The sequence below is a fragment of the Winogradskyella marina genome, from assembly GCF_015645385.1.
In the GTDB taxonomy this organism is placed as follows: Bacteria; Bacteroidota; Bacteroidia; order Flavobacteriales; family Flavobacteriaceae; genus Winogradskyella; species Winogradskyella marina.
The window spans coordinates 1-91,103 of record NZ_JADOET010000014.1 but is presented as its reverse complement, the minus strand read 5'-3'; the positions used below and the strand labels follow the sequence as shown (position 1 = coordinate 91,103).

The following is a 91,103-nucleotide window of genomic DNA, read 5'->3' as shown; positions in this document are numbered from 1 at the left end:
TTTTTTTTTATGGATTTTACGTTTTCCAAAAAAAATGATATAACAGTTCTATTTCAAAATAGTATTTATACGTCCAATCCAAAAGTCTTTCTTAAAACCTCAATATTTGGGTTTTTTTCTCTTAACTTTTCGTATTTCTCTAAAGGTGTGAAAGCATATTTTTTTGCGACTTCCTCATTAACTGTAATATCTAATTTAAGATCGTAATTAAGTAATTTCTTCTTTAAAAACGTCATTAATGGAAATTCAGCACGTTCTAATTCTATTTTATTCGTATTATTAGAATAGGTTAAATAAATGGTGGTGCCTTCTAATTTTGGCATATCCATTTGTAAAATAGAAGCCATAATTTTTTCACCTTTCTGATCCATTTTTTTTGTGTAGGCTTTCCAAGCTTCCGTTAAAGCTTCTTGGCTAACGGGTTCTTTAGGTAAATTTTCCTCATCAATAACGACGTCCATTTGCCGTAATTGGTGCTCTTTCTTTTCTCTAATACTTTTTAGAGATAAACCAGAAGTTGACTTTTTGGGCTTGTTTATAGATATTTTCGGAATAGATACAGGTTCCTCTACAGTGCTAACCGTTTCTTTTGGTGTGGCCACTTTTTTAGCAACGACAGGTTTTTCTGATGATTTTACGCCTTCAGACTTCGGTTTGTTTACAGGAATTGGTGTAATGCCTCGCGCTTTAAAATACGATGGCGGAATTATGAAGTGCTTAAGATTTTTTTTTTCTCCATCAAAAGTGATAGAGGCAAGTTGCATAAGTGTTAATTCAACTAATAGTCGTTGATTTTTACTAGTCTTATATTTGAGATCGCAGTCATTGGCTAACCGAATGCCTTCCATGAGAAAACTATGAGTTGTTTTCTTTGATTGTTCCATATATTTAAGACTGGTGTCTTCACCAACTTCTAATAATGGAATGGTTGCTGGATTCTTACACACCATTAAATCTCTAAAGTGAGAAGCTAAACCTGCAATATAATGATGTGCATCAAAACCTTTAGAAATAATAGTATTGAATTGTATGAGTAAATCCGGAATTTTATTTTCTAAAATTAAATCGGTACTTGTAAAATACGTTTCGTAATCGAGAACATTAAGATTCTCAGTAACGGCTTGTCTTGTTAGGTTTTTACCCGAAAAACTAACCACACGATCAAAAATTGAAAGTGCATCTCGCATCGCTCCGTCTGCTTTTTGAGCAATGATATGAAGCGCATCATCCTCAGCAGTTATTCCTTGCTCTTCTGCTATATATTTTAAATAAGCTTTAGCGTCTGAAACAGTAATTCGTTTAAAATCAAAAATCTGGCAACGCGATAATATCGTTGGAATGATTTTATGTTTCTCAGTGGTTGCTAAAATAAAAATGCAGTGTTTTGGCGGCTCTTCTAAAGTTTTCAAAAATGCATTAAAAGCTGCCTGAGATAACATGTGAACCTCATCAATAATATACACTTTGTATTTACCAACTTGTGGTGGAATACGTACTTGGTCTGTTAGCTCTCTTATTTGATCGACACCATTATTAGAAGCGGCATCTAATTCAAAAATATTAAACGCAAAATCTTCGTCTTCACTGGTGTTTTCATCACTATTAATCATTTTAGCCAAAATACGTGCACATGTTGTTTTACCAACACCACGTGGTCCTGTAAATAATAAAGCTTGCGCTAAGTGATTGTTTTCAATAGCATTAAGTAAAGTGTTTGTAATAGCTTGCTGCCCCACAACATCCTTAAAGGTCTGTGGTCTGTATTTACGAGCCGATACTACAAAATGTTCCATTGAAAAATTACTGAATTACAAATTTAAGAATAACCTATAAATACACGATTGTTAGTACTAAAATTTAAGATGAGTTATTAACAATTTATGTACTTTTGCACCGAGTAAATCGCCTTATCGATTCTAAATTTATTTAGGGTAGGAAAGTCCGAACACCATAGTGCAATCATAGTGGTTAACAGCCATCCATCGTAAGGTGAGGAAAAGTGCAACAGAAAGTATGTACAGGTTATGCTGTAGTGAAACCAGGTAAACTCTATGTGGTGCAATGTCATGTATACTAACGCTTGAGCGTACACGCGCGATTGTTAGAGGGTAGGCAGCTAAAGTTTGCTGGTAACAGTAAACGTAGATAAATGATAAGGTAGTTTTGTTCTTGTGCAGAAGAGATTCTGAAACGGGTACAGAATGAACAGAATTCGGCTTATAGATTTGCTTAAACAAACAAGCTTCATGGTTATACATGAAGCTTTGTTTTTTATTATGAGGTTAGTTGTAACGATTTAATCAAAAAAACTAAACATATTACCACCATAACTTTTAGAATGCGAATAATGTTCTAGCTGGCTCAAATCTGTGTGTTTAGAATGTTCTACAATGAGCAAACCTTCATCTTCAAGTAAGTCATTTTGAAACACCAATTCAGGGATTTTTGAAAACGCTTCCAATTCAAAATCGTAAGGTGGATCGGCAAAAATAATGGTGTGCTTCTGTTTCGATTTTTCTAAAAATTTAAAAACATCACTTTTAATGGTACTAATAGGCATTTCAAAAGCTTCAGATGTTTCGTTTATAAACTTTATACAACCGTAATTATCATCTACAGCTGTAATTTGTTCTGTGCCTCGCGAAGCAAATTCATAGCTTATATTTCCTGTTCCCGAAAACAAATCTAACACCGAGATATCATCAAAATAATACTGGTTATTTAAGATGTTAAACAACGCTTCCTTTGCCATATCTGTTGTTGGTCTAACAGGTAATTTTTTAGGTGCTGTGATTCGTCTGCCTTTAAACAGTCCGGAAATTATACGCATTAAAAGGAATTTAAAATTAAAAAATGATGATGCAAATAGCGATTATCTATACCTGTAGCAATTGAAAACTCGTACTGCTTTTCAATAAAGTTAACATGTCTTATGTATGTATAAAGAATAACATAAAGCTCATCACCTAAATTGATGTGTCCGCTCAGTTTAACAAGCGTCGTTTCTGTATCTAACTTTAACTGTTCAAAAACGAATAAAATATAATAGATAAAATCTTCTTTACTGTGGTATTCAAAATTATTGAATAGTTGAAGCTTGTTTTCTTTAGTCACTACAACTTCAACCGTATTTTTATTAATATTGATAAAAACGATAGGTTCATCAACGGTTTCTAAATGTTGTAAATGTGAATTTATAAGAACACTAGAGGCATGTTTGTAAACAAATTCACCAAAAGTTTCAAAAATATAATTATTAATGTTTACATAAGGGACATAAACATTGACGCTATTATTGGCAGAAATAGTATCTTCTGTAATAAAATCGTTTCGAAGTATTTTAGAATTAAACTTTAAATAGTCGGCTTTATGCTCAGCATTATAAAGTTCTTCAGGCACTAGAGTGGCCAATTCATTTTGATGAATTACTAAAACGGCATTAAAGTCTTCTGAAAAAACAGTATTACTACTCAGTTCTGCTTTTAGGTGATTGAGAATTTCTGTAGGTGTTGACTTTTGATCAAACGGAACAGTTTTGAGAAACTCAATGGTGTTTTCGGTTTTATTTAGAATACAAAAAGAAAGCCCATTCAAATTAATTTGAATGGACAGTTCTTTAATATCATTTATTTTCAAACTATTCTTTATTTGTGTAGCTTTTTGGCCAGTTTCCTTTGGTGAAAACTTCAGTCATAGATCCAACTTTTAACGTAGGTCCATTAACACCATCTACAGACACTACTTGTTTTTCTTTTTCAATTAGGTAAGGCTCTTCACCATCTAAGACAACAGACTTTTCTACACTTGCTTCAAATACAGAAAACTCGTCTAGTTTGCCAGCTTCAAGTTTAAATTTGGCACCTTCTTTACCAACACCGACATTCATCATGGTTTTGTATCGGTCGCTACCTTTAAAAATTGAATCTTTAACAGAGTAATAACTTAACGTATCAATTAATGTTATTGTTTTCATGGTTTCAACACCACCAAATAACTTTGTTCTTTCTTCATCTAATACTAAAGTATCGCGTCTTTGTGTTATTGGCACCTGACCATTTTCTACAAAGTTGATTAATTTGTCAAAACTATCTGTATAAGTTCCGTTAACATCTTTATAAGCTAGTTGTGAATCTCTAATGTCTATTAAGCGATCAATAACTACAGCAAAACGTTCTTTTTTCAATTGGTTAAATTGAATCTCTTTATAAACTGACATATAAGTCATGTACCCCAAGAAAATAATTAAGACCCACAGCAATATATTTATTACTGGTTTTATTTTTTTCGGTACAAATTTGTCAATTAACCATACGATTCCAATGGTTAATAGTATAATAACTACAATTGCTATAATTACTTTCATATTAGTTTTTATTTATTAGGTCTATCGCAAATCTACAATTTTTTTTTGTTCGTTAAAACTATCTAAAATAAAAAACATTAAAAATAACGAACTAAATAAGATATAGGCTTTAAAAATACAGAATAATAGTATCTTGCTCTATAATTTTTTTCTTTATGATTTCTAATGCTTCCGCATTCTATTCACTAATAAAATCCAAATTCCCGTTTGCACCAACTTCTAAGCAAGATATGGTGTTAATGCAGTTGTCTCAATTTATTTTTGATTCAAATAAAAATTCAATTTACGTATTAAAGGGATACGCAGGAACCGGAAAAACGAGTATAATAGGTACCATTGTTTCTAACTTATGGCAAGCCAAAAAAAATGCTGTTTTGTTAGCTCCGACAGGTCGAGCAGCTAAAGTAATTTCAAATTATTCGAAAAAAGAGGCGTTTACCATCCATAAAAAAATTTATTTCCCGAAAAAAAATAAAGGTGGTGGTGTTAATTTTGTAAGACAACCTAATAAGCATCGCAATACTATTTTTATTGTAGATGAAGCATCTATGATTCCTGATACGTCTTCAGATTCAAAATCATTTGACAGCAGTTCATTATTAGACGACTTAATGCAATATGTATATTCTGGTCATCAATGTAAATTACTTTTAATTGGCGATAAAGCACAGTTACCACCTGTGAAATCGGATTTAAGTCCTGCGTTAGATGAAAACAAACTCAGTTTAAACTATAATAAAGATGTTGTTGGAATTGAACTATACGAGGTTGTAAGACAAGAACAAGATTCAGGAATCTTAAGTAATGCAACAGAACTTAGAGCTGTTTTAGAATCTAATTTTTATGAGAGTTTTAAATTCGATGTAAATGGGTTTACCGATAGTGTGCGTTTAATTGATGGCTACGAAATTATGGACGCCATTAACGATGCCTATAGCGAAAATGGTTACGAAGAAACGGCCATTATTGTTAGAAGTAATAAGCGCGCTAATGCCTACAACCAACAAATTAGACAGCGAATTTTGTTTAATGAAACGGAATTGTCTTCTGGTGATTATTTAATGGTAGTTAAGAATAATTATTTTTGGATAAAACCGACGAGCGAAGCAGGCTTTATTGCCAATGGTGATATTATTGAAGTTTTAGAGATTTTTAGCATTAAGGAATTGTACGGTTTTAGATTTGCAGAAGTAAAAATAAGAATGGTAGATTATCCTAATATGAGACCAATTGAAACCGTTTTGCTATTAGATACTATTGATGTTGAAAGTGCCTCATTAAGTTATGAAGAGTCCAACAGATTATACCAAGAAGTACTAAAAGATTATGAAGACGAACCTTCTAAATATAAACGTTTTTTAGGTGTGAAGAATAATAAGTTCTTTAATGCACTGCAAGTCAAGTTTTCTTATGCAATTACCTGCCACAAGTCGCAAGGTGGACAATGGAACACCATTTTTGTAGAGCAACCCTATTTACCTAATGGTATGGATAGAGATTATATAAGATGGTTATACACAGCAATTACAAGAGCTAAGGAGAAACTCTATTTAATAGGATTTAAAGATGAGATGTTTGTTGAAAAAGACTAACCTATTTTTCGTATTAAAACGATTCAAGTAAATTAGTGAGGTTGGTATCACAAATTTACGCACGTTAAAACATAATATAAATGGCAGAAACAATTCTAAGTATATGTTTAGGTATCGGACTTTCAGCTTCTGTTGGTTTTAGAGTCTTCTTACCATTGTTTGCCTTAAGTTTAGCAGCCTATTGTAATGTGTGGGAACTTAATGAATCTTGGCAATGGATTGGCAGTACAGCTGCTGTAATTACATTAGGTATCGCCACTTTAGTTGAAATAGTTGCGTATTATATTCCTTTAGTGGATAATGCATTAGACACTATTGCAATGCCGTTAGCGACTATTGCAGGAACAGCAGTTATGGTGTCTACAGTTGCCGATTTAAGTCCTGTAATTACTTGGGCATTAGCAATTATAGCAGGTGGAGGAACTGCAGCAGCAGTAAAGAGTTCGGCAAGTGCTACACGAGTAGGTTCAACGGTTTCTACTGCAGGTTTTGGAAACCCTGTAGTGTCAACTATTGAAACAGGATCCTCTGTTGTAATGTCTATTGTCTCTATATTTTTACCGATTCTGGCCTTTATTTTAGTACTGTTCATTTTTTATCTGGTTTTTAAACTCTTTAAAAAGTTCCGTCGAAATTGATCAAAATCATCTTATAAACCTTATTTTTGAAATTGAATGTATTCATAATACAAATCACGTAGATGAAAATAATATCCATGATTCCTGCACGCTACAGTGCTTCTAGATTTCCAGGTAAATTGATGCAAAATTTGGCCGGTAAATCTGTTATTCTAAGAACTTATGAAGCCACAGTTGCCACTAATTTATTTAGTGAAGTTTATGTGGTGACCGATAGCGATATTATTTATAATGAGATTGTAAATAATGGTGGGAAAGCCATAATGAGCATAAAAGAACACGAATCTGGAAGTGACCGAATTGCAGAAGCTGTCGCGACTGTAGATTGTGATATTGTAATAAATGTTCAAGGAGATGAACCGTTTACAGAGCGTGAAAGTTTAGCGAAAGTCATAGATGTTTTTAAAGATGATACTGAAAAGGAAATCGATTTAGCATCTTTGATGGTTGAAATTACAGATTTAGAGGAAATCAACAATCCAAATACGGTAAAAGTTATTGTAGATCAGGATAGTTTTGCATTATATTTTTCACGTAGTCCTATCCCATTTCCAAGAGATGCAACTGTTGGAGCGCGATATTTTAAACATAAAGGCATTTATGCATTTAGAAAAGAAGCCTTATTAGATTTTGCGGTGTTACCAATGCAATTTTTGGAAGCTTCAGAAAAAATTGAATGCATAAGGTATTTAGAATATGGAAAACGTATTAAAATGGTTGAAACCAAAATACAAGGAGTAGAAATTGATACACCAGAAGATTTAGAAAAAGCAAAACGTTTGTGGAAGTAGGTATCTCGTAGGGACAACTCGCGTAAGGACAAGTGCTGTAGGGACAACTCGAGAGTTGTCCAAAAAAATATAAAGTGAATTGAATAAAGAATATAAAAACATAAAAGTAATAGGTTTCGATGCTGACGATACGTTATGGGTTAATGAAACCTATTTTAGAGACGCAGAAGAAGAAGTAGGACAGTTATTATCGCATTACGAGACACCAAATAAAATAGACCAAGAACTATTTAAAATGGAAATGGTAAACCTACCAACCTACGGTTATGGGGTAAAGGGGTTTATTTTATCCATGATAGAGTTGGCTGTAGAATTATCTAATGGAACAGTGTCTAATACTGTAATTTCTAAAATATTAGATATCGGTAAAGATATGATTAACAAACCTATTGAGCTGTTAAATGGAGTAGAGGATGTATTAAAAGAATTGTCTAAAGATTACAGATTAATTGTTGCCACCAAAGGTGATTTGTTAGACCAAGAACGAAAATTAGAAAAATCCGGATTGTTAAAATATTTTCACCATATAGAAGTATTAAGTGAAAAGCATGATACCAATTATATACAGTTATTAAAACGATTAGATATAGAGCCAGAATCATTTTTAATGGTTGGTAACTCGTTAAAGTCTGATATTTTACCATTAGTTAACATTGGTTCAAAAGCAATTCATGTACCTTTTCATACCACATGGCAACATGAAACGGTAAGTAAAAAAGAAGCAAATGGTTCTGAATTTAAAACGGTTAATAGTTTAACTGAAATTTTAGATTTATTCAGTGCTCATAATTAAACTAAGTTGTTATTTTTGTTAAAGATATAAAGTAAATGATATTCAAAAATTATCCAATGGTGTCCAGAGTAGTTTATGGACGCGGAAGTTTTAATCAACTCGATGAAATTCTCGCCCCAAAGCGCAAAGGACGCAACGCACCATTTATTTTTTATGTAGATGATGTCTTTAAAGGCAATCATTGGTTAACGTCACGTATTACATTGTCCTACAAGGATAAGATTATATATGTACCTACGAACGAAGAACCAAGAACGGATCAAATAGATCAGTTAGTAGAAGAAATTATTTTAGAAAATAGTGAGCTTCCGTCTGGTATTATTGGTATTGGTGGTGGTACTGTTTTAGATGTTGCAAAAGCAGTGTCGTTAATGTTAACCAATAAAGGAGAGTCTAAAGATTACCAAGGGTGGGATTTAATTAAATATCCAGCGATTTACCATGTTGGTATTCCTACAATTTCTGGTACAGGAGCAGAAGTCTCTAGAACTACAATTTTAACTGGTCCAGTTCGTAAATTAGGTATAAATAGTGATTACACGCCTTTTGATCAAGTTATATTAGATCCGGAATTAACCAAAGATGTACCAAAAAATCAGTGGTTTTATACAGGAATGGATTGTTTTGTACACTGTGTAGAGTCGCTTACAGGAACGTATCTCAATGCCTTTAGTGAAAGTTATGGTGAAAAAGCCTATGAACTTTGCAAAGAAATATTTTTAGAAGACACCTTAAGTGCTGAAGAATCGCAAGACAAATTAATGATGGCGTCTTGGCATGGAGGAATGAGTATTGCCTATTCGCAAGTTGGTGTCGCACATGCTATGAGTTATGGTCTAGGGTATCTTTTAGGTGTTAAACATGGTGTTGGTAACTGTATTGTTTTCGATCATTTAGAAGATTATTATCCTGAAGGTGTGGCTATTTTCAAACAAATGAAGGCCAAGCACAATATTGAAATACCTCAAGGCATTTGTGCGGATTTAGATGAAGATCAGTTTGACACTATGATTGATGTGGCCTTGAGTTTAGAACCACTTTGGGAAAATGCAATAGGTAAAAACTGGAAAACCATAATGACCAGACAAAAGCTTTTAGAGCTTTACAAAAAAATGTAACATGCGCTGGTTAGCCAAATTCATTTACTTTAAAGTATTAGGTTGGAAGGTTGTTGGTAACACTAACTTTTCTAAAGATACCATTAAAAAATCAGTGATTATAGCTGTGCCTCATACCAGTTGGCACGACTTTTATATTGGTGTTTTGCTTCGTAAATTAAGCAATGTTAAAACCAACTTTGTCGGTAAGAAGGAATTGTTCACTTGGCCATTTGGTTACTATTTTAGAGCCATTGGCGGACGCGCTTTAGATAGAACTTCTGGACAAAATAAAGTGGAAGCAATAGCCAAATTATTTAATGATACAGATGAATTCCGATTAACATTAGCACCAGAAGGCACAAGAAAAAAAGTAGAAAACTGGAAAACAGGATTTTACTATATCGCCAAAAAAGCTAATGTGCCCATCATAATGTTTACACTAGACTTTAAGAATAAACAGAATAAAATATCAGAGCCGTTTTATCCAACAGATAATATTGAAGCCGATTTTAAAACAATGAAAGCTTTTTTTAAAGGTGTTGAAGGAAAAGTAAAGGCCTATAGTTAAACCCATATACTTTGGCATAACATTTGAAGTATTCTTAACACAATGAAACATAAAGTAAACGTAAGTCCCTAAAAAGAAACATTGTTATTTGTCGTAAAAAGCTGTCTAAGTAATTAGATGGCTTTTTCTTTTTTAGATATTTCCTACCTTTTTAATTGTTAAAATATTTATAAAACTAAACCTGTAATTTGTTAGAAGTCAGAATGTAATGAGTTGGTGTGTTTTTGTAGCGCGTTTTTTTAAAACCAAGATTGAATAACTACGTATATATTAATAGAAACAAACAACTAACAAAAAAACTCAATTATGATTAAAGAAAAATTTATGATTAAAAGGAACTTCAATTCAATGTGTGCATTAGTTTTAGCTATTGGTGTATCGTTTACATCTTGTAGCGATGATGATGACAATGATGGAGGGAACGACGATTACGATTCTGTAACCGTATATGCTTCCAATAATTCAAATGGAAATATTTCAGTATATGATTTTGAATCGGACCAAATGGTTGAAACAAAAACATTAATTACAACTACCACTGCAGCAGACGGCATATATTATGATGATGATTCGGAATCTGTGTTTCAGGCATCAAGATCAGGAAATAGTTTAGAAGGTTTTGCTAATATTGACGACTTAGTAACAGAAAGTATATTAAATATAAATTTCGCGGGAACTAGCGATATGTCTAGTCCTAGAGAAGTTGCAGTAAATGGAAATTTATTTGTTGTAGCAGATAATGCCGATGTAGATGGCGATGAAATGACACCAGACGGAAGGTTATTTATCTATTCATTTGATGGATCTAGTTTTACATTAAGAAACGTAATTACTACAGAATTTAAACTTTGGGGAATTACATTTAATGATAACGATCTTTATGCAGTTGTTGATGCTACAAATGAATTAGCTGTATTTAATGATTTCTTATCAAATAATACAGATGCTACAGTTAGTGCTTCAAAACGAATTGCAATTGAAGGAATCGTAAGGACACATGGTATTACTTATGATGATTCTACCGATACATTGATTATGACCGATATCGGTGAAGCGTCAAATGGACAAGATGATGGTGGTTTTCATATTATAGCTGGTTTTACCAATAAATTTAATGCCGTTTCAGATGGTGAAACAATGGCTGTTGCCGGAAATCAAGTAAGAGTTTCTGGAGCTTCAACCTTGATGGGGAATCCTGTTGATGTTGCTTATGATTCAGATAACGAGATCATTTATATTGCTGAAGCTGGAAACGGTGGCGGTCGTATTTTAGGCTTTTCTAATTTTACAGCAGGTGGAGATATTGCGCCTACTTTTAATAGTGCACTTGCATCAGCCTCATCAGTATATTTAGAAGATTAAACTGAAAAGTGTTTAACAGTAGAAGGCCGTTTAATTTATTTTAAACGGCTTTTTTTATATAATTATCTAACATGTAATTTGTCTGACTTTGAAGCTTATTTTTAAAAAAGCGCATGCCACCAAAGAAAATACCTTTAATTCCTAAAGCTTGTTTTGCCCATTTGTGTAAGTCAAATTCATCTGTGTGTTTAATGATTAGGCCATCTTTAAATTCAAATTTAGCATCAATTTTATTATGGACTTTTCGTCCGGTTTTGCTAAAGGTATAGTGCGCTTCCCAATGAGCTGAACCACTGTTATCGTTAGCATTTACATTTGAGAATTCAACATTAAAATTAGTTTCGTTTTGTGATTCGCAAAGCATTAACCACATTGCTTTAGCGCGTTCTCCTTTCAAAATTCCAAACGCAGGATCTTCAAACACAATAGCGTCATGGTAGCATGATGCCATTGTTGGACCATCACAATTATTTAAAGCTGTGTAAAATGTTTTTATGATGTTTTCCATTAGATTCTTTTATTAGTTTTATTAAAACCATGCCATACAAAAATACATAAGTATCGTGCTATTGATTCATATTCTTTCATTCGAATGGGATTTAATTGCTATGAAATCGAAAAGCCATCTATAATTAGATGGCTTTTTTGATTGAGATAGGTTCCTCAAATTTTTCGGATTATGGTGTTTAATGAATGTTTTAAGTATCTGTTTTAGTGATTTTAAAGCTGTTTTTGTTGTTTTTTTACAGCGGCATTAATCTTATATTGAAGCAGAATAATCATCGCTATAAAAGTGACAATAATTATAAGTATTAAAATTTTTATTTCTGATGCGGCAGAGGACAAATCACCTCCATAGAACGCCACTTTTCTAAATCCACTTAAGTATTGCGTCACAGGAATAAACTGAGCAACGCTAGTAATAAAATCTGGTATAGCTAACGTTGGCCAAGTAAACCCACTTAGTATAAATGCAGGCGTAGAAATGACCATTAATAATTCTGTCGCTTTCAGTTGATTAGGTATAGCCATAGAAAAAAGCATACCAATTCCCATAGAAGCAAGGGTCAATAATAAGGTTAGAACAATCATTGGCATATTAAAAATACCAGCTGTAATATTAAAATAAGGAAAGAGCAGACTTATTAGTAGCCACATAATTGGTAGCATAATGATAAAAGGAGTCGCTTTTAATGCGATGTGATAGAGTGATGATTTGCTTTCTTTTGTTAAGGTGATGAAATAACCATCTTCAAAATCTCTTGAAAAAACTAAGGCCATAGCCAAGAAAATAACCTGTTGCATAATGGCTGCAAGTAAGCCTGGTAACATAAAAGTGATATAGTTACCTGTGGAATTGTAAAGTTTATTAAAATTAATTTTAAAACTCTCGTAAGTCACTTTGGCTTGCTTAGGATGAAGCCCTTGTTTTTTGAGTGCTTCGATTTCTATGCCAGCATTTATGGTCATTAAAACGGTACTTATATTTTTACTTGCCGTATTAGCATTTAAAATATTAGCCATGTTAAGATCTATCCGAACTTCTGGATGCTTTTTTTGTAATAGGTTTTTTTCAAAATCTGAAGGAAACGTTATAACTGCAGCATATTGTTCCACAGGCATTTCATTTACAATATTGCCATCAGTAAAACGCACATCCGTTACCAATAAAACTTCATTGTCTTCAAAAGCATCTATAATTTTATCAGTTGTAGGACTTTGGTCTTGGTCTACAATGACAACGGGTAAATCGATAACTTTTGCTTGTTGATAGACAAAGCCAAACAAAATGCCATAACCAATTGGTGCTCCAAAAAAAATTGCTAGCAAAACACCATTCGAAAAAATACGTTTAAACTCAACCTTAAGGAGGCTTATAAATCTTTTCATGGCTTAGCTTTTTATGAGAATGGTTGCGTTGGTGTAAAATTGTTGTTCTGAAACATCTACAGTCGGTACAACTTTTAATTCATAAATAGATTCCGATAATTGGTACAAAGGTGCTGTGCTTGTAATATCGGCATACTGCGCCAATTGTTTTATAGCTACAATTTTAGCTTCGGTTTCTACCTTGGTGTAAGGATTTATAAGTGTGAGTTCTTGTCCGACTTCAAAATCATAAATTTTTGATTCTGGAATTGTAAATCTGAAATAGACGCTATCCGTTTTATAGCCATTAAATAAGGTGAATCCAGGTGTTAGTAATTCACCTTCTTCTAAACTTATAGTCTCTATAGACATGGCTGCTGGTGCAATTACATACTGTTCGTTTGAGGCAGAAATCACCTCTTCTTTTGCTCCTTGTGCACGTTCTAGCTGCCCTTTGGCTTGTTCTATTTGTTCAGATCGGGTCCCTTTTTTTACTTCATCGCGTTTGGCTTCTAAACTTGCAACCTGTGCTTTTGCCATGTTGAGTTTCATTTTAACTTCGTCAAATTGTTGTTGACTTATTAACGAATCATTATACATGTTTTTCAATCTTCCGTAGGATTCTTGTGCAAATTCTAATTGTGCTTTTCCGGCTGCTAATTGGCCTTCAATCTGACTAAACTGTTCAGACGTCGCCCCATTAAAAGCCATGTCTAACTGGCCTTGTGCTGCTTTAATAGCACCTTCGGCTTGTAACATTTTAGCATTCACTTCTGGTATGTTAATCAATGCTAGCGTATCACCTTTTTTTACAGTTTGCCCTTCTTCAACATATATCGTATGGATTCGTCCTGCGATTTTACTGCTTACTGCAATGGTTTCAAATTTTACTTTTCCTCTATTTGGTGTAATTTTTTCGTGATTACAAGATTGAAAGAGTAACAGCGTAAAAAAGCTTAAGATGAGTGTTTTATAAGTATTCATTTTATATCGTTTATTGTTCAATTAATAAGTAAGTATGCCTTTAGCATGGCGTAAATCTGCAACAGCTCTTCGTTCGTTATAGAAAGATTCTTGCAGTTTAAAATTTGCTTTTTCTAAATCGTTTAAAGCATCGAGCACATCATTGATTGAAGCCAAATTATTTTTGTATTGTTTGTTAATTAGGTCGTAAGTATCACTAGCTAATTCAATTTCTTTTTCAACTATTTTAGTGTTTTCTAATGCAGCTTCATAAGTTAATTGAGCTTTTGTAATACTCAAAGCAATCATTTCATTGGCATCCGTAATTTGCGCTCTAAGTTTTTGACTTTCTAACTGTGTTTTTTTGCTTTTTAATCGGGATGTATTCCCATCGAAAATAGACCATTTTATCCCAGCTCCTATAAACCATTGTGGATCTAATAAGGATAAATCATCTTCTATAAATTCGTAATGACCTTTAATAGCAATTTTGGGAATAAAGCTACTTTTCTCCAGTTTTACTTTATAATTTGTGGCTTTTTCAGCCTCTTCTAAGGCTTTAATTTCATTCCGTTTTTCTGTGTTAGAAGCGTCACTAAATGAAAATACATGTAGCTCAGGATTGAGTAATTTTAAGCGCGCTTTGGGTTCACCTGTCAATTGATGAAGCACTTCTATTAATAGCGTGTTTTTATGTCTAAAATCGAGTTGTTTTGCTGCAAGCTGTTGTTGAGCGAGTTCAATTTTTTTTCGACTTATAGGTGTTGTTAACCCATTTTCAATCGCTTTCTTGACGTAATAGGCTTGTTCGTTTAAATAATTTTCAGTGGTCGTTAAAACTTTTTCAGAAGCTTTTACAAGCGCCAATTTATCGTAAGTTTCAATAATTTGTAAAGCCAATTTATCGGCTTCGGCAAGACCTGCATAATTTAATGAAGATTCTTTGTGTTTACTTGCTTTAAGCGCATTGCTAGCTTCAAATCCACTAAATAAAACCCAATCTAAATCTACTGAAGATTTTAAAATATTCTTGTCTTGTAGATTTGCAGCTTCTTGCAACGGGATGTCTTCGGGAAATGGTGAGTTAAAAGGCAATCCGATGGCATCTTTGATGATGAGTTTTTGTGTCTCTATTAATAATGTTTGAGTATCATCGTCAAAGGTAATATCATCATTTAATCGTGTGTAACTTCCGTTGAAAGTAATCTTTGGCAAGAAAACTGATTTCGCCATTTGTTGATCTACTTTGGCTTGCTCAGATTCAATTTGATTACGCTTTAGCGTGTAATTTTTATGAAGTCCTTTATGGATTAAATCTTTTAGTATTGGATCTAATTCTTGTGCCGAAATTACAGTCGGAATTACGGTTGCAAGTAGCAGTAAAACACAATTTAAGGTGACTTTATTTATGTTCATTTTGCATAGTTTTTAATTACTATACAAAGGTATTACTGAATTTTTAATTTATTTTTGACCTATATCATAAAAGCGAATGTATACTAGATTTTAATTGCTAGAATCTTGACTTCTAATACGACTTAATGTTTCTTGTGCCATGCCTAAATAAGATGCAATATGACCTAGTGAAACTTGGTAGGCAATATCAGGAAATTCAGCGAGCATATAATCATAGCGTTCTCTTGCTGTTTGAAATTGAATCGCATTGAGTTTGTTAACCACATTAGTTAACATTTCGGTAATGACGAGTCGACCTAATTTTTCCATTTTAGGGTATTTCGCAAATAAGACATCTAATTTTTCTTTAGAAATGAGATATACAATAGAATCTTCAAGAACTTCTAAATAATATAAACTTGGTTTTTTTTGAAAAAAACTATCAGCACTAGACATAAATTTTCCTGTTCCAAAAAACCATTGTGTAATGTCTTTTTGGTTGTCATTTAGGTAATAACTTCTACCCATGCCTTGCTCTATAAAGTATAAGTATTTACAGATTTTACCTTGATGGACGAGAGTTTCATTTTTTGGTACAGATTTCATTGTAAAATGATTCAAAATATCATTTAATTCATCATCTGAAAATGGCACCAATGCCGTTAAAGTGTCAGTAAAATTCATAATTTAAGAAAAAGCTAAGCTAATTGAAATTTAGGCTATAAACAAACGAAATACAATGGAGTACAATTGATTTCTTTACTTTTATTTGAATGAGATGTTATGGGCAGATAAGCGAAAAATCAACTTTAATTAGATGTTTTTTTTATTCGATAGTGATTTTATTTCTAAAACCTATATCTGTACGTTCGTCAAATAAAAAATCATAATAATCGGCATCTCCATTTTTGCCGCTGATGGTGGTTTTAGCTCTTCCAATTTCCAATCCAGCTTTATTATAAGCTTTAGCAATTACTGTTCTATTAAAATCGGCATCAAAGATAACGTATAAGGTGAGTTTATTATTGTTGCTGCTAGATGAGCTGCCAATATCATAAACGCCAGTTTTTAAGCCGTTTTGTTGTAAGTCTTCAGAAAGTATAATTTTACATTCTAATGTTTTATCTACGCCTTCAGAAACACCTTCAAAAAACTCTGTGGCACTTTCACCAACAACTTCGCCACCTCTGTTAATACCTTCTTTAGTTTTGTTGGCTAATCTGTCGCAGGATAAAAAGCTTAATATAATAATAAGTGTTACTAATTGGTGAATTTTCATGTTGTAAAAGAGTTTTATAGCTTTAAAAATACATAAACTAAAAGTATCTACCGCGTGTATTTTTTAATCTTATCCCAAAAAAGCTGCAATTTGTTATAGACGAATACATTTGTTTTTGCATAATGAAACGAAATAAAACATACTACTGATAAAAAGATGATAGCACCAACAATAGCTTGCCAAGGTAATAATGTTTTGCCTATAATTTGATGTAAGCCAATACCTGTAAAACTGCCGTAGATGATAATGAAATGAATAACGTAAATAGATAATGTTTTCTGACCAATTCTTAAGATTAAAGGTTGTTTAATGTAAGTCTCTAATAAATAGAATAAAGAGAATAAAATCAGTACATTACCAAGTCTAGTGAATAGATAATTATAATAAGCAACATCCTTGAAAAGCACGATATCAAAGGCGTAATAAAACTTCATAAGTAGCTCAGAAGACCCAAAAATTAGTGCGATGCCAAAGATGAAAAAGCCAGATACAATAGTCATTTTAAACTTTGGTCGTTCAACATAGCGATAGAATAATGTGGATATAAACGCACCAAATGCTACATAACCAAACCAAGGAATTATGGTAAAAATAGAACCGTTTGCTTTGGAAAGATAATTTGAAAATACCACAGGAACTTCAGGCAATTCTAAATAACGATATAAGGGCTCAGTAGTAAAAATAGTTATACCTAAAAGAAACATTAAAACTGAAAAGTATAACGTTTTTTTGAAGGTTAATTTATAAATTAAAACAATTAAAATTAACGATAAACCTATACATTGCAAGACGTCAATGACAAGAAAATAACTGTTGAACTTACCAAAAAGCCATTCAAAAAGAGGGACACGTAGTAAATAACCAATCCCAATAAGCATTAAGCCTCGCATTAGACCTTTGTGCATTCGAGTTTTAATACTACCACTTTGCTTTGCTCTAATTAATAGATACGAAAAGATGAGCCCAGAAATGGTAAAAAACGTTGGTGCTGTTATCCCTCTAAAATATTCCCAAATCTTAAATGCTGTGTTGTTTTGGTCTCTGTAAGATACGTCTAGTAAGGTGTCGATAAAATGGCCTTGCAACATCATTAAAATGGCAAATGCTCTTACAGCATCGATAAAGTATAGGCGTTTGGTACTCAAAAATGACTGTTTGGATTGTAAAGGTAGTTTTTCGATTAAAATAGGTTTTGGTTAGTTTGAATTAAAAAAAATAGTCGCTTTGTTAGATTGAATGAAAAATTCTATAAAATAGCGGTATCTTAAAAATAATGATGCCACAAATTTAACATTATATATTGTATTAATTTTTTAAAAAGTGGATTTTATGTCGCTTATAGCTTTAAGATATGCCTGGCTTATTGCGTGCATTAAAAGTTAATATGGCACATATTTGAGATAAACCACGAGTAATTGAATTGGCTTTTTATACAGACATTTGCATTATCATATTTGAACTATCTTAAAAGTTATGGAAAATAAATTTTCTAATAAAAAAGCGTTATTATCATTAGCAATAGGTGGTTTTGGAATAGGTTTAACAGAATTCGTAATTATGGGAATTTTGCCTAATGTTGCAAATTCATTAGCTATTTCAATACCAGAAGCTGGTCATTTTATTTCGGCTTATGCTTTTGGTGTTGTAGTAGGCGCTCCACTGTTAACCAGTTTTAGTTATAAGTTTTCACCTAATCGGATGTTGTTACTACTTATGGTTTGGTTTACGGTGTTTAATACACTTTCCGCTTTTTCTACAAATTATAATATGTTGTTGGCTATGCGTTTTTTGTCAGGATTACCGCATGGTGCTTTTTTTGGCGTGGGCGCTGTAATTGCGGGTAAATTAGCTAAGAAAGGAAAGACTGCCCAAGCTATTGCTACTATGTTTTCAGGATTAACTATAGCGAATGTTATTGGAGTGCCTATTGGTACTTATTTAGGAAATCAGTACCATTGGAGTGCTTCTTTTTTAATGGTAGGAGTTGTTGGTGTTGTAACCTTAGCTAGTATTTTTTATTGGATGCCGAAATTTAATAAAGAAGAAAAATCATCTTCAGATATAGAGCAAAAAGGATTAAAAAACCCAGAACTTTGGGGACTCATAGCACTTACAACCATTGGAACTGGTGGATTTTTTGCTTGGTATAGTTATATTGCTCCGTTATTAATGGAGGTCGCTCATTTTTCTGAAGCCGTAGTGAGTTATGCTATGATAATTGCAGGAATTGGCATGTTTATTGGCAACTTTTTAGGAGCGAAAATGGCACAAATATTTACGCCTTTACGTTCTGTTTTAATAAGCCTTTTAACTATGACGGTGGTATTAACGGTTAATTCTTTTATAGCTTCAAATGGAGTTCTCACCTTAATATTAACTTGCCTTATTGGCTTAATAGCTTTTAGTATATCGACACCAATACAAATGGCTATAATTAATTCGTCTAAAGGCGCCGAGATGTTGGGATCCTCAATGAACCAAAGTGCATTTAATATGGGTAATGCTATGGGAGCTTATTTAGCCGGATTACCAATTGCCTATGGTTATAGTGTAACATCTTCATCTTTAGTAGGTGCTGCTCTTGCGTTTTCAGGAGGGTGTATTGCGATTTCCATATTACTTTACAGGCACCGTAAAATAAAAAAAGGAAAACAACGCGCTTATACGTGTAATGCTTAATATAATGAGATAAAAATAACAACTATTAATTTGAATGCTGTAATGCATCTTAATTCATTTTCAAAGTAATTTTTTCAATTTAAAATCAATAGTTTATAAGTTTATCTATAAAATTAACTGAAAACAATACAGCATTAATTCAAACGGTTTATTACATTTATAATCTATGGAGAAACTCAACCAACTACTCAGCGAATTTTCATCTTTAGCTTGGGGATTACCTTTGCTAATTTTATTAATTGGTGGTGGTTTATATTTATTAATTCGTTCTCACTTTTTACCGTTTCGATATTTAGGCCATGCTTTAAATGTATTGAGAGGAAAATATGATGATCCAAACGATCCTGGGGATATTTCGCATTTTCAAGCATTGACAACAGCATTATCTGCAACCGTCGGTATGGGAAATATTGCAGGTGTTGCCGTTGCTATTTCCGTTGGGGGACCAGGAGCGGTTTTTTGGATGTGGATTAGTGCCGTAGTTGGTATGTCCACTAAATTTTTTACATCCACATTGGCAATTATGTATAGAGGTAAAGATAGTGCTGGTGAAGTTCAAGGTGGACCAATGTATTTTATTACAGAAGGTTTAGGTAAATCTTGGAAACCATTAGCTATATTTTTTAGTTTTTGCGGTCTTATTGGAGCCTTACCTGTTTTTAATGTCAACCAACTCACGCAAGCTTTAAATGATATATTGTTAATTCCTAATGGAGTAGAAGTTGGCTTAAAATCGAACCTTATTATAGGTGTCATTTTAATTAGTATCACGGCCTTAGTTATTTTAGGAGGAATCAAACGTATAGGAAATGTCGCTTCACGCTTAGTACCAAGTATGGTAGCTTTGTATTTTGTGTTGGTTATTATAATTTTAGTGACGCATAGCGATGTGCTATTGTATTATCTAAAACTGATATTTACAGATGCGTTTGCTGCTAATTATTATCCTCAAGACGATACATTTTTAGGCGGTGTTTTAGGAGCGTTAATTCTTCATGGTATAAAACGAGGTGCATTTTCTAATGAAGCCGGAATTGGTACCGCACCAATGGCTCATGGAGCAGCAAAAACGGATGAGCCAATTCGTGAAGGTTTGGTAGCCATGCTTGGACCTGCAATAGATACGTTAATTGTTTGTACGTTGACGGCTTTGGCTATTTTGGTCACTGGAGTTTGGGAAACCACATCAGATAATGGAGTGAGCCTTACTGCTTCTGCCTTTGGCGATGTGATGCCTTTTTACGGTAAATATTTACTACTAATTTGTATTGCTGTTTTTAGTATGAGCTCATTATTTTCATATTCGTATTACGGTACAAAATGCATGTCTTTTCTCTTTGGAGCCGATAAAAAACACTATTACAATTACTTCTACATTATTAGCATTATTATTGGAGCAACAACGAGCTTAAGTATGATGATAAACCTTATTGATGGTGTATTTGCGTTAATGGCAATACCAACTATGGTGGCAACAATTATTTTAGCACCAAAAGTGATTAAAGAGCTGAAACGTTACACGAATGCATTAAAACAGTCTGAACAAGATACTAAGGTGGAATAATGATAAAGTAGTTTCAAAAATTACTTGTTAATTGAAGCTTTAAATTGTTGAGGTGTCATCATTTCCATTTTTTTAAATTGCCTGTTGAAGTAACTCGTGTTATTAAAACCAGATTGAAATGCAACTTCAGACATTCTAAGCTGCTTAGATTCCTTAATTAGTTTTTTAGAAAACTTTATTTTTTCAGAATTGATGTAATCAATAGGTGAAACTCCTAAGGTATTTTTAAATTGCTTATGAAAATGCGACGTGCTCATGTAAGCTTTCTTCGCTAACTGATCTACGGTTATATCTTTATTGGTTAGGTTGTCCTTAATAAACTTAATAACAGTGCCAATTCGTGTGTCAGTAAAAACATCTGTATCATTAACAATTAAAGATTTAGCTTTTGTTTGAAGTAACCTTACTATTAATTCTTGAATCATTAAATCAAGCAATACATCTTTAGACTTATTACTGTTGGTAAAGGTGTACGTTAATCGTTCTAATAAATGATTTACGTCCACATTATTTATGAGGTGCGAAGTCGTTTTATCTAAATCCCATGTGTTGTTTTCATTTTCTATAGCAACATTGTGATTGAATTTTTCAACAACTTCTAAAATTTTAAAAGCATCAATACCTAAAGCTAAACATTGCGTTGGCTTATGTTTTGTGGCTATAGGGAAATCAATTATCATTTCCTTATTCGTTGGCATTACCACAGATTCACCAGGAAAAAAGTCGAACGACTCAAAACCATCTAAATGCATAATCTTTTTTCCGGTTAGCATACTCGCAATAATAGGAAAATCAAAAGTCAATGATACTTTTTCAGCAACAGCATGTGTCTCATAAATGTTGAGTTCGGCATATTCGGCATTATATGTAGTTCTATTTTCTACTAATGTTGTTAGTTTTCTATGGCTTTTATGTGATGATAATAAGTGGCTCATATTCAATAGTACAAAAAATTAGTCTTAAATATAGTTAATAATAGATATGTTCAATAATATAATCAATATGTTCTATTTATTGGCGAATTGATAAAATAACTTTATCAAAATTACAAAATAAGTATTTTTTGTACTAAATAAATAGATAATTAATAATTTAAAACAAAGTAAGGTATGAGCTACTCTAAGCCAAAATTTAAAGAAAAGTATTCCAATTTTATCAATGGAAAATTTGTGCCGCCAGTGGGTGGAGATTATTTTGAAAACACATCTCCAGTAGATGGAACGCTAATTGCTAAGTATCCTAGATCGCAAAAAGAAGATGTAGACAATGCAGTAGATGCAGCCAATGCTGCTAAAGATGCGTGGGGAAATACGTCAGCAGCAGAACGTGCGGCACTCCTGTCTAAGGTGGCAGATATTATAGAAGAGAATTTAGAAGAATTTGCAGTTGTAGAAACCTGTGATAATGGAAAACCTATTCGCGAAACCCTAAATGCAGATATTCCATTATCTGTGGATCATTGGCGCTATTTTGCGGCTTGTATTAGAGCAGAAGAAGGTAGTGCGACGGAATTAGACCAAAATACATTATCCATGAATATTAAAGAGCCATTAGGAGTGATTGGTCAAATTATTCCATGGAACTTTCCATTGCTAATGTTATCCTGGAAATTACCGCCAGCATTGGCAACCGGAAACTGTGTAGTATTAAAACCTGCAGAGCAAACTCCATCTTCAGCAACATTGTTAATGGAGAAAATTGCCGATGTATTTCCTCCAGGTGTATTAAATATTGTTCATGGTTTTGGGCCAGAAGCCGGAAAACCATTAGCATCGAGTCCTAATGTCGATAAAGTAGCTTTCACAGGAGAGACGACAACAGGTCAACTGATTATGCAATATGCATCAAAAAACTTAAATCCTGTAACGATGGAGTTAGGAGGGAAATCTCCAAATGTGTTCTTTAACAGTGTTATGGATGAGGATGATGCTTATTTAGATAAAGCTATTGAAGGTGCTGTTTTATTTGCTTTTAATCAAGGAGAGGTTTGTACATGTCCTTCACGAATTTTAGTGCAAGAAGATATATATGATGCTTTTATGGAACGTGTGGTAGCTCGAACAGAAGCTATAGTACAAACGAGTCCTTATGATGTTAATTCTATGGTTGGTGCACAAGCGTCTAATGATCAATATGAAAAAATTCAATCCTACTTTAAAATTGGTAAAGAGGAAGGAGCAAAAGTCTTAACAGGTGGAGAAGCCCATAAACAAGATGGCGATTTGGCTGGAGGGTATTACATAAAACCTACAATTTTGGAAGGCCATAATAAAATGCGTGTTTTTCAAGAAGAAATTTTTGGTCCTGTGGTTTGTGTAACTAAGTTTAAAGACGAAGCTGAAGCCATAGAAATTGCTAATGATACTTTATATGGCTTAGGAGCCGGAGTTTGGACACGAGATGCACATCAACTGTATCAAATTCCACGTGCGATTAAAGCTGGTCGTGTTTGGGTGAATTGCTATCATGCTTATCCTGCACATGCACCATTTGGAGGATATAAAAAATCTGGATTTGGTAGAGAAAATCATCTGATGATGATGAGTCATTACAGGCAAACTAAGAATATGCTAATTTCATACGATAAGAATAAATTAGGGTTCTTTTAGACATAGTTATTAATAGCAGCTCGAAGCTGTCTAAGAAATAAGATTCAATAAATATCCTTTTTTTTAGGCAGCTTCTTTTTTAGATTAAAAACACAAGCATTCGATTAAAAATAATTTAATTCTAGAACCGTTAATATAAAATGAGGTTCCCAAGAGTTTGTAATATGAGACCAACGTTTTATCATTTAGTTAGAATAAAGCCTTTGCTCTTAGTTCTATAAGCGAAGCGGTCTTTTATCATTTAAACATAAACATATGAAACGTGTAGAAATAACAGATAGAGCAGCGGAAATTGTAAAGCAATTGAAAGCAAAACATGGAGATTTAATTTTTCATCAGAGTGGTGGTTGTTGTGACGGCTCTGCACCAATGATTTTTGAAAAGGACGATATGTACTTAGATGAAAGTGATATTTTTTTAGGTGAAGTAGAAGGGGTTAATTTTTATATGAATCAAGATCAATTTGAATATTGGAAACATACACACTTAACTGTAGATATAACTGAAGGTCGAGGTGCAAGTTTTTCTTTAGAGATTCCTTTGGGATTGCGATTCTTAATTCATTCCCGATTATTAACCAAAGAAGAAGATGCCTTTTTTAACATGAAAGCCTAATTTTGGCTATTAGGTTTTTAATTTAAAAAAAATTAATTTGTGAGTAAATTTAAATAACACCCTAAAAGCTCATAAAATATTTTACGATATTTAATATTGCAAATAGCCCGAAATTGATACAAAATTAAATAAATCATGAAATAGGAATTCAGAATAGACGCTGAATTATATATATTTATGGAATTATAAATAACTAATATACGAGATTCCTATTGGTAAGTTTACGGCTTTAGGAAACTCATAAACCAACAATAAAACGAAACTAGCATGAGTAATTATCACATAAAACATTTAGAGGAATACTATCAAGTATATCGTAAATCGGTTAGAAACCCAGAAGTTTTTTGGGAAGAAATAGCTGAAGAACACTTTATGTGGCGAAAAAAATGGGATAATGTCTTAAGTTGGGATTTTTCAAAACCAGAAATAAAGTGGTTTGAAGGCGCAGAACTCAATATTACCGAAAATTGTATTGACAGACACCTTTATACGAGAGGAGATAAAACGGCTATCATTTTTGAGCCTAATGATCCTTCAGAAGAAGCTGAGCATATTACTTATAAGCAATTACACGAGCGTGTTTGTAAGTTTGCCAATGTATTAAAAGATAAAGGCATTCAGAAAGGTGATCGCGTTTGTATTTATTTACCAATGATTCCGGAGTTAGCGATTGCTACTTTAGCTTGTGCACGTATCGGCGCAATACATTCGGTTGTTTTTGCAGGCTTTTCTTCTACAGCAGTATCGACTAGAATTAATGATTCCGAATGTAAAATGGTGATTACCAGTGATGGCTCTTATCGTGGTGCTAAAACCATAGATTTAAAAGGAATTGTAGATGAAGCCTTAGAAGAATGTCCTACTATTACCTCAGTATTAGTTGTAAAGCGTATTGCATCTGATGTTAATATGAAAGAAGGGCGTGACGAATGGTTACAACCCTTATTAAATAATGCAGATAACCATTGTGAACCTGAAATAATGAAGGCGGAAGATCCACTGTTTATATTGTACACATCAGGTTCTACAGGAAGGCCAAAAGGTATGGTGCATACCACAGCCGGTTATATGGTGTATACAGCTTACACGTTTAAAAACGTATTCCAATACAGAGAAAAAGATGTGTATTGGTGTACAGCGGATATTGGTTGGATTACAGGACATAGTTACATCGTCTATGGTCCTTTATGTAATGGAGCCACTACAGTATTATTTGAAGGTGTGCCAAGTTACCCTGACTACGGTCGTTTTTGGGAGGTCGTAGCAAAACATAAAGTAAGTCAATTTTATACAGCACCAACGGCTATTAGAGCCTTAGCAAAAGAAGGTGTTGAGCATTTAGAAAAACACGATTTGTCCTCTATAAAAGTATTAGGAACGGTTGGAGAACCTATCAATGAAGAAGCGTGGCACTGGTACGATGATAACGTTGGGAAGAAGAAATCCCCAATTGTAGATACTTGGTGGCAAACGGAAACTGGAGGCATTATGATTACACCAATCGCTTTTGCGACACCAACAAAACCAACATATGCAACCTTACCTTTTATTGGTATTCAGCCGGCTTTAATGGATGAGCATGGTGCTGAAATTAAAGGCAATCAAGTGGATGGACGCTTATGTATTAAATACCCTTGGCCAAGTATGGCGCGTACGATTTGGGGAAATCATCAACGTTATAAAGACACGTACTTCTCTGCTTATGATGATAAATACTTTACAGGAGACGGAGCGCTACGTGATGAGGTTGGTTATTATAGAATAACAGGTAGAGTCGATGATGTTATTATAGTTTCTGGTCATAACTTAGGGACAGCACCTATTGAAGATGCTATTAACGAACACCCAGCAGTTGCAGAAAGTGCCATTGTTGGTTATCCGCATGATGTTAAAGGAAACGCACTTTATGGTTATGTAACGTTAAAAGAAACAGGAGAAAGTAGAAATCATGATAACTTACGTAAAGAAATCAATCAGTTAATTACAGAGCAGATTGGACCAATTGCGAAGTTGAATAAAATTCAGTTTACAGATGCTTTACCAAAAACAAGATCGGGTAAAATTATGCGAAGAATTTTAAGGAAGATTGCTTGTAATGAAACAGATCAACTAGGTGATACAAGTACACTTTTTAATCCTGAAGTTGTACAAGATATAATTGATAATGTGAAATAAGTTATTGAAAATACTAAACTTTAAAATCCAAAACGCTGAATGAGTTTTGGATTTTTTTTGAATTATTCTGAATCTGATTTAGATGCTTTTGCTTTTTCAACAATAGCTTTTAATCGTGCTTTGCGTTCAGCATCCTTAGATTTTATTTTATTCTTTTTTTGGGCAATCAGTTTACTGTGCTTGGCTTTGTTGTTGGTGTTTTTTTCTTTTCCTTTTTTTGCCATAGTTGAAATAAATATATGGGTATAAAATTAAACATTATTTTAAATTAAAGTATCAAGCTTCGACTAAAGCCAGTTATGAAGTATTGAAACTTGCATGGATTGAAAACGATAAATTACAATCGGAAGTTGATTTTAAATATTACTTTCATAGTTTTGTTAAAACAAAAAAAATCTATGCTAAAAGCAGTCTTATTTGATATGGATGGTGTTATTGTAGACACTGAACCTTTACACCGAAAAGCGTATTATCAAATGTTTAAAGATGTAAATATCGACGTCGATATAACACTTTACGAATCTTTCACTGGTCAATCCACAATTAATATTTGCAAACGATTAGTTGATCATTTTAATTTAAATGAACAGCCAGAAAGCTTAGTCAACATCAAACGAAAACACTTTAAATATTTGTTTGAAAATGATTCTAGTTTGGTTTTAATTGATGGTGTTTTAGATCGTATTAAAGATTATCATGCCAATGGTGTTAAGCTGGTTGTAGCATCGTCGGCTTCCATGCCAAATATTGAACGCATTTTTAACCGTTTTGATTTAAATCAGTATTTCTCAGGTAAGTTTAGTGGAGCAGATTTAGAAAAATCAAAACCACATCCCGAAATTTTTATAAAAGCAGCTGAGTTTACAGGTTTTGATAAATCGGAATGTATGGTTATAGAAGATTCTACTAATGGTATAAAAGCGGCACATTCTGCTGGTATTTTTTGTACAGGTTTTAAGAGTGAACATTCTTTTGGTCAAGACTACGCGTTAGCAAATAAAGTCGTTTCAGATTTTAAAGAAATCTCTTATTTAAAATGCAATGATTTTTTTAAGGATTAAAGTGTTGTAAGAAATATCTAAATAAAAAAAATGTTGCTAAGTGATTAGCAACATTTTTTTTGTATTATTTGATAATTGATTATCCTTCAAACTCCATATCATCATCACCGCCATTTCCTGGTCTTCCAGAACGCTCACGCTTATTTAATTGCTGATTAAACCTGTAAATTAATGATAAGCTTACTTGACGTTGTCTCCATTGGAATTCACTATAACGTTCAAAAAATTCTGTAGTTGTTGTAGATTGACGTTTTCTAGAGTTCAGTAAATCTCTAACATTTGCAGAAACGGTAAGGCTGTTTTTTTTGATTTTAAGCTCCTTGCTTAAGGCTAAATCAATAGATAATACACCGTCCGTGTCAGACTGAGCATCCTGTACAGCTCCTCTATAAGAAGCGTTTGTTTGCCAGTCTATTTGCCATGGTAATGATATTTTTGAGCTAAATCTTGCAAACCAACTTGTATTTTTAGCACTATAATCTACATCGTTAAATTCTCCTTCAGTATCAAACTGAAAGAAATTAAAACTTGAATTTAGTCGTAGCCATTTATTTGGGTTATATAAAAAACCTAATTCTGCACCCGTACGTTTATTTGTTGAAAGGTTAATTGGTATGGTTCTAATGATGTCTATACCATCAGAAGTTTGTAGTCCTGTGTTTTCCTCAACACGCTCAAAAGAATCAGTTTCATGTTGGTAATATACAGAGGTCGTTAATGTGAATTTATCCCAACGTTTTAAATACCCTAAATCAAATGTACTAGAATAAGCTGGATCTAAATCAGGGTTTCCTTGAAATATGCTAGTTCTACTAGATCGGCTAGGGAATGGGTTAATAAACCACCCACGAGGACGATTTATTCTTCTATTAAAACCAACAGTAATACTTTCTTCACTGTCAGATTCAGTACCGTTTATGTTGTATATTAAGTTTACAGTAGGGAAAAGTCCAAGGTAATTCTTGTCAAAATCAGCATTAAGCGCTTCATCTGTAAAGTCCGAAGCAATACTTCCTTTTAGCTGTGTATGCTCTAATCTCAATCCTAATAAAAAGGAAAACTCACCGAACTTAGTGCCATATTGACTGTAGACTGCGTTGACATTTTCATCATAATCGAAGATATTACTAACATCGTCATTAACTTCTAAATTACCGTTATCTAAGTTTTCTTGTTCTAAGCGGTAATCAGTAATTTCATTCTCAAAATTTCCTCTATACCCAGCTTCAAATCTAGAATCTTCACCTAATGGTAAAACATAATCTGCTTGAAATAAAAATTCCTTTTTATCTTCAGTTGTAAACTCTTGTTCTTTTTGAAATGGTTCTGGATTGGTTTGATCGCTGAAAAGATAATCTTCATTTAGATTTGTAAAGCCTTCTTCGCTATCATTTTCATATTGAAAATCTACTGTTAATTTATGATCGCTATCATCTGCAAAACGCTTTACGTAGTTCAATGCAATTTGATAACTATTGTCTTCTTCGGTTTCTTTTTCTCTTCTAAGGGTTTCTTCAACAATGGTATTGTTATTAAAACGTTCACTAGAGTTCAATGAAGTGTCTGCATCACTACCAAGTCTATAGAATAAACTACCAGTTATAGAAGAAGATTCGTCAATAAAATACTCCATACCAATATTGGCGTTATAATTTCGATTTAAGCGTTCTACGTTCTGATCTTCTACAATTCTACGATATTCTGGGGTGATGGTTTGGCCTTCGTCAATTCTATCAAAATAAGTGACATCACTAAAACTAGTTCTTGGAGCATCAAAGTAACGCCAACCAAAATTTGAAAATAAGTTATAATTTTCTGTTCGGTAGTTTAATGTAGCAGATAAGCCTACATTGTCAGGATTTCCTGCGGTTAAATTAATAGAACCATTAAATCCTAATGTCTCTTTTTGTCTTAAGATAATGTTTAATATTCCGGCCGTTCCTTCTGCATCATATCTTGCAGATGGTGAGGTTATAACCTCAACACGTTCAATAGCTTCTGCTGGTAATTGACTTAAAACATTGCTATCGCCAAAACCTGCCATTGCTGATGGTTTTCCATTAATTAAAATACGAACGTTTTCATTACCTCTAAGACTAATAGCGCCTTCTACATCTACAGTAACAGATGGTACATTATTAAGAGCATCGCTTACAGTACCACCAGCTGTGGTTAAATCTTTACCAATGTTGTAAACTTTTTTGTCTAATTTTATTTCTACTGTTGTTCGCTCAGCAACAACCGTTACCTCATTTAAAGTATCTACGTCTAATGCTAAGTTAACAGTCCCTAAATTAGTATTTTGAGTAAAATTTTGTTCAGGAAAACTCTTCGTTTTGTAAGAAATATATTCAACAGAAACAATATAGGATCCTTCAGGAACTTCAACTTGAAACTTACCTTTAGTGTCGGTGATACCTCCAGTTATTATTTTGTCATCAGCTCTTGTTTTTACGACAACTGTCGCGTATTCTAAAGGAATATTAGTGTCTTCCTCAATAACGGTTCCTTCAATTTTTATATCTTTCTGAGCAAAAGAAAAGGTAAAGGAAAAAACAAGTAAAAAGGTAGTAATAAGATGTAGCTTCATCGCAATTTTTTAATAGGTTTGTTAGTCAGTTAGACGCGCAAAAATACCTTTAGTTTAATTGGAATTGGTTAATCTTTTGTTAAAGACATCTGTTAAAAAAATGTAAATTTTGTTAAGAATTAATTCTTATTTCGCTTTTTCTTTTTCCGTTTTTTCTTCTTTTCTTTTAAGACTTCTTTTTCATTAAAACCTCCTTTAATTAACTCTTTTATTTTAGACATATCATCTTCAGAAATAAGCTCTTTCAATTCTGCAAAGTGAGATTCTTCTAGTTTTTTAATGGCAGCATTTCGATCTAAATGATGTTCAAATCTTGTTTTTAACAAAGCAATTTTTTCTTCGAGAAAACTATTGATGGTTAGTTTAATTATTTGTTTCTGAAAATCATCGGCTTCTAATGTGGTTAAGAAGTTAGCGATATACTCTTCTTTACGCTCCTCCGCTTCGCGCTCGTATTTTGCAATTTCTTCTTCAGTTGGTTCTCTATTGGTTTGCGGTATATTGTTCATATTACCACTTCTACGTTGTGCGTTAACATTTAAAGTTAAGAGTATGGTGAAAACTACTAAAATGATACTTTTCATAACGATTGTTTTATATAATTTCTTTGATAGCTTCTGGAGGTCTTCCAATTACAGCGTTGTCTCCATTAATTACGATAGGACGTTCTATAAGTTTTGGGTGATTAACCATCGCTGCAATAAGGTCATTATCGGTAAGCTCTTTTCCTTTAAAATCCGATTTCCAAATGGCTTCATTTTTTCGGATTAGATCTATGGGTTTTATGTCTAATTTGATTAGGATGTCCTGTATTTCAACAGATGTTAAATCATTTTCTAAATACTTTATGGTTTCAAATGCTTTACCTGATTCTTCTAGAATAGAAAGCCCTTGTCTCGATTTTGAACATCTTGGGTTGTGGTATATTTTAATCATTTTATGTTAAATTTAGTTCAATAACTAGTAACTATTTAGTACAATTATAATGCCGAATCGTCTTGTTGCCCCATCATCATTAAATAGGCTTTTAGGAATGGTTCAATATCGCCATCCATAACAGCATCTACATTTCCTGTTTCGTGTGCAGAACGTACATCTTTTACTAATTTATAAGGATGCATAACGTAATTTCTAATTTGGCTTCCCCATTCAATCTTCATTTTTCCTGCTTCAATATCTTCACGTTGTGCCATTCGTTTTTGTAGTTCAATTTCATACAATTGCGATTTTAGCATTTGCATGGCACGTGTTCTGTTATCTTGTTGCGAACGGGTTTCTGAACATTGAATTTGAATACCAGATGGTTTATGACGTAACTGGACTTTCGTTTCAACTTTATTTACATTTTGTCCACCAGCACCACTTGATCGTGCCGTGGTAATTTCAATATCAGCAGGATTGATATCTACTTCAATAGAATCGTCCACCAACGGATACACGTAAACTGAAGCAAAACTTGTATGTCGTTTGGCATTACTATCAAAAGGTGAAATACGAACCAAACGATGTACACCATTTTCGCCTTTTAACCATCCAAAAGCATAATCACCTTCAATTTCTATAGTCACCGTTTTTATACCAGCAACGTCTCCATCTTGTAAGTTGAGTTCTTTTACTTTGTAGCCACTTTTTTCAGCATACATTAAATACATACGCATTAGCATGCTTGCCCAATCGCAAGATTCTGTTCCACCTGCTCCGGCTGTAATTTGTAAAACGGCACTTAAACTATCGCCTTCTTCAGAAAGCATGTTTTTAAATTCTAGTTTTTCAATCGCATTAACCGATTTTTCGAAACGCGCTTCCACATTTTCCATTGGAGCTTCGTCTTCTTTGTAGAATTCATAAATAACTTCTAAGTCTTCAAAAAGTGCTTTTGCGTCATTATAGTCGTTAACCCAACTCTTTTTCTCACGAATGGATTTCATAACCAATTCGGCAGCTTTAGAGTCATTCCAAAAATTAGGGTCGAACGTTTGTTCTTCTTCGTTAGTGATTTCTATGAGCTTAGCATCTAAGTCAAAGATACTGCCTAAGTACGTCTAGACGGGAATTAAGATCTTTTATTTGATCTGATGTTATCATATAATGTAGTAATTTATACAAATATATGGAGTGGATTTAAAGTGCCATAATTTTGAATTGGTTTTTTAGGAATTTTGTAGTTTTATGTTTCAAATAAATTACAATGAAAAACATATTTTTCCTGTTAGGTATCTTTCTAATAAGTTCTCAGTTTCAAGCTCAAATTTTAGATAAGAAAGACTTAAAAAGCTATGACGGTTATTTCGACTTTTATTATGAAGAAAGTACCGATAAAATTTATCTTAAAGTTGAAAAACTTAACGATGAATTTCTTTATGTAAATTCCTTAGCAACTGGAATTGGAAGTAATGATATTGGTTTGGACAGAGGGCAATTAGGTGATGAGCGTGTCGTTTACTTTGAAAAAGCAGGAAATAAATTATTACTCATTCAGCCCAATTTAAAATATAGAGCAAATACAAATAATACACAAGAAAAGAAGAGTATAGAGCAGGCCTTTGCGAAGTCTGTATTATTTGGATTTAAAATTTTGTCTAAAAAGAATGGTGTTTATATCATTGATTTTACTCCGTTTTTATTGGAAGATGCGCATGGAGTTTCCAATAGATTAAAAAGAAAGAAAGAAGGAACTTATAAATTGGATGCTTCAAAAAGTGCTTTATCATTAGAAAGAACAAAAGCATTCCCAGAGAATGTTGAGTTTGAAGCATTGCTTACTTTCAAAGGAAATCCAACTGGTAAAAATTTAAAAAGTGTAACTCCTACGCCTTCATTGGTCAGCGTAGTTCAGCATCATTCTTTTGTTAAGTTACCAGATAATAACTACAAACCTAGAGTTTTTGATACACGTAGTGGAGCGATTTCAATGTCTTATATGGATTATTCAACACCAATTCAAGATAATATTACAAAACGATTTATAATTCGACATCGTTTAGAAAAGAAAAATCCTAGATCTAAAAAGAGTGAAGCTAAAGAACCGATTATCTATTATCTAGATCCTGGTACTCCAGAACCTGTACGTTCTGCTTTATTAGATGGAGCACAATGGTGGAATGAGGCTTATGAGGCCATTGGATACAAAGATGCTTTTCAAGTAAAAATGTTGCCAAAAGGAGCCGATCCTATGGATTGTAGATACAATGTAATTCAATGGGTTCATCGCAGTACAAGAGGTTGGAGTTACGGTGCAAGTGTTGTAGACCCAAGAACTGGTGAAATTATTAAAGGTCATGTAAGTTTAGGAAGTTTACGTATTCGACAAGATTTTATGATTGCACAAGCCTTAATGAATAAGCCATTTGCCAAACGCGATGATAATTACCAACCAATGTTAGATTTGGCTTTAGCAAGAATTAGGCAATTGAGTGCTCACGAAATTGGACACACCATTGGCTTTGCTCATAATTTTGCAGCAAGTACTAATAATAGAGCTTCAGTTATGGATTATCCACATCCACAGATTTCACTGACAGATGGACAAATAGATTTTAGTAATGCTTATGCAACAGGACTTGGTGATTGGGATAAAGTGACAGTTGCTTACAGTTATTCTGAATTTGATAAAAAACAAGACGAACAGCAGGAATTAAATAAAATTCTAAAACAAGCACAAAATGATGGTTTGCGTTTTATTACAGACTCTGATGCTAGAGCAGCAGGAGGAGCACATGCCTTAGCTCATCTGTGGGATAATGGAAAAACACCTGAAGATGAATTAAATGCTGTTTTAAAATTAAGAGAACAAGCAATTAAGAACTTTTCAGTAGATAATATAAAGTCATATGAACCTTATTCTGTTTTAGAAGATGTCTTTGTGCCTTTGTATTTTTATCATCGTTTTCAGGTTGAAGCGGCAACCAAAGTTATTGGAGGCTTAGACTATAATTATGCCGTAAAAAATGATGATCAATTAACAACAAAGTCAGTAGCTGTAAATATGCAAAAACAGACTTTAGATGCTGTTATAAAAACCATCGAAGCGGAAACATTAGCAATCCCTAAAGAGAAGTTAAGTTTGTTCCCACCACGAGCTTTTGGTTATAACCGTTCGAGAGAATCTTTTAAAGGAAAAACTGGAGTTGCTTTTGATCCCTTGAGTGCAGCAAATACAGCTAGTGATATGACATTGAAATATTTATTGCATCCACAACGTGCTAATCGCTTAACTTTGCAGAAGAGTTTAGATGAGAATCAGTTGGGTTTAGAAGATGTTGTAAGTCAGGTTTTAAAGAATTCTTTCGATAAAACACATAAAGATCCATATTTAGTTGAAATTCAACAACAAATCAATGTTAACGTTTTAAAGTATTTAATGAATTTGGCAGTAAATAGTCAATCTTATTTTCAGGTTAAGGCAATTGCAAACAAAACTATTCGAGATATAGCAAAGAAAAACTTAGGATTTGAAGCTATTCAGTATCAATATAATCTTATGATAAAAGAGTTTTACGAACATCCAGAAAAATTTGAACTAGAAAGTTCTCCTAAAATTCCAGATGGTTCTCCAATAGGAAGTAATCTGTGTAATTATAACTAATATTGATGTCTGGTTGAGCGTAGTTGAAACCTATTGAGAAAAATGTTTAACTAAAAAAGATTCCCAATTTCAGGGAAATAAATATGATAATAGACTTAAGAAGCGATACCGTTACCAAACCATCAAAAGGCATGTTAGATGCTATGCAATCTGCACACGTTGGTGACGATGTTTTTAGAGAAGACCCAACCGTTAATCAATTGGAAGAGCGATTAGCAAAAATGTTTGGTAAACAAAAGGCGTTGTTTTTCCCTTCGGGAAGTATGGCAAATCAAGTCGCTATAAAATTACACACCAATCCAGGTGAACAGGTGATTTGCGATAAGTATGCACATATCTATAACTATGAAGTTGGAGGTGTGGCTTTTCATAGTGGAGCGTCATGTAAATTGATAGATGGCGATCGTGGCATGTTTACAGCAGAACAAGTAAAAGCGTCTATAAATCCTACAGACTATTATTACAGTCAAGCGAGTTTGGTTGAAGTTGAAAACACAACAAATAAAGGAGGTGGAGCGTGTTGGGATTTTCAAGAAATTGAAAACATAAATAAGATTTGTAAAACCAATACTTTAGGATTTCATTTAGATGGAGCACGATTATGGAATGCTTTGGTGGCTAAAAATGAAACCACTTTACAATATGGTGGCGTTTTCGATACCATTTCAGTGTGTTTAAGCAAAGGTTTGGGTTGTCCTGTTGGTTCCGTGTTAATTGGAGATGAGGAAATTATGAAAAAATCCTTGAGCTTAAGAAAGCTTTTTGGTGGTAATATGCGACAAGTAGGTTATTTGGCTGCTGCCGGATTATATGCATTAGATCATAATATAGAGCGCTTAGCTGAAGATCATAAACGAGCGAAAGAAATAGGGGAGGTGTTAACTAAGTTATCGACAATTAAAAAAGTAGAACCTATTGAAACCAACATCGTAATTTTTGAGTTGAATGATGATGTGGATGAAGCACAATTCCTAAGTAAATTAAAAGAAAAGAATATTCATATTATTGGTATGGGAAGTAACAAATTACGAATGGTAACGCATTTGGATTATACGGAGCAAATGCATGAAAAACTTCTAGGCGAATTAAAGTCTATTTAAATATCATTATTTAAAAACAAAACACTTTAGTAGCTCTATATTAATATATAGCGATAGCTGATAATGGATAAAAACTTAGGAGTTTTATATTAATAACAAGGATAACTAATGGTGCGTTGAACTCCAGCGGAGTGATATTTCTTATAGCATAAATTTTAACATTGTACCACTCCTCTGGAGCTAAACAAAACCCAGAATTTTTTTGTAATTATTAATATGTTGCTACGCTGTAGCTTTAATACCTAAATTGTTTTAAGTAAATTAATATCTATGTGATTCGATGATTTAAACTCTAGAGGAGTTTTATGTTAGTAACGAAGTTATAGATAGTAGCCTTGAACTCCAGCGGAGTGATATATTAAGAAAAGATCAAATAATATATCGCTCCTCTGGAGCTAAAGCAAAACTTCACTTCTATAATTATTAATGTTTTGTCACGTTGTAGCTTTAATTGCTATTGGTTTTTAATTCATAAAATGAACTAAAAAATTATTTAAACATGTCTAAACCAGGAATATTTGGCATGCCTTCTTTTGCTACAGCGGCAACTTCTGCTTCGTGAACACTTGTCGCTTTTTCGATCGCTTTGTTAAGGGTAAGTATTAAGTAATCTTCAAGCATGTCTTTATCCTGTAGTAATTCATCAGAAATAGCAATAGATTTAATTGTTCTATTAGCTGTAATCGTTACTTTTAATTTATCGTCATTGCTCGCTTCGTCAATTAAAACGGTATGTAAGCGCTCTTTAGTTTCTTCAACTTTTTTTTGAGACTCTTTCAATTTGCCCATCATTCCCATCATATCTCCAAACATAATCTTGTCTTTTAAATTATTAAGACACAAAATTACTAAATTGCGTCACTTTTTAAATAACTTCATTAAATTTTCTTAACAACAGATGACAAAAAACTCAATTTTAAATCCACCAATTGCCAAAAAGATACCACATCAATTAGAAATGCATGGAGACATTAGAGTTGATAATTATTTTTGGATGAAGGATAGAGAACATCCTGAGGTCATTGATTACCTCAAAGCTGAAAATGAGTATTGCGATAGTGAAATGGCACATACAAAGGGTTTTCAAAAGGATTTGTTTGAAGAAATGAAAGCCAGAATCAAAGAAGATGATTCATCTGTACCTTATAAATATAATGGCTATTGGTACATTACTAAATTCGAAAAAGGAAAAGATTATCCAATCTACACACGAAAAAAAGACAGTTTAGATAATCCTGAAGAATTATTGTTCGATTGTAATGAAATGGCTGAAGGTGAATCGTATTTCAAACTTGCAGGCATTAGTATCAGTCCAGATAATAAATTAGTGTCTTATGGTATTGATAATACAGGGCGACGTAATTATACCATTCATGTTAAGAATTTAGAAACAAATGAGGTTGCTGTAGACCGTATCTTGAATACTACAGGATCTTCAAGTTGGGCAAATGACAATGAAACGTTGTTTTACACGAAGAAAGATGAAGTCACCCTTAGGGCATTTCAAATTTATAAACATCGCTTAGGAGACAATTCTAAAGATGAACTGGTTTTTGAAGAAGGTGACGATACATTTGGGGTTGCGGTTTACAAATCGAAATCGAGAAAGTATCTCATTATTGCCTGTTACAGCACCTTAACTAATGAATACCATATTCTAAATGCTGATAATCCTGAAGGTAGGTTTAAAGTCTTTCAACCAAGAATTAGAGGGTTAGAGTATAGTATTTCGCATTATGATAGTCATTTTTATATCCTAACCAATAAAGATAAAGCGACCAATTTCAAATTAATGAAAACGCCTGAAACAGAAACAGGCTTAGAAAATTGGAGTGAAGTCATAGCACATAGAAATGATGTGTTGGTAGAAGGGATCGATATTTTTAAAGACTACCTGGTGGTTAGCGAACGTAAAAATGGCTTAAATGAAATTAGGGTTAAACGTTGGGATGGTAGTGAGGATTACTATTTACCGTTCGACAATGAAACCTATACCTGTTTTACAAGTATTAATGTAGAATTTGATACCGAAACATTGCGCTATGGTTACAACGCGCTCACCACACCAACTTCGGTTATAGATTTTAATATGCGCACCAAAACAAAAACGGTTTTAAAAGAACAAGATGTTTTAGGTGGAAAATTCAAAAAAGAGAATTATACCTCAGAACGTATTTGGGCAACTGCAGAAGATGGCACTAAAATCCCAATGTCTGTAGTGTATAAAAAAGGTATTAAAAAAGACGGCACAAACCCGTTACTGCAATATGCTTATGGAAGTTATGGCTCTACGGTTGATCCTTATTTTTCGACGATACGATTGAGTTTATTAGATCGTGGGTTTATTTATGTGATTACGCATATTAGAGGAGGAGAATATTTAGGACGCGATTGGTACGAAAATGGAAAATTATTACACAAGAAAAATACGTTTTCGGATTTTATAGCCTGCTCTGTTCATTTAATAAAAGAGCGTTATACATCGTCTCAACATTTGTATGCTATGGGCGGAAGTGCAGGTGGTTTGTTAATGGGAGCTATAATTAATAATGCACCAGAATTATATAATGGAATCATTGCTGCAGTCCCTTTTGTAGATGTCATTACCACAATGTTAGACGATTCTATACCATTAACCACAGGAGAATATGACGAATGGGGAAACCCAAATGATAAACTCTATTATGATTATATTAAATCCTATTCTCCGTACGATAATGTTGAAGCCAAAGATTATCCTAATATGTTAATAACAACTGGCCTTCACGATTCGCAAGTGCAGTATTGGGAACCTGCTAAGTGGGTTGCGAAACTCAGAGAAATGAAAACTGATTCTAATAAATTATATTTAAAAACTAACATGGATGCTGGTCATGGTGGTGCGTCTGGACGTTTTGAAAGCTTAAAGGAAGATGCGGAAGAGTTTGCTTTTCTACTTGATTTGGAAGGGATTTCGAGCTAATTAAAAAAAAAATGTTACTTTTGCGAGGTTTTAGGTGTCTAATAATTTAATAGGTTACTGAAAAATATTTTTTATGAAGCAAAACAAAAATGTGTTTGATAATGTATTACAGCTTATAGGTAATACACCACTTATCAAATTAAATAAACTGACTGCTGACTTTGATGGTGATTTTTATGCTAAAGTAGAAGCATTTAATCCTGGTCATTCTTCAAAAGATAGAATTGCATTCCATATTATTGAAGAAGCGGAGCGCCAAGGTATTTTATCACCTGGAGATACAATCATAGAAACCACTTCTGGTAATACTGGTTTTAGTATTGCAATGGTAAGTGCTATTAAAGGCTATGAATGTATTTTGGCTGTAAGTTCTAAATCGTCTCCAGATAAAATAGACATGTTAAAGTCTATGGGAGCCAAGGTCTATGTTTGTCCAGCACATGTAAAAGCAGACGACCCTCGTTCATATTATGAAGTTGCAAAACGCTTACACGAAGAGAATAGCGGATCAATTTATATCAATCAGTATTTTAACCAATTAAATATTGACGCTCATTACCACACTACTGGTCCAGAAATTTGGGAGCAGACAGAAGGTGAGATTACGCACTTAGTTGCTTGTAGTGGAACAGGAGGTACTATTTCTGGAATCTCAAAATATCTAAAAGAGCAAAACCCAAACGTAAAAGTTATTGGAGTCGATGCTTATGGTTCTGTGTTACAAAAATATCATGAAACTCGTGAGTTTGATGAAAAAGAAATCTATCCATACAGAATTGAAGGACTAGGGAAAAATTTGATTCCTACGGCTACAGATTTTGATGCTATAGATAAGTTTGTAAAAGTTACAGATGAAGAAAGTGCACACACTGCAAGAGAGATTTCAAATACAGAAGGTCTTTTTGTAGGGTACACAAGTGGTGCAGCTATGCAAGCTATTAAACAATTGAAAGAAGAAGGTGAGTTTAAGCCAACGGATAAAATTGTAGTAATATTTCCAGATCATGGCTCGCGTTATATGAGTAAAGTCTATAACGATAAGTGGATGGAAGATCAAGGCTTTTTTGATGCTAAAAGTGCAGTACAAGCCACAATTGAATACATTAAATAAATTATAAAAAACATATGCCTATTGCTAAAATTGTAATAGGCTTTTTTTTGCAGAATTTTTAGGTAAAATAAATTGAATAAAGTGGTTTATAACTTCTGAATACTTCACTAAATAAATTATGCATTCATAATATTATTACCTAATTTTGCAGACACTAACTAGATAAATTAACAATTATTAATCATTGATTTTATGTTCAATAAACATAGAATTAATCGTTAATATCAAAGTATGCGTGCATGAAGGATTTATTTGCAAAGATTTATAAAGATAAAGGACCACTAGGAAAATGGGCAGATCAAGCAGAAGGTTATTTCGTATTTCCAAAGCTTGAAGGACAGATTTCTAATAGGATGAAATTTCAGGGTAAAGATGTTATTACTTGGAGTATCAATGACTATTTAGGATTGGCGAATCACCCAGAAGTGAGGAAAGTAGATGCGGAAGCGGGTGCTGCATATGGTTCAGCGTATCCAATGGGTGCGCGTATGATGTCTGGTCATACAGATTTGCACGAACAACTACAAGAAGAGCTTGCTGCTTTTGTGAATAAAGAGGCAGCTTATCTTTTGAATTTTGGGTATCAAGGTATGGTGTCTACTATTGACGCTTTGGTAGCTAAAGATGATATTATTGTTTATGATGTTGATGCACACGCTTGTATTATTGATGGTGTGCGCTTGCATATGGGAAAACGTTTTACCTATAAGCATAACGACATTGTAAGTTTAGAGAAAAACCTTGAGCGTGCTACAAAAATGGCAGAGCAAACAGGAGGTGGAATCTTAGTGATTTCTGAAGGTGTTTTTGGAATGCGTGGTGAGCAAGGTCGTTTAAAAGAAATTGTTGAACTAAAGAAAAAATTCAACTTTAGATTTTTTGTAGATGATGCTCACGGATTTGGTACACTTGGTGCTACAGGATCTGGTGCAGGTGAGGAGCAAGGTGTTCAAGATGATATCGATGTGTATTTCGCAACCTTCGCTAAATCTATGGCAAGTACAGGTGCATTTATTGCAGCTGATAAAGAAATTATAGATTATTTAAAATATAACTTGCGTTCTCAAATGTTCGCTAAATCGTTACAAATGCAACTCGTTGTTGGTGCATTAAAACGTTTAGATATGTTACGTTCAATGCCAGAACTTAAAGCTAATCTTTGGACTATAGTTAATGCATTACAATCAGGTTTAAAAGAACGTGGTTTTGATATTGGGACAACACAAAGTTGTGTAACACCTGTATATTTAAAAGGAAGTATTCCTGAAGCTATGGCTTTAGTTAGAGACTTACGTGAAAATTACGGAATATTCTGTTCTATAGTAGTTTATCCTGTGATACCTAAAGGTTTAATTTTATTAAGAATGATTCCTACAGCAACGCACACGTTAGAAGATGTAAGCGAAACTTTAGATGCTTTTGATGCTATTAGAGAACGATTAGTTAACGGAACATATAAAAGAATGTCTGCAGCATTAGTTGCAGCAATGGGTGAGTAATTAATTCACGTCATAAAATAAAAAAACGGTCATTACTTACATTGTAATGACCGTTTTTTTTATTTTCTAAAGTCTAAAGTCTAAAGTCTAAAGTCTAAAGTAATTCTTTTCGCAATGTTTTTCGTCGGGCATAAACCTTAGGGTCAAAATGTTTCCAGATTTGTTTAATCGCTACATTGTCTTCAAGTTCTGGTGTTCTATAGCAGGTTTGTATTCCTTTTTCTTTAAATGTTTCGTAATACTCGTTAAAGATTACTGCATGAACGCCTTTGTTTTGGTAATCTGGATGAATTCCTATTAAATAGAAAATCACATCCTTACTATGTTTCTTAGCTTTCAGAATGTGAGAAAATCCCATTGGAAATAATTTGCCATTTGCTTTTTGTAGCGCTTTTGCGAATCCTGGCATCACAACGGCAAACCCTATTAACTTGTCGTTTTCATCCACAACAAACTTTATATATTCGGGATTTACAAAACTGATAAATTTCTTTTTAAAATATTCTTTTTGAATATCAGTGATTTCAACAAACGAGGATAAAGAAGAATAACTTTCATTAAATAAATCAAACATGCGGTCTGCATAAGGCATTACTTCCTCTGTTTTAGTAAATTTTAATGCTTTTATTTTATAACGACGCTTTATAAGTTCTTGTGCTTTCTTAAAAAACTCGGGTTTTACATTCTTAAACGGAAACTCACTTTCAGAATATTCTTTTTCAATCTTGAAGCCATAAGTTTCATAATGTTTAATGTAATAGGCGTGATTATACCATGTAATCATAGTCGATAAATGCTCAAAACCTTCAGTCATTACGCCAACCTTATCTAAATTAGAAAAGCCAACAGGGCCTTCTACAAATTCGAGCTGATTTTCTTTTCCTATGTCTTCAACAGTTTTTAATAAAGCCTGGCTAACCTCTAAGTCGTCTATAAAATCAAACCACCCAAAACGCATTTTTTTTATACCTTGTTTATCAACTTCAAGCCAATTTATAATTGCAGAAATTCTACCAACGATTTCTTCATTTTTATAGGCGAGGAAAAAGCGGGCTTCAGCATCTTTAAATATGGGATTTTTTTCTTTATTAAACGTTTCTAATTCTTGTTTAATTATAGGAGGAACCCAGTATTTAGAGTCTTTATATAATTTAAAAGGAAATCGAACAAATGCTTTTAAGTCCTTTTTTGTTGTGGCTTCTTTAATTGTTATCATGTAGTTAGGAAGGCTATAGATTAGAAATTGAAATCATCGGATTTCTTTTCTTTTTTCTGCTTTTTCTGTTTCTTAAAATTACCATCATTTCCATTGCCATTGTCTATTTCTTTGTCCTTGTGAAAGTCTAAGCGATAAGAAGCTCCGAAGGCAATATTTAAAACTGTTGGTGTGTCTTTAGTGTTAAACGCAATATTAGCGTCTAATTGAAAATTTTTAGACCAAAGATATGCTCCACCAACTCTAAAAATATTATCAGCATAAAAGTCACTTTTAATTCCTTGTGTTTCTCCAAAAACAACCCATTGTGGTGTAAATGAATGTGTTAGAGTGAAAATGTATTGAAAATCAGATTGATCTGTTCCAATTCTGTCTTTTATTAAATTCATTACAAAAACCCATCCACCATTAAAGTTGTTTTGGGTTGCAACCATAATTTTAGGGCTAAATCCTTCAATGTCAGGAGCTGTGTATGGATTGTTTTTAGTATCAAAATTTGCTCCAGCATAAACGGAAACAGCAGGAATTAAAGATTTCCAACTAAACTTATTGTTAGCGTGAAAACTGTAAAGGTTTGGTTTAGCTTCAGCCGCATTTTTATACGGATCATAAACCAAGTACTTAGCACCTAATGTGAAATTTTTAAAATTAGAGCGCTTATCTTCAACAGGAATTGCAGCACTATTATAAGTGATATTGTCATTTTGATATACGCCATCTAAGGATAATTCTAACTGCTCAAAAAACAAACCATACCTTAAACCAAAATCGAGACCAAATCCTGATACTTCATAATTTGCCAAGGCATGCTCTTCTTTAACAGTAAAAGCTCCAGCCTCAAACTGTACAATTCCCGTTCCAACAGAAAAAGCACTTTTAGAGACTCCAGGTCGATTAGAATTAATTACTTCGGTATACTGAGCGAACGCAGAAGTAAAACTGAAAGCAATAATTAACGTAAGTGTTGATTTGAGTATTCGCATTATTTACGGATTTAAAACCATTCGGTCTATTGTAGATTGAATTCAAATATAGATATTTTATAGTTTTTTTAAGGAATTTAATCGGATTATAAATGAGTATAATCGTATTTTTGATAATTATATTATGTTTATCATGGGATTACTGAGAACTATTTTAATAATTTTATTAGTTTACTTTGGCTTTAAGATATTAGCACGTCTTTTTGCACCTTTATTGATGCGTTTTGTGGCTAAGAAAGCAGAAGAAAAATTTGGCGGACAATTTGGAGGATTTCAAAACCCAAATCAACAAAGCCAACAGCAAAAGCAAAAGGAAGGCGAAACAGTAATCGATAAAATGCCTAATCAAAACAAAAAATCTAACGATAAAGTTGGAGAGTACGTGGATTACGAAGAAATTGACTAGTTCAATTCTTGTCATTATTACAGAACTTCCTTTTTAGTAAACAACGCTAATTCTAGTAATGTTTCAAAAAAAATAACTACTTTTCAGAATCATTCAACTTAAAGTATTCGCATGTCATTTTCTATAAAACGTTTATTGCCACATCTCTTAGTTTTAATAGGGTTTGTGGTTTTATCTTTAGCCTATTTTAGTCCTGTTTTACAAGGCAAAAAAATAAACCAAAGTGATATTATGCACTACATTGGTATGGCAGAGCAACAAAAAGAGTTTGCTAAGACTACTGGTGAAGAAACCTATTGGACCAATAGTGCATTTGGTGGTATGCCAACCTATCAATTAGGCGCAAAATATCCGCATAATTACATAAAAAAACTCGATTTATCGTTACGTTTTCTTCCTCGACCTGCAGATTACCTATTTTTATATTTTATAGGTTTTTATATTTTGCTCTTGTCCCTAAAAGTAGATTTTAAACTCGCGGCACTTGGTGCTTTGGCGTTTGGATTTTCAACATATCTTATTATAATTCTCGGTGTTGGTCATAATTCTAAAGCGCACGCCATTGCTTATATGCCATTAGTTTTAGCAGGAATTGTGCTCACGTTTAGAAAGAAATACATACTCGGGTTTTTATTAACGACTGTAGCTTTAGGATTAGAAATTGTTGCGAATCATTTCCAAATGACTTATTACTTGTTGCTATTAGTTTTAGTCTTAGGTTTAGCGTATTTAATTGATGCTTACAAAAAGAAGGTGTTACCACACTTTTTTAAGTCCGTTGGCTTATTGTCTGTCGCAGCCATCTTAGCCGTTGGTCTCAATGCCACTAATATTATGGCAACCCAAGAGTACGTGAAGGAAAGTGCGCGTGGTCAAAGTGATTTAACCATTAATCCTGATGGATCTGCAAAAGAAACCACAACCGGACTGAGCAAAGAGTATATTACGGAATACAGTTACGGCATTTTAGAAACGTTTAACCTCTACATCCCAAAATTTATGGGAGGTGGAAATTACGAAGATGTCGGTAAAGACTCCGAAACTTACAACGCTTATATCAATTTGGGCGCTTCGCCAATTGAAGCCTTAGATGCGGCTAGAAACGCACCAATGTATTGGGGAGATCAGCCCATTGTAGAGGCACCAGCTTATGTTGGCGCAGTGATTATTTTCCTGTTTGTTTTAGGATTATTCTTAGTTAAAGGCCGATTAAAATGGTGGCTTGTTGGCGGTACAGTGTTATCTCTTTTATTGTCTTATGGAAAAAATTTAGGATTTTTAACCGATTTCTTTATCGATTATGTGCCGTTATATAGCAAGTTTAGAGCGGTAAGTTCCATACAGGTGTTATTAGAATTGTGTATTCCTGTTTTGGGTGTTTTTGCATTAGTTCGTTTGTTTAATGACTATCAAAAAGATGAAGAAAAACTAAAAGCCTTAAAATATGCTGTAGGAATTACAGCTGGTTTAGCGATTATCTTTTTATTGTTTAAATCCACGTTATTTGATTTTGAAGGCCTAAGAGATGACCAGTATATTGGTGCTTACGGACAACCTTTTATGGATGCTATTATTGAAGATAGAAAATCTTTAATGACTACTGATACCTTAAGAACATTGATATTAGTGTTATTATCGGCAGGTACCATTTTCTTATTCTTAAAAAAGAAACTATCAGAGAATTTAGTCGTGGTTGTATTCGCTGTATTAATACTGTTTGATTTAGTTTCAGTTGATAAGCAATATGTAAATAACGACAATTTTGTGTCGGCTTTAAAGGTCGATAAACCATATCAGCCTAATTCTGCAGATAAAGAAATACTGAATGACAAAGGGCATTTTAGAGTGTTAGATATGTCTAACGAAGGTCAAAGATTGCCAGCAAAAGCGGCTTATTATCATAATTCTTTAATGGGTTATAGTGCTGCTAAATTGGGGCGTTCAGAAGAGTTATTAGATTTTCATGTGTATAAAAACAACATGGATGTTCTTAATATGTTGAACACTAAATACATTATTGCCGAAGAACAAGGCCAAATATTTCCTTATACTAATACGGAAGCAAACGGTAACGCTTGGTTTGTTTCAAACCTAAAAGTTGTTGCTAATGCCAATCAAGAGATTTTAGCTTTAGACAGTTTGAATACAAAGACTACAGCAGTTTTAGAGCAATCGGTTCAGGCGGAAAATAATTTAAAAACAGGATATCAAGTAGATTCTACGGCTTCTATTCAGTTGAAAGAATTCAAACCTAATTATTTAAAATACCAATCTAATAATAGAAATGAAGGTCTAGCCGTATTCTCAGAAATCTATTATGAACAAGGTTGGAATGCATATATCGATGGTAACTTAACACCACATTTCCGTGTGAATTATGTATTAAGAGCATTAGAATTACCAAAAGGAAACCACACCATAGAATTTAAGTTTGAACCACAAGTTGTAGAAACAGGAAGTAAAATTGCTTTAGCGAGTTCTGCGGTTTTAGGACTATTGCTATTAGCTGGTTTGTTTTTTGAGGTGAAAAAGCGAAAAGATTGATTGTCATTCCTGCGAAGGCAGGAATCCATTATCTATAACTAAAAAATAGATTCCTGCCTTCGCAGGAATGACAAACATGAGTAAAAAAAAAGCACTTATAATAACCTATTATTGGCCACCAGCAGGCGGTCCAGGCGTACAGCGATGGTTAAAATTCGTGAAGTACTTGCCTGATTTTGGTGTTGAACCTATTGTGTATTGTCCTGAAAATCCAAACTATCCTATTATGGATAAAAGTTTGGTAAACGAGATTCCTAAAGACATTACGATTTTAAAACAACCTATAAGTGAACCTTATGGTTTGGCGAGTGTATTTTCAAAAGGAAAATCTAAAAAAATAAGTTCTGGAGTTATTCCAAAAGCTAAAAAGCAATCTTTGATTGAAAAAGCAATGCTTTATGTTAGAGGGAATTATTTTATTCCAGATGCTCGTAAAAATTGGATAAAACCTTCGGTTGAATTTTTATCTAATTATATCAAAGAACATCACATTGAAACCATAATTACAACAGGTCCACCGCATAGTTTACATCTCATAGGCTTACAATTAAAAGCAAGATTAGGTGTAAAATGGTTAGCGGACTTTAGAGATCCTTGGACCACTATTGGTTATCATAAGGATTTAAAACTTACGGATTCTTCAAAAGCAAAGCATGTAGCGTTAGAGCAAAATGTTTTACATACTGCAGACCAAATTATTGTCACAAGCAATCACACTAAAAACGAGTTTCAAACTAAAACAAAACAACCGATTTCTGTTATTACTAATGGTTACGATGCGCATAATATTAGAGTAGAAGGGAAGGACGAGCTTTTTACCTTATCGCATATTGGGTCGTTATTATCAGAACGAAATCCTGTGGTTTTATGGGAAACACTTTCAGAATTAATACAAGAACATAAAGCCTTTTCAGAAGTTTTTAAATTACAATTAATTGGAGTCGTTAGTGATGATGTTGTAGAATCTATTCATCAAAATGGATTAAAAAATCATGTTGATGTGGTTGGTTATGTGAGTCATGATGAAGCGATACAATTTCAAATGAAATCACAATTAGTATTGTTAATTGAAATCGATTCTGAAGATACCAAAGCGATCATTCCAGGAAAAGTGTTTGAATATCTTATTTCTGAAACACCAATATTAGCCCTTGGTCCAAAAGATGCTGACGTAGAGCAAATCATAAAATCAACCAACACAGGAAGTTATTTTAATTACAATCAAAAGGCGGAATTGAAAACACAGCTTTTAAGTTATTTTGAAGCGTTTCAAAACAACACATTAAAAGTAAATGCTATCGGTTTACAACCTTATAGCAGAAAAACCTTGACTGAGAAATTGGCAAAGTTGATATTACATACTTAATGTCGCCTCAAGTTAATAATTAATAAAAATATTTTAGATTTTTATTCGCAACAGTGAGACTGTCCCCTTGAGGGGACTTTAGGGGTGTGAAAAACGAAATAAAAAATGGTAGTTTAGAGCTTCTGAACACGTGAGTTTCAAAAACCTTTATAGTGCGTTAAGCCCAATTTATTAAAGCTCTTTTTGCTATTAAATAAAACCTTCCAGTTTAGTTTTATAATTTTTCAGTAGTCATTTTGGAATTTGATATTTTAAAGTTGTTATTTGTAATTCTATGGGAATTGTATTAAACCAATCATTTAAAAACACTATTACCACCTATTTGGGCTTCGGTATTGGTGCAATTAATACACTTTTTCTTTACACTAATTTTTTATCGGATCAATACTATGGTTTAGTTGCGTTTTTATTGTCTGCAGCTAATATTATGATGCCTTTTATGGCCTTTGGAGTGCATAATGCTATTGTTAAATTTTATTCGTCTTTTAAATCTAAAAACAGTATCAATAGTTTTTTAACACTGATGTTATTTTTACCCTTTTTGTTTATAATTCCAACGGGTTTAATAGGTTATTTAGCTTATGATTCAATAGTTAATTGGCTGTCAAACGAAAACCAAATTGTAGAAAAGTATGTCTGGCATATTTTTATTCTAGCCATTGCAATGGCTTATTTCGAAATATTTTTTGCGTGGACAAAAGTGCAAATGCAAACCGTTTTTGGGAATTTAATGAAGGAGATTTTCCATCGTGTATGTATTATGATATTGCTTTTTGCAGTTTATTTTGATTGGTTGTCGGTTGATCAATTTATAAACGGACTTGTTAGTGTCTATGTTTTGCGAATGGTAATTATGAAACTATATGCCTATTCGGTAAGGTTTCCAAAGTTAAAGTTTCAAAAATTAGAGAATCACTTATCTATTTTACAATATTCGGGATTAATGATTATTGCAGGTTCTGTAGCCATGCTTATTCTAGATATTGATAAGTTTATGATAGGCTTAATGTTGCCAGATATTGAGCAAGTGGCTTATTATAGTGTTGCTATTTTTATCGCAACAGTTATTGCAGTGCCTCAACGTGCTATGCACCAAATTATGCTGCCTTTAACGGCTCAATATTTAAATGAAAAGGATAATGTTGCCTTAGAAGATTTATACAAACGAAGCTCGATGACACTTTTGGTAGTGAGTGGTTTTATTTTTCTGCTCATTATTTTGAATATTAATCAGCTCTATGAGATCCTTCCAGAAGAGTTTACGGGTGGACTTTTTGTGGTGCTCATTGTAAGTTTAGCAAAACTGTATGATAACAGTTTAGGAAATAATAATGCCATTCTATTTAATAGTGATTATTACAAAATGGTTTTAATTTTTGGTGTGTTATTAGCTATAATGGCTATTGTGCTTAACGCTATTTTTATTCCTGTTTATGGTATTGAAGGCTCTGCTTTTGCAACGTTTTTAGCTGTGTTTATTTATAATTCAATCAAAATTATATTTGTAAAACAGAAATTTAATATGCTGCCATTTACAATGGGTTCAACTAAGATTGTCTTAACATTAGTTGTGTTATCATTGGTATTCTACTTTTGGGATTTTCCATTTCATCCTGTAGTAAACATTGTTTTAAAATCGGGATTAATTGGTGGTGTTTATTTCAGCCTTATTTATAAGTTGAATGTTTCTGAGGATATTTCAGCACAAATAAAAAAGTACCTAAAACTATAGATACTTTTTAAAATAAGAAATTCCCGTAAGGTGCTTTGAGGCATACGTCATACGGGAACTCCTAACCAACCAAAAAAACTTTTTATCCTCTAGATCGTCTTGAGTTAGATCTTGTAGAACTTTGGTTGCTTGTTCTACTTGTATTAGATCTGGCTTTTACAGACGATGATTTACTTCTACTCTGAACTGTACTTCGTTGTTTTGTGCTAGGCGACGTTCTGGTATATGTACGAGAATTTGTCGTTTTCGGTTTTCTTACCGAAGTAGTTCTTGTTTTATTAGACACAGAGGAATTGCTTCTGGTCACATTATTATTTACACTCCTAGAACTTGTTGCATTACTGTTGCGTATCGTTCTTGTTGGAGTTGTTGTTCTGGTAATAGTACGCGTCGTAGTAGCTCTGTTATTTATTGCAGAGTTTGATCTTGTAGGAGTCGAAACTCTTGAACTTGAACGACTAGTAGTTGCACCATTAGAAACTCGGTTTGTACCTGTTCTCGTTGTCACACTTGAACTGCGCGTTGTTCTTGTTGCAGTTGCATTACTCTTTCTTAAACGTGTAGCTCTTGTACTTGCAATGGTTGCATTGTTTCGTGTTACACGAGTTCTAATACTTCGTTCTGTACTATTTCTCGGAGTCTGTGCATAGCTAACATTACGTCTAGTTGTCGTTGTTGTTCTTCTTACCGCATATCCATTATCGCGTCTTCCGATATTATAATGTCTTACATTATTAGTATAAGGTCTGTAATAAATATGTCTTACAGGTGTATAATATTGTCTGTATGGATTAATGTGCACAACACTATAGTTACTATGTGGCGCTGCATAAAATCGGTGCCAAGGTCTATAAACATAAGATCTATTATATATGTTAATATAACCATCATATCTATAAAATACATTGTTTCTATAATATACATTAAGCCCACCAAGTCTGCTAATTCTACCAAAACTATTGTAGTTAATAAAGATGTTTCCTATTTGATTAACACGACCGTAATAATCATAATATATTGGTGTGTTTTCAATTTGGATAATAGCTCCAAAGCTATCATATTGAACATATGGGTTATAGTTATAACCTGTGTTGAAACTTAAACTGAAACCAGGTCTGTTAATATTAACGCTTACATCTGGACCATGATTTGGTAAATAAAAATCAAACTGACCATCGGCAAACACTGAAAACTCAATACCAGCTTCATTAAATATGAAAGAATTACCATAACCTCTCACATAATTATTAATTGAAGCGTCTGCTTCTGTCGTTGTTGTGTTGGTTGCGAATGCAGTTGTGCTAAAAGCGACTAAAGCTGCAAATAAATATATAATTCGTTTCATAATAATTGGGTTTTAAATTAAACTCGTTTAGTATAAAACAAACAACGTGCCAAAAACACAATATGCTGTTTCGTAGTATTTTATCGTTATTGTTAAATGAAAACTGTTTCAAGTGTTATGTTCCATTTTATTATAAATATTAATAATGTGGTATATTTTATTACTTTTAAGCCAAGACCAACCAGCAACCATGAAACCGAATCAAGTTAATTGCCAAAATTGTGAACAACCTTTTGATGCCAGTTTTCAGTTTTGTCCGCATTGTGGGCAAAAAGCAAATGATAAACTTACCATTGGTGTATTATTTTACAATACCATTAGTAATTACTTTTCATTTGATGCACGTTTTTTTAAAAGCTTTTTTCCTTTAATGTTCAAACCTGGCTATTTGCCAGGGCAGTTTATAAAAGGAAAACGTTTATTGTATTTACATCCTGCACAGATGTATTTGTTTATTTCGGTAGTCTTCTTTTTTATTTTTTCGTTTAGCGTACGGCAGCAAACCGATTCTTTAAACCGAGAACTCAAAAAAACTTTAGTGTCAGACGTAGACGTGGCCAGTTTAGATTCTGTTGAAGTTAAAGAAAGAGAACGGGCTTTAAAACTTGAAGATTCATTAACTAGAATTGAAATAAGAAAGGCACTAGAGGATAATCAATGGCTGACTAATATGTCGGATAAGGATTCTATAGCTATTCTAGAAAAGATCCCTAAAAATACAGATGTTTCGTTTGGCCTTAATGAGCGTAAAATTGATTCTTTAATAGCGTTAAAGGCTTCTGATGAAGAAATTTATAAATCCATGGGAATGGATGACAACGATGGGTGGTTTACGAGAAAAATGTATGCTCAAGCACTTAAGTTTTACAAAGCGAGAGATGGAGGGACTATTTTACAAGCGTTTTATGACACCGTACCGATTGCTCTATTTTTCTTATTGCCATTATTTGCACTAATAATTAAATTATTGCATTTAAAAAAAGGAACATACACACACCATTTAGTATTTAGTTTTTACTTTTTTTCATATTTGTTTACAGTTTTTAGTGTCATCTTCGGTCTTAATCTCATTTGGGATATTCCAAATTGGCTAGACTTTCTTATTGCTTTATCTACTTTTATTTATTTAATGATGGCATTAAAACGGTTTTATGATCAAGGGTGGCTTTTAAGTTGGTTTAAAAGTAGTGTAGCTACATTTACATTTATGGCCATTGTAATTCCAACAGCGGTATTCATTATGGGACTTTTTGCTTTTTTGTTTTATTAGTCATTAATAGAACCAGCATGCCAAATAGGAACATTTAAAAATTCGCTCAACATTTCAGCATCAATGATTAGAGATTTTAAACTCCCATGATCAACGACATTTTTTCTAGAAGCATCGTCTAATACTAAATTCAGTTCAAAACTTTTGTAAGAACTATCATCACTTTGAATGTGTTCTCCTATAATTTGAATAGCAACAATTGATTTTAAGGGTAAATAATCATCAGATTGTTGTTTTCTCGATTGGTGCAGATTGAATTTATACGTGGTGTAATAAATCCCTTGTTGCTTGTCGAAAACTCTCGGTTTGTAAAATTTATAAAACATAAAACCACCAGCACTAGAAAATAGTAATCCAAATAGGATTAGAAACCAATTGATTGAAACGATCTCAATATTGGTTTTAAATAAGGGGAATAGTGCAAAAAATAAAACACCGAAGCCTACAGCAAAAAATATAAAACTGAATATAGCAGCTCCAATTGAAGGTTTGTAAATTAATTTCGAGGAATTTGCTTGAGTTAAAACATTGGTTTTAAAATTGGCGCCACCAGGCTTTAAAGGTGAGGTTGAAACTTTAGACTTTATAGTGTCTTTAGCACTATGAGTATTTTCTTTAGCTTCATTAACTTCATCGTGAAAACCTTTTGGTAAATCCATCTTATAACTTCTCTTTTAAATAGTTCCCTGTTATTGAGTTCTTGTTTTTTGCGATCTCTTCTGGTGTACCAACAGCAATGAGTTGTCCTCCATGTTTTCCGCCCTCAGGTCCTAAGTCAATGATGTAATCGGCACATTTAATCAAATCGATATTATGCTCAATTACAATTATTGAATGGCCTTTGGCAATTAATGCTTGAAACGATTTTAATAACTTTTTGATGTCATGAAAATGAAGACCAGTGGTTGGTTCATCAAATATAAAAAGTGCGTTATCGCTTTTACTACCTTTACCTAAAAACGTGGCTAGTTTTATACGTTGCGCTTCACCACCAGAAAGGGTAGAAGAGGACTGCCCTAAAGTCACGTAGCCCAAACCAACATCTTGAAGTGGTTGTAGCTTTTTTTGAATTTTAGCCTCAATATTTGTTTTGAAAAATTCAATGGCATCATCAATGGTTAGGTTTAAAATATCGTCTATAGATTTACCATCAAACTTAACTTCTAAGACTTCCTTTTTAAAGCGTTTACCATTACAAGTATCGCAGGTTAAATGCACATCTGCCATAAATTGCATTTCAATAGTTACTTCACCTTCACCTTTACAGGTTTCGCAACGTCCACCATCGACATTAAAACTAAAATGCTTGGCAGCATAATTTCTAATCTTACTCAGTTTTTGAGACGCAAATAAGGCTCTAATATCATCGTAAGCTTTAATATAAGTCACAGGATTTGATCTAGAAGAACGACCAATAGGATTCTGATCTACAAATTCTACATGCTTAATATTACTGTGGTTACCTTTTATTTCTGAAACCTGACCAATTTTATCGCTAAATCCTGTCAATTTCTTTTGTATCGCAGGAAAAAGAATTTTTTTAACCAAAGTACTTTTTCCGCTACCTGAAACACCAGTAAGAACGGTTAGCATTTCGAGCGGAAACGTAACATCTATGTTTTGTAAATTATTTTCGCGAGCACCTATAATTTCAATACTATGTTTTGAAGTTCTTCGTTTTTTAGGCACTTCAATTTCTAATTGACCATTGAGGTATTTTGCGGTTAATGTATCTGCAGAAAGAATGTCTTTAAAATCGCCTACGGCAACAACGTCACCTCCTAAAGTTCCGGCTTCTGGACCAATATCAATAATAGCATCTGCAGCTTTCATTATATCTTCATCGTGCTCAACTACAATTACGGTATTTCCAAGATCGCGAAGCGATTTTAATACGTCGATTAAGCGTTCTGTGTCTTTTGGGTGTAAGCCAATACTAGGTTCGTCTAAAATATACATGGAACCAACAAGACTACTTCCTAAAGAAGTAGCTAAGTTGATGCGTTGGCTTTCTCCTCCAGAAAGTGTATTAGATTTTCGGTTTAAGGTTAAATAATTTAATCCTACGTTAGATAGAAACCCTAAACGCGTTTTTATTTCTGTTAATAGACGCTTTGCGATTTTGGCATCATTGTCGCTCAGTGTTAAATTATCAAAAAACACGGTTAATTCATCTATTGGTAAATCTACCAAATCTGTAATGGTTGCATTATCAACTTTTACATAACTGGCTTCTACTCGTAAGCGTTTACCTTCACAAACATTACATTTTGTTTTACCACGATAACGCGATAACATCACGCGATTCTGAATTTTATACGCTTTAGATTCTAGTTCAGCAAAAAAGTCATCTAAGCCTTCAAAGTATTTATTGCCTTTCCAGATGAGTGATTTTTGTGCGGCACTTAGTTGAAAATAGGGTTTATGAATTGGAAAATCGAAATGATGCGAGTTGTTGACCAACTGATCTCTATACCAACTCATGCTTTCTCCTCGCCAAGGGAAAATGGCATTTTCAAATACAGATAATGCGGTATTCGGAATTACTAAGTCGTCATCAATACCAATAACATCGCCATAACCTTCACATTTAGGACAAGCTCCATAAGGATTATTAAAGCTGAATAAATGCGCATTTGGTTCAAGAAATGACATATCATCAATTTCGAACTTGTTATTAAAAGTCGTTTGTTTTTTATCGGAAAGGGATTCTATAATACAAGTACCAACACCTTCGTAAAAAGCTGTTCCGACGGCATCTGCTAGTCGATTGAGAAAATCTTCGTCGTTTTTAAACACAATTCTATCGACAACTAAGAATATATTTTTATCAGCTGTAATGTTGCTTTTTAGTGCATCATCAATTCTCACCACTTCATCTTTTACTTTAATTCGCGCGTAACCTTGCTGTTGTAAAGTTTGAAGTTTATTTTCAAGGGTTCTGCCTTCTTCTAAAATAATAGGAGCTAAGAGTAATAATTTGCTGCGTTCTTCAAATTTTGAAATAAAATTAATAACATCAGAAACCGTGTGTTTTTTTACTTCGTCGCCAGAAATAGGCGAGTAGGTCTTTCCGATTCTTGCGAATAATAATTTTAGATAATCATAAATTTCAGTTGTTGTACCAACGGTTGAGCGTGGATTTGTAGAATTCACTTTTTGCTCAATAGCAATAGCAGGTGCAATTCCTTTTATATAATCGACTTTAGGTTTATTAAGTCGACCTAAAAACTGACGTGCATAACTACTTAAGCTCTCCACATAACGTCTTTGTCCTTCTGCATAAAGGGTGTCGAAGGCTAAACTAGATTTTCCGGAACCAGATAAACCTGTAATTACCACCAGTTTATTTCGAGGGATAACCACATCAATATTTTTAAGGTTATGCAGTTTTGCTCCTTTTATAATGATGTTTTCCTTTGGGCTAACGTCTAAAACAGTGGTATTCATAGGTTATTTTGATATCTAAGTTTGCAAAGATACTATTTAGCCAGTAAAGATTGAACTATGTGCTGTAATTCATCCGTTGAAACAGATGGCGACTTTTTTTTAGTTAGAAGGCAGTTATACAATTAGGCAATAGAACCACGATTTGATCTTGACTAATTAATAAGAATACATACTGGGTTTACTTCTTAAAACTTAAGTTTTTTTAAGTGGTTCGTTTTATATGTTTATACCTTTATACTAGTATTAATGCGTCTATCAATTTATCTCTAATAGTAAAACGTTTAAAATTCGTACTTTTTATATCTATTAAAGGAGCACTTTGTCCGATAAAATGTTAAATTTTAGTACTTTTCTTTGTATAATTGGAATGAATGTTGTTATATTTGAAATCTATTCATTTTAAAAAGACATCTGCGTATCGCATAATATTACTTTAAAAAAAACAGCTAGAAACCCCAAACTTAGTAGGCAACTACTAGGCATTAAAGTAATTATTATGAAAAAAGAACTTATCCAAGACGCAGAGTTGGTTAGCAACTACATTAAAGGTAACGAGAATGCACTTTCGATTTTAATAGAAAGGCATAAGCAAAAAATTTACAGTTTTATTTATTCTAAAGTATTTGATAGAGACATTACTGAAGATGTTTTTCAGGATACTTTTATTAAGGTTATAAAAAACTTAAAACGAGGAAAGTATAACGAGGAAGGTAAATTTTTACCATGGGTTATGCGAATTGCTCACAATTTAGTGATCGATCATTTTAGAAAAAACAACCGCATGCCAAAATTTGATAATGCAGGTGAATTCAGTATTTTTTCTGTACTTAGCGATTCGGCTTTAAACGCAGAGAAGGTGCTTATTAAAGACCAAGTAGAATCTGATGTGAGACGTATTATTGAAGAGTTACCAGAAGACCAAAAGCAGGTGCTTTTAATGCGTATGTATCAAGACATGAGTTTTAAGGAAATTTCAGAAAGAACAGGAGTGAGTATTAATACTGCCTTAGGAAGAATGCGTTATGCATTAATTAATATGCGAAAGGTCATTGAGCAAAACAATATCATTTTAACAAATTGATACAATAAAGGATATAGAAGTACGTTTTGCTATATATAAACTAATACACCTAAAAAATGGCAAAAATTTACTCTCACGCTTCCCCAAAACAATGTAACCTAAATCCAAAAGATGAGACGATTCGTTTTCTTTTGAATTATTCAAAGGCGTTAAGTGTTCTAGGGCATAATAAAATGAAGTTTGAAGCACTTCTAAATTAATTTAATTAATAGAAAAATCCTGATGTGAAAAACATCAGGATTTTTTTGTTAGTAGTAACTCTTCGTAGTTTTGAGTGGTAAGGTATTCTTGCTGTAGTCCTTTTAAATATTCAATTGTTTTAGCCTTTAAAAGATGTTTATCTCTTAAACAGTTTTTGATGTTTTCGTCATAAACCGTTAGTAAAATATACCAATGACCTGTTCTGTTTGAATAGTTACCTTCAAATAAACGCGAGTTGCCGTTGCTTTCTCGTTTCGCATCAATTACAGCCAATGGAAGATTTATGCTTTCATCTGTTCGTTCTGCTTCATGATATGATAAATACAAGGTTTGTCCTTCAAGTTGAAACGGGACATTATAGCCAACATCTTTTCCGTTTAGTTTGAATTTTTTATTGATGTAATTATAGAAATCACCAGCATTTTTAGGATCTTTAAATATGAAAGCTGTTTCTCTAGGCATGTGTTTTTGAAACTTTTTAGCTTGCATTATTTTGTAATCCTGATTCTTAAATTTAGGCGCTATTTTTACCGGAATACAAGAGGTGAAAACTAAAATAAAAAAGAGAACGGTTAGATTTTTCATAAATTGATGGTTTGATGTAACACCTCAATAATTGTTCCAAGTTTCACTATTTTTTCTTTTTATAATAGTCATTTAAAACGGACTTTCTTCCAATAGTTTTGGTAATAATATCTTTATCTAAATCCCAACCACGAGCCGGCGAATATTCTCTACCATACCAAATAATTTGAAGGTGTAAATCGTTCCAAAGTTCTTCTGGGAAAATACGTTTGGCATCTTTTTCGGTTTGTACTACGTTTTTGCCATTCGTTAAATTCCAACGGTACATTAAACGATGAATATGTGTATCTACAGGGAATGCAGGAATACCAAAAGCTTGTGATAATACTACAGCAGCCGTTTTATGACCTACTGCTGGTAGTGCTTCTAAAGCTTCATAAGTTTTAGGAACTTCGCCATTGTGTTGATCAATTAAAATTTGAGATAAGCCATGAATACCTTTACTTTTCATTGGCGACAAGCCAACGGGTTTTATAATGTCTCTGATTTCTTCTACACTTAGCTTAATCATGTCGTACGGATTGTCGGCACGTTCAAACAATAATGGAGTAATTTTATTGACACGTACATCTGTACTTTGCGCAGACATTAAAACGGCAATTAATAATGTATAAGGATCCTTATGGTCCAAGGGCACTGGAATTTCAGGATATAATTTATACAAGGTATTTATAACGAAATTAACTTTTTCTTGTTTAGTCATTTTGTATTTTTACGTAATCAAAGATTAAATACAAATTTACGTAATTATGACACATTTAAAAGTAGGAGATAAGGCACCAGATTTTTCAGCACAAGATGAACAAGGCCGTACCATTTCTTTATCGGATTATAAAGGCAAAAAGTTAGTTGTTTTCTTTTACCCGAAAGCGAGCACTCCTGGTTGTACAGCAGAAGCCTGTAACCTTAATGATAATTATGAGCGTTTTCAGTCTTTAGGCTATGAGATTTTAGGAGTTAGTGCAGATAGTGCCAAACGACAATCTAATTTTAAAAATAAATACGATTTTCAGTATCCACTATTAGCGGACGAAGATAAATCTGTTATCGAAGCTTTTGGAGTTTGGGGACCTAAAAAATTTATGGGTAGAGAGTATGATGGTATTCATAGAACGACTTTTGTAATAGACGAAAATGGAGTTCTTTCAGATGTGATAACTAAAGTAAAGACGAAGGCTCACACTGATCAGATATTAGAAGGGTAATTATTCTTCAAATCATTTCCATTTATACATTATATTAAACGGTTTCAATTCTATTTAAAAGCTACATAATCTTTAAATAGTTAAATGTTTATGGAATAAATGCTATCGTTTTTTACTATGTCCGAAAAAAACGACTACTAAAATAAGTGTTTTTATACACTAGATTAGACCAATCTAAATTAAAAACTTAGTAAGTACAGCTTTTTGTTTTGTACTATCATGTATTCTTACGAATTGATAATCAAAACGTTGTATTTGGGATTTTTGCTTATTAGTGCCATTAGACATTATTTAACATAAAAATAAAAGAATACTAAGCGATTTTAAAACTTAACTTTTTAACTTAGTACGAGATTAATTTGTCTTTTAATTTCCCCTTATGTTATTAATCAATAGTAGTCCAGAATTAGTGCAACAAATACCACTTTGGCCCTCAATTCCGTTTTTTTTAATCCTATTAGCCATCGCAATAGGACCTCTTATTGCCGAAGAATGGTGGGAAAATAATCGGAATAAGTTATTAGTATCTATAGTGCTAAGTGTACCAACAATAGCGTATTTGGTTTACATGGATTTAACGGATCACTTAAGTCATCAAGTGATAGGTGATTACATTCCGTTTATTGTTTTGCTAACATCCTTATTTGTTATAACGGGAGGTATTCATCTCAGTGGAGATATTAAAGCAAAACCCAAAATAAATACACTGTTTTTAGGAATTGGATACCTATTGGCGTCATTTATGGGAACTACAGGAGCTGCAATGTTATTAATTAGACCAGTAATTTCCATCAACAAACAACGTCAATTTAGTGTACATACTATTTTATTCTTTATTGCTGCAGTTGCTAACTGTGGTGGCTTATTAACTCCTCTTGGAGATCCACCATTGTTGATGTTGTACTTAAGAGGAGCTAGCTTTACATGGTTTTTTAGTTTACTTCCAGAGTGGGCTTTTGTAGGAGCATTACTCCTTATTATATATTATTTTATTGATTCTTATTATTATAAAAAGGAGCCACGAGAAAATTTAATTGCTGATGCCGTAGAAATTAAACCTATTCGTATCACAGGAGCAATTAATTTCATCTTTTTACTTGGTGTTGTTTTTTCTGTAGCTTTAATTAATTCTGATACAATTCCTGAAATTGCTGATGAAAATTCTCCGTTTTGGCTTGTTCATTTACGAGAAATAGTACTTATTATATTAACAATTCTGGCTTTCATTACAACGTCTAAAAAGATACGAGAAAGTAATAAATTTTCTTGGGGACCGATTGCAGAAGTTGCGGTGGTGTTTATTGGTATATTTATTACTATGACTCCTACATTAATATACCTTAGGCAACACGCTCCAGCTATGGGACTTACAGATCCATGGCATTATTATTATGCTACTGGTTTTCTGAGTGCATTTTTAGATAATACACCAACAGCAGTCGCTTTTCATAGTGTAGCAGCAAATATTCCGTATGCTGATAGTGTTCCGTTAGTTGCCAATGTAGCAGAGCATATTCTTAGTGCTATTGCTACTAGTGCTGTGTTTTTTGGTGCACTTACTTATATTGGTAATGGTCCTAATTTTATGGTAAAATCAATTGCAGAAGACAATAAGATTAAAATGCCGAGCTTCTTTGGTTATATGATTAAATTTTCGCTTGTTATATTATTACCAATATACATTATTACACAACTTATTTTTATGTAAAATGAATTTACAGTTTCGTTTGAAGCGAAGCCTATAATAATATAAATAATGAAATTTAGGTGTGGAGTTTTAATCGTAAAAGATAAGGCCTTCCGAATGCCGTTTTTTTATTGCTCCGCACTAATGAATTATCGAGAAGATCTAGATTCTTTATAGCTCGCATGCATCACCTCTTCAGATTCGCAACCAAATAAGCTTTTCTCTTTAATTAACTTAGAAACACCTTCTGGTAACATTGCTTCCCATCCTTCTTCATTATCCATTATCATTTTAAGGACAGTTCTAGAGAACACTGAGAGGTTAGAGATATCGTAATCTGTAATGTCTACAACTTTACCATTATATTTAAAAAACTTGTAGAGTTCCTTCATACGTGGATGAACTTTAAGATTTTCGCTAGTAGTTAAGCTACCATCGTCGTTTTGCATTGGATATAAGTAGACGCGTAAATCCTTGTAAAATAGTTTTCCAAAAGCTTCTAAAATACCACCACTTAAATGACGGTAATATTTCTCATCAAAAATATCAACGAGGTTATTTACACCCATTGCTAAGCCCATTCTTGCTCTAGAATATTGAGAGAAGTATTCAACCAATTTGTAATACTCTTGAAAGTTTGAAATCAATACCGTTTGTCCTAATGAACATAGCAGTTTCGCACGATCCATAAAGTCTTGTTCGTCAATTTCACCTTCCGCTCTTAGGTTAGAAAGCGTAATTTCAAAAACAACTTGCGTTTTTTCTTTGTCAACTTTATTTTCTTTTACGAACATTTCGTAAGATTTCTCTAACATGTCCATATTTACCTTAGTCACAGGTCTAAAGCTTCCTCTAAGCGTTAAAATGTTCTTTTTGTAAAGGACACGAGCAGGTAATACATTATTACCATCTGGCGCAAACATAACGGCATCTGTCATGCCGTTTTTCACCAGTTGTAAGCTCATTAAACGGTTATCTATATTTTCAAATACTGGACCTGAGAAGTTAATGGTATCAATTTCTAATTGGTCTTTATCTAAATGGTCGTATAAGTATCGTAATAATTTTCTAGGTTGGTTGTATTTGTAAAATGCACCATAAATTAAATTAGTTCCTAATTTACCTAATGTTTCTTGTTGTAAACGCGCATCAGTTTCTTTAAAACGAACGTGGATAATTATATCATTATAAGGCTGATTAGGAGCAACCTGATATTTAATTCCAACCCAACCATGACCTTTAAATTTTTTTGCAAAATCTATGGTAGCCACTGTATTCGCATAAGAGAAAAATATTTTGTTAGGATGTTTATCTCTCGTTATACGCTTTTCCATTAAGTTAACTTCGTGGTTTAGCATTTTACGAAGTCTGGCTTCTGTGACATAGCGTTTATCATCTTCGATACCGTAAATCGCATCACTAAAATCTTTATCGTAAGCAGACATAGCTTTAGCAATGGTTCCAGACGCTCCTCCTGCTCTAAAAAATTGACGTACAGTTTCTTGTCCTGCGCCAATTTCAGAAAAGGTTCCGTAAATATCAGCATTAAGATTTATACGTAAAGCTTTGTCTGCTAGAGAAGGAATATTTTCGAAATCTGAATCGCCAGTGTACGTTATGTCATCCATAGATATTGGGTTTGCGTCGTTTTAGCAAAGGTACAGTTTTACTATTGCAAACAAAAAAATAAGTTTATTTTTGTCATCACAATTCCGAATTGAAAATATAACAAATCAATAAGGCATTTTTTTTCTATATAGTGAAATACAACGGAAAATAGAATGCTTTTTTGCGAGGTTTACAATTTAGGGTTGTATTAGAAATTTAAGAGTTTTGAAAGTAACATTTTTAGGAACAGGTACATCGCAAGGAATTCCCATAATTGGGAGCGATCATCCAGTGTGTTTAAGTGAAAATCCTAAAGATAAACGCTTGCGCGTTTCTGTATTAGTAGAATGGGATGAGTATACGTTTGTAGTCGATTGTGGTCCCGATTTTAGACAACAAATGCTTAATGCTAAGGTGAGCAAAATCGATGGTGTTATTTTTACACACGAACATGCCGATCACACCATGGGATTAGATGATATTCGTCCGTTTTTTTTTAGACAAGGTGATATAGCTTTGTATGCGCATCAACGTGTTTTTAAAGCTTTAGAGAAACGGTTTGATTATATTTTTACCACAGAAAATAAATACCCAGGAGTGCCGAGTGTCACGACAACAGAAGTTAAAAATGAGCCTTTTTTAGCAGGAAATCTCAAGGTTATTCCTATTGAAGGTTTACATTATAAGCTTCAGGTATTTGGTTACCGCTTTCATAATTTTGCCTATTTAACAGATATGAAAACCGTTGCAGATTCTGAAATTGAAAAACTTCAAAACTTAGATGTTTTAGTGGTGAATGCCTTACGAATTAAACCACATATTTCCCATTTCAACTTAGAAGAAGCATTAGCATTTATTGCTAAAGTAAAGCCTAAACGTGCCTATTTAACGCATATTAGTCATTTGTTAGGTTTTCATGATGATGTTCAACAACTATTACCAGAAAACGTTTTTTTAGCTTACGATAATTTACAAATTACCATATAGATATGAAGAATAAAATTTTAATGTATTTATTTATCTTTTCGGTGCTGTTACTTATTTTTCAGTATGTGAATTCAAAGAATATTATTGATAAATACGAAGAAGATATTGTTAAAGTAAAAGCTAAACTTCTCGAAAAGGAAAAAACCATAAAAGCTTTAAAAGATAAGAATTTTGAATTAAGCTACTTTAGCATTGATAGAAATGAAGATGCGTTATCTTATTTTGAAGCCTTGGGTTACGATACAGAACAATTGATTCCTGCAATCATAGATGGACTTTATGATTTAAATGACTACGAAGGTGAAGATCACCCAATTGTACCTTATGTATCTATGACAGATTCTAAATTAGTGATTAATAAAGTGAGAGTGATGAATCACAAATGGATTGTCGCGAATTTTACGGATGGCGAATTTTGGGGAGAAATATTTGTCACCTATACTATTGATGAAAACAACGACCTAAAATATAAACTGGCAGAGTATTTCTTATATCCTAAGATAGGATAAAGTTCTGTTTTTTATTGCTTGAAAGTTTAAATGTACTTCTTTAACCAAGCCTTTAAATCATAAAAATTCTGTGGTGCAACTCCGTGTCCAACAGGATATTCAGTGTACTCATGATTAATACCTAAAGCCTTTAAAAACGCTGGTGCTTTTTGTGCCCAACTTACCGGTATGACTTGGTCTACAGAACCATGAGAACAAAAGAAGTTTAAGTGAGAAACTGTACGTTCTTCTATGGTATCTGGTAAAATATCTTCATTTATATAACCACTTAAAGCAACAATGTTTTTAACTTTTTCAGGATATGTTAAAGCCACAGCATAGCTTAAAATAGTACCTTGGCTAAAGCCTAAAAGTGTTACATTATTTGCGTCTACAGCATAAGATCTACACGCATAATCAATAAATTCTGCAATTAAATTTACTGATGCTTTGGCTTGTTCATTATCGCTCCATTTCCCTTTGTCTGCATCAAAATTAATTGCATACCAAGCATTTCCATAAGGTTGCATGGTATAAGGTGCTCGTAACGACATAATCATTAGTTCTTCTGGTAATTCTGAAGCAAATGAAAACAAATCATTTTCATCACTACCATAACCATGGCACATAATTAAAAGTGGTGCATTTTCTTTTAGCGATGAAGGTCTTGTTATATATTGTAGTTTCGACATGTTTATTGGCCTATTGATTTAAAAAAGTTTTGAAAATAGTCTCCGAGTAAAGGAATATTATTAAGTTTCCCAGTAATTGCTCCGAATATGCCATAGACATAGAGCACAGAAAAGAATATCCAAAACGAGTAAGTAATCATCCAGCTGTTAAAATAACTAGTCACAAAACCTAATAGAACATATAGAAACCCTAATCCTAATGCTTGTCTTGTGTGAAAAGCGGTGAATGGATTGCGTTTATCCTTATTCATATAAAAGGCGATAAGCGTACCAAACAAAGTGAGGTAAGCGACTACTGCCATTGTTTTTCCTGCTTCAACTGTAGTATTATTCATTATTTAAAACCATTTTATTGTTGGCAATGACGCCATAAGATTTACCTTTTAATTGCTGCCCTAAAAACATACTATTCTTAGAACGTGACGAAATTTTATCAATCGTCAAGTCATAGGTCTCATCCGGATTGAAAAGCGTTAAATCAGCAATTTCTCCTTCGTTTATGGAATGTTCAGTTATGTTGAATCTAGATTTTCCTTGGGTTAAAAGACTAATCGTTTTCTTGGTAGTAAAGCTATTTTGTAAAGCTCCAAAAGCAGATTCTAACCCAATGCTTCCATATTTAGCATAATCGAATTCAATTTTTTTGTATTCTATATCAATAGGATTATGGTCCGTGGTAACCATGTCTATAGTTCCATCTTTTAGTCCTTCAATTAAAGCATCGCAATCCGTTTGCGTTCGCAATGGAGGAAGCACTTTAAAATTCGTGTCAAATTCGTGTAAAACAGCATCGGTAAATACTAGATTGTGAATCGCAACACTACAGGAAACATTCAGTTTTTTAGCTTTTGCAGCTCTAATTAATTCAACAGATTTAGCCGTCGAAATTGTTGGAATATGAAGTTTACCTTCCGTATATTCTAATAAAAATAAATCTCTGGCAACTTGTAGTTCTTCAGCTAAAGCCGGATTTCCTTTCAATCCTAATTTGGTACTATTTACATGTTCGTTAGCGACACCATTTCTAGAAATTCGAGATTCCTGAGGAAATGAACACACCAAACCATCAAAATTACTTGCGTATTGCAAGGCAATTTTCATAAGGTTAGGGTTAGACATTGGTTTTTGGTAGTCGTAAAATGCAACGGCTCCTGCATTTCTCATATCAAATAATTCTGCTAAATCTTCGCCATTACTCATTTGAGTTAAGGCACCAATAGGATAGAGGCTAACGGCATTATCATTAGCCTTAGATTTTACAAAAGTAATATCTGCATAAGAATCTATTACAGGATTAGAATTTGCATTTAATGCTACAGAAGTAAAGCCAGAATTAGCTGCGGTCTTTAAACCATTGCTAATGGTTTCGCGTTCTTCGTAACCTGGTTCGCCAAAAGACACGCTACTGTCAAACCAACCTTGAGAAACATGCAGGTTGTCTAACTGTATTTCTTTATAATTTCTAGGATTGGTTATGCGTTTAGCGATCTTAGAAATACGACCTTTTTCAATTAAAATATCAACCGTTTCATTGTGAAAATCACTTTTAGAATCAACGATGGTTGCAGATTTTATGAGTGCGTTCATTAGGTTCTTAATATTTGTTACGGTTATTTGTTTTTGCGTTATTGTGGCATTAAGTTATTTTCTGATTCAGACGAAACAACTACATAATCTAATAACTTTTTTACTAGTTTAAGCTATTTAGGACGCCTAAATAGCGCATTAACTTAATAACTTTTTAAATTCAGAAATACTTACTTCAAATATTTCAAAAGTAGCATTTCTACTATTAAAAATACTAATGCAAAAATAACAAACCATTTCCATAACGCATTAATAGTTGTATTACTTTTTATAGTATTTATAGTTGTTGCTAAACTAGAATCTACGGTCACATTATTTAAAGGACTTAAATCATAATAACTGAGATTGCTTTCAGATCTATTGTAATTGAAACTTAAATTTTGAAGTACCTGCTCTTTGTTTTTAACCTTTAGAATTCCAGCAGTATTAGGATACTCTTCGGTTTCTAAAATCACAGATTTGCTGTATGTTTTTTGAAGAGGTATCACTGAAGTTTCATCTGATTCTAACGTTAATATATCATCTTGACCAATTGATGTTTGAATCGCAATTGAATTCGGTTGTCCAATTGTATAGTATAATTTAGACAGTTTTAAACTCTGTAAACCCATGTTATATAACACAGGAATAATTAATTGTGAGTTTTTAAAGTTTGAATTTTCAGAATTTAAAGCTGAAGAAAATGCGTAGGAATTAGTGTCTCCAATTAAAAATGGTGTGCCATCTTCATAAGATAAAACAGCATTAGAGTTTGAAGAAAAACGATACGATTGTTTAACTTTAGGATATTGAAAATTAGTCACTTTAGAGTAAAATGCATTTGCTAAAAGCGGATGGTTGTAGTTGATGCTTGTTAGTCGTTTTTCAGATGTGTTTTGATTGCTAAATGTGGTAATTGATAAGTCTTTAAGCAGTTGATTATAAGAATTTAAGGCAATAGTATTAGAAGGGATAATCAAAATCTTTCCTCCGTCATTTTTAAATGCAATTAACGCTGTTTTTAATGCGTTTGAGATGGTTTCGAGTTCATTTAGCACAATTAAATTTTGCTCCGGAATTAACTTAAAATTAAGAGCAGTTAACTCAAAGCTTTTATAATCGAATTCATCTTCTGTGTAAATACGTTTTAAGAAAGAATCATCAGTACGTTCATTAATTGCTAAAACCTTAATTTTTGGTTTCGCATTAATATTAAAATAAAACACATTGTCATACTGTAAACCAGCATCATCAATCACTAGTTTTCCATTAATCACTTTATTATTGGCAATTGTAAATGTTGTTTCGGCTTCTTTATTAATATCCACGGCACTTTTAGTGAGTAGAATGTCGTTATTAAACAAGGAAATAGAAACATTATCAATAGGCTCGGCAACGTTAGATAGTTTTACATTAAGGTCAATGGTTTCGCCAGTGATGTTGGTTGTATAAAGGCTGTCAATACAAATATTTGTTGCTATTGTAGATTTTGGTTGTACCAATTTGAGTTGAAACGTACTATCAACTTCAAAAGTAAGTGGATTTCCTTTTTGTTGAAAATCGGATACCAAAACCAAATTACGAGTCGCAGCACCTATATTTGAAAACAATTGTTTTCCCTTTAAATAAACAGCATCATAACTGAGTTGATTTGGCGAATGTGATAATTGAATTAAGTCATTTTTTAAAGCTTTAACGGTTGTGTTTCTATAGCTTTCATCGTTTGTAAATAAACTGATGGTTTCGTCTTCAGGCAACGTATTAATAATATCTTGAATCGCTTCATTTAATAATGTGCCATTGCTACCTTTAGCTTCCATACTAAAGGAGTTGTCAAGGTAAATTACAGTTTCTTGAGATGCGTTAAATTCTTCAGTATTGGGAATAAAAGGTTGTGCAAATGCAATGATAACGCATGCTAAAAGTAACATTCGGGTTAATAAGGTAATCCATTTTTTAAGCTGCGAACTCTTACGTGTTTGAAGTTTTACTGATTTTAAAAACTTAACATTGGTAAATTCTACTTTTTGAAAACGACGTAGCTGAAATAAATGGATAAGAATAGGAATGACCAGCAAAAATAGTGCGTAAAGTAATTCGGGATTTTTAAACTGCATTCGTTGTTTTTATTAAATTTATTAGGTTTTTTGACACTAGTATTTAGATGTTATTTTTGAGAAAAGTATCAACCCAGATAACACCCCTAAAGTCCCCTCAAGGGGACATTCTCACTGTTGCGAATAAAAAAATCTAAAAGATTTTTTTATTAATTGTTCCCTTGAGGGGACTTTAAGGGTGTAATATCAGCCAATTGATAATAATCTTCATAATTATTCATTCATATGTTTAAAAGCCTGAAAGGTCTTAATACTTCAAATATATAGAATACAAAGAGATTTGCTCATTCAGCTTCTGAGAATTTTAACAGAAAAAGAAATAATCAATCATGGCTTGCATATTTTTGGTTTCAAAATACTGTGTAATCTCTTTCTGCGCTTTTGTATTCGCTACAGTAACGATACTTTGAGGCTGTTGAAGTTCTGCTAAATAATCAAAATTAAAAAGTTCTTGATCGTAAATATGCTTGCCTATTTTCTTTGGGTTATCGCAAATCCAGTAAAACGGTATGTTTTCTTTTAACAACAGCTTTGCTAAAGTTTTGCCTTTGGACCCAGCTCCCCAAATTGCTAATGGTCGCGTTGCATCATAATTCAACTCTAAAAAATAGTGTACTTTAAGATCTAAAAAAGAATTCTCTGCGTAATGCTCATGAGTTCTAGAGGTTCTGCTGTTGTAATCTCGCCAATGAAGCAAAACTTTATCACACGGAATGCACGTATAATTGGCTTTATAAAACCGAAATGCTAAATCGTAATCTTCAGGATAAATGTCTGAATTAAAACCTCCACAAGCATCAAAATCTTCACGATGTAACATCCAACAAGGCGACGGAATAACGCATTCTTTATATATTTCAGAATAGTTGTTTCCTGAAACCGTAAGCGAATTTAGCCATTGCTCATAGCGTGCAAAACCATCGCTTAAACCATCGGCTCTGAAGTAGTTTACCTGTCCGACAGCTAAATGTTTCTTGCCATATTTTTCGAGATTTGTAACCATGGTTTCCAGTCGGATAGGAGTCATTAAATCATCACTATCCATTCTTGTAATATAATTCCCAGAACTATGTTTGTAGGCTGTTTTTAAGGCTTCTATAATTCCTGAGCTATCATTTTTATAAACGCTTATTCCAGCCTCTTTTTCAGAATACGTTTTAAGGATTTCAAAAGAATTGTCATCCGAATTATCATCGACAAAAATAGCTTCCCAGTTGGAGTAGGATTGTTTCAAAATGGAGTCCAAACAATCTGCAATAAACGCTTCTGTGTTTTTAAAAGGGACTAAAATGCTAACTAATGGTTGTGACATGTTGCGAATTTAACAAAACCTTTAGGTTTTTAACGGTAACAGATAGTAGATTTGTCTGTCTAAAAAAATAAAACTTAAAACATGAAGAATTATTTAGCCATTCTTGGCTTGAGTATCGTTTTAGTTGGTTGTGGATCTGCAAAACCAACTGTTGATGATTTGGCTGTTAGCAACCCAATTGAAACAGCTTTAGATTTAACAGCAGTTAATAACGATAGAGTGCCAGTGACCATTAATCCTGGTCGTTTTACTTCAGAAACAGTAACTTATAGATTGCCAAGAGTAGTGCAAGGAACGTATTCTGTTAGTGATTTTGGAAAGTATATTGACGATTTTAAAGCCATCGACTACGACGGAAATGAATTAAGCGCCACTAAAGTGGATACCAATACATGGACAATTGCTGATGCTAAAGATTTGGATAAAATTGAGTATTACGTTAACGATACTTTCGATACAGAAACGAGTGGTGGAATAGGAGGTGAAGAACCTTTTTCTCCAGCAGGAACGAACATTGAAGAGGACAATTTTGTATTAAACCTTCATGGTTTTATCGGTTATTTTGATTCATTAAAAAACAATCAATATGCTGTAGATGTTACGGCTCCGGCAACTTTTAAAAGGACCTCTGCTTTAGAAAATAAGGGCACCAAATCGAGTGCAGATGGCACAGCTATTACAAGCAGTTATTTTGCGCAACGTTATTTTGATATTACAGATAATCCTATGATGTATGGCGATTTAGATGTTGAAGAATTTATGGTTGGTGATATTAAAATTGTTTTAAGTGTATATTCTCCTACAGGAAAGCATACTGCAGAGAGTTTAAAAGAGACAGTTTTTAAAATGATGGAAGCACAGAAAAGCTATTTAGGAGATGTTAATGCAACTCCGCGTTATGATATCTATTTGTATTTGTCTAGAGGTGATGAAACGTCTCCAAAAGGCTATGGTGCTTTAGAACATCATACGTCTACAGTGGTTGTATTTGATGAAAATAGTAGCTTAGAAGCACTTAAGGCTTCTATGATAGATGTGGTGGCACATGAGTTTTTTCATATTGTAACTCCTTTGTCTGTGCATTCTGAAGATGTACATTATTTTGATTACAACACACCAACATTTTCTAAGCATTTATGGATGTACGAAGGTGTCACAGAATATTTCGCACAACATTTTCAAGTGTATGAAGGTTTAACGGATGACACTGTTTTTTACAATACCATGAAGTCGTATATTGATGTATCTACGCAACGTTTTGATGATGCCATGAGCTTTACCATTATGAGTGAAAACGTTTTAGATGAGCCTTATGCATCACAGTATTATAATGTATATATGAAAGGTGCACTTATAGGCATGTGTATGGATATTTTAATGCGAAAAGAAAGTGATGGCAATAGAAGTTTGTTATCATTAATGAAAGAATTGTCTGCAAAATATGGTAAGGAAAAACCATTTGAAGATGATCAGCTAATTGCTGAAATCACAGAAATGACTTATCCAAGTATAGGTGATTTCTTAAGAACACATGTTGAAGGTGATTTACCAATTAATTACGATGAATTTTTTGCCATGGTTGGTATAAAAAATGGGAAAACTGAATTGGAAACCAATTATATTTTTGCTGGTGGACAAAATATTATTTTTGATGCAGACCGAGAAAGAGGTCTTATTTTCTTTTCGTCTTTAGCAGAAGCGAATTCATTTTGGAAGTCTCAAGGTGTTAAGGCTGGCGATATTATTAAAAAAGTAAATGGTACAGATTTAACTTTAGCAAATGCGCAAGTAACTATTGAAGGTATGTTTGCTTGGAAGGTAGGTGATGAAATCACTATGGAATTGGAACGCGATGGTAAGCCAATAACCATAAAAGCAACTTTAACCAAAGCAACTGCACTTGCTGATGCTATTGTAGCAGATGAGAATGCTACTGCAGCTCAGAAAAACATCAGAGCAGCTTGGCTAAAAGGATAATTGCTTAAAACTTAAATCAACTTGAAATAGGTTGATTATTCTATATATAAATAAATAAAACCAGAGCTATATTATACTCTGGTTTTTTTGTGTTCTGAATTAAAGGAAATGTTATAATTCGGGATTTTAATTGTTACTTTGAAACATAAAAAGAAGACTGCAGTATTAAAACCACAGTCTTCTTTTTTATATAAAACTTAAAGTTCTTAACTTTAGGGTTTTACTTCTTTTTCTTTGGATTGAATATTGGTAATAATTGTGTTTTTACCTGTCCGAAACCAATTCTAATATCATCATTTTGGCAGTAACCTCTCATAATAACGGTATCGTTATCATTGATGAATTTACGCTCTGTACCATCTTTCATTTTTACTGGTTTTGTGCCTTTCCAACTCAACTCTAACATAGATCCGAACGAATCTGGTGTTGGACCTGATATTGTACCACTACCCATCATATCTCCTGCATTTACCGGACAACCATTAACCGTATGATGCGCTAATTGTTGCGCCATGTTCCAGTACATATATTTAAAGTTAGATTTACAAACCGTAGTTTCTTTTCCTCCTTTTGGTTGAATTCCAACTTCTAAGTTAATATCAAAACTCTTTTTGCCTTTAGTTTGTAAATACTCTAAAGGCTTTGGATTTTGCTTAGGGCTTTCAGTTCTAAACGGCTCTAAAGCATCTAAGGTTACAATCCAAGGCGACATTGATGACGCAAAACTTTTTCCTAAAAATGGGCCTAATGGTACGTATTCCCACTTCTGAATATCTCGAGCAGACCAATCATTAAACAACACCAAACCAAAGATGTATTCTTCAGATTCTTCAATAGGAATTGGCTCTCCTAAATCATTAGCATCTGTTGTAATAAAAGCCATTTCTAATTCAAAATCAACTAATTTAGAAGGACCAAAAATAGGAGTGTCTGCATCTGCAGGTAAGGTTTGTCCTTGTGGACGATGAATAGGAATTCCAGAGGGAATTATAGAAGAACTACGACCATGATAACCAACTGGCATATGAACCCAATTTGGCATTAATGCATTATCTGGATCTCTGAACATGGTTCCAACATTAGTCGCATGTTCCTTACTTGCGTAGAAATCTGTATAATCACCAACTTGAATAGGTAATTGCATTTCAATCTCATCTAAACGAAATAAAATGGTTTCTTTATGTGGATTGTTGTTTTTTAAAGCCTCATTCTCAGCATCAAATATCTCAGCGATTCGGTTTCTAACCAAACGCCATGTTTTTCTGCCATCTGCAATAAAATCGTTCAATGTATCTTGAAGAAAAATATCGTCTGTTAACGGAATCCCTTCAAAATAGCCTAACTGATGCAAAGCACCAAGATCAATAGCAGTATCACCAATCCTGGTTCCAATGGTTATAATGTCGTCTCTGGTTAAGAAAACACCAAAAGGAATGTTTTGAATTGGAAAATCTGAATTTTTACCGACATGTAACCATGAGGTACGATCTGGATTGTTAGCGGATAATGGCATAGAGTTATTGTTGATTAATTGTTCATTAAATTCATTCAAACCTACATAATTTTTGATATTTAAACTAATGTATTTAGTATTTTTGTATTGATTTAACAAAACATTATTTATGCAACGCGACGAACAAATATTTGAATTAATTAAAGCCGAAAAAGAACGCCAGATCGATGGTATAGAATTGATAGCATCAGAGAATTTTGTAAGCGACCAAGTTATGGAAGCTGCAGGATCTGTACTCACAAATAAATATGCCGAAGGTTATCCTGGTAAACGCTATTATGGTGGTTGCGAGGTCGTAGATGAAGTTGAACAAATAGCTATAGATCGTGCCAAAACCTTATTTGGTGCTGCATATGTTAACGTACAACCACATTCTGGAAGTCAGGCCAACACAGCAGCTTTTCATGCATGCTTAAATCCTGGTGATACTATATTAGGTTTCGATTTGTCTCATGGTGGCCATTTAACACATGGTTCTCCTGTGAATTTTTCGGGTAAATTATATCGTCCTACATTTTATGGTGTAAAGAAAGATACTGGTTATATTGATTACGATATGTTAGCTGATCAGGCTCAAAAAGAAAAACCAAAACTAATTATTGCTGGTGCCTCTGCATATTCTAGAGATATAGATTTTGCTAAGTTTAGAGAAGTTGCCGACAGTGTTGGTGCTGTTTTATTAGCAGATATTTCACATCCTGCAGGATTAATTGCAAAAGGAATTCTTAATGACCCAATGCCACATTGCCATGTGGTTACAACAACCACGCACAAAACGTTAAGAGGACCAAGAGGTGGAATGATTATGATGGGTGAAAATATTGAAAACCCATTCGGAATTACCTTAAAGAGTGGTAAACTTCGTAAAATGTCTGGTTTATTAGATTCTGCTGTTTTCCCAGGAAATCAAGGTGGACCATTAGAACACATCATTGCTGCTAAAGCGATTGCTTTTGGTGAAGCATTAACAGATGATTTTATGCACTATATGTTACAAGTAAAACACAATGCAAATGCTATGGCAAAAGCGTTTGTGGCTAAAGATTATAACTTAATTTCTGGTGGAACAGATAACCACATGATGTTAATTGACCTTAGAAATAAAAACATTACAGGTAAAGATGCTGAAAACGCTTTAGTAAAAGCAGATATTACTGTGAACAAAAACATGGTGCCTTTTGATACAGAATCTCCGTTTGTAACGTCTGGAATTAGAATTGGAACTGCAGCAGTAACAACAAGAGGTTTAAAAGAAAGCGATATGCCTTACATTGTAGATTTAGTAGATGAAGTACTTACGAATCATGAAAATGAAACGGCTTTAGCTGGTATTGCTGAAAAAGTGAATGCTTTAATGGGTGGACGTAAGTTATTTAACTAAATAATATAAAATAAACCTAACAGGTTTTTGAAACCTGTCAGTCCTAAAAAGTATAAGCCTTTCAATGAAGTTTGAAAGGCTTTTTTAATTTATCATAATTTTGCAAATAAGTCGTTTAGAGATTCAAAATCGCGTCGCTTATAGTTTGTATCATCTCTGTCGTTTATATAATTTATGACATCTTTCTTTGGTCCAGAAGACCAAAAGTTCCAAGTGTCTGTAAGCGTCTTATTTTCTTTAATAAATATTCGGCCAATTAAAGACTTATCAAATGGTTCATTAGAAGCGTCATAAGCACTTACTAAATCGTCATTTTTATAGATTAATCTATATAATCGTTCATCACTATTTAAATTTATATACTTGGTTTTTTTCGGGGTTTCTTCTTCAGTATGTGTTAAATGAACTTCTTTAATGAGGTCGTTTTCAAGAGGATTATAAGTGTTATCAATTTTTAAAATTGTAAACATTTTATTTTCAAAAGGTTGATTGATGCTTATATTCCCTTTGTACACCGAACTGTCTTTTAAGATCACTTTGCCTTCAAAAAAAGGTTGATTAGTATTTATAGTATTGTGGCAATTACAGTCGCTATTTAGGTTACTAATTAAAAGTGCATTTGCGAGTTCTAAAGCTTTGTTTTGTGAGTATATACTATTAGAAATAAGAGCAAACAGGATGCTTATTATAGAAATTTTTAGTTGGAAGTGCTTCATAATAGTTTGTTTTCATAATATTCCACAATAATTACTCCATAAGTGTTGAAAACGCACTAAAATGTGCAAACTTTACTGCGCGTTCATAAACTTAAGGACACGTTTAAAATAGGCATCGCCTCCAACTTTCCACACATTAGAATGATTAGCAGTATCAATTTCAATAAACTCTTTTTTAGCACTCGGAATTTTTGAAAAATTAGCTCTCGCGTATTTTATGTTTATGCGTTCATCTTTATTACCATGAACAATTAAAATAGGCTGATTTATTTGCTCGCAATACGCAATTGGTTTGGCATCGTTTGAGTCGAATTCTGCAATTGTACCTGCTCTATTAACCAAATAATTAGAAAAAGGTGTGTAGCTAAAGCCAGCATGAAGGTCAAAATAATCGTTTACTATAGTTCTAAAATCTGAAAATGCACTTTCTATAATTCCGAATTTAATTCTTTGGTCGTAACCCATGGCTTGCAACCCTATTGCACCACCTAAAGATTGGCCCCAAACTCCAAAATGATTCAGGTTTTCATGTTGAGATAAATAATCAATTAAAGTTTTAACGTCTTTTTTCTCATTAACACCAAAGGAACAAAAATTGCCTTCACTTTTTCCGTGAGCTCTAGAATCTAAGGCTACTGAGTTAAAACCGTTTTCAGATAGAAAATCAATTACATTTTTAAATTGCTCTTTATTAGCACGGATGCCATGTAACAAAATAACGGTTCTTTTTGTTGTATTTGAACTAGAATACGTTAATCGTGCCGATAATTTAAGACCATCAAAAGAGCTAAATAAAAATTCTTTTTGGTTTAATTTTGAATCCGAATTTGAAGTAACGTCGACGTTTATGTTTTTATTTCGTTTTATTAAACTAACAACAGGATTTCTAATTTCTGAAATAAGTCGAGGTACAAAAAAATGTGTCACTAATAGCCCAAGAATCAAGACAACTAATAGTATACGTTTTAGGAATTTCACCTTGTGTTCTTGGTTAGCATATTAATCTTCTTCAAATACAATACTTTGGTATGCGCCAGCGTCTGGTAAAGCCGTTCTGCTTTCGCCTAAAATATCATTAGGAACTTGAGATGCAAAAGACGAGTTTCCGATGCCGTTTGCGTCAGAATTTTCACCAATTCGCATCATATTTTCGAATGGGTTTTCAAAATCTGGTGACTGATTAAATTCGTTGTCGACATAAAAGGTATCATCATCAAAAACATAATTCCCATTGCCTTGAAGATTGTTATTATCGAATCGTAATAAGCAATTTGTGAATTTATAATTAAAAACTTCACCTTCGTTTTCTAATAAAAATTCCGGATTATCATTACCGTAAATAATACAGTTATTAAAATTAGCTTCGGTTAAACTGTTCGTAAAAACTGCATTGTTTTCGTCTACAATAAAATCATTTAAAAGTAGGGCAGGGAATTGCCTAAAACTATTATTCCAATAGTTAGCAATTGTACAATGTGTAAAATTGTACTTTCCACCAAATGTTCCGGCAAAAGAGGATTGTCCAGCGTTATTAATCACTACGTTTTCTGCTTTTATAGAGGTTGCTCGTCCTAATATTCCAAAACTACTAACATTATAAATTTGCGAATTCCTAATGGTTAATTTATCGTTTGGTGCATCTTGATCGCCTTCAGACAACACTCCAATGGTCGCATTTTTAATGGTGGCATAATTAATTGTATTGTTTTCACTTCCGTTAAATAACCAAATTGTTCCCCATTGCCCAGGAATATCTTCGTAAAGTGGTTCTAAACGGTCACCTTCTAAAATGACTTCGTTTTCTAGAGCCTCTTGATCTGTACTGAGTTGTCCGTTTATAGTTAACGAGGCATTGTTGGTCACCATTAGTCCAGATTCTGCATGAAAATGAACTCTCGCACCAGCTTCTATAGTTAAGGTTTTACCTGCGCCAACTCCAGCGTAACCATAAATAACATATGGTTTTTCATTAGTAAAGGTTAGTTCATCATCTTCTAGAAAACGACCTTGTAATGTGGTTTCATCAGGTGTGCCATCTCCATCGACATCGAAGCTTAGGGTTTCAATAATCCCTGTGTCTTCATCTTTATTTGGATATATAAAAACGGCATCTTTAACTAAGGTGACTACATCGACGTCTTGTTGATCATTTCCAGAATCGAATAGAATTTTATCGGTATACAAAAATTGATTTTCGAGACCTCCTAAGGTTGAAATATCAATGGTCGTTTCAATAAAAATGAACAAACTATCTTTTGCTAGCAACTCAACATCTTCAAAAAACTTACCTTCTTGAGCACCTTCTAATCCTGTGGTACCATCAATATTCATTCTGTATCGTGAGTTCACACCTTTTTCGAGTTGTATGGTCGGAATTACAATATCATCATCACTACGATTATAAACTTTTAGGTTGTAGGTGCTAGAGCCAACATTAGTAAAAACGGTATCTAAGTAAATGGTGTCCTTGGCAAAACCAAGATTGCCTTTGCTTGGTGTAAATTCAAAATCATTACGACAAGAACTCCAAATTAGTAAGATTCCAAAACAAAGAAAAAATGATAGCAATCGCTTCATAAGTAATAAATATAATTAAGGTAATAGCAAATAAACTTCAAAATGATGGGTTAAATTCGTTTATATTCTCTTTATACTTCAATAAAATTTAGTGCCATAACTAATGTTATGCCCAAAATTTTCTCTTTCATCTAAAGAAACTATAATTCAAATTTACCATCCAAAACTTTAAAATTCATTGGGTATAAAAATATAACTTTTGAAGTTAGATTTTAGTATAAATAGATGATAAATTACGTGTGGTTTGTGAACTCTGTAAAAGTTGCGCTATGATAGAAAGGTTCTAGTGTAATTTGTGTTGTTGACAGTTTTAGTTAATAAATGATATGTCTATTAGTTAATGTCGCTCCTCTGGAGCTATGGTTACCGTGTTAGGTTTTTAGTTATTAATATATCGCCACGCTGTGGCTATTGAGTTACTGTTTTGGATTATTGGTTATTAATATATCGCCACGATGTGGTGTTAGGTTACCGTTTTGAGTTGTTAGTTATTAATATATCGCCACGATGTGGCTGTTATTTTATTTTCGATTAACAGATTAACATGAGATTTGGGTTTGTCCTGCCTGCGAAGGCAGGCATCTATTTAAAAACACTAAAATCACAGGGTATTGAAGAATAGTTGGAATAACAGAAATTAATCTTTAGTCACAGGCTCTTCACCATATTGTTCTAATAAAATTAAAAAGAGTTGACTGTTTAAAACCAGTTCTTCCAATAATTGCATTTTATTTTCTTCTTTTAATAAGGATAGGTTGAGTTGTTTTGCAGCACAAAACTCTAAAAATAGGTACTTATGCTTTTCAGGTATCTTAAGGTCATTAGTTAGTAGTTGACTATTAAAAAAGGAACTAGTTTCAATGAGTTTAGCAAAGTTTTCATACGTTATTTCACGTTCTTCAATCTTTTTTGGCTTTTTAGACTTTAGTAAATCAAAAAGTTTACGAGCGAGGTAAACGAAATCTATGCCTTGGTTGTTTCCAATTGGTGCATATTTTTGAGGATTATTTTTAATATCCTCCTGAATGATGTTTTTGAGTTCAATATTATAGGTTTCTTCATTAAAAACAGGTTGCTCAGGTTCTGCTTTTACTTCAACTTCATTAAGCTCTGTTAATATTTCTTCGAGTTCAAAAACGGCTGTGCCCTCAAAATGAAAATCTTTTAATGCTACAGCTTTAGGGTGATAAAATAAAGATTGAAACGATATGGTGTCGTTCACTTTTGCATTAATACTAAAATCACCATCAGTATTGGTTAATGTAATACTTTTTTGTGTTTCATTAAAAACTTTTATGTTTTTAACACTGCCTTTAGCGTCGTAAACTTTTCCGTTTAGTGTTTGGGCAAAGTAAATACACGGGAAACTTAAAAGAAGGGTAAGAACAGTAATTTTTCGCATGCTTTGGTTGATTGATGCGATAAAGTAAGCAGATTAAACTGAAACAAAATGGGCTTTTAATTAAACTTTAACCTAAAGAAATGTTAATTAAAAAGCTCAGCAATTTCAGGAATAATGCGAGTTGGTCGTTGCGTGTTGTTGTCTATTAAACACCATTTTGCTTTCGATTTTACTAGTAATTTTTTGGTCTCTGCATTAAAAATTTCAACATGTCTGGTTGTGGAAACTCCTTCAACTAAAGGAACGAAGGTTTTTAATATTAATTTGTCTCCAAGTAGTGCAGGACTTTTGTATTCTATAAAATGATTCACTAAAAACCATGAGTAAGTTTCTAAAATAGGTTTTGTAGCATAAGCCAGCCAATGGTCTTTAGCAATATCTTGAACCCATTGCACATAACGTACATTATTAACGTGGTTAAGATCGTCTATGTCGTCTTCAGAAACTATTATGGTTTTTTCGAATACTTGCAAAATGTGTTTTTACTTAATGTGTTTAGTGTTTGTTACTTTTTGAATAGTAAATTACTACAGTACTCTATTGTTTCATTATCTTAACTTCAAAAAGCTTATCCCAATTTTTTCCTGTTACAAAAATAGTTTCACGTTCTGGGTGATACGCAATACCGTTTAGTACATCTAATTCAGGATGTTGGGTTACCAGTTTTCTTAATGGTTTAAAATCAATAACACCTTCAACACCTCCTGTTTTTGGGTTAATAATAACAACACCATTACGTTGGTATATGTTGGCGAAAATTTTACCGTTAATCCATTCCATTTCATTCAAATTCGGGATTTTACCCTTTTCGGTATAGACTTCAATGTGGCTTTTTTCGTTTAAGTTTTCCGGATTTAATAAATAGATTTTTTCAGTTCCATCAGATTTGTAAAGTGTTTCTCCATCGTTACAAATTCCCCAACCTTCTTTACTCGTTCCATAATTAAAGGTGCTTAATTTTTCAAAGGTATTAACATCATAAACAAATCCTCTTTTAGCTTGCCATGTTAATTGATAGGCTTTATCGTTTAGAATAGTTAAACCTTCACCAAAATACTGATCTTCTAAATTGATGTTTTTTAATACTTCACCAGTTTCAAAATTCACTTTTCTAAGCTTAGATTCTCCTTTTTGACCTGTGCTTTCGTATAATTCTCCATTGTAGAACTCTAAACCTTGCGTATATGATGTAATGTCGTGAGGATAGGTGTTAATAACCTCGTATTTGTAATACGAAGGAATAATATTATTAAAAACTTGAATAGACTTTGTTAAGGTTTCTGTATTGTCACCTAAACTAACTGTTGCTGTGATTTCTTTTTGACCTAAAGTAATTTCATTTAAAACACTTACAACTTCAATAGGTTTCCCATTTAATTGAAAACTAACGTTAGTCACCTTATAATTTTTAGGATTGTTGATAGAAAGCGTCAACGTATCACCAAGCATTAAAGATTTTGCTGGTGTTTTTATGGATAAGCTCGAAAGTTTTGAGGCATTTGTGTCACCACAATTAGATAAAAATAAGCTTAATGCTAAGAGAATGAAATGTTTAGAAATGTGCATGATGACTGTTATTATTTTTAGCAAGTTATTAAATAAAATTCAGTTTAAAAATCTGTATATAATTATTGTGAAAGTATTAAAAGATTGTATCTTTGCACCTGGCAAGTCCTACACAACCAGCTCCTGTTGAATCCTCCAGGGCGGGAACGCAGCAAAGGTAAACGGTCGTAGCGGTGTGATGTAGGTAGCTTGCCTTTTTTTGTACAATAAACTCAAATCTTGAAAGCCTTGGCGAATCAAGATTTTTTAGTTTAAAAATAGCTCAACGACGGTTGAGAACTCTTTAAATAGTATAGTAATTTTTGAATTTGTATTTTGCAATTTGAAATTAATAATTCAGTATGTCTAAAGTTGTATTAATAACAGGTGGTTCTTCAGGAATAGGGAAGTCTGTTGGTGAATTTCTTCAAGCTAAAGGATTTAAGGTTTATGGCACGAGTAGAAATCCTAAAAACTATCCAGATAGTAAATTTCCAATTGTTGCTTTAGATGTTACTAAACCAGAAACAATTTCCACGTGTGTAAATGAAGTTTTAACCCACGAATCTAAAATCGATGTCCTTCTAAATAATGCAGGTGCTGGTATTACAGGTCCTATTGAAGAAATTCCTGATGTAGAAATAAAACGCAATTTTGAAACCAATCTTTTTGGGCCAATTAATGTCATAAAGGCTGTTTTGCCTACGATGCGTCAGCAGAATTCAGGATTAATTATTAATGTCACCTCTATTGCTGGTTATATGGGTTTACCATATAGAGGTGTTTACAGTGCAAGTAAAGGAGCTCTGGAGTTAATAACGGAAGCCTTCAGAATGGAATTGAAAGGCTTTAATATTAATATGACTAATGTGGCTCCTGGCGATTTTGCAACTAATATTGCCGCTGGTCGTTATCACGCTCCGGTTTTAGAAGACTCTCCTTATAAAGCTACGTATGGAAATACGTTAAGTATGATGGACGAGCATGTGGATAGTGGCAGTGACCCAAAACAAATGGCAGACGCCATCTATAAAATCATTCAAACTAAAAACCCTAAAATTCATTATAAGGTTGGCGCCTTTATGCAGAAATTCTCTATTGTATTAAAGCGCATTCTTCCAGATGCGGTTTATGAGAAATTATTAATGAATCATTATAAGTTGTAGTCTTTATGGTACGTTATTTGAGGTGTGAAACTACAAATCAACCACAATGAAACTTATAAAAATACTTTCTCTTGCATGTTGCTTTTTATGTTTTGGATGCTCAGATATTATAGAGTGTATCATTAATAAAAGACCAGAAATACCAAATACATCTTTTGAAGTTGGTTATGTTAACAACTATTATTATGAGGAATTTACTTCAGAAATAAAAAATGAACCAAACGATGATGCTTACGGCTATACTTATGAAATCTACGGAGATTTGCCAGATGGATTACAAATGTTCGTGGATTTTAGAACACTATCAATAGAAGGTATGCCAATTGCTTCGGGAACCTTTACATTTAAGATTTACTTATATATTGATCCACCAGAGTATTATGATTACGATACTGAGCGCTACGAAGATTCCATGTGTGCGTATTCTGATTCTAAAGAGTTTACAATAATTATCAATTAGCTACTTATTGTTAATATATTCTGAAAACTCATTCTGTTAAATGAGGCTTAAAGTCGTAAATTCGCGATAATCAAAAACACAACAATTCAAAATAAGTTTTTATGAAATTTTTTATCGATACAGCAAACCTAGAGCAGATTAAAGATGCTCAAGATATGGGTATTTTAGATGGTGTAACTACAAACCCATCATTAATGGCTAAAGAAGGCATTACAGGAACTGATAATATTATGAAGCACTATGTGGCTATCTGTAATATAGTAGAAGGTGATGTTTCAGCAGAAGTTATTTCTACCGATTTTGAAGGTATGGTTAGAGAAGGTGAGGCTTTGGCAGAATTACACGATCAAATTGTAATTAAGTTGCCTATGATTAAAGATGGCGTGAAGGCTTGTAAGTACTTTTCGGATCGTGGAATTAAAACTAATGTGACGTTAGTATTTTCACCAGGTCAAGCATTATTGGCGGCTAAAGCAGGTGCAACGTACGTATCTCCTTTTATTGGTCGTTTAGATGATATTTCTACAGATGGTTTAAACCTTATTGCAGAGATTCGTCATATCTATGATAACTATGCTTTTGATACACAAATATTAGCGGCGTCTGTACGTCATACAATGCATGTTATTGACTGTGCTAAATTAGGTGCAGATGTTATGACAGGACCTTTAAGTTCTATCACAGGATTACTAAAACACCCATTAACAGATAGTGGTTTAGAAAAATTCTTAGCAGATTATAAGAAAGGAAATTAAAAACTAAATTTCTTTTGTAGATTAAAGCGGAGCATCTTGTTTAACAATAAGATGCTTTTGTTGTAATAAGTCTTCAAGTGTTTCTATAAAATTAGAGTTGAAGATATTCGCATTAGGATGCAAAATAATTCCGTTTTCGTCAACAATAATACACTTGTTTAAGTAGTTAACGGCTAATATTTTACGAGCTTCTTTCGAGTTTTTGAACTTAAATTCGTTAATTGTTGGATAGTTGTAATTGTCAATAATTTTTTTCCAATATTTGTCTGTATTATCATTAACGTTAATTGAAATAAAATCGGTCTGAGGGAAGTGCATTTTCAACTTATCTACCATATAATGGCTATTTCTGTACTGCAACTTAGAATTAGAAGACCAAAAATATATAATTGTAGGTTTGGTAATTATTGAATTAATATGATGTTCTGTGTCATTATAATTTACAATAGTAATATTTGGCAACGGATTACCTTGGCGCAATAACTTCAATGAAGACACCAAGTCATTCATGTATAATTTATCTTCCTCGTTAGTGCTTTTTTCTAAGTAATGATTGAGTAATTCATTGGCTTCATCCTCTGTGTGATTGTAGCTTATGTATTCTCGTGCTTTGTATTTTAGTAAATTATTTTTAATGATTGGATCTGAAATAATGCTATCAATTAAATCTAATTTAGACTTATTGTAATCCATCGCATGTCTGTCAAACTTACTGTGAAACGGATGATTTTTATAATATTCGTGAGTAGCTAAATTATCAATGTGCGAAAATAAAAATCGATTATAAGCAAAGAAACGACTGAGGTGACTTGAATTATAATTGATATGTTTTCTGTGAGCAAAGAAATCTTCAGGCAAATCCTTAATATGAATCAATTTGTTATTTCCAAAATAAGCAAATGGATAAATTTCTTTATCAGCATAAGAATTGTAATTGATATTGGCTTCAATTATAGACTTAAAAAATTCTGATTCATTTTCATTACGAGTTAAAAATGTATTAAACTCATCTAATTGTTTTAATCGTCTTTTTTCAATAAAAGCATTAAAGTCTTCAGGTTCCATCTTAGAATAGGCGACCAGCTTTTTTGCTTCTTTTTCGGTAGTTAAATAACTTTTTATGAGGTAATTATTTTTTCTCGCCCCATCTCCTGTAAACACTAATGACTCATCAAAATCGTATGTGTTTAATCGAAACATAATACTGTCCGAAGGCTCTAATAATAACATTTGGTATTCACCACCATGTGTAATAGAATGTAGTCCAGGATTCAAATTATCTATTTTGTAGATAAAGCGATTATTCGCATCTAAAGTTATAGAATCTAAAATTTGACCTTTAGTGTTGTAAATAACAACACTTTTATTTTTGGGATTAATAATTTCACCACCTAAATACGCATAATTATTAACGTTCTCACCTTTGAACTGACACCCAAAAGCAGTAAACAGTAAAGCAAAAGAAAGCACTATACGTTGTGTTAGCATGTTTTAATTATTAGTTTGATATTACAAAAGTATATGAAGCATTGCGCATCTGTTGTTAATACCTCGTTAAATCTTGTTATACAGATTTTTATTACAATTTGAAGGCTGTAAACTAGATGTGATTGCGGAATAATGGTCTTCTATAGCGTTGATAAAAATCAATTTAGTTTATGTTTTAAGCCTAAAGAATGCTAAATCTATTTAGAAACATTGGTTAATCGAAATTTTTAAGTGTTTTTTAAGATTCATATACACGTACAGATAGCTGAGTTTGTGTTTAATTTTCTACTTTTGCATTCTCAAAAAATCACCTTGTAATATATAAGGTTAACAGATTAAAATTTTAAGCTATGTTATCAGTTTCTAATCTTTCAGTTCAGTTTGGAAAACGCGTCCTTTTTGATGAAGTAAGCACCACATTTAATAACGGTAATTGTTATGGAATAATTGGTGCCAATGGTGCCGGAAAATCTACATTTTTAAAGATTATTGCCGGTAAAATGGATCCAACATCTGGAAGTGTGCATTTAGAGCCAGGCAAACGTATGTCTGTTTTAGAGCAAAATCACAACAAGCATGATGAAGACACCGTTTTAGACACCATTTTGAAAGGGAATAAACCTTTATATAAATTGAAATCTCAAATTGATGCGCTTTATGCTGATTATACAGATGAAAATGCAGAAAAGATAGGAGAACTTCAAGTGCAATTTGAAGAAATGAATGGCTGGAATGCAGATAGCGATGCAGCAGCTGTGTTATCTAACTTAGGAATTAAGGAAGATTTACATTACTCCTTAATGAAAGATTTAGACGGTAAGCAAAAAGTCCGTGTGTTATTAGCGCAAGCGTTATTTGGGAATCCAGATTTGCTAATTATGGATGAGCCTACTAACGACTTAGATTACGAAACTATTTCTTGGTTAGAAAATTTCTTAGCGAATTATGAAAATTGTGTCATTGTAGTATCTCACGATAGACACTTTTTAGACTCGGTTTGTACACATATTTCTGATATTGACTTTGGAAAAATTAACCATTTCTCAGGGAACTATACCTTTTGGTACGAGTCGTCTCAATTAGCTGCAAGACAACACGCACAGCAGAATAAAAAAGCCGAAGAAAAGAAGAAAGAATTAGAAGACTTTATTCGTCGTTTCTCTGCCAACGTTGCAAAATCTAAGCAAGCAACGAGTAGAAAGAAAATGATTGATAAATTAAACATCTCTGAAATTAAACGTTCTAGTCGTCGTTATCCTGCTATTATTTTTGAACGCGATCGTGAAGCTGGAGACCAGATATTAAATGTAGATGGATTAACAGCGAGTTTAGAAGGTGAGGTTTTATTCAAGAATATTGACATTAATTTAAATAAAGGAGATAAAGTAGTGGTGTACTCTAAAGACTCTAGAGCTACAACGGCATTTTATCAAATATTGAATGGTAATGAACAAGCAGATGCAGGTAAGTTTGATTGGGGAGTAACCACAACACAATCGTATTTACCTTTAGACAATAGCGAGTTTTTCAATAATAAATTAACACTTGTCGATTGGTTACGTCAATGGGCGCAAACGGAAGAGGAGCGCGAAGAAGTAAATATTAGAGGGTTCCTTGGTAAAATGATTTTTAGTGGTGAAGAGGCTTTAAAAACATCTGATGTGTTATCTGGTGGTGAAAAAGTACGTTGTATGCTTAGCCGAATGATGATGATTAGAGCTAACGTTTTAATGTTAGACGAACCCACCAACCACTTAGATTTAGAGAGTATTACAGCGTTTAATAATTCGCTCAAAAACTTTAAAGGCACCATAATGTTAACCACACACGATCATGAGTTTGCACAAACTGTTGGTAACAGAATTATAGAGTTGACTCCAAATGGAGTTATTGATCGTTATATGACCTTTGATGAGTATATGAGTGATAAAAAGATAAAAGAGCAACGCGAAAAGATGTATGGTGTTACGGCATAAAACGCATTGATAGTCTTAAGACATAAAAAAAGCTGATTTTTAAAATGATCAGCTTTTTTTTGTTTTAAGTGCTTTGTGGCGTCCATATAAGTTATGACGCCTCCATTTCTCCTTTAACTCTATTCACAATGAGCATGGCCTTATCCAATTCATCATTATGAACATAGAGGTCTTGATATCCTTGATTCATAGAGGCATAACCGGCTAATCGCTGAGATTCACCTTCGTCTTTTATAATAGGAACAATCCCTGCTGCTTCCAACTCATCCTTTACACGAGTAACTAAAATAAAATTTCCGAAATAAACTTTGGTATATTCTGTAGTGCTCATAATTATTAGTTTTAAATTTCTAAGAAAAGTTACGAAAATTTATTGATATAAAGTCTAAAAAACTTCACAATATTATTGGTGTAGTCTATCGCTTTTATTCAAACAATAGTTTTAGGCTATTAAAACATTTGATAATAAAATATGGTATTTTCAATCAGAATATCATTATATTCTATTTTTACCGAAAGAAAACAGTAACAATTTATAAAATATGGAAAACTCAGCTCATAATTCTGCGGATTCAATACACGCAGAGAACGAAGAATTAAATCCGCATGGCGGTTCGGGTTCTGGTAAATGTCCTTTTATGCAGGGCGCCATTACAACTACAGAAAAGTCAGTGACCGATTGGTGGCCAAACACCCTTAACTTAGATATTTTACATCAACACGATACCAAAACGAATCCTTTAGGAGCTGATTTTGATTATCAAGAAGAATTAAAAAAATTAGATGTTGAAGCGCTGAAAAAAGATCTTCATGCGTTTATGACCGATTCACAAGATTGGTGGCCTGCAGACTGGGGACATTATGGTGGCTTAATGATTAGAATGGCATGGCATGCGGCAGGATCTTATAGATTAGCTGATGGACGTGGAGGTGGAGGCACCGGAAACCAACGTTTTGCTCCTTTAAATTCTTGGCCAGATAATGTGAGTTTAGACAAGGCGAGACGTTTATTGTGGCCTATCAAGAAAAAATATGGTAATAAAGTCAGTTGGGCCGATTTAATAATTCTTGCCGGAACTATTGCTTACGAAGACATGGGATTAAAAACCTACGGCTTTGCTTTTGGACGTGAAGATATATGGCACCCAGAAAAAGATGTGTATTGGGGAGCCGAAAAAGAATGGTTAGCACCAAGTGATGAGCGCTACAGTGATGTTGATAGTCCAGATACCATGGAAAATCCATTAGCTGCGGTACAAATGGGATTAATTTACGTGAATCCAGAAGGAGTTAATGGCAAACAAGATCCATTAAAAACGGCATTGCAAGTTCGTGAGACCTTTAAGCGTATGGCCATGAATGATGAAGAAACGGTGGCGCTAACGGCTGGTGGACATACCGTTGGGAAAACACACGGCAATGGTGATGCCAATATTTTAGGGCCTGACCCAGAGAGTGCCGATGTTGATGCACAAGGTTTAGGGTGGTCTAATCCTACAAAATCGGGAAAGGGGAGATATACTGTTACTAGTGGTTTAGAAGGAGCTTGGACTACGCATCCTACTAAATGGGATAACGGCTTTTTTGAAATGCTATTTAACCATGAGTGGGAATCTGTAAAAAGTCCTGCAGGAGCTGATCAGTGGGAACCAGTTAGTATTAAGGATGAGGATAAGCCCGTAGATGTTGAGGATTTAACAACAAGGCTCAACCCAATGATGACTGACGCCGATATGGCCATGAAAATGGATCCTATCTACAGAGAGATTTCATTAAAATTCATGAATGATTTCGATTATTTCTCTGATACATTTGCGCGTGCTTGGTTTAAATTAACGCATCGTGATATGGGACCAAAAGACCGTTGGTTTGGACCAGATGTACCACAAGAAGATTTAATTTGGCAAGATCCTGTTCCAAAAGGGAATGACGATTATAATGTTGACGCTGTAAAAGCTAAAATTGCAAGTACAGATTTAACACTATCAGAATTAGTAGCTACCGCTTGGGATAGTGCAAGAACGTATAGAGGATCAGATTTAAGAGGAGGAACCAATGGAGCGCGTATTCGTTTAGAACCTCAAAAGGCATGGGAAGCCAATGAGCCAGCACAATTACAAAAGGTGTTAGCTGTTTTAGAACCTATTGCTACTGAATTCGGGATTAGTGTTGCAGATACCATTGTATTAGCGGGTAATGTTGGTGTAGAAAAGGCCATTAACAATGCAGGAATGAATGTGACTGTTCCGTTTACACCAGGTAGAGGTGATGCCACGCAGGAAATGACCGATGTAGAATCTTTTGAATCTATGGAGCCACATGCTGATGGGTATAGAAACTATCAGAAACAAGTGTATGTTGTGAGTCCGGAAGAACTATTACTAGATCGTACACAATTACTAGGCTTAACCGCAGCGGAAATGACCGTTTTAGTTGGAGGTATGCGTGTCATAGGAACCAATTATGGTGGAACTAAACATGGAGTATTTACTGAAAATGAAGGGGCTTTAACCAATGATTTCTTTGTGAATCTTACAGATATGATTTACGAATGGAAATCTCAAGATGACGGTACGTATCATATCACCAACCGTCAAACAGGTGACCTGAAGTACACAGCAACACGTGTAGATTTAGTGTTTGGTTCTAATTCTATTTTACGTGCCTATTCTGAATTATATGCACAAGATGATAGTAAAGAGAAGTTTGTTACAGACTTTGTTGCTGCTTGGACCAAAGTGATGAATGCAAATCGTTTTGATATTTAATTTATAACACACCTGCTATAAAAAGGAATGCACTTAGGTACGTTCCTTTTTATTTTAAAATTTATTGAAAATGAAAAATGACAAGGCTGCTTTTTTTGAAGCCATCACAATGGGAGATACGGATCGGTTGAACGCATTGCTAAGTGTAAATCCAAAGTTGGTGAATGAGAACGATGCTCGTGGATTCACGCCGCTAATTTTAGCGACGTATTTTAATAATGAGGAAGCGACACAAATTCTTATTGAAAATAATGCCGATATAAATGCAAAAGATGCTTCTGGCAATACAGCACTGATTGGAGTTAGTTTTAAAGGTAATGTGACTTTAGCAACGACCCTGTTGGCGAATGGAGCTGATATTAATGCTGTTAATAAAGATGGCACAACCGCTTTAAGTTTTGCGACCCAGTACAACAAAATTGCTATTGTAAAATTACTTTTAGAGCATAAAGCAATTACGACTACAACAGATAATGTCGGCAAAACCGCTTTAGCGTATGCAAAGGACAAACAATTTGATGAAATCGTGGGACTTTTAAGTGCGTAGGTAATTCTATTTCTACGCTTCGCGATATGTCCTAATTGAGTAAATAAAAGCTAAATAGAACTGCTTGCCGTATCAGATAAATTCATGTGATGCGGTTTTGGTTATGTAATTAATTGAATCATCCTTCGATAGTGCTAAAGTTTTATGTTAAATTGTGATGATTCAAAAAAACAAAAAACTATTACATGAATTCAATTCGATTACTAATCATTTTTATTTTATTAAGTTTTTCAGTGCAATCGCAAAACAAGACGCTCAAAATTGAAGGTGTTGTTTTAGACGAAGCAGAATTAAGCATTCCTTATGCTGCTGTTAGCATTACTTCAAAATATATTGGAACATCCACTAATGAAGACGGCCATTTTTACTTAGAGTTATCAAAAAAACATGAATTAGATACCTTAGAGGTGTCTAGTATTGGTTTTTTAACCTCTAAGATAGTCGTTAAAGAATTTTTAGAGTTAAAGGAAAAAGTAATCACTTTAAAAGAAGACATCGTATCGCTAGATGAAGTTAACATAATGAATCCTCAGCAATACGTAGAACTTGCTTTTAAAAACTTAAAAAAGAATACGGTAAGTTCTGTTCATGAATTAAAAATTCTAAATCGGTTTTTTGCTGTAGAAGAGGATAAGGCTAAATTTTTTATTGAACACTATCTTAAAATTAAAGATGTCGGTCCAAGTAGAAGCAGCCATATTCGTAGAATAGACATTTTAGAAGGCCGTAGGTCTGCAGATTATAGAATGTTTAAAGATGCTAATATGGGAAGAATCTATCCGCTGAATTTTATGACACGAATAGATCCTTTACGTCGCGGCATTTCTATTAAGGATTTCAAATGGACAAAGCTTGGAGATACGTCTTACGATGGAGAAGATATTGTTATAATCCAAGGTGTGAACCAGGTTGAGAAACGCAAAAACTATTTAGACCCTGTGCTTTATATCGGTATTGATAGTTATAAAGTCTATAAAACACGAAACAAGGCCTCTAATGTGGTTTATATCTACAAGAAAAATGAAGACGGGAAACTGTATTTAAGTTATCACAATCATTATACAAGGCGTTATATGGATTTAACAGAAGCGCAGAAGCGTCTTCTAAAAACTACAGACAAGGACGTTAAATTATCTAAACGAAACGAAGTCATTGTTTTAGGTATAGAAATGGACAAGAAGAAAATAGATGTGGGAAACACCGACCTGCACCGTACAAAAATGGAAGAGGTTGATGTAAAGTATAACGCTCATTTTTGGAACACGGTTAATTTGCCACCAGCTACAGATTACTTTAAAAAGAGTATTAAAGAATTAGAGTCTAATTTTGGAATTCCTATTGAAACGCAGTTTGAGTTGGTGAACAAGTAAAACTAAAATGAGAAAGCGACGTACAGGCTCTACTGTTATTTTCTTTAATTAAAGGCTGTTATTAAATCTTGACACCAACAGAACCATCAGGCGAGGGGTGAAGCTCGTAGGTAAAATCAGGTTGAATATTAGCCTCATCACGATGTGCCACAAACAAAATACTGGTTTCGCTTTCCTTGGCGATTTTGTTGATTAAAGCCGAAATAAGTGCTCTGCCTTTATCATTTACATTAATTAAGGGTTCGTCTAAGATTAACAACGGCGGATGCTTAATCATCGCTCTTGCAATTAATATTAAACGTTGGGTTGCTGGTGATACTTTAAGAAACGAGGTGTTTTTTTCTTGACTTAAATTTAA

77 protein-coding genes, 2 other RNA genes and 1 pseudogene are annotated in these 91,103 nt (G+C 33.3%); 39 read left to right on the top strand and 41 right to left on the bottom strand.

What is annotated here, in order from left to right; translation table 11 throughout:
* Positions 1-65: 65 nt before the first annotated feature.
* Entirely contained in the window at positions 66-1,793 is a 1,728-nt protein-coding gene (gene dnaX / locus ITJ86_RS14360) for a DNA polymerase III subunit gamma/tau (RefSeq protein ID WP_195872343.1), read from the bottom strand.
* A 101-nt stretch (positions 1,794-1,894) separates the two neighbouring features.
* On the opposite strand from dnaX, the gene rnpB reads away from it, so the two are divergent.
* Positions 1,895-2,236, top strand: an RNA gene (gene rnpB, locus ITJ86_RS14355) — RNase P RNA component class A.
* Positions 2,237-2,296: 60 nt separating this feature from the next.
* On the opposite strand, the gene rsmD is transcribed toward rnpB, so the two are convergent.
* From rsmD to ITJ86_RS14340, 3 genes are read right to left on the bottom strand one after another with little or no spacing between them, the layout of a single operon-like run.
* Positions 2,297-2,830: a 16S rRNA (guanine(966)-N(2))-methyltransferase RsmD gene (gene rsmD / locus ITJ86_RS14350; protein ID WP_195872342.1), complete on the bottom strand. Its 534-nt coding sequence runs from the start codon at positions 2,828-2,830 to the stop codon at positions 2,297-2,299.
* Positions 2,830-3,636, bottom strand: coding sequence for a DUF3822 family protein (locus ITJ86_RS14345; protein WP_195872341.1), 807 nt, complete (start codon positions 3,634-3,636; stop codon positions 2,830-2,832). Before ITJ86_RS14345 ends, rsmD begins: the two co-directional genes overlap by 1 nt.
* A gap of 1 nt (position 3,637) precedes the next feature.
* Positions 3,638-4,363: a hypothetical protein gene (locus ITJ86_RS14340; protein ID WP_195872340.1), complete on the bottom strand. Its 726-nt coding sequence runs from the start codon at positions 4,361-4,363 to the stop codon at positions 3,638-3,640.
* A gap of 155 nt (positions 4,364-4,518) precedes the next feature.
* Between ITJ86_RS14340 and ITJ86_RS14335 the strand changes: the two genes are divergently transcribed.
* The 7 genes from ITJ86_RS14335 (at position 4,519) to ITJ86_RS14305 (ending at position 11,207) form a co-directional block, all read left to right on the top strand.
* Positions 4,519-5,955: an ATP-dependent DNA helicase gene (locus ITJ86_RS14335; RefSeq protein ID WP_195872339.1), complete on the top strand. Its 1,437-nt coding sequence runs from the start codon at positions 4,519-4,521 to the stop codon at positions 5,953-5,955.
* 80 nt (positions 5,956-6,035) lie between these two features.
* Positions 6,036-6,593, top strand: coding sequence for a DUF4126 domain-containing protein (locus ITJ86_RS14330; RefSeq protein WP_195872338.1), 558 nt, complete (start codon positions 6,036-6,038; stop codon positions 6,591-6,593).
* A gap of 62 nt (positions 6,594-6,655) precedes the next feature.
* Positions 6,656-7,384, top strand: coding sequence for a 3-deoxy-manno-octulosonate cytidylyltransferase (kdsB, locus tag ITJ86_RS14325; RefSeq protein WP_225035771.1), 729 nt, complete (start codon positions 6,656-6,658; stop codon positions 7,382-7,384).
* A 79-nt stretch (positions 7,385-7,463) separates the two neighbouring features.
* Positions 7,464-8,177 carry an HAD family hydrolase gene (locus tag ITJ86_RS14320; protein ID WP_195872337.1) on the top strand — a complete coding sequence of 238 codons (714 nt, stop codon included), beginning with the start codon at positions 7,464-7,466 and terminating at the stop codon, positions 8,175-8,177.
* Between the two features lie 35 nt (positions 8,178-8,212).
* Positions 8,213-9,295, top strand: a complete 1,083-nt coding sequence (locus ITJ86_RS14315) for an iron-containing alcohol dehydrogenase family protein (RefSeq protein WP_230080316.1) — start codon at positions 8,213-8,215, stop codon at positions 9,293-9,295.
* A 1-nt stretch (position 9,296) separates the two neighbouring features.
* On the top strand, positions 9,297-9,845 hold the full coding sequence (locus tag ITJ86_RS14310; protein WP_195872336.1) for a 1-acyl-sn-glycerol-3-phosphate acyltransferase: 549 nt from the start codon (positions 9,297-9,299) through the stop codon (positions 9,843-9,845).
* A gap of 306 nt (positions 9,846-10,151) precedes the next feature.
* Entirely contained in the window at positions 10,152-11,207 is a 1,056-nt protein-coding gene (locus tag ITJ86_RS14305) for a hypothetical protein (RefSeq protein ID WP_225035774.1), read from the top strand.
* A 40-nt stretch (positions 11,208-11,247) separates the two neighbouring features.
* Here ITJ86_RS14305 and ITJ86_RS14300 read toward each other — a convergent pair whose 3' ends face one another.
* From ITJ86_RS14300 to ITJ86_RS14270, 7 genes are all read right to left on the bottom strand, one after another.
* Positions 11,248-11,715 carry a nuclear transport factor 2 family protein gene (locus ITJ86_RS14300; protein ID WP_195872335.1) on the bottom strand — a complete coding sequence of 156 codons (468 nt, stop codon included), beginning with the start codon at positions 11,713-11,715 and terminating at the stop codon, positions 11,248-11,250.
* A gap of 212 nt (positions 11,716-11,927) precedes the next feature.
* Positions 11,928-13,097 carry an ABC transporter permease gene (locus ITJ86_RS14295; RefSeq protein ID WP_195872334.1) on the bottom strand — a complete coding sequence of 390 codons (1,170 nt, stop codon included), beginning with the start codon at positions 13,095-13,097 and terminating at the stop codon, positions 11,928-11,930.
* A gap of 3 nt (positions 13,098-13,100) precedes the next feature.
* Positions 13,101-14,060, bottom strand: a complete 960-nt coding sequence (locus tag ITJ86_RS14290) for an HlyD family secretion protein (RefSeq protein WP_195872333.1) — start codon at positions 14,058-14,060, stop codon at positions 13,101-13,103.
* Between the two features lie 21 nt (positions 14,061-14,081).
* Positions 14,082-15,455, bottom strand: a complete 1,374-nt coding sequence (locus tag ITJ86_RS14285) for a TolC family protein (protein WP_195872332.1) — start codon at positions 15,453-15,455, stop codon at positions 14,082-14,084.
* Positions 15,456-15,545: 90 nt separating this feature from the next.
* Complete coding sequence (locus tag ITJ86_RS14280; protein WP_195872331.1) at positions 15,546-16,118, bottom strand: Crp/Fnr family transcriptional regulator; 573 nt, start codon at positions 16,116-16,118, stop codon at positions 15,546-15,548.
* Between the two features lie 142 nt (positions 16,119-16,260).
* Entirely contained in the window at positions 16,261-16,713 is a 453-nt protein-coding gene (locus tag ITJ86_RS14275) for a hypothetical protein (RefSeq protein WP_195872330.1), read from the bottom strand.
* A 47-nt stretch (positions 16,714-16,760) separates the two neighbouring features.
* Positions 16,761-17,858, bottom strand: a complete 1,098-nt coding sequence (locus ITJ86_RS14270) for a heparan-alpha-glucosaminide N-acetyltransferase domain-containing protein (protein WP_195872329.1) — start codon at positions 17,856-17,858, stop codon at positions 16,761-16,763.
* Positions 17,859-18,186: 328 nt separating this feature from the next.
* Between ITJ86_RS14270 and ITJ86_RS14265 the strand changes: the two genes are divergently transcribed.
* Both ITJ86_RS14265 and ITJ86_RS14260 read left to right on the top strand, forming a co-directional pair.
* Complete coding sequence (locus tag ITJ86_RS14265; protein ID WP_195872328.1) at positions 18,187-19,392, top strand: MFS transporter; 1,206 nt, start codon at positions 18,187-18,189, stop codon at positions 19,390-19,392.
* A 166-nt stretch (positions 19,393-19,558) separates the two neighbouring features.
* Positions 19,559-20,956, top strand: coding sequence for an alanine/glycine:cation symporter family protein (locus ITJ86_RS14260; RefSeq protein WP_195872327.1), 1,398 nt, complete (start codon positions 19,559-19,561; stop codon positions 20,954-20,956).
* A 20-nt stretch (positions 20,957-20,976) separates the two neighbouring features.
* Here ITJ86_RS14260 and ITJ86_RS14255 read toward each other — a convergent pair whose 3' ends face one another.
* Positions 20,977-21,891 (bottom strand): AraC family transcriptional regulator, encoded by a 915-nt coding sequence (locus tag ITJ86_RS14255; RefSeq protein WP_195872326.1) that lies wholly within the window; start codon positions 21,889-21,891, stop codon positions 20,977-20,979.
* A gap of 174 nt (positions 21,892-22,065) precedes the next feature.
* Between ITJ86_RS14255 and ITJ86_RS14250 the strand changes: the two genes are divergently transcribed.
* The 3 genes from ITJ86_RS14250 (at position 22,066) to acs (ending at position 26,355) form a co-directional block, all read left to right on the top strand.
* Positions 22,066-23,565 (top strand): aldehyde dehydrogenase family protein, encoded by a 1,500-nt coding sequence (locus ITJ86_RS14250; RefSeq protein WP_195872325.1) that lies wholly within the window; start codon positions 22,066-22,068, stop codon positions 23,563-23,565.
* A gap of 255 nt (positions 23,566-23,820) precedes the next feature.
* Positions 23,821-24,180 (top strand): DUF779 domain-containing protein, encoded by a 360-nt coding sequence (locus ITJ86_RS14245; RefSeq protein WP_195872324.1) that lies wholly within the window; start codon positions 23,821-23,823, stop codon positions 24,178-24,180.
* Positions 24,181-24,447: 267 nt separating this feature from the next.
* Complete coding sequence (gene acs / locus ITJ86_RS14240; protein ID WP_195872323.1) at positions 24,448-26,355, top strand: acetate--CoA ligase; 1,908 nt, start codon at positions 24,448-24,450, stop codon at positions 26,353-26,355.
* Positions 26,356-26,417: 62 nt separating this feature from the next.
* Here acs and ITJ86_RS14235 read toward each other — a convergent pair whose 3' ends face one another.
* Positions 26,418-26,579, bottom strand: coding sequence for a hypothetical protein (locus ITJ86_RS14235; protein ID WP_195872322.1), 162 nt, complete (start codon positions 26,577-26,579; stop codon positions 26,418-26,420).
* A 174-nt stretch (positions 26,580-26,753) separates the two neighbouring features.
* Here ITJ86_RS14235 and ITJ86_RS14230 point away from each other — a divergent pair, with 174 nt between their 5' ends.
* Positions 26,754-27,416, top strand: a complete 663-nt coding sequence (locus tag ITJ86_RS14230) for an HAD family hydrolase (RefSeq protein WP_195872321.1) — start codon at positions 26,754-26,756, stop codon at positions 27,414-27,416.
* A gap of 79 nt (positions 27,417-27,495) precedes the next feature.
* On the opposite strand, the gene ITJ86_RS14225 is transcribed toward ITJ86_RS14230, so the two are convergent.
* From ITJ86_RS14225 to prfB, 4 genes are all read right to left on the bottom strand, one after another.
* On the bottom strand, positions 27,496-30,006 hold the full coding sequence (locus ITJ86_RS14225) for an outer membrane beta-barrel family protein (RefSeq protein ID WP_195872320.1): 2,511 nt from the start codon (positions 30,004-30,006) through the stop codon (positions 27,496-27,498).
* 119 nt (positions 30,007-30,125) lie between these two features.
* Positions 30,126-30,590, bottom strand: a complete 465-nt coding sequence (locus tag ITJ86_RS14220; protein ID WP_195872319.1) for a hypothetical protein — start codon at positions 30,588-30,590, stop codon at positions 30,126-30,128.
* Positions 30,591-30,600: 10 nt separating this feature from the next.
* Positions 30,601-30,942: an arsenate reductase (glutaredoxin) gene (gene arsC / locus ITJ86_RS14215; RefSeq protein WP_195872318.1), complete on the bottom strand. Its 342-nt coding sequence runs from the start codon at positions 30,940-30,942 to the stop codon at positions 30,601-30,603.
* Positions 30,943-30,986: 44 nt separating this feature from the next.
* Positions 30,987-32,091, bottom strand: a protein-coding gene (prfB, locus tag ITJ86_RS14210; protein WP_195872317.1) for a peptide chain release factor 2 whose coding sequence is annotated in 2 segments (ribosomal slippage) — positions 30,987-32,027 and positions 32,029-32,091 — 1,104 coding nt in all. Because the reading frame shifts where the segments join, the coding sequence is not laid out codon by codon here.
* Between the two features lie 103 nt (positions 32,092-32,194).
* Between prfB and ITJ86_RS14205 the strand changes: the two genes are divergently transcribed.
* Both ITJ86_RS14205 and ITJ86_RS14200 read left to right on the top strand, forming a co-directional pair.
* Complete coding sequence (locus tag ITJ86_RS14205; protein ID WP_195872316.1) at positions 32,195-34,591, top strand: zinc-dependent metalloprotease; 2,397 nt, start codon at positions 32,195-32,197, stop codon at positions 34,589-34,591.
* An 83-nt stretch (positions 34,592-34,674) separates the two neighbouring features.
* Positions 34,675-35,691 (top strand): threonine aldolase family protein, encoded by a 1,017-nt coding sequence (locus ITJ86_RS14200; protein WP_195872315.1) that lies wholly within the window; start codon positions 34,675-34,677, stop codon positions 35,689-35,691.
* A gap of 489 nt (positions 35,692-36,180) precedes the next feature.
* Here ITJ86_RS14200 and ITJ86_RS14195 read toward each other — a convergent pair whose 3' ends face one another.
* Positions 36,181-36,504 (bottom strand): YbaB/EbfC family nucleoid-associated protein, encoded by a 324-nt coding sequence (locus ITJ86_RS14195; protein ID WP_195872314.1) that lies wholly within the window; start codon positions 36,502-36,504, stop codon positions 36,181-36,183.
* Positions 36,505-36,589: 85 nt separating this feature from the next.
* Between ITJ86_RS14195 and ITJ86_RS14190 the strand changes: the two genes are divergently transcribed.
* From ITJ86_RS14190 to ITJ86_RS14180, 3 genes are all read left to right on the top strand, one after another.
* Entirely contained in the window at positions 36,590-38,653 is a 2,064-nt protein-coding gene (locus ITJ86_RS14190) for a S9 family peptidase (RefSeq protein ID WP_195872313.1), read from the top strand.
* 73 nt (positions 38,654-38,726) lie between these two features.
* Entirely contained in the window at positions 38,727-39,764 is a 1,038-nt protein-coding gene (locus ITJ86_RS14185) for a PLP-dependent cysteine synthase family protein (RefSeq protein ID WP_195872312.1), read from the top strand.
* Between the two features lie 239 nt (positions 39,765-40,003).
* On the top strand, positions 40,004-41,263 hold the full coding sequence (locus ITJ86_RS14180) for an aminotransferase class I/II-fold pyridoxal phosphate-dependent enzyme (protein WP_195872311.1): 1,260 nt from the start codon (positions 40,004-40,006) through the stop codon (positions 41,261-41,263).
* 94 nt (positions 41,264-41,357) lie between these two features.
* Here ITJ86_RS14180 and ITJ86_RS14175 read toward each other — a convergent pair whose 3' ends face one another.
* Both ITJ86_RS14175 and ITJ86_RS14170 read right to left on the bottom strand, forming a co-directional pair.
* Positions 41,358-42,479, bottom strand: a complete 1,122-nt coding sequence (locus ITJ86_RS14175) for a GNAT family N-acetyltransferase (RefSeq protein ID WP_195872310.1) — start codon at positions 42,477-42,479, stop codon at positions 41,358-41,360.
* A gap of 20 nt (positions 42,480-42,499) precedes the next feature.
* Entirely contained in the window at positions 42,500-43,462 is a 963-nt protein-coding gene (locus tag ITJ86_RS14170) for a transporter (RefSeq protein WP_195872309.1), read from the bottom strand.
* Positions 43,463-43,595: 133 nt separating this feature from the next.
* Between ITJ86_RS14170 and ITJ86_RS14165 the strand changes: the two genes are divergently transcribed.
* From ITJ86_RS14165 to ITJ86_RS14150, 4 genes are all read left to right on the top strand, one after another.
* Positions 43,596-43,868, top strand: coding sequence for a DUF4834 family protein (locus tag ITJ86_RS14165; RefSeq protein ID WP_195872308.1), 273 nt, complete (start codon positions 43,596-43,598; stop codon positions 43,866-43,868).
* A gap of 111 nt (positions 43,869-43,979) precedes the next feature.
* Positions 43,980-46,412: a YfhO family protein gene (locus ITJ86_RS14160; RefSeq protein WP_195872307.1), complete on the top strand. Its 2,433-nt coding sequence runs from the start codon at positions 43,980-43,982 to the stop codon at positions 46,410-46,412.
* Between the two features lie 76 nt (positions 46,413-46,488).
* Positions 46,489-47,778: a glycosyltransferase gene (locus ITJ86_RS14155; RefSeq protein ID WP_195872306.1), complete on the top strand. Its 1,290-nt coding sequence runs from the start codon at positions 46,489-46,491 to the stop codon at positions 47,776-47,778.
* A gap of 274 nt (positions 47,779-48,052) precedes the next feature.
* Positions 48,053-49,510 carry an oligosaccharide flippase family protein gene (locus ITJ86_RS14150; RefSeq protein WP_195872305.1) on the top strand — a complete coding sequence of 486 codons (1,458 nt, stop codon included), beginning with the start codon at positions 48,053-48,055 and terminating at the stop codon, positions 49,508-49,510.
* An 82-nt stretch (positions 49,511-49,592) separates the two neighbouring features.
* On the opposite strand, the gene ITJ86_RS14145 is transcribed toward ITJ86_RS14150, so the two are convergent.
* Positions 49,593-50,855, bottom strand: coding sequence for a hypothetical protein (locus tag ITJ86_RS14145; protein WP_195872304.1), 1,263 nt, complete (start codon positions 50,853-50,855; stop codon positions 49,593-49,595).
* A 145-nt stretch (positions 50,856-51,000) separates the two neighbouring features.
* On the opposite strand from ITJ86_RS14145, the gene ITJ86_RS14140 reads away from it, so the two are divergent.
* Positions 51,001-52,125 (top strand): DUF3667 domain-containing protein, encoded by a 1,125-nt coding sequence (locus ITJ86_RS14140; RefSeq protein WP_230080315.1) that lies wholly within the window; start codon positions 51,001-51,003, stop codon positions 52,123-52,125.
* Here ITJ86_RS14140 and ITJ86_RS14135 read toward each other — a convergent pair.
* Both ITJ86_RS14135 and uvrA read right to left on the bottom strand, forming a co-directional pair.
* Complete coding sequence (locus ITJ86_RS14135; RefSeq protein WP_195872303.1) at positions 52,122-52,784, bottom strand: hypothetical protein; 663 nt, start codon at positions 52,782-52,784, stop codon at positions 52,122-52,124. The genes ITJ86_RS14140 and ITJ86_RS14135 overlap by 4 nt on opposite strands.
* 1 nt (position 52,785) lies before the next feature.
* A complete protein-coding gene (uvrA, locus tag ITJ86_RS14130) occupies positions 52,786-55,575 on the bottom strand; it encodes an excinuclease ABC subunit UvrA (RefSeq protein ID WP_195872302.1) in 2,790 nt (929 codons plus the stop codon).
* 496 nt (positions 55,576-56,071) lie between these two features.
* Here uvrA and ITJ86_RS14125 point away from each other — a divergent pair, with 496 nt between their 5' ends.
* A complete protein-coding gene (locus ITJ86_RS14125; RefSeq protein WP_195872301.1) occupies positions 56,072-56,656 on the top strand; it encodes an RNA polymerase sigma factor in 585 nt (194 codons plus the stop codon).
* 234 nt (positions 56,657-56,890) lie between these two features.
* Here ITJ86_RS14125 and ITJ86_RS14120 read toward each other — a convergent pair whose 3' ends face one another.
* Both ITJ86_RS14120 and ITJ86_RS14115 read right to left on the bottom strand, forming a co-directional pair.
* Entirely contained in the window at positions 56,891-57,442 is a 552-nt protein-coding gene (locus ITJ86_RS14120; protein WP_195872300.1) for a hypothetical protein, read from the bottom strand.
* Positions 57,443-57,488: 46 nt separating this feature from the next.
* Entirely contained in the window at positions 57,489-58,145 is a 657-nt protein-coding gene (locus ITJ86_RS14115) for an endonuclease III domain-containing protein (RefSeq protein WP_195872299.1), read from the bottom strand.
* 46 nt (positions 58,146-58,191) lie between these two features.
* On the opposite strand from ITJ86_RS14115, the gene bcp reads away from it, so the two are divergent.
* A complete protein-coding gene (bcp, locus tag ITJ86_RS14110; protein WP_195872298.1) occupies positions 58,192-58,647 on the top strand; it encodes a thioredoxin-dependent thiol peroxidase in 456 nt (151 codons plus the stop codon).
* Between the two features lie 379 nt (positions 58,648-59,026).
* Positions 59,027-60,355 (top strand): sodium:proton antiporter, encoded by a 1,329-nt coding sequence (locus ITJ86_RS14105; protein ID WP_195872297.1) that lies wholly within the window; start codon positions 59,027-59,029, stop codon positions 60,353-60,355.
* 128 nt (positions 60,356-60,483) lie between these two features.
* Here the strand turns inward: ITJ86_RS14105 and ITJ86_RS14100 are convergent, their stop codons facing one another.
* Positions 60,484-61,962: a TonB-dependent receptor gene (locus tag ITJ86_RS14100; protein WP_195872296.1), complete on the bottom strand. Its 1,479-nt coding sequence runs from the start codon at positions 61,960-61,962 to the stop codon at positions 60,484-60,486.
* Between the two features lie 205 nt (positions 61,963-62,167).
* Here ITJ86_RS14100 and ITJ86_RS14095 point away from each other — a divergent pair, with 205 nt between their 5' ends.
* Both ITJ86_RS14095 and ITJ86_RS14090 read left to right on the top strand, forming a co-directional pair.
* Positions 62,168-62,929, top strand: coding sequence for an MBL fold metallo-hydrolase (locus tag ITJ86_RS14095; protein ID WP_195872295.1), 762 nt, complete (start codon positions 62,168-62,170; stop codon positions 62,927-62,929).
* A gap of 2 nt (positions 62,930-62,931) precedes the next feature.
* Complete coding sequence (locus ITJ86_RS14090) at positions 62,932-63,438, top strand: hydrolase (protein WP_230080314.1); 507 nt, start codon at positions 62,932-62,934, stop codon at positions 63,436-63,438.
* 26 nt (positions 63,439-63,464) lie between these two features.
* Here the strand turns inward: ITJ86_RS14090 and ITJ86_RS14085 are convergent, their stop codons facing one another.
* From ITJ86_RS14085 to ITJ86_RS14065, 5 genes are all read right to left on the bottom strand, one after another.
* The gene (locus ITJ86_RS14085; protein WP_195872294.1) at positions 63,465-64,109 is read right to left on the bottom strand and encodes an alpha/beta hydrolase; all 645 of its coding nucleotides are present in this window, start codon (positions 64,107-64,109) and stop codon (positions 63,465-63,467) included.
* A gap of 2 nt (positions 64,110-64,111) precedes the next feature.
* Positions 64,112-64,444 carry a hypothetical protein gene (locus tag ITJ86_RS14080; protein ID WP_195872293.1) on the bottom strand — a complete coding sequence of 111 codons (333 nt, stop codon included), beginning with the start codon at positions 64,442-64,444 and terminating at the stop codon, positions 64,112-64,114.
* Complete coding sequence (locus tag ITJ86_RS14075; RefSeq protein ID WP_195872292.1) at positions 64,437-65,696, bottom strand: dihydroorotase; 1,260 nt, start codon at positions 65,694-65,696, stop codon at positions 64,437-64,439. Before ITJ86_RS14075 ends, ITJ86_RS14080 begins: the two co-directional genes overlap by 8 nt.
* A 170-nt stretch (positions 65,697-65,866) precedes the next feature.
* Positions 65,867-67,792 carry a BatA domain-containing protein gene (locus ITJ86_RS14070; RefSeq protein ID WP_195872291.1) on the bottom strand — a complete coding sequence of 642 codons (1,926 nt, stop codon included), beginning with the start codon at positions 67,790-67,792 and terminating at the stop codon, positions 65,867-65,869.
* Between the two features lie 304 nt (positions 67,793-68,096).
* On the bottom strand, positions 68,097-69,104 hold the full coding sequence (locus tag ITJ86_RS14065) for a glycosyltransferase family 2 protein (RefSeq protein WP_195872290.1): 1,008 nt from the start codon (positions 69,102-69,104) through the stop codon (positions 68,097-68,099).
* Positions 69,105-69,185: 81 nt separating this feature from the next.
* On the opposite strand from ITJ86_RS14065, the gene ITJ86_RS14060 reads away from it, so the two are divergent.
* Positions 69,186-71,081, top strand: coding sequence for a M61 family metallopeptidase (locus ITJ86_RS14060; protein WP_195872289.1), 1,896 nt, complete (start codon positions 69,186-69,188; stop codon positions 71,079-71,081).
* Between the two features lie 220 nt (positions 71,082-71,301).
* Here the strand turns inward: ITJ86_RS14060 and fahA are convergent, their stop codons facing one another.
* Positions 71,302-72,594 (bottom strand): fumarylacetoacetase, encoded by a 1,293-nt coding sequence (gene fahA / locus ITJ86_RS14055; protein ID WP_195872344.1) that lies wholly within the window; start codon positions 72,592-72,594, stop codon positions 71,302-71,304.
* A 109-nt stretch (positions 72,595-72,703) separates the two neighbouring features.
* Between fahA and ITJ86_RS14050 the strand changes: the two genes are divergently transcribed.
* The gene (locus tag ITJ86_RS14050; RefSeq protein ID WP_195872288.1) at positions 72,704-73,975 is read left to right on the top strand and encodes a serine hydroxymethyltransferase; all 1,272 of its coding nucleotides are present in this window, start codon (positions 72,704-72,706) and stop codon (positions 73,973-73,975) included.
* A gap of 92 nt (positions 73,976-74,067) precedes the next feature.
* Here the strand turns inward: ITJ86_RS14050 and ITJ86_RS14045 are convergent, their stop codons facing one another.
* The 6 genes from ITJ86_RS14045 to ITJ86_RS14020 all read right to left on the bottom strand — a co-directional run bounded on the left by ITJ86_RS14045 (position 74,068) and on the right by ITJ86_RS14020 (position 80,236).
* Complete coding sequence (locus ITJ86_RS14045; RefSeq protein ID WP_195872287.1) at positions 74,068-74,691, bottom strand: hypothetical protein; 624 nt, start codon at positions 74,689-74,691, stop codon at positions 74,068-74,070.
* Between the two features lie 72 nt (positions 74,692-74,763).
* Positions 74,764-75,669, bottom strand: coding sequence for an alpha/beta hydrolase (locus tag ITJ86_RS14040; RefSeq protein ID WP_195872286.1), 906 nt, complete (start codon positions 75,667-75,669; stop codon positions 74,764-74,766).
* A gap of 21 nt (positions 75,670-75,690) precedes the next feature.
* Positions 75,691-77,268, bottom strand: a complete 1,578-nt coding sequence (locus tag ITJ86_RS14035) for a right-handed parallel beta-helix repeat-containing protein (protein WP_195872285.1) — start codon at positions 77,266-77,268, stop codon at positions 75,691-75,693.
* Between the two features lie 637 nt (positions 77,269-77,905).
* The gene (locus tag ITJ86_RS14030) at positions 77,906-78,670 is read right to left on the bottom strand and encodes a hypothetical protein (RefSeq protein ID WP_195872284.1); all 765 of its coding nucleotides are present in this window, start codon (positions 78,668-78,670) and stop codon (positions 77,906-77,908) included.
* An 83-nt stretch (positions 78,671-78,753) separates the two neighbouring features.
* Positions 78,754-79,143 (bottom strand): acyl-CoA thioesterase, encoded by a 390-nt coding sequence (locus ITJ86_RS14025; RefSeq protein WP_195872283.1) that lies wholly within the window; start codon positions 79,141-79,143, stop codon positions 78,754-78,756.
* Positions 79,144-79,207: 64 nt separating this feature from the next.
* Positions 79,208-80,236 (bottom strand): glutaminyl-peptide cyclotransferase, encoded by a 1,029-nt coding sequence (locus tag ITJ86_RS14020; RefSeq protein WP_195872282.1) that lies wholly within the window; start codon positions 80,234-80,236, stop codon positions 79,208-79,210.
* 99 nt (positions 80,237-80,335) lie between these two features.
* Here ITJ86_RS14020 and ffs point away from each other — a divergent pair.
* The 4 genes from ffs to fsa all read left to right on the top strand — a co-directional run bounded on the left by ffs (position 80,336) and on the right by fsa (position 82,596).
* Positions 80,336-80,434, top strand: an RNA gene (ffs, locus tag ITJ86_RS14015) — signal recognition particle sRNA small type.
* A gap of 143 nt (positions 80,435-80,577) precedes the next feature.
* Positions 80,578-81,381, top strand: a complete 804-nt coding sequence (locus ITJ86_RS14010) for an SDR family oxidoreductase (protein WP_195872281.1) — start codon at positions 80,578-80,580, stop codon at positions 81,379-81,381.
* A gap of 46 nt (positions 81,382-81,427) precedes the next feature.
* The gene (locus ITJ86_RS14005) at positions 81,428-81,841 is read left to right on the top strand and encodes a hypothetical protein (protein ID WP_195872280.1); all 414 of its coding nucleotides are present in this window, start codon (positions 81,428-81,430) and stop codon (positions 81,839-81,841) included.
* A gap of 101 nt (positions 81,842-81,942) precedes the next feature.
* A complete protein-coding gene (gene fsa, locus ITJ86_RS14000) occupies positions 81,943-82,596 on the top strand; it encodes a fructose-6-phosphate aldolase (RefSeq protein ID WP_195872279.1) in 654 nt (217 codons plus the stop codon).
* Positions 82,597-82,617: 21 nt separating this feature from the next.
* On the opposite strand, the gene ITJ86_RS13995 is transcribed toward fsa, so the two are convergent.
* A complete protein-coding gene (locus ITJ86_RS13995; RefSeq protein WP_195872278.1) occupies positions 82,618-84,084 on the bottom strand; it encodes a TlpA family protein disulfide reductase in 1,467 nt (488 codons plus the stop codon).
* Between the two features lie 350 nt (positions 84,085-84,434).
* Between ITJ86_RS13995 and ITJ86_RS13990 the strand changes: the two genes are divergently transcribed.
* Entirely contained in the window at positions 84,435-86,060 is a 1,626-nt protein-coding gene (locus tag ITJ86_RS13990; RefSeq protein ID WP_195872277.1) for an ABC-F family ATP-binding cassette domain-containing protein, read from the top strand.
* A 91-nt stretch (positions 86,061-86,151) separates the two neighbouring features.
* On the opposite strand, the gene ITJ86_RS13985 is transcribed toward ITJ86_RS13990, so the two are convergent.
* Positions 86,152-86,391, bottom strand: a complete 240-nt coding sequence (locus ITJ86_RS13985; RefSeq protein WP_195872276.1) for a putative signal transducing protein — start codon at positions 86,389-86,391, stop codon at positions 86,152-86,154.
* 211 nt (positions 86,392-86,602) lie between these two features.
* On the opposite strand from ITJ86_RS13985, the gene katG reads away from it, so the two are divergent.
* The 3 genes from katG to ITJ86_RS13970 all read left to right on the top strand — a co-directional run bounded on the left by katG (position 86,603) and on the right by ITJ86_RS13970 (position 90,745).
* On the top strand, positions 86,603-88,828 hold the full coding sequence (gene katG, locus ITJ86_RS13980; protein WP_195872275.1) for a catalase/peroxidase HPI: 2,226 nt from the start codon (positions 86,603-86,605) through the stop codon (positions 88,826-88,828).
* 70 nt (positions 88,829-88,898) lie between these two features.
* On the top strand, positions 88,899-89,375 hold the full coding sequence (locus ITJ86_RS13975) for an ankyrin repeat domain-containing protein (RefSeq protein WP_195872274.1): 477 nt from the start codon (positions 88,899-88,901) through the stop codon (positions 89,373-89,375).
* Positions 89,376-89,560: 185 nt separating this feature from the next.
* Complete coding sequence (locus ITJ86_RS13970) at positions 89,561-90,745, top strand: carboxypeptidase-like regulatory domain-containing protein (protein ID WP_195872273.1); 1,185 nt, start codon at positions 89,561-89,563, stop codon at positions 90,743-90,745.
* Between the two features lie 61 nt (positions 90,746-90,806).
* Here ITJ86_RS13970 and ITJ86_RS13965 read toward each other — a convergent pair.
* Positions 90,807-91,103 (bottom strand): annotated as a pseudogene (locus ITJ86_RS13965) (ATP-binding cassette domain-containing protein); the annotation flags it as partial.

Coding starts and splice junctions, on each gene's coding strand:
- ITJ86_RS14265 (WP_195872328.1), top strand. CDS start 18,187: ATGGAAAATAAATTTTCTAATAAAAAAGCGTTATTATCATTAGCAATA.
- ITJ86_RS14100 (WP_195872296.1), bottom strand. CDS start 61,962: ATGGATGACATAACGTACACTGGCGATTCAGATTTCGAAAATATTCCT.
- ITJ86_RS14225 (WP_195872320.1), bottom strand. CDS start 30,006: ATGAAGCTACATCTTATTACTACCTTTTTACTTGTTTTTTCCTTTACC.
- ITJ86_RS14105 (WP_195872297.1), top strand. CDS start 59,027: ATGTTATTAATCAATAGTAGTCCAGAATTAGTGCAACAAATACCACTT.
- ITJ86_RS13990 (WP_195872277.1), top strand. CDS start 84,435: ATGTTATCAGTTTCTAATCTTTCAGTTCAGTTTGGAAAACGCGTCCTT.
- fahA (WP_195872344.1), bottom strand. CDS start 72,594: ATGCCATTATCCGCTAACAATCCAGATCGTACCTCATGGTTACATGTC.
- ITJ86_RS13995 (WP_195872278.1), bottom strand. CDS start 84,084: ATGCTAACACAACGTATAGTGCTTTCTTTTGCTTTACTGTTTACTGCT.
- ITJ86_RS14310 (WP_195872336.1), top strand. CDS start 9,297: ATGCGCTGGTTAGCCAAATTCATTTACTTTAAAGTATTAGGTTGGAAG.
- ITJ86_RS14090 (WP_230080314.1), top strand. CDS start 62,932: ATGAAGAATAAAATTTTAATGTATTTATTTATCTTTTCGGTGCTGTTA.
- arsC (WP_195872318.1), bottom strand. CDS start 30,942: ATGATTAAAATATACCACAACCCAAGATGTTCAAAATCGAGACAAGGG.
- ITJ86_RS14135 (WP_195872303.1), bottom strand. CDS start 52,784: ATGGATTTACCAAAAGGTTTTCACGATGAAGTTAATGAAGCTAAAGAA.
- katG (WP_195872275.1), top strand. CDS start 86,603: ATGGAAAACTCAGCTCATAATTCTGCGGATTCAATACACGCAGAGAAC.
- ITJ86_RS14280 (WP_195872331.1), bottom strand. CDS start 16,118: ATGAATTTTACTGACACTTTAACGGCATTGGTGCCATTTTCAGATGAT.
- ITJ86_RS14115 (WP_195872299.1), bottom strand. CDS start 58,145: ATGACTAAACAAGAAAAAGTTAATTTCGTTATAAATACCTTGTATAAA.
- ITJ86_RS14010 (WP_195872281.1), top strand. CDS start 80,578: ATGTCTAAAGTTGTATTAATAACAGGTGGTTCTTCAGGAATAGGGAAG.
- ITJ86_RS14170 (WP_195872309.1), bottom strand. CDS start 43,462: ATGCGAATACTCAAATCAACACTTACGTTAATTATTGCTTTCAGTTTT.
- ITJ86_RS14165 (WP_195872308.1), top strand. CDS start 43,596: ATGGGATTACTGAGAACTATTTTAATAATTTTATTAGTTTACTTTGGC.
- ITJ86_RS14315 (WP_230080316.1), top strand. CDS start 8,213: ATGATATTCAAAAATTATCCAATGGTGTCCAGAGTAGTTTATGGACGC.
- uvrA (WP_195872302.1), bottom strand. CDS start 55,575: ATGAATACCACTGTTTTAGACGTTAGCCCAAAGGAAAACATCATTATA.
- ITJ86_RS14060 (WP_195872289.1), top strand. CDS start 69,186: ATGAAGAATTATTTAGCCATTCTTGGCTTGAGTATCGTTTTAGTTGGT.
- ITJ86_RS14200 (WP_195872315.1), top strand. CDS start 34,675: ATGATAATAGACTTAAGAAGCGATACCGTTACCAAACCATCAAAAGGC.
- ITJ86_RS14150 (WP_195872305.1), top strand. CDS start 48,053: ATGGGAATTGTATTAAACCAATCATTTAAAAACACTATTACCACCTAT.
- ITJ86_RS14075 (WP_195872292.1), bottom strand. CDS start 65,696: ATGAACGCACTCATAAAATCTGCAACCATCGTTGATTCTAAAAGTGAT.
- ITJ86_RS14190 (WP_195872313.1), top strand. CDS start 36,590: ATGACAAAAAACTCAATTTTAAATCCACCAATTGCCAAAAAGATACCA.
- ITJ86_RS14290 (WP_195872333.1), bottom strand. CDS start 14,060: ATGAATACTTATAAAACACTCATCTTAAGCTTTTTTACGCTGTTACTC.
- ITJ86_RS14035 (WP_195872285.1), bottom strand. CDS start 77,268: ATGAAGCGATTGCTATCATTTTTTCTTTGTTTTGGAATCTTACTAATT.
- ITJ86_RS14080 (WP_195872293.1), bottom strand. CDS start 64,444: ATGAATAATACTACAGTTGAAGCAGGAAAAACAATGGCAGTAGTCGCT.
- ITJ86_RS14125 (WP_195872301.1), top strand. CDS start 56,072: ATGAAAAAAGAACTTATCCAAGACGCAGAGTTGGTTAGCAACTACATT.
- fsa (WP_195872279.1), top strand. CDS start 81,943: ATGAAATTTTTTATCGATACAGCAAACCTAGAGCAGATTAAAGATGCT.
- ITJ86_RS14300 (WP_195872335.1), bottom strand. CDS start 11,715: ATGGAAAACATCATAAAAACATTTTACACAGCTTTAAATAATTGTGAT.
- ITJ86_RS14330 (WP_195872338.1), top strand. CDS start 6,036: ATGGCAGAAACAATTCTAAGTATATGTTTAGGTATCGGACTTTCAGCT.
- ITJ86_RS14145 (WP_195872304.1), bottom strand. CDS start 50,855: ATGAAACGAATTATATATTTATTTGCAGCTTTAGTCGCTTTTAGCACA.
- ITJ86_RS14070 (WP_195872291.1), bottom strand. CDS start 67,792: ATGCAGTTTAAAAATCCCGAATTACTTTACGCACTATTTTTGCTGGTC.
- ITJ86_RS14235 (WP_195872322.1), bottom strand. CDS start 26,579: ATGGCAAAAAAAGGAAAAGAAAAAAACACCAACAACAAAGCCAAGCAC.
- rsmD (WP_195872342.1), bottom strand. CDS start 2,830: ATGCGTATAATTTCCGGACTGTTTAAAGGCAGACGAATCACAGCACCT.
- ITJ86_RS14305 (WP_225035774.1), top strand. CDS start 10,152: ATGATTAAAGAAAAATTTATGATTAAAAGGAACTTCAATTCAATGTGT.
- dnaX (WP_195872343.1), bottom strand. CDS start 1,793: ATGGAACATTTTGTAGTATCGGCTCGTAAATACAGACCACAGACCTTT.
- ITJ86_RS14250 (WP_195872325.1), top strand. CDS start 22,066: ATGAGCTACTCTAAGCCAAAATTTAAAGAAAAGTATTCCAATTTTATC.
- ITJ86_RS14155 (WP_195872306.1), top strand. CDS start 46,489: ATGAGTAAAAAAAAAGCACTTATAATAACCTATTATTGGCCACCAGCA.
- kdsB (WP_225035771.1), top strand. CDS start 6,656: ATGAAAATAATATCCATGATTCCTGCACGCTACAGTGCTTCTAGATTT.
- ITJ86_RS13975 (WP_195872274.1), top strand. CDS start 88,899: ATGAAAAATGACAAGGCTGCTTTTTTTGAAGCCATCACAATGGGAGAT.
- ITJ86_RS14340 (WP_195872340.1), bottom strand. CDS start 4,363: ATGAAAGTAATTATAGCAATTGTAGTTATTATACTATTAACCATTGGA.
- ITJ86_RS14295 (WP_195872334.1), bottom strand. CDS start 13,097: ATGAAAAGATTTATAAGCCTCCTTAAGGTTGAGTTTAAACGTATTTTT.
- ITJ86_RS14220 (WP_195872319.1), bottom strand. CDS start 30,590: ATGAAAAGTATCATTTTAGTAGTTTTCACCATACTCTTAACTTTAAAT.
- ITJ86_RS14335 (WP_195872339.1), top strand. CDS start 4,519: ATGATTTCTAATGCTTCCGCATTCTATTCACTAATAAAATCCAAATTC.
- ITJ86_RS14140 (WP_230080315.1), top strand. CDS start 51,001: ATGTGGTATATTTTATTACTTTTAAGCCAAGACCAACCAGCAACCATG.
- ITJ86_RS14275 (WP_195872330.1), bottom strand. CDS start 16,713: ATGAAAATTCACCAATTAGTAACACTTATTATTATATTAAGCTTTTTA.
- ITJ86_RS14180 (WP_195872311.1), top strand. CDS start 40,004: ATGAAGGATTTATTTGCAAAGATTTATAAAGATAAAGGACCACTAGGA.
- ITJ86_RS14185 (WP_195872312.1), top strand. CDS start 38,727: ATGAAGCAAAACAAAAATGTGTTTGATAATGTATTACAGCTTATAGGT.
- ITJ86_RS14065 (WP_195872290.1), bottom strand. CDS start 69,104: ATGTCACAACCATTAGTTAGCATTTTAGTCCCTTTTAAAAACACAGAA.
- ITJ86_RS14050 (WP_195872288.1), top strand. CDS start 72,704: ATGCAACGCGACGAACAAATATTTGAATTAATTAAAGCCGAAAAAGAA.
- ITJ86_RS14005 (WP_195872280.1), top strand. CDS start 81,428: ATGAAACTTATAAAAATACTTTCTCTTGCATGTTGCTTTTTATGTTTT.
- ITJ86_RS13970 (WP_195872273.1), top strand. CDS start 89,561: ATGAATTCAATTCGATTACTAATCATTTTTATTTTATTAAGTTTTTCA.
- ITJ86_RS14175 (WP_195872310.1), bottom strand. CDS start 42,479: ATGATAACAATTAAAGAAGCCACAACAAAAAAGGACTTAAAAGCATTT.
- ITJ86_RS14255 (WP_195872326.1), bottom strand. CDS start 21,891: ATGAGCCACTTATTATCATCACATAAAAGCCATAGAAAACTAACAACA.
- ITJ86_RS14205 (WP_195872316.1), top strand. CDS start 32,195: ATGAAAAACATATTTTTCCTGTTAGGTATCTTTCTAATAAGTTCTCAG.
- ITJ86_RS14085 (WP_195872294.1), bottom strand. CDS start 64,109: ATGTCGAAACTACAATATATAACAAGACCTTCATCGCTAAAAGAAAAT.
- acs (WP_195872323.1), top strand. CDS start 24,448: ATGAGTAATTATCACATAAAACATTTAGAGGAATACTATCAAGTATAT.
- ITJ86_RS14245 (WP_195872324.1), top strand. CDS start 23,821: ATGAAACGTGTAGAAATAACAGATAGAGCAGCGGAAATTGTAAAGCAA.
- ITJ86_RS14020 (WP_195872282.1), bottom strand. CDS start 80,236: ATGCACATTTCTAAACATTTCATTCTCTTAGCATTAAGCTTATTTTTA.
- ITJ86_RS14195 (WP_195872314.1), bottom strand. CDS start 36,504: ATGTTTGGAGATATGATGGGAATGATGGGCAAATTGAAAGAGTCTCAA.
- ITJ86_RS13985 (WP_195872276.1), bottom strand. CDS start 86,391: ATGAGCACTACAGAATATACCAAAGTTTATTTCGGAAATTTTATTTTA.
- ITJ86_RS14030 (WP_195872284.1), bottom strand. CDS start 78,670: ATGCGAAAAATTACTGTTCTTACCCTTCTTTTAAGTTTCCCGTGTATT.
- ITJ86_RS14160 (WP_195872307.1), top strand. CDS start 43,980: ATGTCATTTTCTATAAAACGTTTATTGCCACATCTCTTAGTTTTAATA.
- ITJ86_RS14120 (WP_195872300.1), bottom strand. CDS start 57,442: ATGAAAAATCTAACCGTTCTCTTTTTTATTTTAGTTTTCACCTCTTGT.
- bcp (WP_195872298.1), top strand. CDS start 58,192: ATGACACATTTAAAAGTAGGAGATAAGGCACCAGATTTTTCAGCACAA.
- ITJ86_RS14045 (WP_195872287.1), bottom strand. CDS start 74,691: ATGAAGCACTTCCAACTAAAAATTTCTATAATAAGCATCCTGTTTGCT.
- ITJ86_RS14230 (WP_195872321.1), top strand. CDS start 26,754: ATGCTAAAAGCAGTCTTATTTGATATGGATGGTGTTATTGTAGACACT.
- ITJ86_RS14285 (WP_195872332.1), bottom strand. CDS start 15,455: ATGAACATAAATAAAGTCACCTTAAATTGTGTTTTACTGCTACTTGCA.
- ITJ86_RS14260 (WP_195872327.1), top strand. CDS start 19,559: ATGGAGAAACTCAACCAACTACTCAGCGAATTTTCATCTTTAGCTTGG.